At 44.1% G+C, this 95623-nt stretch carries 68 protein-coding genes, 1 tRNA gene and 3 pseudogenes; 37 read left to right on the top strand and 35 right to left on the bottom strand.

The window, feature by feature from the left end; translation table 11 throughout:
• Nucleotides 1-252, top strand: a pseudogene (locus tag ACED25_RS11505) (IS5/IS1182 family transposase); the annotation flags it as partial.
• A 56-nt stretch (nt 253-308) separates the two neighbouring features.
• Nucleotides 309-527 (top strand): annotated as a pseudogene (locus ACED25_RS11500) (hypothetical protein); the annotation flags it as partial.
• A gap of 87 nt (nt 528-614) precedes the next feature.
• On the opposite strand, the gene ACED25_RS11495 reads toward ACED25_RS11500, so the two are convergent.
• The 3 genes from ACED25_RS11495 to ACED25_RS11485 all read right to left on the bottom strand — a co-directional run bounded on the left by ACED25_RS11495 (nt 615) and on the right by ACED25_RS11485 (nt 4908).
• A complete protein-coding gene (locus tag ACED25_RS11495; RefSeq protein WP_009845595.1) occupies nt 615-1838 on the bottom strand; it encodes a DUF819 domain-containing protein in 1224 nt (407 codons plus the stop codon).
• Between the two features lie 526 nt (nt 1839-2364).
• Nucleotides 2365-4290 (bottom strand): monovalent cation:proton antiporter-2 (CPA2) family protein, encoded by a 1926-nt coding sequence (locus ACED25_RS11490; RefSeq protein ID WP_371695303.1) that lies wholly within the window; start codon nt 4288-4290, stop codon nt 2365-2367.
• A 3-nt stretch (nt 4291-4293) separates the two neighbouring features.
• The gene (locus ACED25_RS11485; protein ID WP_371695302.1) at nt 4294-4908 is read right to left on the bottom strand and encodes an NAD(P)H-dependent oxidoreductase; all 615 of its coding nucleotides are present in this window, start codon (nt 4906-4908) and stop codon (nt 4294-4296) included.
• A gap of 303 nt (nt 4909-5211) precedes the next feature.
• On the opposite strand from ACED25_RS11485, the gene ACED25_RS11480 reads away from it, so the two are divergent.
• On the top strand, nt 5212-6288 hold the full coding sequence (locus ACED25_RS11480) for a low specificity L-threonine aldolase (protein ID WP_371695301.1): 1077 nt from the start codon (nt 5212-5214) through the stop codon (nt 6286-6288).
• Between the two features lie 102 nt (nt 6289-6390).
• Here the strand turns inward: ACED25_RS11480 and ACED25_RS11475 are convergent, their stop codons facing one another.
• On the bottom strand, nt 6391-6516 hold the full coding sequence (locus tag ACED25_RS11475; protein ID WP_017060906.1) for a hypothetical protein: 126 nt from the start codon (nt 6514-6516) through the stop codon (nt 6391-6393).
• A 256-nt stretch (nt 6517-6772) separates the two neighbouring features.
• On the opposite strand from ACED25_RS11475, the gene ACED25_RS11470 reads away from it, so the two are divergent.
• The gene (locus ACED25_RS11470) at nt 6773-7207 is read left to right on the top strand and encodes a YccF domain-containing protein (RefSeq protein ID WP_004730224.1); all 435 of its coding nucleotides are present in this window, start codon (nt 6773-6775) and stop codon (nt 7205-7207) included.
• A gap of 120 nt (nt 7208-7327) precedes the next feature.
• Here the strand turns inward: ACED25_RS11470 and ACED25_RS11465 are convergent, their stop codons facing one another.
• The 3 genes from ACED25_RS11465 to ACED25_RS11455 form a co-directional block, all read right to left on the bottom strand.
• The gene (locus ACED25_RS11465; RefSeq protein ID WP_371695300.1) at nt 7328-8251 is read right to left on the bottom strand and encodes a hypothetical protein; all 924 of its coding nucleotides are present in this window, start codon (nt 8249-8251) and stop codon (nt 7328-7330) included.
• Nucleotides 8252-8486: 235 nt separating this feature from the next.
• On the bottom strand, nt 8487-9635 hold the full coding sequence (gene yiaY, locus ACED25_RS11460) for an L-threonine dehydrogenase (protein ID WP_012600397.1): 1149 nt from the start codon (nt 9633-9635) through the stop codon (nt 8487-8489).
• Between the two features lie 238 nt (nt 9636-9873).
• Entirely contained in the window at nt 9874-10059 is a 186-nt protein-coding gene (locus ACED25_RS11455; RefSeq protein ID WP_371695299.1) for a hypothetical protein, read from the bottom strand.
• Nucleotides 10060-10272: 213 nt separating this feature from the next.
• Here ACED25_RS11455 and yjjG point away from each other — a divergent pair, with 213 nt between their 5' ends.
• Together yjjG and yddG are read left to right on the top strand one after the other, a co-directional pair.
• Entirely contained in the window at nt 10273-10947 is a 675-nt protein-coding gene (yjjG, locus tag ACED25_RS11450; protein ID WP_017103719.1) for a pyrimidine 5'-nucleotidase, read from the top strand.
• 165 nt (nt 10948-11112) lie between these two features.
• Nucleotides 11113-12045, top strand: a complete 933-nt coding sequence (yddG, locus tag ACED25_RS11445; RefSeq protein ID WP_371695298.1) for an aromatic amino acid DMT transporter YddG — start codon at nt 11113-11115, stop codon at nt 12043-12045.
• Between the two features lie 30 nt (nt 12046-12075).
• Here yddG and ACED25_RS11440 read toward each other — a convergent pair whose 3' ends face one another.
• Together ACED25_RS11440 and ACED25_RS11435 are read right to left on the bottom strand one after the other, a co-directional pair.
• Nucleotides 12076-14187: a diguanylate cyclase gene (locus ACED25_RS11440; protein WP_371695297.1), complete on the bottom strand. Its 2112-nt coding sequence runs from the start codon at nt 14185-14187 to the stop codon at nt 12076-12078.
• A 111-nt stretch (nt 14188-14298) separates the two neighbouring features.
• Entirely contained in the window at nt 14299-15195 is an 897-nt protein-coding gene (locus ACED25_RS11435; RefSeq protein WP_371695296.1) for a cation diffusion facilitator family transporter, read from the bottom strand.
• A 282-nt stretch (nt 15196-15477) separates the two neighbouring features.
• Between ACED25_RS11435 and ACED25_RS11430 the strand changes: the two genes are divergently transcribed.
• Nucleotides 15478-15828 (top strand): hypothetical protein, encoded by a 351-nt coding sequence (locus ACED25_RS11430; protein WP_017103721.1) that lies wholly within the window; start codon nt 15478-15480, stop codon nt 15826-15828.
• A 61-nt stretch (nt 15829-15889) separates the two neighbouring features.
• On the opposite strand, the gene ACED25_RS11425 is transcribed toward ACED25_RS11430, so the two are convergent.
• Nucleotides 15890-16768: a LysR family transcriptional regulator gene (locus ACED25_RS11425; RefSeq protein ID WP_009845583.1), complete on the bottom strand. Its 879-nt coding sequence runs from the start codon at nt 16766-16768 to the stop codon at nt 15890-15892.
• A gap of 161 nt (nt 16769-16929) precedes the next feature.
• Between ACED25_RS11425 and ACED25_RS11420 the strand changes: the two genes are divergently transcribed.
• The 3 genes from ACED25_RS11420 to ACED25_RS11410 all read left to right on the top strand — a co-directional run bounded on the left by ACED25_RS11420 (nt 16930) and on the right by ACED25_RS11410 (nt 20468).
• Nucleotides 16930-17529: a class I SAM-dependent methyltransferase gene (locus ACED25_RS11420; protein WP_065679918.1), complete on the top strand. Its 600-nt coding sequence runs from the start codon at nt 16930-16932 to the stop codon at nt 17527-17529.
• A gap of 409 nt (nt 17530-17938) precedes the next feature.
• Nucleotides 17939-19504, top strand: a complete 1566-nt coding sequence (locus ACED25_RS11415; protein ID WP_065679919.1) for a YjjI family glycine radical enzyme — start codon at nt 17939-17941, stop codon at nt 19502-19504.
• A gap of 49 nt (nt 19505-19553) precedes the next feature.
• Entirely contained in the window at nt 19554-20468 is a 915-nt protein-coding gene (locus tag ACED25_RS11410) for a YjjW family glycine radical enzyme activase (protein ID WP_065679920.1), read from the top strand.
• Between the two features lie 65 nt (nt 20469-20533).
• On the opposite strand, the gene ACED25_RS11405 is transcribed toward ACED25_RS11410, so the two are convergent.
• From ACED25_RS11405 to yccS, 5 genes are all read right to left on the bottom strand, one after another.
• A complete protein-coding gene (locus tag ACED25_RS11405) occupies nt 20534-21445 on the bottom strand; it encodes a LysR family transcriptional regulator (protein WP_065679921.1) in 912 nt (303 codons plus the stop codon).
• A 53-nt stretch (nt 21446-21498) separates the two neighbouring features.
• Nucleotides 21499-22758 carry a hydroxymethylglutaryl-CoA reductase gene (locus ACED25_RS11400; RefSeq protein ID WP_371695295.1) on the bottom strand — a complete coding sequence of 420 codons (1260 nt, stop codon included), beginning with the start codon at nt 22756-22758 and terminating at the stop codon, nt 21499-21501.
• Nucleotides 22759-22925: 167 nt separating this feature from the next.
• Complete coding sequence (locus ACED25_RS11395) at nt 22926-23246, bottom strand: hypothetical protein (protein ID WP_009845577.1); 321 nt, start codon at nt 23244-23246, stop codon at nt 22926-22928.
• Between the two features lie 121 nt (nt 23247-23367).
• On the bottom strand, nt 23368-23529 hold the full coding sequence (locus tag ACED25_RS11390) for a hypothetical protein (protein ID WP_009845576.1): 162 nt from the start codon (nt 23527-23529) through the stop codon (nt 23368-23370).
• A 352-nt stretch (nt 23530-23881) separates the two neighbouring features.
• The gene (gene yccS, locus ACED25_RS11385; RefSeq protein WP_009845575.1) at nt 23882-26068 is read right to left on the bottom strand and encodes a YccS family putative transporter; all 2187 of its coding nucleotides are present in this window, start codon (nt 26066-26068) and stop codon (nt 23882-23884) included.
• Between the two features lie 177 nt (nt 26069-26245).
• Here yccS and helD point away from each other — a divergent pair, with 177 nt between their 5' ends.
• Entirely contained in the window at nt 26246-28321 is a 2076-nt protein-coding gene (gene helD / locus ACED25_RS11380) for a DNA helicase IV (RefSeq protein ID WP_371695294.1), read from the top strand.
• A 152-nt stretch (nt 28322-28473) separates the two neighbouring features.
• Nucleotides 28474-28824, top strand: a complete 351-nt coding sequence (locus ACED25_RS11375; RefSeq protein ID WP_371695293.1) for a VOC family protein — start codon at nt 28474-28476, stop codon at nt 28822-28824.
• A 185-nt stretch (nt 28825-29009) separates the two neighbouring features.
• On the opposite strand, the gene tkt is transcribed toward ACED25_RS11375, so the two are convergent.
• A complete protein-coding gene (gene tkt, locus ACED25_RS11370; protein ID WP_004731573.1) occupies nt 29010-31001 on the bottom strand; it encodes a transketolase in 1992 nt (663 codons plus the stop codon).
• 90 nt (nt 31002-31091) lie between these two features.
• Nucleotides 31092-32042, bottom strand: coding sequence for a transaldolase (tal, locus tag ACED25_RS11365; protein WP_029223051.1), 951 nt, complete (start codon nt 32040-32042; stop codon nt 31092-31094).
• A 459-nt stretch (nt 32043-32501) separates the two neighbouring features.
• Between tal and ACED25_RS11360 the strand changes: the two genes are divergently transcribed.
• A complete protein-coding gene (locus tag ACED25_RS11360; RefSeq protein ID WP_371695292.1) occupies nt 32502-33500 on the top strand; it encodes a sugar-binding transcriptional regulator in 999 nt (332 codons plus the stop codon).
• A gap of 46 nt (nt 33501-33546) precedes the next feature.
• On the opposite strand, the gene ACED25_RS11355 is transcribed toward ACED25_RS11360, so the two are convergent.
• The 7 genes from ACED25_RS11355 to moeA form a co-directional block, all read right to left on the bottom strand.
• Nucleotides 33547-35850: a putative bifunctional diguanylate cyclase/phosphodiesterase gene (locus tag ACED25_RS11355; RefSeq protein WP_371695291.1), complete on the bottom strand. Its 2304-nt coding sequence runs from the start codon at nt 35848-35850 to the stop codon at nt 33547-33549.
• Between the two features lie 435 nt (nt 35851-36285).
• Nucleotides 36286-37134, bottom strand: coding sequence for a sulfurtransferase (locus ACED25_RS11350; protein ID WP_371695290.1), 849 nt, complete (start codon nt 37132-37134; stop codon nt 36286-36288).
• A 35-nt stretch (nt 37135-37169) separates the two neighbouring features.
• Nucleotides 37170-37484, bottom strand: a complete 315-nt coding sequence (locus tag ACED25_RS11345; RefSeq protein WP_083784002.1) for a hypothetical protein — start codon at nt 37482-37484, stop codon at nt 37170-37172.
• 227 nt (nt 37485-37711) lie between these two features.
• Nucleotides 37712-38467 (bottom strand): hypothetical protein, encoded by a 756-nt coding sequence (locus ACED25_RS11340; RefSeq protein ID WP_371695289.1) that lies wholly within the window; start codon nt 38465-38467, stop codon nt 37712-37714.
• Nucleotides 38468-38477: 10 nt separating this feature from the next.
• Complete coding sequence (locus ACED25_RS11335) at nt 38478-40613, bottom strand: LruC domain-containing protein (RefSeq protein WP_371695288.1); 2136 nt, start codon at nt 40611-40613, stop codon at nt 38478-38480.
• Nucleotides 40614-40869: 256 nt separating this feature from the next.
• Nucleotides 40870-41619 (bottom strand): molybdopterin-synthase adenylyltransferase MoeB, encoded by a 750-nt coding sequence (gene moeB, locus ACED25_RS11330; protein WP_371695287.1) that lies wholly within the window; start codon nt 41617-41619, stop codon nt 40870-40872.
• Between the two features lie 12 nt (nt 41620-41631).
• Nucleotides 41632-42867 carry a molybdopterin molybdotransferase MoeA gene (gene moeA, locus ACED25_RS11325; protein WP_371695286.1) on the bottom strand — a complete coding sequence of 412 codons (1236 nt, stop codon included), beginning with the start codon at nt 42865-42867 and terminating at the stop codon, nt 41632-41634.
• A 216-nt stretch (nt 42868-43083) separates the two neighbouring features.
• Here moeA and folE point away from each other — a divergent pair, with 216 nt between their 5' ends.
• Nucleotides 43084-43737, top strand: a complete 654-nt coding sequence (gene folE / locus ACED25_RS11320; RefSeq protein WP_004731548.1) for a GTP cyclohydrolase I FolE — start codon at nt 43084-43086, stop codon at nt 43735-43737.
• A gap of 65 nt (nt 43738-43802) precedes the next feature.
• Here the strand turns inward: folE and ACED25_RS11315 are convergent, their stop codons facing one another.
• From ACED25_RS11315 to ACED25_RS11305, 3 genes are all read right to left on the bottom strand, one after another.
• Entirely contained in the window at nt 43803-45275 is a 1473-nt protein-coding gene (locus ACED25_RS11315; RefSeq protein ID WP_029223053.1) for a C69 family dipeptidase, read from the bottom strand.
• A 676-nt stretch (nt 45276-45951) separates the two neighbouring features.
• The gene (locus ACED25_RS11310; RefSeq protein WP_371695285.1) at nt 45952-46533 is read right to left on the bottom strand and encodes a hypothetical protein; all 582 of its coding nucleotides are present in this window, start codon (nt 46531-46533) and stop codon (nt 45952-45954) included.
• Nucleotides 46526-47065 (bottom strand): YaeQ family protein, encoded by a 540-nt coding sequence (locus tag ACED25_RS11305; RefSeq protein ID WP_004731545.1) that lies wholly within the window; start codon nt 47063-47065, stop codon nt 46526-46528. The genes ACED25_RS11310 and ACED25_RS11305 overlap by 8 nt, the downstream gene beginning before the upstream one ends.
• A 511-nt stretch (nt 47066-47576) precedes the next feature.
• Between ACED25_RS11305 and ACED25_RS11300 the strand changes: the two genes are divergently transcribed.
• The 5 genes from ACED25_RS11300 to ACED25_RS11280 all read left to right on the top strand — a co-directional run bounded on the left by ACED25_RS11300 (nt 47577) and on the right by ACED25_RS11280 (nt 52782).
• On the top strand, nt 47577-48104 hold the full coding sequence (locus ACED25_RS11300) for a helix-turn-helix transcriptional regulator (protein WP_371695284.1): 528 nt from the start codon (nt 47577-47579) through the stop codon (nt 48102-48104).
• A gap of 327 nt (nt 48105-48431) precedes the next feature.
• A complete protein-coding gene (locus tag ACED25_RS11295; RefSeq protein WP_371695283.1) occupies nt 48432-48803 on the top strand; it encodes a DUF2513 domain-containing protein in 372 nt (123 codons plus the stop codon).
• 111 nt (nt 48804-48914) lie between these two features.
• A complete protein-coding gene (locus ACED25_RS11290) occupies nt 48915-49583 on the top strand; it encodes a hypothetical protein (protein WP_371695282.1) in 669 nt (222 codons plus the stop codon).
• A gap of 98 nt (nt 49584-49681) precedes the next feature.
• On the top strand, nt 49682-50263 hold the full coding sequence (locus ACED25_RS11285) for a hypothetical protein (RefSeq protein WP_371695281.1): 582 nt from the start codon (nt 49682-49684) through the stop codon (nt 50261-50263).
• Between the two features lie 1298 nt (nt 50264-51561).
• Entirely contained in the window at nt 51562-52782 is a 1221-nt protein-coding gene (locus ACED25_RS11280) for a DUF4365 domain-containing protein (protein WP_371695280.1), read from the top strand.
• A gap of 210 nt (nt 52783-52992) precedes the next feature.
• On the opposite strand, the pseudogene ACED25_RS11275 reads toward ACED25_RS11280, so the two are convergent.
• The 3 genes and pseudogenes from ACED25_RS11275 to ACED25_RS11265 all read right to left on the bottom strand — a co-directional run.
• Nucleotides 52993-53525: pseudogene (locus ACED25_RS11275) on the bottom strand (site-specific integrase); the annotation flags it as partial.
• 72 nt (nt 53526-53597) lie between these two features.
• Complete coding sequence (locus tag ACED25_RS11270; protein WP_004731543.1) at nt 53598-53807, bottom strand: cold-shock protein; 210 nt, start codon at nt 53805-53807, stop codon at nt 53598-53600.
• Between the two features lie 448 nt (nt 53808-54255).
• Entirely contained in the window at nt 54256-55341 is a 1086-nt protein-coding gene (locus ACED25_RS11265; RefSeq protein WP_371695279.1) for a PQQ-dependent sugar dehydrogenase, read from the bottom strand.
• A gap of 297 nt (nt 55342-55638) precedes the next feature.
• Between ACED25_RS11265 and ACED25_RS11260 the strand changes: the two genes are divergently transcribed.
• A complete protein-coding gene (locus ACED25_RS11260) occupies nt 55639-56832 on the top strand; it encodes a multidrug effflux MFS transporter (protein ID WP_371692823.1) in 1194 nt (397 codons plus the stop codon).
• 134 nt (nt 56833-56966) lie between these two features.
• On the opposite strand, the gene ACED25_RS11255 is transcribed toward ACED25_RS11260, so the two are convergent.
• Together ACED25_RS11255 and ACED25_RS11250 are read right to left on the bottom strand one after the other, a co-directional pair.
• Complete coding sequence (locus ACED25_RS11255) at nt 56967-57752, bottom strand: ABC transporter ATP-binding protein (RefSeq protein ID WP_371695278.1); 786 nt, start codon at nt 57750-57752, stop codon at nt 56967-56969.
• Between the two features lie 77 nt (nt 57753-57829).
• Nucleotides 57830-58588, bottom strand: coding sequence for a siderophore ferric iron reductase (locus ACED25_RS11250; protein ID WP_012600441.1), 759 nt, complete (start codon nt 58586-58588; stop codon nt 57830-57832).
• Between the two features lie 219 nt (nt 58589-58807).
• Here ACED25_RS11250 and ACED25_RS11245 point away from each other — a divergent pair, with 219 nt between their 5' ends.
• The 12 genes from ACED25_RS11245 to ACED25_RS11190 all read left to right on the top strand — a co-directional run bounded on the left by ACED25_RS11245 (nt 58808) and on the right by ACED25_RS11190 (nt 75963).
• Nucleotides 58808-59716, top strand: a complete 909-nt coding sequence (locus tag ACED25_RS11245; protein WP_017098448.1) for an AraC family transcriptional regulator — start codon at nt 58808-58810, stop codon at nt 59714-59716.
• Nucleotides 59717-59962: 246 nt separating this feature from the next.
• Nucleotides 59963-62092 carry a TonB-dependent siderophore receptor gene (locus ACED25_RS11240; protein ID WP_017098447.1) on the top strand — a complete coding sequence of 710 codons (2130 nt, stop codon included), beginning with the start codon at nt 59963-59965 and terminating at the stop codon, nt 62090-62092.
• A gap of 90 nt (nt 62093-62182) precedes the next feature.
• Nucleotides 62183-63136, top strand: coding sequence for an iron-siderophore ABC transporter substrate-binding protein (locus ACED25_RS11235; protein ID WP_371695277.1), 954 nt, complete (start codon nt 62183-62185; stop codon nt 63134-63136).
• Nucleotides 63136-65130, top strand: a complete 1995-nt coding sequence (gene fhuB / locus ACED25_RS11230) for a Fe(3+)-hydroxamate ABC transporter permease FhuB (RefSeq protein WP_371695276.1) — start codon at nt 63136-63138, stop codon at nt 65128-65130. Before ACED25_RS11235 ends, fhuB begins: the two co-directional genes overlap by 1 nt.
• A gap of 205 nt (nt 65131-65335) precedes the next feature.
• Nucleotides 65336-66148 carry a crotonase/enoyl-CoA hydratase family protein gene (locus ACED25_RS11225; RefSeq protein WP_065679946.1) on the top strand — a complete coding sequence of 271 codons (813 nt, stop codon included), beginning with the start codon at nt 65336-65338 and terminating at the stop codon, nt 66146-66148.
• Between the two features lie 93 nt (nt 66149-66241).
• A complete protein-coding gene (locus tag ACED25_RS11220; protein WP_371695275.1) occupies nt 66242-67405 on the top strand; it encodes an OmpP1/FadL family transporter in 1164 nt (387 codons plus the stop codon).
• Complete coding sequence (locus tag ACED25_RS11215) at nt 67405-68094, top strand: hypothetical protein (RefSeq protein WP_065679948.1); 690 nt, start codon at nt 67405-67407, stop codon at nt 68092-68094. Before ACED25_RS11220 ends, ACED25_RS11215 begins: the two co-directional genes overlap by 1 nt.
• A gap of 320 nt (nt 68095-68414) precedes the next feature.
• On the top strand, nt 68415-69527 hold the full coding sequence (locus tag ACED25_RS11210; protein ID WP_065679949.1) for an NADH:flavin oxidoreductase: 1113 nt from the start codon (nt 68415-68417) through the stop codon (nt 69525-69527).
• A 420-nt stretch (nt 69528-69947) separates the two neighbouring features.
• Nucleotides 69948-70583, top strand: a complete 636-nt coding sequence (locus ACED25_RS11205; protein ID WP_065679950.1) for a CatB-related O-acetyltransferase — start codon at nt 69948-69950, stop codon at nt 70581-70583.
• A 178-nt stretch (nt 70584-70761) separates the two neighbouring features.
• Complete coding sequence (locus ACED25_RS11200; RefSeq protein ID WP_065679951.1) at nt 70762-72408, top strand: ABC transporter ATP-binding protein; 1647 nt, start codon at nt 70762-70764, stop codon at nt 72406-72408.
• Complete coding sequence (locus tag ACED25_RS11195) at nt 72405-74657, top strand: ABC transporter transmembrane domain-containing protein (RefSeq protein ID WP_371695274.1); 2253 nt, start codon at nt 72405-72407, stop codon at nt 74655-74657. The genes ACED25_RS11200 and ACED25_RS11195 overlap by 4 nt, the downstream gene beginning before the upstream one ends.
• The gene (locus tag ACED25_RS11190) at nt 74650-75963 is read left to right on the top strand and encodes an HlyD family type I secretion periplasmic adaptor subunit (protein WP_017098437.1); all 1314 of its coding nucleotides are present in this window, start codon (nt 74650-74652) and stop codon (nt 75961-75963) included. The genes ACED25_RS11195 and ACED25_RS11190 overlap by 8 nt, the downstream gene beginning before the upstream one ends.
• A gap of 107 nt (nt 75964-76070) precedes the next feature.
• Here the strand turns inward: ACED25_RS11190 and ACED25_RS11185 are convergent, their stop codons facing one another.
• A complete protein-coding gene (locus ACED25_RS11185; RefSeq protein WP_371695273.1) occupies nt 76071-86936 on the bottom strand; it encodes a VCBS domain-containing protein in 10866 nt (3621 codons plus the stop codon).
• 233 nt (nt 86937-87169) lie between these two features.
• On the opposite strand from ACED25_RS11185, the gene ACED25_RS11180 reads away from it, so the two are divergent.
• The 5 genes from ACED25_RS11180 to ACED25_RS11160 all read left to right on the top strand — a co-directional run bounded on the left by ACED25_RS11180 (nt 87170) and on the right by ACED25_RS11160 (nt 94745).
• Entirely contained in the window at nt 87170-87634 is a 465-nt protein-coding gene (locus ACED25_RS11180; protein ID WP_102340620.1) for a hypothetical protein, read from the top strand.
• Between the two features lie 99 nt (nt 87635-87733).
• A complete protein-coding gene (locus tag ACED25_RS11175; RefSeq protein ID WP_102340621.1) occupies nt 87734-89176 on the top strand; it encodes a TolC family protein in 1443 nt (480 codons plus the stop codon).
• An 11-nt stretch (nt 89177-89187) separates the two neighbouring features.
• Nucleotides 89188-90927 (top strand): efflux RND transporter periplasmic adaptor subunit, encoded by a 1740-nt coding sequence (locus ACED25_RS11170; protein ID WP_102340622.1) that lies wholly within the window; start codon nt 89188-89190, stop codon nt 90925-90927.
• Nucleotides 90924-94067, top strand: a complete 3144-nt coding sequence (locus ACED25_RS11165) for an efflux RND transporter permease subunit (protein ID WP_371695272.1) — start codon at nt 90924-90926, stop codon at nt 94065-94067. Before ACED25_RS11170 ends, ACED25_RS11165 begins: the two co-directional genes overlap by 4 nt.
• Nucleotides 94068-94169: 102 nt before the next feature.
• Nucleotides 94170-94745 (top strand): cupredoxin family protein, encoded by a 576-nt coding sequence (locus ACED25_RS11160; protein WP_371695271.1) that lies wholly within the window; start codon nt 94170-94172, stop codon nt 94743-94745.
• 127 nt (nt 94746-94872) lie between these two features.
• Here ACED25_RS11160 and ACED25_RS11155 read toward each other — a convergent pair whose 3' ends face one another.
• A complete protein-coding gene (locus ACED25_RS11155) occupies nt 94873-95130 on the bottom strand; it encodes a hypothetical protein (protein ID WP_016788617.1) in 258 nt (85 codons plus the stop codon).
• Between the two features lie 316 nt (nt 95131-95446).
• Nucleotides 95447-95521: transfer RNA gene (locus ACED25_RS11150), tRNA-Gly, on the bottom strand.
• Between the last annotated feature and the right edge of the window lie 102 nt (nt 95522-95623).

Here is a 95623-nt window from a genome sequence, read left to right as displayed (position 1 = left end):
GGAGCGGGGTCATCCCCGAAATCTCGCAGTAGGTTGCCAGAAGTTATATGGCTCAAATAAGTATTGGAAAGAGCGGTATGGTTACCACAAACGCTCCCTGTCAGAAACAGCGATGTATCGAGTTAAACAGTTATTTGGTGGTCGTTAAGTTTAAGAAATTACAATGCACAAGTGGGAGAAACTTACGCGATGATAAAAGCGTTGAACAAGCTCACTGGGTTAGGTATGCCTGAAACTTGCCGTATTGACTAAGAAACGAACGAAATGGGGCTGCTCTGTCTCTAAACTGAATTACGCAACAAAGCCGCTCTGCGCCGACATTCTCGTATGATTGGAATAAGGATCAGGCGGAAATTCCGTTGAATATAAGCGTAAGCAAGACTACTGTGTTGAACGGACGTCCTTGGAAGTTTGGCATTGAAGCGAACTATTACCTTGAGAAAGACGAAGAAACGCGTCCAGATTTTATGTTGAGCTTTAATATCAGCCCAGTTGTTGAAAATAAGCTGGCGTCTTTGTTCGATTAAGCCGTTATTTGAAATACAGTTTTAGAAACGAAAAAGGCTGAACGATCATCGTTCAGCCTTTTGTGTTATTGGATTGAAGCGATTCTATTAACCCGCCGCAGCCTGCATGATGAGACCACAGATGTAAGCGCCGTATGTACCGAGTGCGTAACCAAGTACCGCCATTAGGATACCTACTGGCGCCAGTGCTGGGTGGAATGCAGCTGCTACGATAGGAGCCGATGCTGCGCCGCCAACGTTAGCTTGGCTACCGACAGCCATGAAGAACAGTGGTGCACGGATAAGCTTCGCCATCACAATCATTAGAATGGCATGGATAGTTAGCCATGTGATACCAATGAAGAAGTAGCCTGGATTGTCTAAGATAGCCGTCACATCCATTTGCATACCGATGGTTGCAACTAGGATGTAGATGAACGCTGAACCAACTTTAGACGCGCCGCTGTGCTCAAGGCTGCGTGTAGATTTGAAGCATGAAGCGATGAGCGCGAACGTTGTCACCATTACGATTAACCAGAAGAAGCCTGATGTAAGGCTGTATTTCGCGAGTTCTGGAGCGTTGGTCGAGATCCAAGGTGCGATTAGGTCACTGAATAAGTGAGCTAGGCCGGTAAGACCAAACGCAATACCCGTGATCTTCATTAGATCTGTTGTGGTTGTTGGGCGAGCGTTCTCTTCTTGGTATTTAGAAACCGTCTCTTTTAGCTCTTCGATAGATGATGTGTCTGCTTTTAACCATGCATCAATCTTCTTTTGGCGACCTGCCATGATAAGTAACACGGCCATCCAAATGTTCGCACAGATAACATCAACCGTAATCATTGCAGAGAATAACTGGTCATCAACCTCGAACACTTCTTTCATTGCTGCTTGATTTGCACCGCCGCCAATCCAAGAGCCAGCCACTGTTGTAAGGCCGCGCCATACATCGCCAGATACAAGGTCAGGGTTAACTTGGTCGATAATTAGAATCGCTAAAGGCCCGCCAATGATAATGCCGACAGTACCGGTTAGGAACATGATGACGGCTTTAGAACCAAGGCCAAATATTTTACGAAGGTCTGCTGAGATGATCAGAAGAACGAGTGCACTCGGTAATAGGTAGCGACTTGCAACGAAGTATAGCTTTGAGTTTGACGCATCGATGATGCCTAAACTATTCAATAGAGAAGGAACAAAGTAACAGAGCAATAGACCCGGAACGAACGAGTAGAATTTTTTCAGAGCGCTATTTTGGCTACTTTCCGTGATAAAAACACCGCCAAGAATAACAGCTAACATGCCCATTATTACTGCATCATTAGTAATCATTATTATATCTCCTTTAAGGTGAGCGCAACCGCCTCACTTTTTGAAGTGCAGGACTATACCGACAACTGGTATTCGTTACAAATTGTAACGATAGACATACTTTGAAACGTTTGTGTTAATTTTTATGGTTTGAATTTGTGAGTGCGGAGCGTTAATTATTGGCGATGTGAATGCTTTAGTGGCGACTTGTGAGGCGTGTTTAGATATATGCAATGTAACTCAAACGTTAGAGGATGGTCGCTACGAATTAGAACGACGACTGAAGGGCTTAAAAGAATGCATATATACCCACATTGACGGTATGGTTTATGTGGAGAGGTAATGTTTTATAAATGTAAAAAGTGAATTCATTTTTGACGGGTAGCTTGAGATTGAAAATTATAACTGGATCACATAAATGTCGTGGTTCATCTGATTTAGGTTCCGTGTTTTGGCTTCATCGGTCGTGCTATTCGTATTTGGAGAATGAAAAAGCGACCCGAAAGCCGCTTTTTGAGTGGTTGTTAACCTCGAATTTGAGCTCTGCTTAGGTTTGTTCTTCCTCAAAGCCATCTGCATAGCCTTTCGGTGGCGGTGTCCAACCTCGTTCTGAGCGAGAGTGCTTGTCTGAACGGTCTTTTTTCATGTCTTCTTTCATTGCTTCTTCAAGGTGAATGAAGATTTGTCGGTAGTTGTTGTCGTAACGTGGGTTCTCTTCCGCTTCAGACCAAGCTTGGTAGAGTTTTTCAGACTTACGGCTCTCAACACGTTGATACGTCGATTTCTGTTGTTCAACAAAGAATGGGTGGTGCCCTAAAGAGCGTAAAGCATCTGCGCCCATTTCGAGTGCCGAGTGGTACGTTTCTGAGACTACAGAATCTGCACCGGCTTCTCGTAGGCGGTAACTGTGACCACGGTCGAACGCACGCGCTAAGATTTTCACATTAGGGTAGGTGTGTTTAACATACTTCACCAATTCAACGCTAGAGTCTTGGTTATCGATCGCGACGACAAGCATTGCCGCTTCTTCGATTCCTGCGGTATGCAATAAGTCATGACGAGTCGCATCACCAAAGTAAGATTTGATATTGATAGAGCGTAACAAGTCGACTTGGTTGGCTTGGTGATCCAGAACCACAGTATTGACATCATTCGACACCAGTAAGCGGTTAACGATTTGACCGAATCGGCCAATACCAGCAATGATCACCGTACCTTTCTCTTCGATAGTATCGGCTTCTCGGTCGTTAGACTTTTGCTCGTAACGAGGAAGTATCACTTTATCAAATAGAATGAATAAGCCTGGAGTTAGGAACATTGAAAGGGCAACAACCAGCGACAGAGTTTGAACTATATCAGCTGGCAATACGTGGTTTTGAGCCGAGAAGCTAAGTAGTACAAAACCAAATTCACCGGCTTGCGCCAAGCTCAATGTAAACAGCCAACGGTCACTGTTTCTAATTTTGAAGATTAACGCCAATGTAAATAACACTAAGGCTTTAAGTAGCATAACGCCAAGAGTGAGGCCAATGATCAAACCAAAGTCGTTGAATAGAACATCAAAGTTGATGCCCGCACCGACGGTAATAAAGAACAAGCCAAGTAGCAGCCCTTTAAACGGGTCGATATTAGACTCAAGCTCGTGGCGGAATTCACTGTTCGCCAATACCACACCGGCAAGGAAGGTACCAAGCGCAGGAGATAAGCCAACAAGGCTCATTAGTGCAGCAATACCAATAACCAACATCAGTGCGGTTGCAGTAAAGATTTCACGTAGGCCTGAGCTTGCCACAAAGCGGAACAGTGGACGACTCAAGAAGTGTCCGCCGACCACAACAATCGCAATCGATGCAGTGATCACTAGGCCATAAGCCCAGCCGGGTAGGCCAGCAACAAGACTTAACTCTTCATGGTGATCAGAAGCCGAAGCGACCGCGCTTTGTGCAGCTTCAATTAATTCTGGCAACGCCAATAGAGGGATGAATGCCAACATAGGGATGACGGCAATATCTTGAAACAGTAAGACAGAGAAAGCATTCTTGCCGCCTTCTGTCTTGGAGAGCCCTTTCTCATTAAAGGTTTGGAGAACAATCGCGGTAGATGACAGTGCGAAGATCAAACCGATAGTCAGCGCGATCGTCCAAGGTTGTCCAAAGAACAGGGCAATCCCCATTACAATCGCGGTAGTACCACCAACTTGTAGGCCGCCGAGCCCCATAAGGCGGTTTCTCATTGCCCAAAGCATCTTCGGCTCAAGCTCAAGCCCGACCAAGAACAGCATCATCACCACACCGAATTCGGCAAAGTGTTGAATGGTCGTGGTCTCTTCGCCAACTAATCCAATAATTGGACCAATCACTACACCCGCAATCAGGTAGCCAAGCACAGAGCCGAGGCCAAGCCTCTTGGCGATAGGGACGGCGATGACTGCCGCGAGCAAATAGATAAATGCTTGTAGAAAATATCCTGTCATGATCTAACCTCTGCTCATCATTTCATCGACATAATGGTTTAGCTTTTCAGCCTTGCTTGCCTTTTTAAGGTCGACTTCGCCCGCAACAAAAGCCTCTAAAAGTGATTTGTAGCTATTTACGTGATCTTGAATTCGGCCTTCTTCTAACGCAGTCCGTGAACCAAACAATGCCAATGGAGCCAAGTAGTTCATGCCGCACAAAGACGCCGTTTGTTCGATTGGGTGAAGCAGTTCACGGATGGTGAAGTGGTTATAACCGTCAGTTTGATAAGCCTCTTTTTTGCCGCCAGCGGTGACACTGCATAACAAGCTCTTACCTTGCAGTTCATTACCGTCGGTGCCGTAAGCAAATCCGTATTCTAGGACGAGGTCTTGCCATTCTTTAAGAATCGCCGGTGTTGAGTACCAATATAGTGGGAACTGAAAAATGATGATGTCATGGTCCAACAGGCGTTTCTGTTCACGGTCGATATTGATCTTGAAGGTTGGGTACTCAGCATAGAGGTCGACACAGGTAACCCCGTTAATGCGTTTGGCTTGCTCAAATAAGGGTTTGTTAGCTTCAGAGCGATGCTGAGAAGGGTGGGCGAATAGCACCAAGACTCGATTTTTCGACATATAGCCCTCTTTGTCCATTAACGAATAATATTTATTGGAATTATAGATATACAATAATAGAAGAATGGTTGAACAACAACGAATTAGCCCATACTTATCTATTTAGATGCGTGTATTTTTAGGTACTTAATTATATAAAACATCCGTCAATTTGAGTATTTCCGGCACAAGCCACCGATGACTGAGTAAAACTAATTATTCACGAATAGTAAAAGCGAATATGGGCATTTTATGTCACCGTTGGTGGGTAACGTAAATAATCCAATAACCCTACATAGAACGATAATGAATAAAGGAAAAACTATGAGCATGGACTTGCGTCAACAATGTGATTTGTTGCTTTCCGGTCACCTAGAACCGACTCCAGCACAAACATTCGCTCAGATGGCTGAATGGTGTGAGACACACAATGTGAGCCATGATAGCTACGGCGATGGTGAGTTAATCGAGAGCTTCGAAAACAAAGTCGCGGAACTGCTAGGTTATGAAGCGGCTGTATTTGTGATTACCGGCACCATGAATCAACCCACAGCATTAGAAATTGCGTGCCAAGAGAAAAGAAACCCTGTAGTGGCGATGCATGAATCGAGTCATATTATGCGTCATGAACGCCAAGGGTATCAGCTCCAAAACCGCTTCAATGTACTTCCAGTCGGCAACGTATTTCGCACTTGGAATGTTGATGACTTAAAGGCGTGGCCTGATGAGATTGCAGCCGCTCTATATGAATTACCCATGCGTGAAATCGGCGGCCAATTACCAGAATGGGATGAGCTTGAAGCGATTAAGCAGTACTGCAAAGAACAATCAATTCACCTTCATATGGATGGTGCGCGTTTGTGGGAATGCGGCGCGTATTACCAAAAACCATACAGCGAAATTGCTAAGGGTTTTGATAGTGCCTATGTTTCGCTTTATAAGGGGCTGAACGGCCTCGGTGGTTCACTGTTACTGGGTGATAAAGCCTTTGTGGCGAAAGCATCTGCGTGGATGAAGCGTCAAGGCGGCAATGTTTATCACCGAACGCCTTATGTGGTTTCAGCTGCAATGCAGTTTGATGAGCGATTAGAGTTGATGCCATCGCTGTTTGAGCGAACAAAACAGATCTACCAAATCTTATTAGATTATCCTCAGTTCACTGTTAATCCGCAGCAACCGCAGGTCAACATGCTTCACCTCTATTTACCTGTGAGCTATGAAGACGGCATTATTGTGAGAGATAACATCGCGAAGAAACACAAGATTTGGATAGGAAACCCAGCGATCAGTGAGTTGCCAAACCAATGTAAGATTGAATGGTATGTAGGGGATAACTTACTAAATCTGCCTGATCATGAGCTGATAGACATTCTAGATTTTATTAGCGAAGAGCTGATTTGATCACGGAAGAGCTGGCTGAAGAAGAACTGATCTAATTGGAACTGAAATGGATACAGGAAAGGGTTCTTATATCCATTTATATAGCTAGGATGTCCGGCTCTGTTACATATACTGGTTGATGTACACGTCGACTAAGAACATGAACACTGGGACTGTGCTGAGAAGTCCGAAGAAGACGATTGGCACCCAGTTTTTCATTTTCTTTTTAGGTTGCTCAGTGTTGTTCATAAATTCGGCCTTCAATTAGTTGTTGTAGCTATTGTAGCTGTTTAGCTTTGTGGTACTAAAAATCTAAGAGCATGGTATCAAATAAAATCGATGAGCCCCATGCGGATTTGACGTTTCGTGGCGTGTATCAATCACATAAAATGTAAGTGATTCATAAACGGTTCATAAAGGTTCAACAATAATGAACCTATTAGAACAAGTATTGCCTTACTCGGCATATGAAATAAACAGTATTACAAGATTTGGAGAATACAGAATGAAAACAATAGGAAACATCATTTGGTTTCTGTTCGGTGGCGTATTTATGGGACTAGCTTGGTGGTTCTTCGGACTGCTCGCATTCCTTACCATCGTTGGTATTCCATGGGGTAGAGCGTGTTTTGTTATGGGTAATTTCTCATTCTTCCCATTTGGTCAGGAAGCGATTTCGCGTGACGAGCTGACCAATGAAATGGACATCGGTACGAGCCCGTTAGGCGTGATTGGTAACGTGATTTGGTTCTTATTTGCGGGTATCTGGCTAGCAATCGGTCACATCATGTCAGCTGTGGCGTGTTTCATTACCATCATTGGTATTCCGTTCGCGATTCAACATCTTAAGCTCGCGGTTATCTCGCTGGCGCCAATCGGTAAGACAGTTGTCGATAAACGTGAAGCAGAAGCGGCGCGAGTAAGAAATTACAAAGGTTAAGATTACAGTTTAAGCCTTATATAGAACTGAAAAAGCACATCACATGATGTGCTTTTTTGTGCCTCGTTTTCGATCTAACGATGCCCCAATCTCACAAACACTCACTAGATACTAGTTCCACTAGACATTGTTGAACAAGACTTCAAGCCTAAGGGTGATGTTGGCTTCTTCGGTATGTTTCTCATAGGGCTCTCGCTCCCATTGGTAGCGCGGAATCAATTCGTAGAACAGCCATTCTTTCCAAACGTTTTCTCGGTAGGTTATCGACACCTGTGAGTATTCGTAGTGGTTATACGGCTCGCTGGTTGCTGCAATCGTCGCGCTGTATTGCAGAGCTTGGTCTTGAGAAAGATAGTGATACAAAGTTAGCCCCGTACCGTACTCCCAGCCTTTAAGGTCGTCGTTATAACCTGCAAAGTTCGACCATCGCGCTAAGAAGTCATCACTCAAAGAAAGATCAAAATCGATATCGGTGATCTCGCCAGTTTCTTGCTTTTCTTGATACACACGTTGGGTCAGCCTGAATACGGCATCGGTAGTGAGAGGGTAGGTAAAGCGATAACGAGCTTCAATACGCGGACGCAGTGTCGCTTTAATATTGAAGCTACTGTAACCCTTCGCATAAGCATCGTAACGAAGGCCGAGTGCGCTCTCTAATTCCTCTGAATCTTGTGGAAAAAAATCAAAGAACTCTTCATCGCTGACAGATTCGTAGATTAATTTTAGGCGCTTACTCGCAAAGGGAAGATGTAAACGTGCGTTGAGCTTGGTTGAGTAGTCGACGTCACCACCTTCTGAGTAAATAAAATCGTTGTACCAACGGACAGAAGTGCCCGCTCGAGCATCTTCGGTAATGCGGTCATCGACAAAGAAACTGTCAAACCATAATGCGGGTTGGCAAAATTTACTGTTTAGGTAGTGGTAGGCCTTTTCGACAGGGGCGTCTTCTAGCGGTTGACTGTGACACTCATTTTGTTCCTCTGCTTGAGCGGAGTGGGCAACGAGTGAAGCTAATAATGAGGTGCTAACTATCCAACGACTCAATGGAACCTGTTTGTCATTCTATATATCAATAGTTTGACTATAACCAAGCGATCGCAACAATGCGACTTTTTAGTGGTGAGTCGCTATTGATTAGCGGCTCTTGGGAGTAGGGAAGAGAAATATTTGAAAGGGATTGGACAGATAAAAAACGGGCTCAGAAGGTGAGCCCGTTTGTGTTAGCTGTTTATTTTTAGCAAGAGCCGCGTGTTTCTAGCTCGAATAAATTGTCGCTAGATTACATTGCCGCTTCGAAGATCGCTGAGATTTCTTCGTGAGTCGCTTGTTTAGGGTTAGTGAAACCACAAGCGTCTTTAAGAGCGTTGTCAGACAGAGTCGGGATGTCTTCCAATTTAGCACCCAGTTGAGCAATACCTGTTGGGATGTTCACGTCATTTGCTAGTTGAACAATCGCGTTGATAGCTGCTTCTGCGCCTTGCTCTGCTGTCATACCTTCAACATTCACACCCATCGCTTTTGCAACATCACGTAGACGATCTGGACAAACTTGAGCGTTGTAACGTTGAACGTGTGGTAGCAAGATAGCGTTACATACACCGTGTGGAAGGTCGTAGAAACCACCCAGTTGGTGCGCCATTGCATGAACATAGCCAAGAGAAGCGTTGTTGAATGCCATCCCCGCCATGAACTGTGCGTAAGCCATTTGCTCGCGAGCTTCAATGTCTTCACCGTGCGCTACTGCTGTTCTTAGATGTGCTTGCACAAGTTCGATTGCTTTAATCGCAACTGCGTCTGTGATTGGCGTTGCTGCGATTGAAACGTAAGCTTCGATTGCGTGTGTCAACGCATCCATGCCTGTTGCTGCCGTTAGTGATGCAGGTTTAGCAAGCATCAACTCAGGATCGTTTACTGAGATAAGCGGTGTTGTGTGCTTATCAACGATAGCCATCTTAATGTGACGAGCTTCGTCAGTAATGATGCAGAAACGCGTCATTTCAGAAGCTGTACCTGCTGTTGTGTTGATAGCAATTAGAGGCATCATTGGCTTTTCAGACTGGTCTACGCCTTCGTAATCTGCAATTTTGCCGCCATTAGAGGCAACCAGAGCGATACCTTTTGCACAGTCATGTGGCGAACCGCCACCTAGTGAAACAACGAAATCACAATCGTTGTCAGTTAGTAACTCAAGACCATCGTTCACGTTAGTGATGGTTGGGTTTGGTTGAGTACCGTCGAATACAACTGCGTCTACGCCACGTTGGCTAAGTAGGTCTTGTACCTGTTTAACCACGCCAATTTGGTTAAGGATCTTATCCGTTACGATCAGACCTTTTTTGAAGCCTTGAGACTGAATGCTATCAGCAGCATCTTTCAAACAGCCAGTACCCATGAAGTTGATTGTAGGGATGTAAAATGCAGTAGACATTGGAAAACTCCGTTAATTATGATTTTTTAATTTCCTACATGTTGTCGGCAATCAACTGGTCGACCATTGATCTGGAATAACTTTGATTCCGAACTACCACTTTGTGATTATGTGTTGTGATAGGGCTCATATAGCAATCGTTTTTATGGTTTTCTTATGTGTTTATTGTCAGTAATGGAAAGCGAACTATTGATTGATTTAATAACAGAATTACGTTCCATGACCATGAAAGTAAAGGCTATTCACTCAACGTCGGTTCAAGTTCAGTTTGTGTCGATGGTTTGCGTGAGTCATCGTTAGCTTCAATTTGAGGTTGCTGAGACTCATCGGCATCTAAGGCGTCAGAGGTGTCTTCTGGTTGTTCATCATAATACTTAACAAGGAATGGGGTGAGCATGACGGATGACGGTAAGAAGTGCTTCATGGTACCTCCCGGTACTTAAGTGTATTTCTTGTATGGTATTGGTTTAATATGTGGCAAAATTTGCGATACATCATGACTTGTTGCTTGTTTTCTATAAATTCTTAGAACTATATTCAGGCTCACAAAATTGATAGTAGAATGCACATCTGGCCTTTGAGGCAACGAGAAAATAAATACAAGCACTGCTCAACCGCGCGAATAATAGGACATAAAATGAAGTACGATTGGATATTCTTTGATGCAGATGAAACCTTGTTCCACTTTGATGCTTTTCAAGGAATGAAGCTGATGTTCTCCCGTTTTGGCGTGGACTTTAGCGAACAGGATTATTCAGTGTATCAAGAGGTTAATTTGCCGTTATGGGTCGATTACCAAGATGGCCGTATTACGGCTGCACAACTGAAGCACGCGCGTTTTGAAAGCTGGGCAACAAAGTTAGAGACAACCACGGCAGCACTAAACAGTGCGTTTTTAGCCGCAATGGCAGACATCTGTTCTCTGCTTCCTGGTGCAAAAGAGTTGATGGAGTCGTTAAAAGGCAAAGTGAACATGGGCATCATCACCAATGGTTTCACAGAGCTGCAGTCAATCCGTTTGGAACGAACAGGAATGACAGACTACTTTGACCATGTGATCATTTCTGAGGAAGTCGGTGTCGCTAAACCAGACGCGGAAATTTTTGAGCATGCGCACAAGCTGATTGGATTGCCATCAAAGCAAAGAGTATTGATGGTCGGGGACAACCCACACTCTGATATTTTAGGTGGCTTGGATTTTGGTATTGAGACCTGTTGGTTGAACCGCCAAGAGAAAGCGACGCCAGCAGGAATTAACCCTCATTATCAGGTCAAGTCTCTGGCTGACCTGCAAGCACTTTTGTTGGCATAATTGCTAACTGCTTTTAGAATTTTGAGTAAATGATTGATAGCCGAGTACAGTTATGTGCTCGGCTACTTATTTTTACTCACTGCAACTTATCGATAGTGGTGTTTAAGCCTACCTTTGCTTAAGCTCGCTTTGATTACCTAATTACAATAAAGAGAAGGAAGAGGCGTGCTGAAATCTCATCGCCATAGCTGCTACGGCATTGCTGCCATTTTACTATGGAGCTGCTTAATTGCATTGTCTCGTAGTGTGTCAGAACAACTGGGCCCAATTGGTGGTGCTGCCAGTCTTTATACAGTGAGCTCACTGTTGTTAGTCTGTGTTATGGGGTTACCTAAGCTGTCGCGCTTCTCTAAATCGTATTTGATGATCGGTGGTGCCTTATTCGTTTGCTACGAAATCTTCTTGGCTCTGGCTTTAGGAATGGCAAATAGCCGACATCAAGCCTTAGAAATGGCCGTTATCAACTACCTATGGCCTGCACTAACGGTGTTGTTTGCGGTGCTGTTGAGTGACAAAAAGATAAACTGGTTGGTTTATCCAAGTATCGTCTTAGCGTTTTTTGGCGTGGCTTGGAGTATCAGCGGCGATCAGGGGCTTTCTGTCGATCAAATAGCGGCCAATATTGCGACGAACCCTAAAACCTATTCGATGGCGTTTTTCGGCGCGATTATTTGGGCGGTGTATTGCAATTACACCCAACGTGTTGCCAAAGGGCAGAATGCGATTGTGCTTTTCTTTATCGCTACTGCGGTCACTCTGTGGATCAAATATGCATTGAGTGACGAAACTGGCATGGTGATGACTTCAAGTGCTGCGATTGACTTAGTACTTGCTGGGGCTTGTATGGGGGCTGGTTACGCGCTTTGGAACACAGCGATTCTGGGGGGGAATATGGTGTTTCTTGCAACCATGTCTTACTTTACGCCAATCTTCGCGACGTTACTTTCCTCGATGATTTTGGGCTTGTCATTGAGCATGAGTTTTTGGCAGGGCGTATGTATGGTAACTGTTGGTTCACTGGCTTGCTGGTGGGTAACCAGAGACAAAAAGACGACGGTTAAGGCGTCGGCTTCTAAAAATGTTCATTCTCAGTCTTAATTTGCGCTTATATATCAGTGCGAGGATTTCCTAGTCTTCAATCAATATTCCATTTCTTCCTTGGTCTTTTACTTTGTAGAGTGTTTTATCTGTTTTTTGGATCAGCTCTTCATTGGTTAGATTTAAAATATCAAAGTGTGTGAATATCGCTCCACCAACCGAAAGAGTTAAGCGATCACTGCATTTAGACTTCTTGTGGCTGATATTTAAATCATGCACACCGGATAAGAGCTGAGAAGTTTTTGCTAGCAACGCGTTTTTTGTTTCACCCGTACATAAAACTAAAAATTCATCACCGCCAAATCGGAATACCTTAAAAGATTCTGCTGAAAAATGATGTTTAAGCTGTTTTGATATGGTAACCAAAACCTCATCCCCTTTCACATGACCGTAGCAATCATTGAATTGTTTATAGTAGTCAATATCAATTAATAGTAACGCGTAGGGTTGTTCTATTTCTACAGTATCACGCCACTGTGTGATGGATTCTGCCAAGGTTAAACGGTTAAATAATTGACTGAGTGGATCTAAATTCATCAGTGTTTTGAGCGTCATTTTTTGTTCTTCAAGTTGTTTCTTTTGCTGCTTATTCTGAAGATCAATGGATAAATAAGAACCCAAATGTTTCATTAAAGATAAGTGATGTTCTTGGTATGCGTTGGGCTCAATGGATTGGACGGTAAGAACACCAAGGCGCTTACCCTCAAGAATGAGCGGCAGCATGATAACAGACGAGTAGTCTTCTTTAGTTACACCAGTTAAAGCGTGCTCACCGAGTGGTTTATTTAATAGTTTGTTCAGTGCTGCTTTTGTAAATGCACCATGACAGAAAGGTATTCTGTTATTAATGCAATATGCACTTAATGTCGCTTGTTTTGTACAGTCGACAGTGAAAGGTTCGAGTGTAACACCCAGGTCTAAATAAATTTCATAGGTCAGTTGTTGTGTATCTTCGTTATACAAAGCTAGCCCAAGAGACTCAACTGGCATCACCTTTTTCAGATCTTCGTGAAGGCGTTGTATCATATCGGTGAGGTTTGAATGTGAACTTAAATACTCACCAAATGAAGTAATTAAATCTAAATCTGTTGTGAAAGAGTGTGCTTTCACTAATGCGGGGCGTTCTGAGTACAGTTGATACAATTGAAAAACGGCTTCGTTATTACTCTCGGAAAGGTTCTGGAATGCTATTGACTGAAGTTCAAAGGCCTTCTCAACTATCTTAGATTGTTGGGCTTCCGTTGCTTCTTGGCGACTAAAATTAAATAGTGATGAGGCGAGTTTTTGTAGTGATGTAGCGCTGCCATATTTGTTTCCTAAAGATATAGCACGGCTTAAATATGGCTCAAGGATATCGTTTCTTTCATGCTCTATTGCACATGAACAGTAATTTTTTAAAGTTTCGATTAAGTAAAAATTGTCGCCCAGTAATTCACAGATTTCAATTGCAGTCTTAAAAGAAGAGAGTGCTTCATCAATCTGGTTGATAGATTGAAGGTGTTCTGCATAGCAACTGTGGTAAAAGTAAGTACCAATAAGGCTAGGGTGTTTATTGAGTAGTTCTCGACATAAAGTGAATTTTCTTTCGGCCTCGGCTTTATTACCTAGCGTTGAATCAATGATAGCAAGGTTACTTAATATTGATCTCGATGAAGCTTGAAGAGAATTTTTTTCTATTTCCCATGCGAGCTTGCAATAGTACTGAGCTTTTGAATAATCTTGGGTTTCTAAAAAAATGTAACTTAAATTATTATATATTCGAGTTAGGAGGCGTTCATTGTTAACGGCTTTTGATGCACTTGCTTTAGTTAGAGAAATAATGGCTTTTGAATAACAGCCTAATCGTATGAGAGCAACGCCAATAGAGTATTCTATGCAGAATTTAATGTCGTGAATATTGGATATTTCACTTCGATGTAGTGCTTCAGTTAGATGTTCAAAGGCTTGATGTACTTGCCCCAATTTTAATAACCGTGATCCTGTACAAAAATAATCAACGGCGCTTGGGATTGGTAGGTCATTTTCAGAGGCAAACTCTCTTATTTTAGCCTCAATCGTAAGAATACTTGCTTCATTAGGAGCTTCAACTATGTCGTTTATTTTTTCACTTAAAAAATAATTAAAGTGCTTAGAAGGGGTCATGTCACGATCACTAAAATAAGATAATCTCGTATTGTACGAAGGGGCGAACAAATTTGAAAGTAAAACTTATAATATAAAAGTGATGTATAAAGGTTACTAGGGACCAGACCATTAAGCCGTAATATTTAAATTCAATTGAAGCTCATAAGGCATTTTAGATAAGCGTAGCTTTAATTGATGGCGTGTTCGTTCAATATCATCAACCGTAATCGCATCTTGGTCGTTAGTATGAATATCAACATTGACTCTTAGTTCCGGGCCAACCTTAGTCACACCCATTAGCTCCAAATCTTGCTCCGCATCTTTGTCCACAGCGACAACATTCTTATCTACCGCGTCACAAATATCTTTGGTTGCCGACATCATTAGCAGTTCACGCATTGCTTCACGTAACATGTCGAACGGCACTTTGATAAAGTAGAAAGACATCAGCAACATCATCATTGGATCGGCATATACCGCGTATTCAGCAAACGGAGAGTAAGCCACCAACCAAGCAACAACGAAACCTGCCGTAACTGCCACACTCAACAGCGTATCCATTTGCCACTGTTTAGACTCAGCTTGAATCAAACCTGAAGAAATACGTTTGCTCTTGTTAGCGATGTACCACCAAGCGTAACCACAACCCAATACGTTGAAAATACCAAACAGAGTTGCGATAGAAGCATCGACTTCACGACCACCTGTCATCAGAGCACCAATCGCAGAATAAAGCGAATAACCGACCACAAGCAGAATCACAATCGCTTTAATCGCGATTACGATCGGCTCAATGATTGCTCGACCGAACGGAAACTCCCTGTCTGATGGGCGATTAATGTATTTCGAAGCAGCTAGTGACAATAAAGTTAACAGTAAACTGATAAGAGAATAGACACCGTCAAATACTATGACTAGAGAGCCAACGAGAAGACCCAACACCAATCCGCCAATTGCGAAGCCTGATGCTAAAAGGGCTGAGAACAAGAGTACTCGGTTTTCGTTTTGGCTTTTCCTGTCACACATAATATTTTCCAGATGTTTTTGATAACTTCATTGTTCTAATATTGAGCTAGCTTTACAAACTTTATCTGATGACGTTTATATGTCGGTAACCCGTTTTACATTCAAGTAGTTATTATTCAATGGCTTAGTGGAGAATTTTGGTGTCAGTAAAGTTGACGATGACTGTTTTCTAGAGATGGTGTGCAAGTAAAATAAGATCGCTTATGATTAATAAAACAGATTGGTTGCAAGCGTTTTATCGAATTGTGTTATTTGGCTGCAGTTTCAAAGGAATGGATAAATATGAAGTTTGACGATATTGGTGATAGTGAGTTGTGGGTGATTGCTAACCCGATCATGGATAATTTGATGGACGGCTCGACCAAGGTTGACCATGCTCAGCACTGCCGAGATTTTACGCAGCGCATGAAGGATATTGTGACGCCGGAGTATCTGGAAAAGGTGTGTCATCATTATCAGCACAGTAATGGCTTTTTTGCTGAACGTGAACCTGTGGCGCTATTCAGACGCTCCGATTCTATCGCTTTTGTTTGGAAGCAAGCGTATACCATTGCGAAAGGCGAGTTTGTGGCTGAAATGGTACTGGTTGAAGAAGACGGACGTTATTTAGTGGATCACGTGATGGTCTTCTAAAGAGAGGGCTTTTTATTTGCTAGATGACTTTAAGTGTCGAGATAGAACATTATCTGACACTTTAGAAATCAAACAAGTAATCGCTGATCTGATCCGCTAACCAATTCATTCCTGGGTGTTCCGCCATACCTGCCGCGGTAAACATACAGTAGTCTTCTTGAGTCAGGCCATAAGTGTGCTTGATCACCGCCAATTCTTGTTCGCGCAATAAATGGCGTATCAATGGCTCAGGCATTACGCCCCATGCATCTTCTCGTAGAATCGTATCCAACATAAAGTCGAAGCTAGAGAAGCCGATGTATCGGCGTGAGAAGGGCTCAAGCTCAGGGTTATCTTTTTCATTGAGATAAACCATGGTCGCTTGCATCGAATTTCTTAGTACTTCATCCGACACTCTTCGCATCGCACTCAAATCATGCCCTTTCTTACATACCGACATCATTCGGATCTTGCCGAGTGGGTTATAGATAATTCTTGGGTCGTCGACACGCTCGTAATCGACACCAAACGCAAAATCAACTTGCTGAGTTTCGACAAGATTAGCCAAGTCGCCACTAGACGCGAGAACGAAGTTGAAAGAAGTGGAAGGGTATTTGTTGTTTAGGGCGTGCGATAAACTTTGCCACATTTCATCGGGAAGGGAATCGTCGCGTGCGATCCAAATCTCGGCGTTGAATTCACCCGAAACATGTAAGCAGGTTTGCTTAATGCGTGCTGCCGTTACCAACATGCCTTCACAATCTTTATAGATGGCCTTACCGGCCTCTGACAGTTCGACATGGTTACCGCTGCGAACAAACAGTTCGACATCTAACTCTTTTTCCAAGGCTTTGATCGACATGCTCAGTTTGGTTCGGTTGCATTCTAGCTGTCGAGCAGCTTCAGAGACGGATCCTAAATCAGCAACAGAACAAAAGGCTTGGACTTGAGAAAGGTTCATTTCATTTCCATATTGAGCGGGTGGCGGTGCATATTATCTGAATATTGTGCTGACTATCTTAGAAATAGTCCATCTTTGCATGATAACTCTATGACGAATTGACTAATTTGGTTTATTCTGGGGGCGTTCCGAACCTACAAGAAGTAAAGATGGAGGCCATGATGGCGAAACAATGGGACGAGTACGCACCTGATTGGGATAACGATCCCGCTACTGCTGTATTCGCACAGTCCGCATTTGACCAGTTAACACAGCTCGTTGATTTGAACGGAACCCGTGTCCTTGATTTTGGTTGTGGTACAGGATTACTCAGCCAGAAAATATCTCCTTTTGCAAAAGAGATCATCGCTCTCGATATCTCAGAAGGGATGATTGAAGAGTTAGATAAAAAAGAGCTGTCTAATGTAGAGCCTGTCGTTGATATCTTATCGCGCGGACTTGCAGCCCAACACCCAGCATTCAGAAATCAGTTTGACTTAGTGGTAGCCTCTTCGGTATGTGGCTTTATTCCGAACCTACAAGATACGGTCAGCCTTATTTATACTCTGTTAGAAAACGATGGGGTTTTTGTACACTGGGATTGGTACTTAGAAAACGACAGCGAAGATTTTGGGGTCAGCGAACAGCGTTCCCAGAATGTATTGAGCGCAGCAGGTTTTTCGATTGTTGAAGTCTCAACACCGTTTTCAATCAACACCCCACAAGGTACTTTGAAGGTACTGATGGGTGTAGGCCGTAAACAAGTGGTTCCTCATCTATAGGTCACTTGTCTGTAGTTGACGTATCTGGAGTTGACGTATAGATAACTCCAGATAACCGCACTCACGCTTAATTGACTAAACCCACATCAACGATCTTTGGATCCGTTATGTGGGTTTTCTATTTATACGCACTTGCGTTTTAAACTAAACGGTTCAATTAAGCGGCCTAATCTCTTCTGCTCATTCTTTCCCTTCCCCAACGACAATCATCGATAAACAACCATCGTTAATTGGCAAATGGCCAATTTAAAAACTGTCTATTCACAAAATTTACAAGCTATCTATTCATAAATTACTAAGTTACAAATGGTGTTTTCCATTTTGGAAATGTAGGCTTGCATACATTTCATTAGTGGAAATGTAAGTGTGAGACATAAAATAAGCCCATAAGAATATTAAGGGTTTAATCATGAGCCACCAATCTGCGTCATCTACTTCTTCAACATTTTCAGAACAACAACAACGCTTTAGCAATATCATTTCAGATGCCAACCTGTCCCCAAAACAGAAGTCGAGCTATCTTGCCTTAGAAGCTGAAGCCAGTCTGCCGTATATGCCGGTAAGCAATGAAGTAGAGCAAGCCTTACAACAAGGTGTGCTGTGTGACATGTTTGAAGGTCACGCCCCATTTAAGCCGCGCTATGTGCTTCCTGATTATTCTAAATACTTACATCAAGGCTCCAAGTATTTAGAGCTTAGCGCGGCTACTAATTTCGACGAAGCATTGAACATGCTCACCATCCTTTATCATCACGTTCCATCAGTGACTTCAATTCCGGTTTACTTAGGCCAGTTGGACGATGTGTTGATGCCTTTTGTTGGCGGTTTGACGGATGAGCAGGTATACCAAAAGCTGAAGCTGTTCTGGATCATGCTGGATCGCACGCTGCCAGATGCCTTCATGCACGTTAATATTGGCCCTAGTGACAACATTGTATGTCGCACTATTTTACGTGTGGATGCTGAACTCAAGCAGATCGCACCTAACTTAACCTTTATGTACGACCCTGCAGTCACATCTGATGACCTGCTTCGTCATGCTGCGAGCAATATCTGTGAATGCAGCAAGCCGCACATTGCCAATTATCCTGCACACGCCGCTGCGTACGGAGATAAGCGTTTTGGCATCGTGAGTTGCTACAACTCTTTGCCTCTGGCGGGTGGTTCAAACACGCTAGTACGTATGAACCTCAAGCAAGTGGCTCTGAAATCTGAAGACAGCGTAGACTTCTTACAGCAAGTACTACCTAACTACAGCAGCATCATGATCGAATTGATGAATGCACGTAGTCGCTTCTTACATGAAGAGTCTAACTTCTTCGAAGGCTTCTTAACCAAAGAAGGCTTAATTGAAGAAGATCGCTTTGCGCCAATGTTTGGTATTTATGGCATGGCTGAGGCGGTTAACATCTTAATGGAAAAAGAAGGCAAAGCAGGGCGCTATGGTCACGATGAACAAGCAAATCAGTTAGGCCATCGTATTTCTGAAAAGCTGGCTGAGATTGTTGAAAACTCGGAAGTGAAATATGGGCTGGAAGGTAAGGCTCTGTTACACGCTCAAGGTGGTATCAGCCTCGATGAAGATGTGACGCCGGGTGTACGCATCCCTTATGGAACAGAACCGGATCCAGTGTCTTACGTACGTGCGACGGCTGGTCACCACAAGTTCTACACGTCGGGCATCAGCGACATTCTAACGATTGACGAAACGGTGAAGTCCAACCCAGAAGCGATGTTCAACCTGTGTAAAGGGGCGATTCAAGCGGGTTACCGTGAGTTCACCGCTAACGTAGCATCGAACGATTTGGTTCGTGTGACAGGTTATATGATTAAGCTGTCTGACATTGCCAAATATGACGAGCAAGGTTCACGCACCAATACCACTTTCCTTGGTGCTGAAGCTGCAAAAAATACGGGCATACTAGAGCGTAAACCACGCGTAGCGAGCTTAGAGATGTCGCCGACATACGAATAGCTTTAACGTACGCATGTTATGTGTTTCTCGAATACGAACAATGTGAATTATGAAAATTTCTGATCTAACAACTCAAATGGCTAGGGTTAAAAATAATAAGACAGAAAAACAAGCGAAGGTCAGCCGTGTGCTGACCTTTTCTTGTGTTGATGGACCAGGAAATCGCTTGGTGCTGTTCCTACAGGGGTGTAATTTCTATTGCATCACTTGTCATAATCCACACACCATCAACCACTGTAACCATTGTGGAGACTGCGTGAGTGGCTGCCCGAGCAGTGCTCTGAGTCTTATTGAAGGCAAAGTGAAGTGGGATCCGTTAGCGTGTACCAACTGCGATCAGTGCGTCGATATCTGTGATCATAAGTCTAGCCCCAAAATCACCACGATGACGGTATCAGATGTGCTTGAACTGGTTAGGCACAATCAATTCTTCCTGAGCGGTATTACCGTTTCGGGTGGCGAGGCGACCATGCAATTGCCGTTTATCGTCGAGCTATTTCAGGCGATCAAAAGCGATCCGCAATTGGCACACTTAACGTGTTTTATTGATAGTAATGGCTCGTTGACACAGCAAGGTTGGGATAAGGTATTACCTTACCTTGATGGTGCGATGATCGACCTAAAATCATGGCAATCTGAAACGTATCAATGGTTAGTGGGTAGAGGGAACCATCGAGTGTTTGAAACCATTAACTACTTAGCTGATAAAGGCAAATTACATGAAGTTCGGTTACTGCATATTCCTAATAAAAGTGACCTAGATATCGAGGTAGAGCAGGTCGGGTATTACTTGAAGGGTTTGCCAAGTGATGTTCGAATTCGGTTAAATGCGTTCCAACATCATGGGGTAATTGGCGAAGCTTTAGAGTGGCCTAAATGCACCGAACAACAAATGCAGAGCTTTCACGATAAGCTCTACTCAATTGTTCAAAGAGCAATGCAAACCCCTGAGGTATATACTTAGTCTCTTATCAAATTTCAGTCTTTATAAAACCAGTCTAGTTAGTTCAATCTGCTTCTAACAAAGGTCTAGGCTTCTAAAAACAAGTCACACAACCATTTGATCGCCTGATCATTCATGTTTGGCTTGTTCCATACCAAACTATACGCTACTTTTCCGTAATTAAAAGGAAGCGGTTTACTTACCAAGCCTTGTGCTTGTTTGGCATGCTCAGCCCATTGTTTTGAGCAAGTGAACAAGAAAGGTGTGTGGTGACATAGCACCGCAGCCGCGCCAAAGTCCGCTACCGATATCGCCATATCTCTAGGCTTATGACATTGCACTAAGTTTTGCTCAAAGTAAGGCTTAGACAGTTCGTTATCTAAGATTCCAATGTGTTTGTAATCTAAATAGCCTTCAACCGTTAGTTCTTGCTGAGCGAGAGGGTGGTGTGCACCCATCAAACAAACCATTTCATCAGGAAGAATCGTTTCCCACACCAGCTCTTTATTATCCGTTGGGGGTTGAGAGATATCGTGTGGCAACAGGATCAAGTTGACCTTACCACTGAGCAAAGCATCGAATCCAAGTTCTTGTTTCGAATAGATATTAAGTTTGGCGCTTGGTGCAAGTTCCGTGGTGATTTTGCTGATCTTCGAGGCAAACACTTCGAAGGTACTTTCACGCATCGAAAGTGAAAAGCTGCCTTGATACTCCTGAGGAGTAAAACTCTTTTGGTGAAGTAACCCGTTCATGCTGGAAAGAATCGCGTGAACAGTGGGCGCTATTTTCAGGGCAAAGGGAGTCGGGATCAGCTTGGTGCCGTCTCGATAGAAAAGTTCGTCATTAAGGATGTCACGCAGCTGAGACAATGTCTTACTCACACTCGAAGGGCTGACAAAGAGTTGCTCTGACGTTTGAGTGACGCTGTGGGTGTTCAGCATAATATGAAGCGCAGTGAGGTGTTTAAGGCTCACTCGCGATAAATGTAAGTAATCCATACACAACTCACTCAATGCGTGACAACGGTCGGTTTAAGGTTTTATAACAGAAACTAGCGCGCTAATTTGTGATGAGCGCGCGAAAAGTGACCCGCACAGAATGCGCCTACAATCGATAGCTCACCCGCCAAACATAAAGCCGCACAAACCTCAGCTAAGGCTTGTGATTTACCGTTGCCGTGTAGCCCTAGTAAATCGAGACACGCTTTTTGGCTTGGTAGGCCAGTACCGCCACCGACTGTTCCTAACATCAAGTTAGGCAGCGTTACACTCGCGTACAAACCACCTTCTTTGTTGAGCTCCATACGAGTCATACCAATCGCAGACTCAGCAACACACGCCGCGTCTTGACCGCAAGCAATGTAGAGTGCAGCAAGTGCATTGGCATAATGAGCATTGATACCAATCGTACCGCTTAGAGCACCACCGACTGTGGTCATTTGTCCGAACTGCACCATCTTCTCTGGTGTGGTGTGGAGGTACTTAGCGACAAGTTCAGCAGAGATATTGACCTCGGCTGTGACTTTTTTACCACGAACGCTGCGCAAGGTTTGTGTATTGGCTTTTTTATCGCCTGATAAGTTGCCATCAAGGAAAGCATGATCGGGCTTAACCGGCGTATTTTCTATGATGTACTCAAATACAGCGTTGGTCGCGATAGTTACCATATTCTGACCAGAAGCGTCTCCGGTTAGAAATTCAAACACCAAGTAAACATGGTTACCTTCGATGTTGATATTGATGTCGGTAAGTTTGCCGTGCGACGTTGTTGATTCAGCTAAGGTTTTAAATTGGTCATACTGGGTCACTGCCCATGCCACAAACTGTCCTGCTTCAACTAATCCTTGGAATGCGAAACCAGGAGTGCGTGTTACGCCTTCATTGAGCAACATTGCACTTGCACCACCACAAGCTGTGATCAGCTTTGAACCACGGTTATACGACGCGACAAGCGCCGCTTCAGTGGTTGCAAGTGGGACTAGGTAGTCGCCTTTAGCAAACAGGCCATTGACTCTTAAAGGGCCAGATATACCAACAGGGACTTTTACCGTGCCAATAAAGTGCTCTATGTTTTTCTCATAAGCCTGAATCTGGCTTTGAGTATGAGGGTCGAGCAGTTCTTGCTGCGAGTCTGCATTATCGAGAGCCGCCCAGCGACGTGTAAGGTTTTTTTCAGTCAGGTAAGGGCTCGGAGTCAGTTTATTCACTGGCTTATCAAAATGAGGCTGGAGCTTCTTTTCTAATTCGTCTGCGGAGATGCCGCCTCCTAAAATAGAAACATAGTCACGGCGATGCAGATTTAGTTTTGGCATAAATAGTATGAAGTAAAGTTTGTGCAGCAAAATTGATTTGCGCTGATTCTACCGAGTAATAAACCAGAAACAAGTGCCTGATATAATGAGTTACAGTTTGTATGGATTTAGAGCCATTTGTTAGTCAAAAAGAGGGTAACCATCAAATCGATAAATAGTAGCTCGAATCAGATATGGATATCGAGAAGGCTACCAATGGCTTCGTTTTGACGATCAACCACACTCGCACCAACACGGTTGTAATTTGCGCTCTGTGTCAGCTTTAATAACGCTTCAGTAGAGGAAGAAGCTGGTTCAGGCTCTTTCTCTTTAAACGAAATGGGTTGTTCAGGTTCTATTTGATTGAAGCTCAAATCGCTAGTTTGGAAAGTGTCGTTGGTTTTTGGAGAGTGTTTGGAGTTTTGATTAAGCTCGATAGCGGCTTCTTCAGCCATGTTGGTTGACTGCTGAATGATGGCGTAACCAGATTGAATACCAGATATCGACATAGCAGAACCTTTTATTGACGTATGAAATGAGTCTAGGCGGACGATATTTTGAGTGCAATGGAGAACGGCTACAAATTACTAAGATCAGGTGGATTTAAGCTAAAATAGTGACATTAGTCTATTAATTGAACAACTCATTCAGTACGTTTAACTCTTCATCTGTCAAAAGAGAAGGTTGATCTGTTTCAAGGTTTTCGTCTATTTCACCTTGAAGTGCTTTCAATTGCTGCGGGTTAAGGAGCTGTATTTTCTGCTTAAATGCTTCAAATTGCTGTGTATTCATAATGAGACCTTAGTTCAAATCCATATGCTCAATAGAGCATAGCTTACTGATTCAATAAATCAAACAAGATTAAGTGAATATTAAATGAAGTTTGAAGTTTCCTAAAACTAAGACAACTATAGATCCCTTTGGTTGTTTTTTGTCCGAGGAATGTTAGGCAAAGTTATGGATGAGTCAATCAAAGTCAGCAAGTTTACATGCGTGTAAGATTTGAACGGCCCTTGTAGATAAAGGGTAGGCAAGTGGTTGCTCTACCTAGATGAGCCTTTTGGTAGAGCAATGTATAAACACACGGAGTGTTCAAAAAATGAGCAGTTTCGTTATCTTTTTGTTTTTACTGTTGTTTTGTTTTTCATCTTGAAACTTCTTTTTCAAGCGGCTTTTCAATCTTAACTTTAACTGCAAATTTTGTGGCTAAGGTATGCAGTTCTGGAAGCATTCGATAAATCAAATGTAGCTGTTGTAGAACCATTCTAACAGAGCTCTCATCCTCTTCTCTCCATTCACTTAAACGCTTATCAAGTTCAGGATCGTAAGCGTTTTTTACTTCGCATTGTTCTTGATGACAAAACAGCTGGTCGTTGAGAGCGTCGAGATGCTCGTGTATTACTCTGTGTGCGTCCAGTACCAGTTTGTGTGTTGCTTCGTCATCGATACGTGTTCTATGAGCTCCCAGAGCAGAGATATAGCTGAGTAGTGCATGATTGAGTGTTAGGAATCGGAAGCTCTCATCTTCAGATGTACGATACTTACCCGGCTCAACCAGCATGCTACTAACAGCGGCAGTCAGATTTGCATCATTGTTATGTGCACTGCGGCGTGCAATACGATAGCTAAGGCTGTCTTTTTTGCCTACACGGTATTGGCCAATGATCTGAGCGAGATAATCTTTATTGGAATCAAGCGCATCTGCCATCACCTTGTGAAGTCGTTTTGATTGCCAGTCCGGTAAAATATAGCTAACCGCTAAAACAGCGAGCGCGCTGCCAATGAAGGTATCTGCTAGTCTTGGCAATACAACTGCGTAGCCTTCCCCTAATTGATTGAAGCAAAAGAGCACAAGCAGTGTGATAAAGGCGGTCGCGAAACCGTAGTTATTGATACGGAAAGCGAAGAACATCACGCCACTGACCACAATGAATACCAGCTGACTCTCTTGAGATGGGAAAAAGGTCAACAACGGTACTCCAATCAACAAGCCTGCGACGGTGCCAATGACACGAGCCGTCAGCTTTTGTCGCGTTGCACTGTAGTTTGGTTGGCACACAAACAGTGTTGTTAGCAAAATCCAATAACCTCTTTCAATCTCAAAACCTTGGATAATTCCGTAACCGATCGTCAAAGTGATCGCCATACGAATTGCATGACGAAATAGCATTGAGTCGGTGTTCAAGTTGGCTTTGATCTTATGCCACATCGCCGTCAAAGTATGAGGGTTGGTATCGTCCAGTACGCCTTCTTCTAGTTTTTCTGCATCTGGGTTACTTATATTTGATAGCTGTTTTTCGACGGTAGCTAGGTTATTAAATAAGTAATCCAACTGGTTGAGCAGTGATTTCCATTCTGGGTTGTTCTGTTGATGCAGATGATTAAGTGAAGACATCAGTTCATCCAGTGCCAGAACAGATTTTTCGCCATGTTGGTATTCAGCGCCAACCTTCAGTGAGCTTGCCACTTCTTTACAAGCTTTAGCTTGGGCTTCGAGCAGATACTTAAATCGAAATAAAACGTCTGATCGCTCAAAGTGTTTTGCCAGTTCTTGATAACGGTAGTGGCTGGAGCTTACGCGTTCATGAATATCCTGTGCGATGAAGTAAGTATTAAGGAATCGGTCACTCGGTCCGTCAATGTGTCCGCGCTTAGAGCGGTTGAGTAGCGTTGCTTTGCACATGTTGAGCGCGTTAACAGTGCTAGCATTGAGTTTGGCTTCAATAATGCGATGTGGTTGGGGAATCAAATCTGAAACTGGATAGAAGAGCTCTGCTTTAGAGCCGATGTAATTGCCGATTTGATCGAATACTGTTGCTAGGTTTTGCTGCACTGGTTGCATCGGCCATACGATCTGCCAAATCATCGACATGAAGTAGTACCAAGCTGCGCCCGTTAACAATAGTAGAGGTTGAAACCAAAGGTTAGTGCTCTCGTGAGCCCCAAGCATGGCGTAGATAGCCACAAGTAATGATCCAAATGCGATACTGGCATATTTAGGGCCAATTGCCCCAAGTATAATAAAAGAGAAGGTTGAAACGAAAAGCCCTATCGCGAACAGCCAAGGGGTGTCGAAGAGAATCTCAATAGAGAAGGCTGCAACGGCAAAACAGATAAAGGTTAGCGTGAGTGCTTTCAAACGTCCGGTAAAGCTATCATCACTTTCAGCAAGAGCCGCAGCAATAACCCCTAAAATTAATGGTGTGATCAGTGTGTTTTGACCATAATACCAAGCAGGTACTACAACACCGAGCAGAGTGATGAGAATTAATACGCTGTAATTTATGGTTTTATTCGCCCAATAAAGGCGTAGTTTTGCTGAGAAGTCCACAGTCGCTCACTTGACACACTAAAACCATAATCCTAACAGAAATCAAGCACAAGAATTTGATACTTATCCATAATTGCCCCTAGGTGGTCATGAAAGCGTCGATAAGCAGTGAGACATTATTAATTCTCACTGCATCATGATATAAATTCAATATTCCCAATTAAAGAGCACGCTCCAATGCAGCTAAGCGCTAATAAGACTGCACAGTTTTTTATTCAAAATGAATATCATCAAGTTGAGCTTGATGGTCCACGCCTGCTGTTATCTTCAGTAGGCAGTGAAGAACGTATCCCTTTCACTATTTGGAGTGGCAAGATCGCGATAAAGCGCGGATTGTTTTGGGGATCGTTGCAGTTTTTTGCTAATCAACAAGATGGCAAACAGCGAAGCTGGTTAGTCCAAGGCCTTCCATGGGAACAATGTCGTCAATTTGCGCGCGCATCGGTTGCTGCTTATCAGAAGTGGCATGACAGACAATGTGAACAGTTGGCAGAGCACGTTCCTCAATGGGAAGATGAATTGACACGTCTTGAGCAACTTCCTGCTTTCCTACCGCATTCTAAAGTGAAGACTTGGGTCGACATGGTCAACGCAGGTCTGGAAAATATGACGATGACTCTAGAGGAAGCGGCACAGCGCATGCCAAACCGCATTGCTCGAATGCAGCCATGGTTGTCTGAAACGGAAATTCAGCAAGCCGAGAGGAATCAACAGTGGTTAGAGACAGAAAGACAAAATTGGGAAGTATTGTTTGCTCAATGTGAGTCGTCACCCCTGAACTTATCGCAACAATATGCGGTCTTGATGAATGATGATCACAACCTTATTTTAGCGGGCGCAGGCTCAGGTAAAACCAGTGTTCTCACCGCTCGCGTCGCGTATTTATTGCAAAGCCACCAAGCTCAAGCTGAAGAGTTGTTACTGCTCGCCTTTGGTCGTGAAGCCGCGGAAGAGATGAAGCAGCGCCTTAACAGCAAAATTGGCATATCAGCCGAGAAGGTGCAAGTCAGTACTTTCCACCAGTTGGGTCTAAAGATACTGAACCAAGTTGAACCCGAACGCGTGGTTATTTCTCCGCTCGCACTCGATGACAACCAACGCCAAGCATGGTGCATTGATTGGTTGAAGAAGCACTGGATGACGCCGACCAACTTTAAACGTTGGCAAAAGCACTTGTCTAAATGGCCAATTGCTTATTTAACCGGTGATGATGAGCTAGGTAGTCATGTTTCAAATCTTAAATTGATTGGTTGGCTTGAAAAGCAACTTGAACAGTTGAATGCATCGGGTTTAACGAAAAAAGAAGTACAGCAACAACTGATTGATCACCGTGACTATACGCGCCTCAATAGCGAGCTTTCACTGTGTTGGCCATGCGTAACCGCTTGGCAAAAGGAATTGAAAGAACAGAATCATATCGACTTCTCAATCATGATCAGCCGAGCGACACAGTATGTCGAGAAGGGGAAATTCATTTCGCCTTGGAAGTTCATCATGATCGATGAATATCAAGATATCTCACCAGATCGCCTTGCCTTGGTTGAGGCGCTGTGTAATCAGTCGAAAGCGCAACACCAAGCTTCTATTTTTGCGGTAGGTGATGATTGGCAGTCGATTTACCAGTTTGCGGGCGCAGATGTTGATTTGACGACGGGCTTTAAGGATCGTTTTGAAAGCTCGACCATTCATCACCTAGATACGACTTACCGCTTTAACAATCAGTTAGGTGCAGTTGCCAATCGTTTTGTGCAGGAAAACCCGATTCAGCTTCCGAAAGAACTGAATAGCTTCAAACAACAGAAGCAGAAGGCGGTGTACAGTGCGCCAAGCAAAGAAGTTGAGAAAATCCTCGACCAGTTGAACCGTCAATCAAAAGGCAAAACCAACAAGTCTGTGCTGCTACTTGGACGTAATCATTACCACAAGCCAGAGTTGTTGGAAGACTGGAAGAAGATCTTTACCTCCATTGATATCAAGTTCATGACTTGCCACGGCAGTAAAGGTAAAGAGGCAGACTTTGTCATTATTCTTTGTGTTGACGAAGGACAGTTCCCGACCAAGAAAAAACAACTGCATATTGATGCCGCATTGACCGAATCATCAGATGCGTTCCCTTATGCGGAAGAGCGTCGTTTATTTTATGTGGCAATGACGCGAGCGAAAGAGAAAGTATGGATCACGCACAGTGGCGACGGTTCTGGTTTTGTACAAGAACTGCATGGTTCTGATTACCCTGTCGTTCGTAAAAAGTGATGTCACTTGGCGTAATTGTCTAAGACTAGATCTTCAAGCACGCTCTCTATGCTCATTAGGGCGTAAGCTATTATCATTAGCGTGCTAGCTATTCTAATTAGGGCGTAAGATATTATCATTAGGAAAAAGGCATAAAGCAGAAGGAATCAGCTATGGAACACGGCTCTATTAACTACATTGAATTTGCTGCGCGAGACATCGCCGCTACGAAGGCATTTTTCAGCCAAGTGTTTGGTTGGGTCTTTGAAGACTACGGCCCTGAGTATTCTGCTTTTGAAGGTAAAGGCTTAATGGGTGGGTTTTATTTAGCGGATCTATCGTCCAATGCTGAAGGTGGTGCGGCGTTGATGGTTTTTTATAGCGAAGATCTTGAGCAAACCAAGCGTGATGTGACTGATGCTAGTGGCGAGATAAACCGTGAGATATTCAGCTTTCCCGGCGGGCGACGCTTCCATTTTAGAGAGCCAAGTGGTAATGAAATGGCAGTATGGAGCGATAAGTAGAGAATTAAGGTTCTGGTAAACAAAAAGCCACTATGTGAAATGATCCTGTAACGTTGGATATTTCTGTTAAGCGGTAATCAAGGCCTGACTATCGAAGTCAGGCCTTTTAGTTTCACTTTATACGTTTGGTATTGTAGAACTAATAATGCATCAACCCAATTAAGGGCGAGGCAATTTAATCAAGACTAAGCAAGAATCTCTTTCGCTGTGTTTACTACGTTTTCAGTAGTGAAACCGAACATCTTGAATAGCTCGCCTGCTGGTGCAGATTCGCCGAACGTTGTCATACCGATGATCTTGCCACCGAAACCAACGTACTTGTACCAGAAGTCAGCGATGCCAGCTTCTACAGCGATACGTGCCGTAACGTCTGACGGAAGTACAGACTCACGGTATTCAGCGTCTTGCTTGTCGAATGCATCAGTTGCAGGCATAGATACTACGCGTACCGCTTTACCTTCAGCTGTTAGTTCAGCAGCAGCGCTAACCGCTAGCTCAACTTCAGAGCCCGTTGCAATGATGATTAGCTCTGGCTTGCCAGCGCAATCTTTCAGGATGTAACCACCCTTAGCGATGTTTGCTACTTGCTCAGCGTCACGATCTTGTTGTGCAAGGTTTTGACGAGAGAAGATTAGTGCAGAAGGGCCATCTTTGCGTTCGATTGCCAGTTTCCAAGCAACAGCAGACTCAACTTGGTCACATGGGCGCCATGTGCTCATGTTTGGAGTTAGACGTAGAGACGCGATCTGCTCAACTGGTTGGTGAGTTGGACCATCTTCGCCTAGGCCGATCGAATCGTGCGTGTAAACTTGGATGTTCTGAGTTTTCATCAGAGCAGCCATACGCATAGCGTTACGCGCGTATTCCATGAACATTAGGAACGTTGCGCCGTATGGTACGAAACCACCGTGCAGAGCGATACCGTTCATGATAGCCGTCATACCGAATTCACGTACACCGTAGTGGATGTAGTTACCAGAGAAGTCATTTGCTTCAAGAGACTTAGAACCAGACCACATAGTCAGGTTAGAAGGCGCAAGGTCAGCAGAGCCGCCCATGAATTCAGGTAGCATAGCACCGAACGCTTCTAGAGCATTTTGAGATGCTTTACGTGATGCGATGTTTGCTGGGTTAGCTTGAAGATCAGCGATGATTGCCGATGCTTTCTCTTCCCATTCAGCAGGAAGATCACCGTTTACGCGGCGTTTGAATTCAGCTGCCAGCTCAGGGTATGCTGCTTCATAAGCTGCAAGTTTCTCGTTCCACGCTGCTTCCTTAGCTGCGCCTGCTTCTTTCGCATCCCACTCTGAGTAAACTTCCGACGGAATTTCAAAAGGACCGTGCTCCCAACCTAGTTGTTTACGAGTTGCTGCGATTTCGTCAGCGCCTAATGGTGCACCGTGACAGTCGTGCGTGCCTGCTTTGTTTGGAGAACCAAAGCCGATTACTGTTTTAGTACAAATTAGAGTCGGACGAGGATCCGCTTTAGCCGCTTCGATAGCCGCGTTGATAGCGTCAGCATCGTGACCATCAACTGCTGGGATTACGTGCCAGCCGTATGCTTCAAAACGCTTAGGTGTATCGTCAGAGAACCAACCTTCAACTTCGCCATCGATAGAGATGCCGTTGTCATCCCAGAAAGCAACCAGCTTACCAAGACCTAGCGTACCCGCTAGAGAACATGCTTCGTGAGAGATACCTTCCATCAGACAGCCATCACCCATGAATGCATAAGTGTAGTGGTCTACGATGTCGTGGCCTTCTTTGTTGAACTGTGCCGCAAGTGCTTTCTCAGCCATCGCCATACCAACAGCGTTGGTGATGCCTTGACCTAGAGGACCTGTAGTCGTCTCGATACCTGGTGCGTAGCCGTACTCTGGGTGACCTGGAGTCTTAGAGTGCAGTTGACGGAAGTTCTTAAGATCTTCAATTGAAAGCTCGTAACCTGCTAGGTGAAGCAGAGAGTAGATCAGCATTGAGCCGTGGCCGTTAGACAGGATAAAACGGTCGCGGTCAGCCCATTCTGGGTTTGACGGGTTGTGGTTTAGGTGAGAGCGCCAAAGTACTTCAGCGATGTCAGCCATACCCATAGGTGCGCCAGGGTGACCAGAGTTTGCTTGTTGTACGCCGTCCATGCTTAGAGCACGAATAGCGTTAGCTAGATGTTTGCGGTTCATAATTGCTTCCAAAATTGATTCGAAATTAATAATTCGTGGACAGATGTAAAAGAGGAACGAAATTCGTTCCTCTTATTTATTAAGTAGTGATTACAGCTTAGCTGCGATCATGTCTTCTAGTTTGCCTTGGTCAACTGCGAAGTTGCGGATGCCTTCAGCTAGCTTCTCTACAGCCATTGGGTCTTGGTTGTGATCCCATAGGAACTCAGCGTGAGTCATTGCAGCAGGACGCTCTTTAGTACCGTTAGAGTCAATTAGCTTCTCTACTACTTCGCCTTCAGCTGCTTCTAGGTCAGCTAGAAGTTGAGGAGCGATAGTTAGACGGTCACAACCAGCAAGTTCAAGGATCTCGCCGATGTTACGGAAGCTTGCGCCCATAACAACAGTCTTGTAGCCGTGCTCTTTGTAGTAGTTGTAGATGTCTGAAACAGAGATTACGCCTGGATCTTCTGAAGCTTCGAAATCGCGACCTTCTTTCGCTTTGTACCAGTCCATGATGCGACCAACGAAAGGAGAGATTAGGAATACGCCAGCTTCAGCACAAGCACGAGCTTGAGCGAAAGAGAATAGAAGCGTTAGGTTACAGTTGATGCCTTCTTTCTCTAGGATTTCAGCAGCACGGATGCCTTCCCAAGTAGAAGCCAGTTTGATAAGGATGCGGTCGTTAGTGATGCCAGCGTCGTTGTACATTTTGATAAGTTGACGAGCTTTAGCAACGCTGCCTTCCATGTCGTAAGAAAGACGAGCATCTACTTCAGTAGAGATGCGGCCAGGTACAACGTTAAGGATTTCTTTACCGATGTTCACGTTAAGCATGTCACAAGTGTCTTGAACTTGTTGTGCTTTGTCGCCACTTTGCGCTTTAGCGTATTCGATAGAAGCATCGATTAGAGGTGCGTACTCAGCAATTTGAGCGGCTTTAAGAATTAGAGATGGGTTAGTTGTTGCATCTTCAGGAGTGTACTTGCTGATAGCTTCGATATCGCCAGTGTCAGCTACAACAGTTGTTAGTTTACGAAGTTGCTCTAATTTATTGCTCATTTTGATCATCCTATGTATCGCAGAACACCCCTTTAATGGGAGAGGTGTGGGCATTTGCAAGCGAACTAATGAAGTTCCTCATGGTTGTACCAGTGAGTCAAACTTACATTAATTTAAATTTTTCTCCGAACGAACATTTGCACAGAACATTTGATCGCTCGATGAGTAAATGATGTAGCCATATTTATCCGATCTAGCCCCAAAGTCAACGGTAAATAGTACCGTATGGTGACTTCAGTCAAATATATTTCGCTCCAGTAATCATGGGGTATGCAAGCAAACGTTTAACAGACAAAGTGAGGTGATTTAATCAACAACGAAACTATGGTTATGATGCTGAGCAAATGTTCCTTGTTGTTACATATGTTCAGGGTGTAAGCTTGTGCATCACTTACTGAGCTCTCCTATATTAGGAAGTACAGCAGGTAAAATAATTGTTAAATATTGGTTGAGTGGTATATGAGTAAGAATATCCAAGATGTTTCCGAAGAAAACACTGATCTCCTCACTGAAGTAGCCGTTGCTTACTATCAAGATGGTGCCACCCAGGAAGAGATCTCTAAAAAGTTCTCTATCTCTCGTGCAAAGGTTGGTCGAATGCTCAAGCAAGCCCGCGATGAAGGGATTGTCGAGATCACCGTGAAATACCACCCAGTATTCAGCGCGAAGATCGAACAACGTTTGATCGAACGATTTGGTGTTAAGCGTGCACTGGTTGCATTAGACCAACCGAATGAAGAGAAGCAGCGGTTACAGGTTGCGGGCTTGGTGTCGAACTACTTAACGAGCACCCTAAAAAACGGCATGGTAGTCACGGTTGGCCAAGGTCGAAACGTATCGTCGGTTGCTCACCATACTGGCGTAATTACCCCACGTGACTGTAAATTCGTATGTGGTATCGGCGGCATTCACCCAAGAGGCGGTATGTTTAATGCCGACCATATATGTAGACAACTCGCCAAGAAATACGGTGGATCTTCTGAAACCTTGTATGCGCCTGCTTATGCAGAGAACAAAGCACAAAAATCCGCGTTCATGGAAAACAGTACTGTTAAGCAAACACTCGATCTAGCTCGTAAGGCAGATGTTGCATTAGTGGGTATTGGTGACATGAGTGAAAACAGCTATATGGTCGACCTAGGTTGGTTTACGGCGGGAGAGGTCGTTCAATCTCGTTTACTACAAGGCGTGGTGGGTGACTTTGCGGGTTATGACTTTTTCGACGTGCATGGTAAAGCGGCAAACACAGTAATGAGTGACCGAGTCATCGGCTTAGGTTTGGAAGAGTTCCGTCCTATCGCTGAAGTAATCGCCATTGCTGCCGAGAACAGTAAGCCATTAGCTCTGTTAGGTGCATTAAGAACCGGCGTAGTAGACGTGATTGCAACCAGCGTAAGTAATGCTTTGACGGTACTTAACTTGGATGAGCAGTTGAAACATGCTGAGTTAGATGATTAGCAAAATATAAACCAGGGGAGCCCGTTTTGGCTCCCTTTTGCTCTCGCTAAAGAATAGGTTCTGACTCTTTACTCGTGATTTTAGGGATTGAAGAGAGGTACGTGCACAGTTCACCATAAGGAATAGGACGAGAGAAGTAGTAACCTTGCATTAAGTCACATCCACATGCTTTTAGAATCGCGAAGTGTTCGTTTGATTCTACGCCTTCTGCCAACACCACCATACCGAAGTTTTTACCGATAGCGATGATGTTCTGGACCATTGTTAGTGACTGTTGATCGACTGCTATGTTTTCAATGAAACTCTTATCAATCTTAAGTTCGTCGATAGGGAGTGCTTTTAACATGCTCAATGACGAGTAGCCCGTACCGAAGTCATCTAGAGAGATCTTAATATCGTTTTCTTTGAGGGCTTCAAACAGTGGTTTCACTATAGCCACATCTTCAATGAACAAGCTTTCAGTAATCTCGAGCGTTAAACAGTTTGGTGAGAACTGATATTTCTCAAGCGTAGCGAATAGGTGTTCTGAGAACGACTTATGTGAAAACTGACGTACGGATATATTGATCGAAAGACCGATCTTTTGTTCTATCGTTCGGTGTAAATGAGCGATCTGCATAACGCTGGATTCAATAATAAAGGTGCCGAGTTTTTGCATTAAACCTGTGCTTTCAGCAATAGGAATAAATACGTCTGGCGGGACAAAACCCAGTTCATCATCTACCCAACGCACAAGCGCTTCTACACCGTGAGTACTTTCATCGGCACGAACCAATGGTTGAAAAACCATAAATAAAGCTTGTTTATCGATAGCGATACGAAGCCTTTGTTCTACTCTCATTTTGTAGAGGTGGGCGTCTTGCATCTCAGTCGTAAAAATACTGTATGAGTTTTGCTGCTGTTTCGCTTTGTACATCGAAATATCGGCAGAGCGTAACAGGCTATCTAAATCTCTTCCGTGGTCTGGGAAGCGGGCAATACCTACACTGCAACTCAACAAAAATTGAGCGCTTTCAACTTCATAAGGTTGAGAAAGTACTTCAATAATTCGTTCTGATAGTCGCTTAATTTCAGATTCACTATTCAGCGTTGTTAAAAACAAGAACTCATCACTGGATTCTCGTACCAATAGGCTGACTCTGGAGCGAAACCGCATCAAACGTAATGCAATTTGTTTGAGCACCTTGTCTCCGAAGTCATGTCCATGGGTATCATTAACACATTTGAAGTTATCGATGTCGATAAACAGCAGTGAGAATGGCTCTGACTCATCTTCAATCCACTTGCCAATGTTTTTACGCATATAGGAGCGGTTGGGGAGAGAGGTTAATGGATCGTGATTGGCTTGGTAAATCAATTGGCTGCGAGTTCGTTGCTCGTTCTTCGCAATCGATTTTACTAAAAAATAGAAACCAAACTGAAGAACAACAAAAACAAAGAAAAGAGTACCGAACTCTTTTGCGAATATACCATCAACGTGTTCTAGGTCTGTACGGCCGACAACCCAAAGCTTGTAGTCTGGAATGTATTTAGCGCTAACGAGCGATGGGAAAGCGCTATCATCGATACAGAAAGAATATGTGTATTTTCCTGTTTTCGCTTCTTTGACGCTGACAGTCACTTGCTCAGAAAAGCTTTTGGTAATGCGATCCATTAGATCGTTATCAACTGGTTTTAAATAAGCGTCTAGCGACTCGATATCGCTAGAAAAAAACTGACGATAGTTGTCGGTTCTAAGTAGAGTTAACGTGTTGTAATTGCCTGCGTGCGCATTGTTTTCAAACAATATTGTGCTGTCTAAGCGTAAACCTGCGGTCATGACTGCATCAACGTTCTTGCCATCGAGAGAAATGGATTTTCTTAATGGGATCACGAGGCTGTTAAGAGAATCATGGAAATAGGTGCGCCCTAAAACCATTTTATTACTCGATATAGCCTCTAGAAATGAGTCTCTGGTGTACGGGAGATCCAGTAAATTCAATTGATCAGACAGTTGTAGGTTTGAGCTGATTGATAGGTAATCCCCTTGAGGATTTAGTAACCCGAAAGCGGCTATTGCAGGATGAGTATCAAGCAGTTTATCTAATATTGGTCGAATTTGAATCGAAGCCGTGCGGGTAAAGTCGGACTGCTGAGCAAGTTGATGCCCAACCACTTCAAGCAGTGCTTCTTGGCTAGTTAATAGAGAGTTTACTGAGCTAGAGAAGATCTCAACTTGGATATGCTGTTGCTTAGTAAAGTCATCTCTGTTTGATTGCCACTTGGTTATGCCAAAGGCGCTGAAAAGTATCAGGGTAAGCAGCACGATCAGAGCGTACAGCGACCAGATATTTTTCTTAAATAGAGCCATGAGATGCCTTTTGTTGGTGACTACTTTTAACAGACTGCAAGTGACAACGTTTATATCGCCAGTGTGATTAATACAACGAGGCATAAAACATCAGAGATGAATATATCAATGATTAAATAGTGTAACGGCTACGAACAGAGATTCTTGAATGAAATATTAACACTCATAAACGTGCTGACAATTAACTCATGATTAATCACAGTTTTTGTTAGAAACCGGATGGCTCTACACATAGGTAGTGTTAACTCTGTCACTACCTAGGTGTCTTCAAGTGACTACGTCTTCAAGTTACAACCGTGTTAAACGCTTGAGTTAATAAGTGCCTAGCTGATTGAGCAATAAGATGCTTAAGTGTCATGGGCTTCAGCCATAACCTTTAGTAAGCTCCGTATGCATGCGCAGTATATTCTAACAGTATCATTAAGCGAAGCTGAATTACTTTTTAGTTACGGCAATAGGTAGTTTTTCATTTGCGCCCCATTCAGTCCATGAGCCATCGTAAACGCCCATATCACTTGAATAACCAGCCAGTTTAGCGGCTAATAAAATGATGCAAGCCGTCACACCAGAGCCACAGCTAAAGAACATAGGTTGAGAGGGGGTTAAGTTTAGAGTCGAGAAAATGTCAACTAACTCTTCTTGAGGTTTCAATTTACCTGCATTTAAGACTTGTGCGAACGGTAAGCAAACTGAGTTTGGGATGTGGCCACTACGTAAGCCTTCACGTGGTTCTGGAACTTCTGAATCGAAGCGAGCTTGAGAACGTGCATCCAGAATGTTTGCACTTTTGTCATCGGAGTAGTTTTGGATTTGCTGAGTATTTACAAAGTGGTTGTCTTGAATTTGGCCTTCAAAATTGCCCGCTTTGACTTCGGTGCGATAGTCAGTCTCTGTCGCGTAACCGGCTTTTATCCAAGCAGGTAAACCGCCATCTAAGATGTATACGTTGTTATGTCCCATTGCCATAAACATCCACCATGCGCGAGGCGAGGCAAAAGTTCCTGAGTTATCGTAAACCACTATCGTACTGTCTTGATTGATACCAATTTCTTGTGCGCGTGTATTGAAGTGTTTTTCGGTCGGGAACATGTGAGGGAGCAGAGTGTGCTTGTTACAAAAGTCTTTGTCGTAATCGAAACGAATCGCACTAGGTATCATTTGTCCTTTGATCTTTTCTGACTCACTTGGGATCTGAAATTCGATACTGGCGTCGAGGATTACAATGTTGTCTTCTTCTAGCAAACGTTGTTGAAGTTGTTCTGGTGAAATGAGTGGCTGATTCATTCTTCTTATATCCATTCTTGTTGTTATATCGGCGACTAAGGCGCAGCCCGGCAGTGGATGAACTGATAGCTGCTTTGTCCGGTTATTTGATTGTTTAATGTATCAAGCACAACAATAGAATCAATAGGGCAGTCTGTTGTTGGTGGAATGGAAACGCGAAATATTTCGTTGTCTTGAGTTTCAACCGTGAGGTAGCGTCTATGTCCGTCAAGGGATTGAGTGAGCGTATTGGAGATGACTCTGGCTTCAATGCGTTCTCCGGTAGAAGATGTCATCGGGAAATAGGTGAGAAATAAAAGTAGCCCAATACCAATCGATAATATAACGAATCCTATTTTCAACTGTTTCATAAAGTAAGCCTTTGAAAGTCATCTTTAAAAGATAAGACAGGCTTTCGATAAAGTGAACATAACCAGTACTGAAAATTGAAATTGCGCCCAAATAAAAAGGTGAGCCTCATTGCTCACCTTTATGCATTGTTATTCGACTTTCAACTTTCAACTTCGAGACTGCTGCCTAACTCCAACTGAATTTAGCCATTGTCTAAGTGAACTCAGCACTTTTCATTCCTTTACGTTTACCAAGTGATTTGTGATCCGTTACTTGCAACGACTTGTTGCAGCGGCGCTTGACCATCATAAAACCAGATCTCAATCAACAGAATATCTTCGCTTAGCGGCGCCGAAAAGTTGGATGTAAATGTACCGTTGTCTAAAGGGCCTCCAATGACCTTACTTGAATAATCAGGCTTGTAAGTTGAGTCTGTCCTTGTGGTAAATCGACTATATACGGATACGAACGAACGATCGGTTGAGATGTGGCTGATATCAATATTGAGGTCGAATTGATCTACAGAGTTATAATCGAAACCATCAGGTATTACGAGCTCATCCATTTTGTACGCTTGCGGGCCGTTGGAGATAACCGCATTAACTGGTGTCGGTGCCGGATTTATAGCGACGGTGACTGGTGATGAGACCACTGATGGTGATGTAACTGGCGCTGACGCCACTGGTGTTGACGTCGCTGGCGTTGACGCCACTGGTGTTGACGTCGCTGGCGTTGACGTCACTGGTGTTGACGTCACTGGTGTTGATGTCACTGGTACTGTCACCGCTGGTGTTGAAGGCGATGGGTTAGGAGTTGATGCCCCTCCATCGTCGCCTCCGCCACCACACCCTACCAACGCCAGTGATGCAATTAGTAATGGAATACGTATTGACTGCGACTGAGCCGTATTTTTCTTAAGTGCAGCATTCGACAGACTAGATAAGATAGCATTGTTAAAGTTCCGGCGACCGTTTGTTACTGTCTGTTTAATTTGCATATTCATAATCATTCTCCTAAGGCAAGTAACATTGGTCAGCGGCAGGTGTTTGGAACCAATCGGTGGATTGAGTACCGCCGGATTCAGCAAAGTTCGCAAAGTTTGGATAGGCGGTGACGATATCTACATATTCCAGTGGCCATTGCCATTCCGTGTCTGAAGTAATCAGCAGTGCCCACGGATGGTTGTCTGCAGTTTTGAAATATTTGCCTGTTGATGGATTGCTGTCATCAACGCCTAGTCCTGCTTCAAAGAGATTAGCGGTATCAAACGCCTCGGTTGGATCTTGGTCTGGCAAGTGCACCTCCCAGCTGCGCCCTGGATGTAGAGGTAGGTTTTCACCATGATAATACCCAGGCGTCGCGAAAATAAATGGGTCGTAAGGCATGTCAGTCCAACTGCCAGTACTCACTCCATCGCCAGCTAAAGTAATCCCGATTTGGAAAGCGAATTGCTCATCTTCTTTACAAGAGCTGATGGTGCGGTAGAAGGTACAACTAGTACTGATTTTCTCTGTAAGGTCGTTAGCAATAACAAAGATTGCCTCGCTACGTCCTTGCTCCAAGTCTAAATCAGTGAACACACCATTGTGCTTCATGTAAGAGCTTCCGCTACTCACTAAGCTTGGGTCTAGATTAGGAAGTCGAACCGCAAAACCATTTCTGTACGAAGCACCTACTGCAGCAAGACGTCCATCGATGGTTGATTTAACGACTTTTCCATCTTTAAGGATCTCGGTAATGCGATACATAAGAACAGCATCGTTCATGTCGTAGTCGGCCTTATAAGGCCAGTTGTCTTCATACGCCAAAGTTGCGTAACCAGAAGCACTTGGGAAGTAACGGGCTGTGGCACCATCATTAAGAACATCAACTTGAATATCGACCACCTCACCGGAGGTAGAGCCGCCAAAGTAGTTTAGGTTGGTTTGTTGACTGAATCTAAATCGAGCCCATGTAGTACCGGTAAGTGCGTTGATATCAACATTAAGGAACAGATCGTTTTCACCGGCATCTAACAGGTAATCTGTAAACACTTGTTCGTTAGCGCCATCGAAGCTGCCATCTTGGTTCCAGTCTATCCACGCCGAAAGGTAACCGGTTGTTGAAGCTTCAATCACCACTTTTGAATCAAGCCCGGCTTCAAGCGCCGTAACAAAACCGATACCACCGTTTGCCCACTCGTCATCAATGCCAACACTTTCATCCGATTGTGGAGTTACGTAGCCATCAAGGTCGGCATCGGGTGCATCAGTGCCTAACCAAGTCACACCATCAAGTTCATGTCGAGGACCATTGCTGGCAAGTAGGGTTAGGTAGCTGTCTGGCGCATCACCAAAGTCGATGTTGGAATCTTCATCCACAACTGGCGCATTCGCACAACGAGCGCCATCATTTTGATTAGAAGAAGGCCCATTCGATACAAATTCAACGGCTGGAACAATACCTGCCGCGATATTGGCAGCGTTGTCTGGAGACAGATTGATACGGTAAATTTTACCGTCTTGGTTTCGAGATACGTAGTAGTAGCCGTTGACATCAAAATAGCCAGCACCGAACGTACCTAACTCGCCGGTGTCTCCGATGTAGGTTTCGGCACCAGTTGTAGGGTCGAAGCTGTATAAGCCTCCGGAGTTATTATCGATACCATATAAAGAACCATCACTTGGGTGGAAAGCGAAATCAGTCAGTTTTACGGTTGCCGGGCTACCAGCTATTTTGTTAACTGTAACAGTCGCGTTTGGGTCGGCGTCTAACGGCGATAGGTCAACGGTGAAAAGCCCTTTGCCTGTGCGGTATAAGTAGTAAACGTGATCATATACGTCACCTACATAAAAGGTGTGATCGGTTGGTAATCCACTGGTATTGATCACTTCCGCTTGGAAATCCTGTCCAAGGCGCACCAAGCGTTTGTTGGTGGTGTCATAGCCATAAATATATCTGTCTTGAAAGTCGAAACCGACACCATTGATATTGGCGTTCATGCCTGTATCGTCTTCTAACAGGGTGGTTGAGCCTGTCACTAGGTTCACGCCCCAAACTTGTACGGGTGTCGATTGGAATAGGTAAGCCTGGCTCGGACAGGTATCGAATGGCGCTGCGTTGGCGACCAAAGGCGCACTTAATAGCAAACTTAACGTTGTAATTCTCATATCTACATCCTTGTCATAGAAGGTCTAGATACTTTTACAAGTTACGTGCCACTTTTAAGTTGTTGATTTTTATTGTTTATATTCTAAATCGCCGAGATGTGCAATATATTCTCAAAATGAGAATTCAAATGAAACTAATCTTTTATAGATCACTTCAAATTGATAAATCGATTTGAGAAGCTGATGTTGAGACCTAAAAAAGCCCTGACTTTTAGTCAAGGCTTAGGTTGTCGATTAGAGGGGGATATGACTTAGTCTACCCGCACACCGAGCAATTAGGCATCTTCATTAAATTCATTTCACGCCAGCTGTGGGACATGGCATCGAGAATTAAAAGTTTGCCTTGCTTTGGTTGTCCAAACTGAGCAATAACCTTGATAGCTTCCAAAGCCTGAGCTGCGCCTACCATGCCAACAACAGGTGCCATTACACCCGCTTCAACACAGCTTAGTGCCGCATTGCCGAATAGAGCACTCAAGCACTGATAACACGGCGCATCGGCGTCTTGATAAGTGAATACGCTAATCTGACCTTCCATGCGAATTGCAGCACCAGAGACTAATGGTGTTTTCGATACGTAACATAAGCGGTTCAACTGATTACGCGTTTCCACGTTGTCACTGGCATCAAGGACAAGAGAGTGCGCTTCAATTAACTTTGCAAGCGCTTGATCATCAAGCCTGTGGTCGACGGTTTCAATCGTCAGATGAGGGTTCAATACCTGCAGCGACTCAGCTGCCGAATCGACTTTCTTCTTGCCAATATCAGCATCGGCGTGAAGGACTTGTCGCTGTAAGTTTGAAAGCTCGACAATATCATCATCGACCAGTGTTAGCTTACCAATACCCGCAGTCGCAAGGTATTGGGCAGAGGCACAACCTAAACCTCCAGCTCCTAAGACTAAGATTGAGCTCTGCTTTAGCGCTTCTTGGCCTTCAAAATCAAACTGCTTAAGAATGATTTGACGGTTGTAGCGAAGCATTTCAGCATCAGACAGTATTTCCATCAGTAAGCCTCGTTAGTAAAGCGTCGAGTTAAACAGTTGGATCTGAACCGTTTCACCGACTTCAACACGGCCGCGTTCGCGCTCTAGTACCACAAAGCAGTTTGCTAAACTCATTGAGCGGAAAGCGCCAGAGCTTTGGTTACCAGTTGTTTCTACCACAAACTGACCGTTTTCAATCGAGTAGATGCCACGTTGGTAATCAGTACGGCCTGGGCCTTTTTTGAATGCAGATTTGGTGATAGCAGGAATAGATTCTGGCGCTGTCCACGCGGTATGACCCGCAAGCTTAGCCAGCATAGGTTGAACCAAAACATACATGGTCATCATCGCCGATACTGGGTTACCCGGTAGGCCGCAGAACCACGCGTTATCCAACTCACCAAATGCGAACGGTTTACCGGGTTTGATAGCTAGCTTCCAAAAACCGATTTGCCCCAGTTCTTCAAGAATGTCTTTCGTGTAATCAGCTTCGCCAACGCTTACGCCGCCAGAAGTCACAACCACGTCTGCTATTTGCTGTGCTTTCTCGAACGTCTCTTTAAGCGTTGCAGTGCAATCTGGGATGATGCCTAGGTCTATAGCTTCACAACCAAACGCTTCAATTAGTGGTTTAATGCCGTAGCGGTTGCTGTCGTAGATCTGACCGTCTTCAAGAGGTTGACCTAGTGGCTTTAGCTCATCGCCGGTAGAAAAGAACGCGACTTTAGGCTTCTGTAACACTGTCACGTGGCTCACACCCAGCGAAGCAATCATTGGAATGTCACGAGGTGTTAAACGTTCACCGCGGCTAAGAACGATATCACCTTGTTTGATGTCATCACCAGTAGGGCGAATGTTATTGTTCAGCTTGATGTCGTCTTGTTGAATCTCAATACCAGCCTCAGTTTCGGCCGTATTTTCTTGCATGATTACGGCGTCACAACCTTCAGGGATCTTTGCGCCAGTCATAATGCGAATACAGGTGTTGCTTGGCCATTCACCTTCGAACGGTTGGCCTGCAAAAGATTTGCCTGCTAATGGTAGTACTTTACCGTTCTCTAGGTCTGCTAAGCACAGTGCATAGCCATCCATTGCTGAGTTATCAAAAGGAGGTACGAAAATAGGGGAAAGAATATCTTCAGCAAGGACATAACCTAATGCTTCAGCAAGAGGTAGAGATAAAGTCGTTTGGATTGGTTTGATTGGTGATAGCAGCTTATCTAGTGCTTCTTCAATTGGCATTAAGCCCGGAGCGTCGCAACAGCCCATAATTGAAATCCTTTGGTCGTTATTATTTTGATTTAGTGGTTGGCAATAGTGGCTCCATAATTATCAAATCACAGATGTTCGCCAACGAAATTGCAGCCACTTTAGCATAGTTTAAGCCCCGTAAATAATGACCTCCCTTAAAATATGGGTGTATTTAATCAAAATTCCGAGTATCCTTGTTTGCCATCCAGAAGGGGTATTAAAAGAGGAAGTTCAATGTCAGGTCTTAGCGAATCAGCGAAGTTGGTTAAAGATGCGCTAGCAAGCCGCGGATTAGAGACACCAATGCGTCCTAACCAGGTTAGCCGAGAAGAGAAAAAGGAACGAATCGAACACCATATGCGTGAGATTCTAACTCTCCTTGAACTTGATCTTGCAGATGACAGTCTGGAAGAAACGCCGCAACGTATTGCAAAAATGTATGTGGATGAGATTTTCTCTGGTTTGGATTACGCCAATTTCCCTAAAATCACCGTGATCGAAAACAAGATGGGTGTTCGTGAAATGGTTCGTGTAAAAGACATTACCGTCACCAGCACATGTGAGCATCACTTAGTCACCATTGATGGTAAAACCGCAGTGGCTTACATTCCGCAAGGTAAGATCATTGGTCTTTCGAAGATCAACCGAATCGTTCGTTTCTTTGCTCAACGTCCTCAAGTTCAAGAACGTATGACGCAGCAAATCCTTGTAGCATTACAAACGCTACTAGAAACGGATGATGTTGCTGTAACCATGGATGCGGTTCATTACTGCGTGAAATCTCGTGGTGTAATGGACGCAACCAGCGAAACAACAACAACAGCTCTGGGGGGGATTTTTAGATCAAACCCAGCAACGCGCCATGAGTTCTTACACGGCCTGCGTTAGAACTAAACCTATTCAGATAAAAAAACGGAGCATTATGCTCCGTTTTTATTGGTTGCTTCATAAGCCTACAGATTTACTATTTTCTTAAACTCTTCCTCTGAGTATTTCTTCTCTGTGCTTTTAGTCAAATCTGTAATCATTTTGTATCTAAGCTCAGTTGCCATATCTAAGGTACGCTTAAGCTGTCCGTATGAGTAGTCGGCAGCCATGTTCAGAGCCGCTTGTTTATCTACTTTATACATGTCTGTTAACGTTTTATCTAAGTGTGCGACCTGCTTGTATAGTTGAGTTTCTTCTTTGTCCCAAGTTGCTTTTAGTACTGGTAAATACTTATCTGGGTTTGTAGAAGCGAGGGCGGTTAAACTACGGAACTGCCAATAAGCAGAGTCATCACTGTAGTTATCATCGCCTACTTGGTACGCTTTTGGGTAATCTTGTAGGGTTGAGTATAACGGCACTAAAACAGATTCTGGTAACACGCCGAAGCTTTGCCAAATAATACCTTGAAGCTCTTCTGGCATCTCAGGGCGAAGCTGAATAATATGCGACTCTAGTTGACGTTCAACTCTAATTGGTCGTTTCGATTTTCCTTCCAAAACCGTGTCTTTATAAGTCGCGCTAAGTACCTCTGCCACATTTTCAACTGAGATTTTTGTATCAGGTTTCATAAACAAAGGGTATTGCGTCATGCGACTTTGTTGATGCAGCGAAGGTGTCAGTATTTTTTGGCCTAACCATTCACGATCGATATTATACTCATCACCAATAACTCCGAATGCTTTTGCAAAATTGAAAGATTTTTCATCTGCGTTATCAAGCAGTTTGTTTTGTTCTACAAACTCGAATATGTCTTTTGAATGCAGTACCTCTTTGTTTGCCAAGTTCACACCATGTACACGTAAGCCATTTGCAATCATGGCGTAACTGTCATCTGGTACTTTTACAGCAATCCAATGGTGGCCTGAACCAATTTCAAATAACCACGCCTCATTGGTGTCTGCAATATACAAACTATTTCCTTCACCAGCACCATAGGTTTCGATGTAATGACCGAGTAACTCTACGGCTTGTTTTGCGTTTTCTGCCTGAGGAAGGATTAACGTAGGTATAATGGCTTCGATTACGCCATTGTCGATTAAAGGATCTACCTTGGCGACTTTGTCGTTTATTTCTGCGCTGGTTGTTGCTGAAATGGCAACGTTGTGTTCATTAATCCCACGTTCTTCATAGAATTTTCCGTCGCGATTAACGGTATCCGCATCCCAGTCTGGTATCGCAGAGTAAGCAAAGAAGTGCTTTGGCATCGGAACAATTAACCCGTTACCTAACTGCCAGTCACCTTCTTGGTTATCTTGCGCAGGTCGATACTTTAGGTATTTGTTCCAGTTGTTAATGCTAAAATCTTCATTACGAGCAATCATAATGCTACCGTCGTTCGACGCTTCTTTGCCAACAATAAGCCCAGTACAAGCTATCGCATTACTGCTTAGAGCGACAGCTACTGCAGTTGCAAGAAAGGATACAGACCATATTTTCATTTTAATTCTCCGCTTATAAAACAAGATAATTTAAAGTTAACGTTAGTTGTATTTGCAGGTTTTTTATTATCATTTTATAAAAATCAGTGTACTTATCATCACAAGAGAAAATGCTTCTGCTCGTCACATAACTGATATTTCCATTTGAGAATAATTATCTGAAAAATATGCACTTTTTGAATAAATTGATAAGTTATAGTTGTAAAGTAACCTTGCCATATACGTAGCTTTAATTCGTCGTGTTATGAGAAGTATCATTATCACAACAAGACTTTGTTCGTTTCTAACGTATGGTTTTTGGATTGCAATCGGATAAACAACAGTGCTGAAGCGCGGAATCTTTTGGGGGCTTTTTTGTGCTTGCAATGAAGTAAACTGTAATGACTGCGAATGTCGTCATTCTCTAAAGCGAGGAACGAGTGTAATAGGGAATCTGTTTGTCTGTGTAGTTTCTGACTTGGTATAAGATCCCCAACTCAGTCGTTCCTCCTTCTCGGGGATGACGGGCAAGATTGATGACGTTGATTAGGAAATGGTCACGCTTTAACTCGAAAGAGCTGTCGTCATTCCCTAAAGTGAGGAACGAGCGTAATAGGGAATCTCTGGCGGCTAAGCAGAATAAGTGCGCTCTATAAAAATATAGAGCGTATCTAGAGTCAGTCGCTGGTGGGAATGCTTAAGAAAGATTAAACAAACGTTTAAAGTAATGAACAAAACCGGACGGCTTATTCTCAGCTTGATAGAGGTTCAAACCATCATAAAAACTTGCCATGAACTCTACGCGAATCTCATCATCGGTGTTTTTTGATACGCGAGATAGCAACGAAGCGGCTACTGCTGCGTGATCATTAGCAAGGCTGTAATCCATTCCTAGTCGTCCCTGAACGAACAACCACAAATGAGTGATTAACTGTAACTGCTGAGCGTTAGAGTTTTGAAACTTGTCGCTGTGCTCAGTGCCCACTGTAGTATCGAATACATTTTGCATTGCCTCATTCGCTTCTTTATTGCTTTCAAAGCGATAGCTTGCATCGATATGTACCTTGGTTAACAGGCCGAGCAACGTCTGACGTGCAGAGTTGTCCGGCTTGTTCTCGCAAGCGTGTCTAAACAGAGCATGGTTTTCATCAATAAATGACTTTAACTCTTTTTCATAGCCAGTCGTCAGCGCTTTTACTGAATCGAGACCAGCGAGCTGTAAACACGCTTCGAGCTTAGTTTGGCGCTGAGGTTCAGTCTGAGTTTGGGTCTCAGTCATTACTCTGTAGCTCTTCCCACGTTACTTCTGCAGATTGCGTGTCGCTGTTTACGAACGCAGAGTTACCCGACAGCATTACTGAAAGGTCCATAGTACGTTGTGTCATCGCTGCTAGCTGCTCAATACCATCGTTGTCTAGACGAACGATCTGAGCCTTCAGATAACCGAATTTACCTTTGTTCTGTTCCCACCAAACATTCGATTTAGTGTTGAAGCTGAACACGCTAACAGACTTAGATAGGCGAGTCGCTTTCTTAACGCGTTCTGGATCGGGTTCACCAACATCAATCCACTCTAAGATTTGGTCATCTAACGACTTCTGCCATAAATCGGGTTCTTCAATGCTAGACAACCCTTTAGTGAACTCAAGTTCAGGAGATGCATTGATACAGAAAGCAATGATACGAGCCATCATGCGCTGTTCTGTTTCAGAAGGGTGTTGTGCAACCGTTAGATTAAAAGAGTCGTAATAGTCGCGATTCATATCGGTTAAAGAAATACGAAACTTATAGATTGTTGGTTTGAGAGCCATTGATAGGGTGTCTTAGATAGAAATAGTGAGGGGATGTTACCTTAAATCTCTGAATAGCGGGTAAAAAAATAGCCAGCAGAGGCTGGCTATTTTTAGAAAGATGTTTACCACTCTGTTCGCTTCTGTTTCTTTACGAATCGAAACAGTGCTCAGTGTGACTTTAGCGGCATTTATTCTGGCTGTGATTGCTGTGAGCTTAATTCTCAAATATTGCTTAGAGAGCTAACATATTGAAAATTAAATGCAGCGTCTAACACATGTCTAATATTCAAAGGCTTAGCATCATATCCACCACAGTAATGGCGTGTTATAGTTCTTAGCGGTTTGCAGTTTATCGCAGGTAGTCATATACAATACCGATCTTAAACTGCGGCTATAGTTTGTTATGCGATGACTTCGTTACTAGGGTAATACGCTTTAATGTGCGCTTTAGTCTCTTTAAGGAGACTGGGTTGTGAGTTTGTGGAGACAGGCTATTGCTAAGTCCATTTTCTGTTGGAATGATAAAACTATGAGAAACAATTGGTTAAGTGAATCTCATCACGTCATCGGTGACGATGTCACAGAGATTTCGAATGTTAAGTCTGTAAAAGCCACTTCTAAAATAGGCGATATGTGCGCTGTACCTGTGTACAACGTTTATGCCTCTTGTGGGTTTGGTTCTCAAAACGATACTGAATACCAACTCAGAACCGAATTCCTACCTTACTTATGGCTAAGACGTTTCGGCCTGACAGAAGAAGATGCTCGTATCATCATTTGCCACGGTGACTCAATGGAAGATACTTTGAGTGACGGCGATGAAGTATTAGTCGATACCCGAGAACTCGATCACCCAGTAAAGCATGGCGTCTATGTTGTTCGCATTGGTAAGCACGTTTACATAAAACGCCTGAAGTACGACATCATGGCCGAGGGCTATAACGTCATCTCAGACAACAAAGAAGAATATGATTCGTTTATCGTGAATGAGGAGAAACTCGACGAGTTCGCGGTAATCGGGAAAGTTGTTACCACCGTCATGAAGGCGGTGATTTAGAAAAGCGAAGGCGACCTCAGGGTTGCCTTTTTTATTGTTGAAATTGACAATAGTGAATATCACAACGCTGGCTTGTTTTGATAAGCGCTTAGTCTCACTTTGTCGATAAAGGTTTTAGTCAGTTATTGTTTATCAAGGGTTTGTGATGATCATATCTTAGATAACACGCTGGCGCATTTTTATGTGATGACAGAATACATAGATTGATGTATTTGTTTTATTTTTCAGTTTCTTATGAAAGGTTTGTTGAGGTTCAGGTTGGCAGGAAAACGAGACTGCCTGTTATTAAGAATGTTAACTGGCTTGTTCGAATGCAGAGGATTTATTATGAAACGAGATATGGATTTAATCCGAAGATTAGTCTTGTTCATCGAAGAAAAAGAAGACGATTATCCAATCACTAAACCCCCTTTTGAAGGGTATACAGACCAAGAGTTTGAAGAGCATTATCACCTCTTATTTGAAGCTGGTTTAGTCCGCTGCGAAACTATATCTTCTGGATCTACTCCAAGTCGTATTGTTCGCGTAATCCCATTTTCTTTAACTTGGGAAGGGCATGATTTCGCAGACGCAATAAAAAATGAAACAATCTGGAAAAAAGCAAAAGAGAGCATTATTCCACAAATTGGCGGACTACCATTTGATGTACTAAAAGCAGTACTAATCGGTATGTGCAAAGAGGCGGTGACAGCCAGTTAACAAAGCATTTAAGAGTGATTCGCAACGCTTGGCGCTTTCGCTTCGCTCAAGTATAGCCAAGCGCCGCTCACACCTTAATGCGGCGTTATGCCTCTGATTTTTAGGATAATTATGGATACTTTGACTTCAATTTTACTTGGTACGTTTTCTGGTGCAGCAATAGTTACATATTTGGCAAAAAAGTTATTAAATCATCAATTTGACAAACTGAAGAGTCAAGTGACTTATGAATTTGAACTTCAAAAGCAGCAAGCAAAAAGTGATTTGGACAAAGAAGTCTATCAACACAATCTAAAGTTCGAGAGATATGAGCAGGATAGAGTTGAGGCCATAAAGTCACTACATTCCCAAATTGTGGATCTTGGTGATGGTATCGGGGAAGTTCGGGAGTTTGTCGATATTCCTGAGCATCAACTTTGTAAGGAAAGATATATTTCTGGTCTTCGTTCAATATTTGGAGCGTTTAGTATGTCTTTCTCCAAAATTCACACCACAAAGAAGAGTGTTGAAACACTTTCAATTTATTTTGATGCAGAACTAGAAGAGGAATTGGCTCAGGCGCTTTCTTCAATTGAGCAGTACTACGCAAAAGCACTTCACCGAGCGGAAGAACTTTCCGATAGTGTCAATAAATTGGACGGAGAACTGACTAAACAAAACCAACCTAAAGATTTATTAAACTTTTGGTTTGAGTTGGTTCGAAATTGGACTGATTTGGTTAAACCAGTAAATGACAACCTGAAAGGAATCCTAAGAGCTGAGCTCAGAAAAAAGGCATAACAAAGCAATCAAGTCGGATTGGTAGGGAGTTTGGTGCGTTTTCCTGGTTCAGTAGGGGCACACCTCATGGCAAGCGTTAGGCTTATAAATTGGAGCATATGGTGAAAGTAAGGGATTACACAGTAAGTATTCATAAACTTTATTACAAAGTTGCAAAGGAAAGCCTTGGTGACTTTTTCGAGTTTTCTAATGAATTTGAGCTTAAACAACAGTCATATTGCTCAGAAAGCGATCTTAGCCAGCAGTGGGAAATTGCCAATAAACTTTATGAAAACCGAGAAATTTCGGCTATTAAGTCGATTACCTTTTCAGCAATGTGCTTAGAAGCTTTTTTATACGACTATGCTGTACACTCCCAAAGTAAGAGTTTTTTGTCTAAGAAGTTGTCTGCCAAGGACAAGTTTGTACGTTATTTGAACGCAGTAGATAAGATAGAAGTCGATACTCAAGGAGACATCTATCAACGTGTTGAAAAACTTTTCTCATTGCGCAATCAGCTTGTGCATTTTAAAAGTCCAATTTACCAAATGGATCAGTTGCATTTGGCTTCTGAGTTTCACGATGATCTAAATGAAAGTCTGGGGTCAGGTGCTTCAGATAGCCTAGAAACAATCCATAGCGTCATAATGTATATAGATGAGAAAACTGGTTCAAAACACTTCGAGAATATCTGCATCTAATAAGACATACAAAGCATTTAAGTGTGATTCCCGACGCTTGGCACTTTTGATGCCATCGTGGGTTTTGTATTTTAGGTGGTATAGGTTTGGTGGTGTTGCTCACTACTTAACGCGACATTATAGCGCATAGTAAACTTAGAGCTCAGAAATGGATATAGGCAGTATTATTTTAGATTGGTTAGGTAGTATCACAATGAGCAGTTGGCTATTTGTATGTGCCGTTATTATATATTGGTGCGTTACATTCGTGGTGAAATTTTTGGCCTATGAGCTAGTAGTTAGCAAGGCAATTTCAAAGAATAGCACTCAGCAAGGCTACTTATATATGGTCGTATCTCCAGATTTTTACCTGTCTCACTTTTTTAAGGAGCATGCGAAAATAAATGGAGAACGGGTTAAAGGTAAGCTTATACAGAGGTTCAACTCATGGAACCTCTATATATCTATATTAATATTTTTAGTACTGGTCATCGCGTCGACAAAGTTAAACGTACATTTTTTCTTTCTCTTTTTAATCTTGATACGATGCTTTTCACGCTCAGTTGAAATTGGTTACGCATTTCTAATGGATGTGATTTATAAGAAATCACATCAGTCTTGGCTGAATGCTCAGCGTAGAATTAGGCTTGCACTTTCAAGTTATGTAGAACTTTACTTTCTATACGCGTCAGTCTATTTCGTATCGCCTGCTACACAACAGCATGGATGGGGCTCCGTGTTATTGGGTGCTCAATCACTACTGAAGTCGTTTGGTGTGGGTACATTGACCAACGTTTCAAGCGCCTATGAGGGAGCTAATATCGTTCTTTCCTATGTGACATATGGTCAAGTGTTTACGACCCTAATCTTAGTTGTCATGTCATTTGCAATATACGTAGGTCGTGGCGAGTAGCGCTAAACAAATATTTGATCAGATTCCCAACGCTTGGGCTCATTTCGCAATTAAAAATTCAGATGAAAGCCGTTTTGATGAAACGGTCGAACTTTTAAAACGGGCAGGGATCAAATGCTTGGCCATGCGGATGGTCAAGCCTTCGAGGTTGAGCATGTTGGCCTTATCACAATGGCCAAGCGGTATTGTCAATAATGGAAAGATATAGACATAGAGTTTTGTAAAAACACTATGAATAATTTAAAGTCTTCGTTTGGAGACTATGTGCGCACAATAAACTAACAAACGCTCCAAGATGGATTCGTAAACGCGTGCCATTTTCGCTTCGCTACAATTTTGGCACATATTTACTCACCACTTAAGTGGACGTTAAATGACTTTTCAACATCTGTGGAATAATTAAGTAATGAAATATACTCGCAGCTCTCAAACGGATCGTGTCGGGGTTCAAACCGTAGGTTTACTCTTCGAAAGGTGTGGATACATTTTTCGTGAACAGCCAATTGTTGATTGTGGGATAGACGCTCAGGTTGAACTCGTTGATGAGAATCAAGCTTCAGGAAAATTAATTGCGTTGCAAATTAAATCAGGTGCATCTTGGTTTAAGGAAACTTCAAAAGATGGGTACGTCTTTCGTGGAGAAATGGAGCACTTAGAATATTGGCTTAATCATTCGCTACCTGTTGTAATCGTTTTATGTGATATCGAAAATGATATTGCCTACTGGCAATCAATAACTAAACATACAATTAGCTACACAGGTAAAGCTTGGAAAGTGTCTGTACCTTTTCATCAAGAAGTAAATGTTGGTATGAACAACGACTTACGTCGTCTTGCAAATCTAGTTGAAATCATCCCAGATTACACTGTTACTAAAACATCAGATAACAGTCATGGTGGTGCAAAGCGATACTCTGCGCGAGTCACATTGTCTAAAGAACATAGTCAGGCTGAGTTATTAACAATAATTCGTGCTTTGACCGAAGATATTAAAATGTGTGAGTACCACCGAAGTGCTCACACAAGAGAAGCTTGGAAAAATAAGCCCGCAGACGTTGTTTGGTTATTTATTTATCCGACCCCTCAAGATGAACGCAATAATAACTATCTTTGTAAATCAGAGTGGATAGATCGCGGTCTTGAAGAACACTTCCGACCTTGCTCTCAAAATGGGCAAGATATCGGTGGCGGTGTAAATGTTGACTGGAATTCTATGTACTTAACAACAGCTCAATACAATCATCAAAATGAAATACCCAAAGAAACGTTTATTCAATTAGTTGATGAGACACATGTTAAATCGTCATTGTTGTTTGCTGAGTTAGAGCAAATGTTTAAGTTGTACTCAGAGACTGATGTGCCATTTCAGGATCTATGTCAGTTTATCGAAACAAACAAGCCCATAGCTCATGAGATTTATGAAAAAGGACTGTTTATTGGGTTGTCATCTTATGAATGCAAAGAAGCATCGACAAAGTTTCAAAGTATGATTGCGCACTTAGATAATCTATTTATGCTTCTGGGGCATCCTGATGAGAAGAGCACGATATTTAACCTAAAGAATCAAGCACGATATTTTGTTGAAGCATCTGACGCCCTAAAATATGAATTGATTAAGATCGCTTAGCTATTTGACAAACGACTATGGCATCAAGGTACTTTTTCTAATCTGACAGAATCGGCTTAGAGCAACAAATCTAAAACGTTTCCGTCCAGAATCTTGATAGGTTTAGTTTTTAGCTGGTCTTTTGTTTACTATTGGTAAAAGGGGACTTGTGGTCGCAAATAGGTCCCTTCGAGTCAATATTTTATATTCACTACAAACCATTAATCACTTTCATATCTTACGTTCGTGTAATTTATGTGGGAACAATTGGGTGTAAACCTGCCACAAAGTATTTAGGTTTCTGTGGCCAGTTACCTGAGCAACTTCCTCAATGGTAAAGCCTTTCTCGAACAAGCGGCTTGCACCTTCACGGCGTAGGTCATGATAGCGTAGGTTATCAATCCCAACCTTTTGACACACTTCAACAAAGCCTCGGCCAACTGAGCGTGGGTTGTAAGGAAATATCAACTCTCCCTTACGCTCTTGCCTCATTACAATATCGAATGCTTCACCAAGCAAAGGAACGACCATATGGTTGCCTTCTTTCTTACGTGGGTCTTTTCGGTCACGTACGATCGCTGTTCTAAGTTCTTCGTTTAAATCTTCCCAACGAATACCACACACTTCGCTTACTCTCATACAGCTCAGGATGCTGAAGTCTAAAAGTATAGAGTAGAGGATTTTGTTTTCTCTGATCTGCTCGTATTCTCTAGTGCTTCTTTTAACAGGTCTATTTCATCGGTCGTAGGGCGCCTTGTTACCTTAAATCTCTGAATAGCGGGTAAAAAAATAGCCAGCAGAGGCTGGCTATTTTTAGAAAGCTTTAAAATACTAAATTAAAGTACTTTGATGCTGTCAGCTTGTGGGCCTTTTTGACCTTGAGATACAGTGAACTCAACTTGTTGGCCTTCAGCAAGAGTTTTGAAACCGTCGCCTGTGATTGCAGAGAAGTGTGCAAATACGTCTGGGCCGTTTTCTTGCTCGATGAAGCCGAAGCCTTTAGTTTCGTTGAACCATTTTACTTTACCAGTAACTGTGTTAGACATGATGATATCCTAAAATTAAATTTTTATTTTGAGCCAATTGTGGCACTGATAGCGCGGAAAAGTTTATTGCTATTGCGTACAACACAACGGGGTTACTAGTAATCCAACGAAATGTTTATATACAAAGAACTTTCTTTCTAGCCGAGATGAAGTCTAAATCAAATTAGGGGATAGTCAATCGAATCCATAGTGAAAGGTTGCAGAAACTTGGGGGTAGTCAAACTTTGCATTCCTTAAATATCATGGAGTTACAGTTGTATGGTGATTTGTTGTAGTTTTTGTGAAAAAGGTGGTCGAAATTGATGACGAACTTGGAGTAATTGCACTGTTTTGGCACATTTATTTTCCAAATTATTAAGCCGCTAATTGGTGCCTGAACCTAATTTTAACGGCTTATATTTATAAATCTCACTGTAAGTATCATGTTTCTATTGGAACGAGGTTTTGACTACTTTTTCAAGCGATACAGGTTGCCATTATCGGTACTGAAAAAGATGTCGCCGCTTGGTGAAGTTTCAATGTCTCTTATTCTCTCGCCTAAATCTTCTAAAATACGTTCTTCCTTGATTGCATCACCTTGTCCATTGACTGTCACAATATTGATGTGGGTAAGCTTAAGTGCGCCAGCCAGCAGCTTTCCTTTTAACTCTGGGTATTTATCCCCTTGGTAAACAATCAAGCTCCCCGGAGCGATTGAAGGAACGTAGACTTTTTTAGGCGCTTCAATGCCATCCTTAGTTTCAGACTCGCCTACGCTAATTGGGCCCCAATACTCTTTTCCGTGTGATGTGACAGGCCACCCGTAGTTGGCACCTGTTTTTATTAAATTAATTTCGTCACCACCTCGCGGGCCATGTTCAATCGACCACAGCTTCTGGGTCGGGAAGTCGTAATACAAGCCTTGTGGATTACGATGGCCATAGCTCCAAATCTCATTGAGCACCTTGCTGTTATCCGAGAATGGGTTATCACTTGGTGTGCTTCCATCAGCATTCAATCGTAATATTGATCCGGCGTGAGTCATGGTGTCTTGGCCGTTGTCTCGATCACCACGGTCGCCGATTGAAAAATAGAGGTGGCTATCATCAAAGGTGATACGGCTACCAAAGTGACGTCCGGTGTCCGTTCTGGATTTAGATACAAACACGTCTGTCCAATTGGTAACTTCATTATTGCTGTAATTAGCAGAAGCCAGTGTCGTTACTCCTTCACCATCGACGTCTTTACTGTAAGTGACGTAGAACTTTTCGTTTTCAAAAGGGGAGAGCGCGATATCCAACAGACCACCTTGGCCTTTCGCCCAAGTATTGGGCAGCCTGAACAGTGTGCTTTGCTCACCCGTCTTTAAATCAACCTGTTTAATGACGCCTGCTTTTTCTGTTACTAGCATGGAGTTATCGTTGATATAAGCCAACCCCCAAGGGATCACGAGTCCGTCGGTGATCTTCTCTACTTGCCATGCAAAAGCAGAGGATATTGGACTCGATGCGATGAGTGCCAAAGCACAGGAAATAAGACGATGATGATTGTTCATGGGAGTCCTTTGTTTTCATGACGTGGTATTAGTTTAGCTTGTGGTCGACAGGTGCAAAGGTTGGGTTACTGAAAAGTGACTATTCATTTATTTAGTTCAACCAGTGTTGTATGAGTAAGCAAGCTCACGTATGTTTAGCCTGCCATTCTCTATTCGATTCCTTCGGAGCATAATGAATACTACCCTTGCAACATCTTCGCTGTTTTCTCTGTCTGTATGTTGTCAGGTTGATACTCAAGCTATCTATTCTCAAACCACCCGATCTCAAAACAGCTGTTATATTGGATACTTTACATCATGAGTCGTCGATTTGACTTTAAATCGATCCTACTTGCGTGTTTGGTCATCAGCATCGGCCAACTCAGTATGGGGCTGGTATTTCCATCATTACCATGGATCGCGAAAGACTTTGATGTTTCGCTAGAGCAAGCTCAGCTTCTGGTGAGTGTCTATTTGTTAGGTTTTGGACCTTCTCAGTTTATCTATGGTCCAATTTCCGATGCTCTAGGGCGTAAGAAGGTGCTGTTAAGTGGTTTGTTGATTGCGATGCTTGGGCTATTAATGATCATCTTCTTTAGCCATTCATTTACTAGCATGGTGATGGGACGTTTTCTGCAAGGCTTAGGAACGGGTTGTTGCGCTGTACTTGCTCGTGCTTCCACGCGGGATAGATTCAGTGGGGCAGATTTACCTTTAGCTATGTCCTACATTGCGATGGTCGCGTCTATTACACCTTTGATTGCGCCCGTAATCGGCGGCTTTATTAACTTCCATTTTGGCTGGAGCATGGTGTTCATCTCGCTACTTGGCTATGTCTCATTAGCTTGGGTGGTTTTGGCGTTCAAGTTTAAGGAAACCGTCACTCAGATCTCCGCTATTCCTTCGCCAAAGAAAATGGTTTCTCAATACAAAGAGTTGCTAACTTCTCGCTATTTTATGAGTTTTGCGAGTATTGGCTGGCTTAACTTTAGTTTGATGATCACTACCGTATCAGTGATGCCATTTATTATGCAAAACCAGATTGGCATGACGTCTGATGAATACGCTATGTGGGCGGTCATTCCTGCTTTAGGCATGCTGGGTGGAACAAGTTTATGTAACCGTATTCGCCCCATGTTGGGCAACAAGAAAACTCTGTTATGTACCCCTGTATTGCATATCTTCGCGGCGTTGTGGCTTTTCTTTTGCCCACTTGAGCCTTTGTATCTCATGCTTGGCCAGTTCTTGATGATTCTTGGCAATGGTATTGCATTGCCTTGTGCTCAGGCGTTGGTGATGTTGCCTTATAAGAAGAACGCTGGCGCTGCTGCTGCGATGTCTGGCGGCGGGCAGATGGTGGTGTCTTCAATGGTGAGTATGGGGCTAGTTCAACTAGGGCTAGGAGAAGCGTGGCATTTATCGCTTGTCATCATGTTGTTCACTATTATTACTCTGATTAATATTTTACGTGGTTTCAGTAGTCAAGAAGCGAGAGAGTCGCAGCTGAGCTAATTAGTTAATTAGTTAATTAGTTATTTAGCTAGCGAGTGAAAAACGAAAAGGCCATTGAAGTTTATGATTTCAATGGCCTTCTTTATGCTTAGAGCTTAGAGCTTAGAGCTTAGACTTAAGCTGAAATGCCCGAACTATTCACAGACGACTGCAACCTTATCACTTGCTGCTGTCTTAGCTGGAACTGGATGATCGATCAGTCGAATCGGAGACTCATACAAAGCTGACAGCGCTTGTTCATCAAGTAACTTATCCGCACTGCCTTCAAAAGCAATCTGACCTTTTTTCAGTGCAACGATGTGTGTCGCGTAACGCAGTGCTAAGTTCAAATCGTGCAAAATGACGATCACCCCAACATTTTCCGTTTTGTTTAGTTCAGACAGTAAACCCATGAGCTGAAACTGATGATGCACATCCAGTGCCGAAGTCGGCTCATCAAGGATTAGTACTGGTGATTGCTGAGCCAACAACATCGATACCCACGCGCGTTGACGCTCTCCTCCAGATAAATCATCCGCCAAGGCTTGCGAGAATTCAGTGACACCGGTTCTTTCCATCGCTTGTTGGATAATCGACTTATCTTCTGAATTCCAACGGCCTAGCGCGCCTCTCCATGGGAAGCGACCTAAACGAACCAACTCTTCTACGGTTAAGCCTGCAGAAGCGGGGAGCTTTTGCGGTAGATAAGCAATTTTTTTCGCTAAATCTTTGCTTTTGAATGAAGAGAGGGAAGCGCCGTCTAGTTCCACGCTGCCGTGATCCGGCGACATCTGCCCTGAGAGTAAATTAACGAGTGTAGATTTACCCGAACCATTATGGCCAAGAACGACTGTCAGTTCATTGGTCGAAATCGTGAGGTCTTCGATTGAGAGAATGGTTCGTTCATCACGAACAATTTTTATGTTTGAAAGCTGAAACATGTCAGTCCTGTAATTAGATCAGTAGCGAAGCTCAATGGGAGAAGGATCGTCGTATTGAACTTTAATAAATGGCGTGACTAAGCGATTTTTTTGTTGTCTGGATGCCTAGGGCAATTATCACAGTACTTTCTTGAATCGCACTTATAAACCAGGCAGCAGCTGATTCTGATCAGTTTTAACATCCCCGAACTAGAGTCCACTTTAAGGCTGTCTAAATGATTTTCAGACAACTGGCATGCTTCTAACCAAAGCTTAGCTTGCGCAATAATGTAATCGTTGGTCAGGCTTGGTTCGTGTTGCTGAAGTTTTATCAAACTGCCTAACAATAGATCGGCCAATAAATGATTGGTAAATCCTGGGCGAATACGTGTCCATTCACTGATCTGGCTTCGATAAAACTCAGTCAGTGCAAGAATGGCTTCACCAGCATCGGGAATCAGCTCTTCTGGTGAACCATGTTGATGATCACCATTAAAGAAGCGGTAGCCAGTAATGAACTCTTTGTATCTAAATTGACCGATATTCTTGATGTCGGGCAATGAATGAAGCCCATAGATAGAAATGAAAGTCACATAGATAGGCTGCCAACACACGAGATCCCAGGTTCGCGTTAACCAATACGCTTTGCCTGCTTCTGGGTGGCTTTGCGAAAGACCATCGTAAACTCGTTTGAGCTCTTTATGGCTATTCTCATTTGTTACCGCAATGCTCTTGTTATTAAGTGCACCAAAGCTTCCGCTTAAATAAGGGGTCACTTGTTTTGAGTAAGCGAAGATTTTTTGATGTAGAGACGGGGCTTTCCGACGAGTGATAATATTGTGCAGTTGGGGAAGCATCTTAAATCAATAAATGAGAATCAGTTGCGTTATCATAACGAACATAGTCGAGGATAACCATACAAAATGGAGCATCTACTCGGTGCTTTTTACGTTTTTGAGATTTATAAAGTTTGGGTGGGCTGTCCTTTTTTCAGTGATAAAAGCCACTTTAAGTGATAAAAGTATTGTTGAACCCAACACGCCCTAGTCAAAAATAGAGAAGATGAAAGCTTGAATATGAACACACCTGCATTTGACCGTATCAGCCGCGTTCTGGCTTATATCCATGCGAATCTTAGCTCTGCGTTATCGCTAGAAGATTTAGCGACGCAAAGCTGTTGGTCTCGTTGGCAGCTGCAAAGAGTGTTTCAAGCCGAAACCGGGCTTACCGTGGCGAACTATGTGAGAGAGTTAAAGTTAAGTCAGGCTGCCGAAGAGCTGCTTGATGGAAAAGATCGTGTTATCGATATTGCGCTTGGTCTCGGATTCAATTCAGAAATAAGCTTTAGCCGTTCGTTTAAGCAAATGTTTGGGGTAAGCCCAAGTCAGTATAGAAAAGCAGGCAAAAGAGTAGGGCTAAAAAAGCCGATACAAGTATCTGAGACGGCGAGTAATTCAGAAAATAGGGCGTTAAGCTTTGTGGAAGTACGCATTGATGAAAGAGAGTCTTTCTTAGTGAAAGGAATGACATCAGAAATCAGTGGCTTGTTTTCACTCACGCAAGACTTCGCGCAGAAAGTCCCTCAGCTATGGTCACGTTTAGAAGGTGAGGTTGAAATCCCTGACGCCAACATGCTCCAGTTTATTGGCGTTGTTGACCTGACTCAGTCTTGTTTTGACGGAACCAATATTTACTATTGTGCGGGCGTTGAGCTTCATGACGAGATCTCTATCCCGCAACTGCCTAGTATTATCTCTGATAAGTTAGAGGTGCTGACGATTCCGAAGCAAACCTATGCTGTAGTGAAGCACCGTGGTCCTATAGAGCATCTACCCCATACTCTAAGTTGGTTTGTGCTTAATTGGCTTCCAAATTCAGGTTATCGTGGCGTTGATGGTTATGAACTTGAGATGTACCCATTTGGCTATCAAGCTCATGCTTCTGATGCGGAAATGGAGTACTGGGTTCCTATTATTAAATCGTAGTCATATTTCAGCCCTCCGACTTTCTCCCCCCTTCTCAAAAGCCTTTGTGTTACAAGGTCAAAGGCTACAAGGTCAAATATTACTAGATCAATTGTGTGTTTAATCAGCAATTGACCTGGTTTTACTCAAAATAGGCCAAGTTCTTTTTGAATTTGCACCAAATTGTTAATTATCCCATCTCTAGATACATACAATGCAAATGAGATTTATTACTATTTACAATTAAGCATTGGTACCGAGGGAATCATGACCACTCACACTCGTTTTAAGTATTCATCATTGGCAGTCGCATTGCTGACTGCGTTTTCAGCGCAAGCATTCGCGGAAGATACCGCTACTTCGGCAGATTCGAATGTAGAAACTATTACTGTTATGGGTAAAGCCTACCGTAATACAGCAACGAAAACCGTTTTAGCGCCAGAAGAAACGCCGCAAACACTTAACGTTATCGAAAGCGAACAGATGGAACAACGTGGTGTTAAGTCTGTAATGCAAGCTCTTCGTTATGCACCAGGTGTATCAACCGAGAATAAAGGTGGTGCAGTGGTTCTTAGTGATTGGGTTAAAATTCGCGGTTTTGACTCTACGAATAACTATTATGACGGAATGATGTTGCCAATCCTTCCTGGATGGAACGTACAACCTCAGATTGATCCTATTGCAATGGAGCGTTTGGAAATATTTAAAGGTCCAACATCGGTTCTTTACGGGTCAATGCCACCAGGAGGCATGGTTAATATCATTGCAAAAGCGCCTAAGTTTGAAGAGTCTACGAAAATTGGCTTAGCAACGGGTTTAGATAACTTAGTTGAAGCTTCAATTGATACAACGGGTGCTTTGAGTGACAACGTTGCTTATCGCTTGGTTGCTCTGGGTCGTAAGAAAGATACGCAAGTAGACGGCGTTGAGGAAGAGCGCTATGTGATTGCGCCATCAATCGATTGGTATGTGTCTGATAAAACCTTTATTAACTTCAATCTTTATTATCAGAATGACCCTGCACTAGGTCAGAACGTGACACTCCCATTAGCGGCGATTGAATCAGGAAAAGTCTCACCTTCGACATTTGCCGGGGATGTTAATTACAACACCATCAAACGTGATTTCTTGATTACTGGCTATAAGTTTAACCATGATTTCAACTCAAATTGGGCATTTCTTCAGAATTTCCGTTATATGAAAACTGACTTTTATCAAGAAAGTACTAGCAGTGGCAATTTTGATGCTTCAACTGGCTCATTAGCTCGTTCAGCATATAGCACCGATGAAAGTTCTACGGGTATTAGTGTTGATAACCAACTATCGGGCCTAGTGTCGACTGGCTCATTGGATCACTATTTACTTTTTGGTGTGGATTATCGAAACACAGAGGGTGATGTAGCCTACGACGCTTTCGCAGGTGTTGATAGCATCAACCTTTACAATCCAAATAACGATAAGCTGAACCCGAATGATTTTACTAAAACGTATTATCAAAATAACGACATTGAAGTGAGTCAGCTTGGTTTCTATTTCCAAGACCAGATGTTGATTGATAATTGGGTGTTTATTGCTGGTGGTCGTTTTGACAAAGTCGAAACAACGACAAAAGTATCAGTATTTGGTGGTGCACCAAGTAAAACGGATACTGATGATACTAATTTCTCATACCGCTTAGGTGCTTTGTACAAATTTGATAATGGTTTATCTCCATTTGCTAACTTTGCTACCAGTTTTGAACCGAGTGTAAAGTTAGATACTAACGGTAACAACCTAGATCCTGAAACAGGTGAACAAGTTGAGTTGGGTCTTAAGTATGACTCATATGAGAATATGATTTCAGGCTCGATGGCTCTGTTCCAAGTGAACAAAAAAAATGTGGGCGTTCGTCCTGATGGAGCTTCACCATGGACTTCAGTTGGTGAGATTCGATCACAAGGTATTGAGTTAGAAGGACGAGCACAAGTCACTGATAACTTGGATGTGTTAGCGAACTACACATACACCGATATGGAAATTACTGAAGATAGAAACGCATCAAATATCGGGCAAACACCAGTATTTGTACCAGATCATACTGCAAATGTTTGGGCTAACTATTTTGTACGTAGTGGTGCAATGAGTGGCCTTAGAGTCGGCGGTGGCGTGCGTTATGTGGGAGAAACTGTTCTAAACGATACGTCAGACAAAAATAAAGGCCAAGTACCATCATATACTTTAGTTGATTTGTCTCTAGGTTATGACTTAGGAGAGGTTAACAGCTCGCTTAAGAACACAACAGCTAATGTCGTTGCAAATAACATATTCAATGAAGAGTATTACACTTGTTGGAATGAGAGCTATTGCTGGTACGGTCAAGAGCAAACTGTAGAATTTAATGTTAATTACGAATTCTAACTAAGTTAGGGTTATCAATTTAAAGCAGCCATTACTGGGCTGCTTTTGTCGTTTGAATAAATATAGAATTTAGATTGAGTAGGCAACAATATGAATTTACAACGAATAGCTTCCCATGTTTCTAAAATAAAGAGCTTGCATACAAAGCTAGCAGTATCCGTATTAGCGAGCGCTTTATCGTTTAATGCGATGGCTGATTACCAAGTTGAAGATAGCGAGGGCGTTAAAACCCTTGAAGCTCAGCCTGTTAGAGTGGCGGCGCTGAACTGGGACATAGCCGAACAAGTGATTGAACTCGGTGTTACGCCAGTCGCGGTCCCTGATATTGCAGGTTATACCGATTGGGTTGTTCAACCTGCCATTCCAGAAGGCGTGGCGGACATTGGCACTCGAACTGAGCCCAATTTTTCTGCTTTGAAGAAGCTAAATCCTGATGTGATTCTCATCGCTTCGCCTCAGAAAGATCTTCAGGAGCGACTATCTGAAATTGCGCCCGTGCTTTACTACCAAACATACAGCGAACAACACAGCAATGCAGCGGCTGCTATCGAGAATTTCAAGAAGATCGGACAGTTGCTTGGTAAAGAAGAACAAGCGAACCAAAAGCTGGCCGCAATGGATGAGCGTATCGCGGTTCTAAAAGCTGAACTAGATAAAGCGTATTCGGGCGACAAGCCGAAAGTCACCTCTTTCCGTTTTGCGAGCACCACATCGGTGTTCATTTACGGCGATAACTCGATTCCGCAATATGCTCTTGAGCAGTTAGGTTTTGAAAATGCGATGGATCTTCCTGCGAGTCAGTGGGGCATCAGTCAAAAACGAATGACTGAACTTAAGAACGTCAAGGGTGGCATTGCGCTTTACTTTGAACCTTTCCCATATCAAGACAAGCTAGACCGTTCTCCCGTTTGGAAGAGCATGCACTTTGTTCGCAATGGTCAATTTAGCCCAGTAGCGGCAAGTTGGAGCTACGGCGGTGCTATGTCGATCTTGTATAACGCAGAAGCCATGGCGCAATCGCTGCTGAAGTTAGCGGAGCAGTAATGAAATCCAGTGGTTTTATGATGGGGGCTGTGCTGCTTTGTGCTGCTCTTGTTCATTTATGGTTAGGGCAGTCGGAATTTGGCCCTATTAGTGAGTTGCTCCAGCAAGTCTCACAGATCAGTGACATCGCGACATTCAACTCAATGGTTGATGATTCATTCGAGTTGATGGCGTTAGCCTATGTCAACTTACCTCGCTTGGTGATGGCGATCTTGGTCGGCGGAACACTTGGCACCATCGGCAGCTTGTTTCAACAACTGACACAAAATCGCATGATGTCACCGCTAACCTTAGGTACGTCGTCAGGTGCATGGCTTGGTCTGGTTATTCTGAATGTGGTCGCGCCGATGTTGGTCGCTCAGTATTCAGTTTGGTTTGCTCTAGTTGGCGCGCTGCTTGCGATGGGGCTGATTGTTTCGATTGTCGGAATCAAAAACATGAGCGGCTTACCCATTGTATTGGCGGGTATGGCGGTCAACTTGTTGCTAGGAGCATTTGCAACGGCGATTATTCTACTTAATGACCAGTACGCACAGAATCTGTTTGTGTGGGGAGCGGGTGACCTAGGACAGAATGGCTGGGAACAAGTACTGTGGTTAATGCCTAAGTTATTGCCGATCTTTGCCATCTTCTTCTTGGCACCAAGAGTTCTGACTTTGCTTTCGATCGGTACTGAAGGAGCCGCAGCGCGCGGTCTTAACATCGGTACTACCTTTTTTGTATTGATGGCTATTGGTGTTTGGTTAGTTTCAGTGTCGATTACCTCGGTGGGCGTGATCAGTTTTATCGGTTTGATTGCCCCGAACATCGCTAGGCATCTCGGTTTTCTAAAGGCCAAATCTGAACTCATCGCGAGTTGTGTATTAGGTGCGCTATTACTTTGTGTCACTGACAGCTTGGCCATCTTCTTGGCACAATGGTCTTTGGATATGATTCCAACAGGGACTGCAACCGCGGTGATCGGTGCTCCTGCGTTGATTATTATTGCGAGAAAGCAGTTATCAGCTCAAGATCAGCTGTTTTTCTCGATGCCTAAAGGGCCAAAGTTTATTTCACCTTTGGCTTACTTCTTGTTGGGCACAATGATCTTCGGTTTGTTAGCGTTAAGCACACTGTCACAGCCATCTTCTGATATGGGCTATTTTGTTATCCCAGACGCATTTGAATGGTCTATTCGTTGGCCGAGAATGTTAACCGCGATATTCGCTGGTGGCGGCTTAGCGGTGGCTGGCGTGATTTTACAAAGATTGGTCTACAACCCGCTCGCAAGCCCAGACATTCTTGGTGTGTCGGCGGGTGCAGTTCTGGCGTTGATTTTCAGTAGCTTATTCATGGGCTATTCGATTCACTCATTGAGTCCTTGGGTTGCTTTCTTAGGCAGCGCGATTGCACTGTGTTTATTGCTATTCCTTGGCAAGAAGCATCAGTTTGCGCCATCGATTTTGATCCTCACTGGTATTTCGTTGACCGCAGTTTTGGAAGCTTTGGTGCAATTCTCTTTAACGCGAGTGGGTGAGGGGAAATACACCTTATTAGCTTGGTTAGCAGGATCAACCTATCGTGTTGAACCAGAGTCAGCAATGATTATGACCATGGTGATAACGGCTTCTATCGGGGCTGCTTTGCTGTTGAGTCGTTGGGTGACCTTAATTGCGACGGGCCGTCAGTTCGCGAGTGCCAGAGGGTTGAATATCAATGTCGCCTACGTGGCATTGTTATGTATTGTTGCGATCTTATGTTCGGTCGTGACAACCACCATGGGGCCTGTTGCGTTTGTCGGCTTGTTGGCTCCGCACATCGCCGCAATGGTGGGTGCACGTTTGGTTAAAGAACAGATCATCTTGTCGTTTTTGATTGGTGCTGCACTCATGCTATTCGCAGACTGGTTAGGGCAAGTGGTGGTATTCCCAGCTCAACTCGCTGCAGGGACGTTAGTTTCCATTATTGGTGGCAGTTACTTCATCTTCTTGTTATTGAAATCTCGAAGAACATAGGTTCTCCCAAAACTGAGAGTCCTTGATTATCAAAGCTACGAATGAAAAGCAGTGAATGGAGCGATCCATCACTGCTTTTTTGTTGATGTTGTTTATGTAAGGGAGAATCGTTAAGCAACACAGGTCTCGCTTCTCAATGTGCAAGTTTGGCATATGTTAATAAAATGTATAATCTAAAGGTCTGACCACTGATAAGGTAGCCACCATGCCAAACCTCGATCGTATTACTTGTTCCATTGATGAAAACCAAATTGCGACGGTTGTTTTGAATCGACCCGATAAGCTCAATGCTATTGATATGGCAATGTTTCAAGGCGTGAATAACATGGTGACTCAGCTGAAAAAGAACACCGAGATTCGAGCTGTAATAGTAAAAGGCGAGGGTTCTGATTTTTGTTCAGGGCTTGATGTTAAGTCTCTTTTGACCAGTAAATCCGGGGCGATGAAGCTGTTGTTTAAATGGCTACCGACATTGCCTAACGCTGCACAACGCTTTTCATTGGGTTGGCGAGATATTCCATGCCCTGTCATTTTTGCGATTCACGGGCGTTGTTGGGGAGGTGGGCTTCAATTAGCGAGTGGTGGTGATTTTAGAATCGCTAGCCCTGATGCAAATTTCTCGATATTGGAAGCGAAGTGGGGGTTGATTCCTGACATGGGAGGCGCTATCGCATTTAGAGAGCTGATGCGTAAAGATCACACCTTAGAAATGGCAATGACGGCCAAAGTGATCGACTGTGAAACCGCGAAAGAATATGGATTGGTGACCAAGATTGCTGAAGACCCTTACGCTGAAGCCTATGCGTTGGCACTTGAGTGCGCGAATCGGTCGCCAGATGTTGTCGCTGCTAATAAGAAACTCTACAACAAGACTTGGTGGTCCAGTCCTGGGTTCGCCTTATTTTACGAGACTTGGTATCAAATAAAGGTAGGGTTAGGTAAGAACAGAGCAATTGCTGCTCAACGTGAAATTCATCGAGACAAGCCGCGTCCATACGTCGCTAGAAAGTTCAAATAACGCTTGTAAAGTAATAATGGGTATTCCCATTGTTTATAGGGCTTTGCGGTAACCTTAGATCAATTTAATGTCTAAGGCTAAATGAGCAATCTGATGAACAAAACTTTTACTTACTCGCTAGCTGCCACCGCAATTTTTACAAGTTTAAATGCTTTCGCAAGTGGTCTATTTTTACAAGAAGCTGTTATTGCTAATGCCGGTACAACTGGTGCAGGTGACGGTGTTTACTCTCGTTCAGCTGCTGCGATGTGGACTAACCCAGCAACCATGTCTCACATGGGCGAAAGCAAAACGACCATCAATACCATGGCGTTCGATCTTGAGATGAAATATCAAGACAACCAAGACTCTAGCGATGATGGAAAAGGGCACTCAGTTCTTCCCTCATTTGGTGCCTTTCATGCTCATCAAGTAACAGACCAACTGCACCTTGGTATCGCACTTGGCGCTGTCGGTGGCTCAAGCCTTGATTATGGCAGTGAGTGGGCAGGCAGCCCTTTACTTGAAGATATCACTCTTACTGCGATGCAGGTGAACCCGTCACTGAGCTATCAACTGAATGACCAATGGTCTGTTGGCGCGGGTATTCAATTGAGTTGGGCTGCATTACAACAGTCAACATCTGCGTTGACCGTCAAACAAGACACAGATTGGGCATACGGCTATAACCTTGGCGTGATGTATACCCCGACAGATAAGCTTAAGTTGGGTGCGAGTTACCGTTCGAAGCTAGAACATGAGTTCAATAATGACGTAAAAGGTCCAACAAATATCGGACTACTGAACTCTTTATCTACAGATATTGTAGTTCCAGAAATTATTGACTTAAGTGCGAGTTATGCGTTGAACCAACAGCTTGACCTGTTGACGAGTATTCAGCTGCACCGTTGGAGTGAGTGGGATACTACTGTTCTCGATTTTGGAACCCAAATAGGGGGGCTCCAGATCGATCGTGACTGGGATGATGTTTGGAAATTTGCGGTTGGTGCTGATTATCAACTTAACTCAGACTGGCGTCTAAAAGCCGGCATCTCTTACGAAACCTCTCCGCAAGACGACCCAACAATGCAGTATGTTGACCTTCCAGTAGGCGAGCAATATCGCTACTCGGTAGGCGCGTCTACTTACTGGGATGATATTTTAATCGACGTGTTCTACGAATACGCTGATTTAGGGTCGGTTGATATGGACAGATTTATGGTAGATGGCTCATTCGACGGTCGTATCCACTTTGTTGGCGTTAGTGCGACCTTCTAATGACATTACGTAATCTATTACTTATTGCTACGGCAACGCTCGGATCGATGGGTGCTTTGGCTGAAGAGAAGCACCCTGATGATCCGACTAAAATCGTGACCAAAGCGGGCGTTGCTTATAACGAAGATTTGCAGTTCTCAGGCTCTATCGGTTTAGATGAAGCGCGAATGATCAATGCTCGTGTCAATGCGGACGGCGAAGAGTGGCGATTAGGCGGTTCATGGCTGTTGCCGATGGGTATCGTGAATTTCAACTTTAGCCGTTCTGAATATGATAACGATGCTTATAAGAACAACTACAGTATTGGCACATTTATACCACTGAGCTATTTCGATATTGAGCCGTTCGGTTGGCAAATCTTCCCAATGGCTGGCTACAGCTATAACGATGGTGAAGTAGCCGTATTCGATGATGATAACGTTGGCTCTGACTATGTATTGATGCCGAGCTCAACACACGGTGGCTATATTGGTGCGTTTGGCTTAAAAACGATAACCGATGAATGGTCTATCATGGGATTTGGTGGTGGTTCAATGGGTTCTGACGATTACTCAGGCTATTGGGCTGGCGTTGGTGCGAGCTATAAATTGAGTGATGCTCAATCATTCAACTTCTTCACTATCTTTGCTGAGGATGACTTCGGTGAAAACAACAGTGTTGGTGCATCTTACACCTATGAGTTTAAATAGCTGTTAGCAGGCAGCAATTCGCAGGTGGACACCTCTCGTAAGAACCATTGACTTAGTTCAGATTAAATTGAACAAAGTCGCTTATTAAAACTGAGCGACTTTCTTTTATTCTATTTCCCAATCTTTTTTATCTCTTTCTCATGTGAGAGTACTGCTCTCTTAATCTAGATTAAGTTTTCCTCGCCTTATTCTCTGTACTATCCGCATAAATCAACGCCCATTCAGTAATGGACAAAAGAGAGTCACTTTGTGAAAAAGAAGTGGTTCTCTTTTGTCTTTTAAAATGGGCAAACATAATAAAGATTTAATGAGGATAAGACTTGAGCACTTTGTTTACAGAAACCCACATTGGCAAGATGACACTAAAGAACCGCTTCATGAGAAGTGCAACGTGGGAAAATATGGCTACCGAAGATGGGCATATGACAGATAAACTGTACGCTATCTATGAAGAGTTGGCTCAAGGTGAAGTCGGCCTGATCGTAACGGGTTACGCGAACATCGTTGAAGAAGAAAAGCCAAATGCGGGCATGATGGGGATGTATAACGACTCATTCATTGAAGAGTATCAAAAGCTGACTCAATTGGTGCACGACAACGACTCTAAAATCGTGATGCAATTGGCTTATGGTGGCACGAAAACCACGCATGATCTTGGCGAACGAGTGATCTACGCACCAAGTGAGGTTCCAGAAAAAGGAACTCAAACACTAGGCAAAGCGATGACCAATGATGAGATCGACTACATTGTTGATGCGTTTGCTCAAGCATCTTTGAGAGCACAAAAATCAGGTTTTGATGGCGTTGAAATTCATGCCGCTCACACTTACCTGATTAATCAGTTCTTAAGCCCTTACTACAACCAACGTGAAGATGAGTACGGCGGTAGTTTAGAAAACCGCATGAGATTCTTGTTAGAGATCTATATCGCGACGCGTAAGTTGGTGGGAGATGATTTCCCTATCTTGGTTAAGCTTACAGCTTCGGAGTTTTTTGAAGGTGGTGTTACCTTCGATGAAACACGTCTCGTGTGCAAAAAGTTAGAAGAAGTGGGTGTTGATGGCATCGTGGTGTCAGGCAACATCCATGGCAAAGCCGACACCATGATTGGCGAATCTCACGATGGATTCATCATTCAAGCTGAAGGTTATTTTCACGAATATGGTCATGCTATCAGCCAAGACGTTAATATTCCGGTGATCACGGTTGGCGGCCTAACGGATTTCGATGCCATTGAAGCCATCGCAAATAACACGGGCATTGAATACTTCGCGCTTTCAAGACCGCTGCTTTCTGAACCACATTTGGTTAAGCGTTGGAAGGAAGGGGATAGAAGCCCTGTTGAATGCGAACGATGCTCTAAGTGTCGTACTAAGCGCGGTAACTTCTGCGTGGTGAATAAAGACAGAAAAGTACAGCTTGCACGCATGTAGTCGCTGAGCCCAGCTCCAAGCGAGCTCCGAAGTTTATAGCTGAGTCTAAGTTTGAGCCTGTGTAATCGCGCAGGCTCTTGTTCATTCCGTATTCCACGAAACGAAATTTGAAACCTTATTACTCACATCTTCCTGTCAAATTGGCGCGACTAAACAGTTACACTACGCCTGTAAATTATCCAACCAAGTTATCGATAAAAACTGGGCAAACTTTGAAACTACTTCCTCTTCTTAAGCAACCTCGAATCCACTGACGCCTCTTTAGTTTTAGCGACATTGCTATGATTTAAGCGTGATACTCACTATTCGTCCCTGTGAACCCTGTGTTTGTGGGCCGTTAGTTTGTGCACCTTGGATTTGCATCGTCGAACACTTTGATATTGAAACGAATAAAACTAAATAGATCATTCAGAGGTAAAAATGCAAAAGAAGCATTGGTCCAAATTCGAGTTGTTGCATGAAGTCGTAACCAACCCCAATATTCATGTAAAAGGTCAACACAGTTATTACAGTGATTGCTGGGATAACGGTTTTGAACAATCGGTAGTGCGTTATTTACACGGCGACGAAGTCAGCCGCCAGTGGGAGCCTCGATGGGAAATCGACGAACTCTATATCGGTGATTATGTCTGTATTGGCGCAGAGGTCGTGATTTTGATGGGTGGCAACCATACCCACAGAGTTGATTGGTTTTCGCTGTATCCATTTATGGATGTCATCGACGATGCCTACATTGGCAAAGGTGGCACTCACATTGAAGATGGGGTGTGGTTAGGCATGAGAGCGATGGTGATGCCCGGTGTGACGATTGGCGAAGGCGCTGTAGTTGCAGCGAATAGTGTGGTGACTAAAGACGTCGCTCCATACAGCATTGTCGGTGGTTCTCCAGCTAAAGTCGTCAAATACCGCTTTGGTGAGTCCGTTATTGACGAACTCATGTCATTCAAAATATACGAGTGGCCCTCAGATAAATTTGAAGCGCTGAAACCGTATTTATGTAACTCAGACTTTTCAAAGTTAAAGCAGGCGATAACGGATTACGACAATTGTTTGTAAGGAGCGCTTGTAACGAGCATTTGTAAGGTGCGTTTTTAAGGTACGGGTATAGCCACAGATTTGTATAGAAAGATCTGTGTCATATTTATATTGAAAAACACGTTAAATCAGTCCGTTACCTTGCAATACTCAACATGGTGTACCAATCTTATTTCATAAGCATGGATAAGGATTGTGTATGCCCGCAAGTTCAATGAAAAACAAAGGGGTGGTGGGGAAAGTCCTACTGCCTTCTTTACTCATAAATCTTCTCTCTCTCGCCGTTCCGTTAACGGTTTTACAAATTTACGATCGTATTTTACCTAACCAAAGTTACGGTACTGCCACTTTGTTGTTGGCGGGTGCAGCGTTGGCTGTTGCCATGGAAGCATTAATCCGGTTTGTGCGTACTTGGCTTTTGTCAGCCGCGGCCAGCAATACCGAGAAAGCGACCTATCAAACTTTGGTTGAAAGAGTAACAACGGCTTCATCAGGCCATCTCCGCCACATTGGTGTTGGCGGCGTGGAAGAGGGGCTTGGTTCTGTATCCAAAGTCAAAGATTGGTATTCCGGTGGTGTGATTGCAGGCTTTATTGATTTGCCTTTTGCCTTGATCTTCTTGGGCTTGGTGGCTTACATCGGCGGTGAGCTGGTGGCGATACCTTTGGCAGTTTGGCTGATTACTCTTGGAATCGTTTGGTTATCTTCTATTCGCGTAAAAAGCTTAAGTGAAGAGGCTTCCCAAGATGAGCAGGAGCGAAAAGCGTTCTTGATTTTGCTGAGCCAAACCATTCAAGGAATAAAACGTCAGGCCGTTGAGTCTCGAATCTTCAACCAGTTTAAATCCCTCAATAATGTTCGCTCTCAGTCTAAAGCGAGAGAAGAAGAACAGAACGCCTTCGCCCAAGAATGTATTCAGCTTGCCGCATTAGCCACGTCAGTGTTACTCGTGATTACGGGGAGCTTATGGGTGTTGGATGGTCAGTTAACTACTGGTGGCTTGGCGGCATGTTCTATCTTATCTGGCAGAGCGGTTGCGCCTTTGAGTGCACTGGTTGGGGTTCGAATCAAGCTTAATTCAATACACAGTGCTAATCAGGCAATTGAAAAATTGAGTGACTTGTCACTATCTGAGTTTTCAGATTCTGAGCAACCTGAGATCCCTTTATCTGACTTTGAGACGTTGGAAATCAAGCAAGCGACCGTTGAAAGATACGGTGAACTCTCTCATGCAGATGTCACACTGAATAAAGGTGAGTTGGTATTGTTAGAGAGTGAGGATCGCCACACTAACAGTCATTTATTGTCGTCGATTGCAGGTATTGATGATCTAAAAGCGGGGGAGTGCTTCATTAACGGAGCTGCAGTTTCAATCGCATCCGTAACCAATATTGTGGCCTACTGTGGCGTTAAAGGGCAGTTGGTGTCGGGTACTATTCTCGACAACTTGTGCGGGTTTGACCCTGAGAAAACGCAAAGCGCCAGTGACTATGCAAAGCGTTTGGGTTTAACCAAAGAGATTACTCGATTACCCGATGGACTAGAGACACAAATTGGCCATACGAGTGCTTCTTTGTTGAGTATGGGTAACGTGAAAATGCTCAATATCGCGGCTCAATTGGCAAGTGATAAACCCATAATCATGTTGGAAAGGCCGGATTCTTCACTTGATTTAGACGCCCTTGGGAATCTAGCTAAGGTGTTGGAAGAAGAAGTAACGGCAGGACGCACGATACTGATGGTGAGCTACCATTCGAAGCTTCGCGAATTGGCTAATCGAATCATTACAGTGGAAAGTCGAGCTATTACGGTCGACAGCGAGAGCAATCAGGAGGCCGTCGTATGAATCGTTTAGATATTGGTAACCCTTCAGGTACGAACAACCGTGCAGATACCAGCGGTCGACAAGAGGTGATGAACCATTTAGAAACCGAGAGCCTTTCCGTTCTTAAGCAGTTGGAAGTTAATGCTAATATCCAGTTGTTCGCACATCAATGGGTCGATGAAAATGGCATTGAATCAATCGACGATATGTTTGCCTTGTTCGACAGGCTTGCACTGCCTTATCGCTTGGTTGCCAACCTAGATGACGTTGGTGAACATAAATTGGTCTTGCTGGTGCTTGGTGAAAATGAGCTTGTCTCTGGTCATTTAGAATCCAAACAATTTGTTGCCTTTAATGCCAATGACGACATCACCGATGTCCCTCAGTTTTGCATCGTTATCGAAGGGCCACCATTAGAGAAGGCCTCTCCTGATTGGGTTGGCGAAAGGTTACATGCGTTTCGTCCCATCATTCCTAAATTGTTGTTGGTCAGCTTTATCACTAACTTATTTGCGCTTGCCGTTCCTTTCATCACGATGTCGATTTATGACCATGTGATTGGCGGTGATGCAGGGCATGAGTTGCAAGGTATCGCCATTGGCGCGGCGTTGTTGTTTGTGATGATGGGTTGGTTGAGAACATTACGTAGCCGCGTGTTTGCTTCAGTGTCGAACCGAGTAAGTCGTGAGATTTCTCAATCCCTCGTGCAGCGTCTGCTTCGTAATAGCTATGCTCAAAATCAGCAAACAGCTTCTTCTAGTCAGCAAAACCAAGTGATGTTGTCAGAGCGTATTTCAGGTGTGCTATCGGGGCCATTAGGAAATGCGTTATTTGACCTACCATTCATTCTTATTTTTGTACTTGCGATAGGTGTTTTAGGCGGATGGTTGGTACTGGTTCCAGTCGTCTCTTTAATCCTTTATTACTTGCTAGCAAAACGTTCGATACGCTCTAGCAGCAAGCGCTCGATGCAATCGACAGTGGCAGGTACGAATCGTCAAAACATGACTAATGAGCTGTCATCCAAGCTTGCCTTTATTCGCAGTGCTGGATTCTCAGAGCACTGGATTCAACGTTTCAAAAAAGCCAATCTTCTTGCTTCAACAGTGACCTTTAATCAATCGGTTCTCCAGAGCCGGTACACCTCGATTTACTATTTCATTGGTGTGGGGTCGACACTCGCCGTGATGGGGTTAGGAATAGGACTTATTTTTGAACAAGTGATGACGCCCGGTGGTTTGATTGCTTCAATGATGTTGATATCTAAGGTGACGGGTCCAGCTCAGGTGTTGGCAAACAGTGCGATGCGTTTTAATAGCTTTAATCAATCCAAGCTGCAAGTGAACCGTATTTTGTCTCAGCCGTCTGAGCGTGAATTCAGTTACCAGCATCACCCGTTACCTGTGGTAGCGCCTAACTTGAAATTAGAGCAAGTGACACTGCGCTATCCCAAACAGAGTCGCCCGGCCTTGAATGGTGTGAGTTTTGATATTGAAGCCGGTGAAATTGTCGCGATTACCGGCCCTTCTGGGAGCGGTAAATCAACATTAATTGAAGTGCTGTCTGGCTTGCAGCCTATCCAAAATGGCATGGTTGAGCTTGAAGGCGTTAACCTCGTTCAATACGATCCGCAGCTTTATCGCCACTGGTGTTTTATTCGAGCCGCATATCCTGATTTGCTTACGCTGAGTATTCGAGAGTGGCTAAACGACGGTCACAAAGTCGAAGATAAGAAAATGATATCTGCAATTGAAATGGTGGGCGGAAAGCGTTGGTTCGAGACATTATCAGGTGGGCTCGATACTTCCATCAGCAGTATTCAGCCGGACAGCCTTTTTGACATGTTGTCTGGCAGCGTCGCGCAGATCCTCATTGATGCAAAAGCGCTGGTTTATGACTACCCAATGTTCTTAATGGATAATCCTGTGCCTGATGCTCACCCAAATGCTAAACGTATATTTGGTGAGTTTGTGCAGTCGAAAAAAGGAAAAGCAACGGTGATTTACACGTCCCACGATCCGGATTTAATCAAGCTTGCCGATAAAGTGGTGGTATTAAATGAAGGTGCAGTGGTTTATGCCGGTCCATTAGAGCCGGAGCAGTCTTCGAAGCAGGAACAGCCTTCAGAGCCTCAAGCTTCTCAAGAACCGCAGTTATCTGAGCAACCGTTATCTCAAGAGCTACAGCCGTCAACTCAAGAGGCGTCTGCTCAAAAAAATGCAGCCCAACAAGAACAATCAAAGTCTAAGCAAGGAGTCGCTAATGACTAAACAATCTATCGAGAAGGGCAAGCGCTACGGTGAACTTGTTGAATCACAAAATACGGCTCGTACATTGGCGCTGGCCACATGGTCGGTTGCCTTATGTGTTATTGCTTTTGCCACTTGGTCTGTAGTCACTCAAGTTGATGAAATCGCCAAAGCCAAAGGTGCTGTGATTCCGGAAGGCGAGAAGCAAGTATTACAAAGCGCGATTGGCGGGAAGTTAAAGCAAATTCTCGTTAAAGAAGGGCAGTTGGTTGAGAAAGGCCAGCCGCTTGTTGAGTTTGATGCCACTTTCCAGCGTACCGCCCTTGAAGAGCTAAAGTCCCAACAAGTGACGCTTCTAGCCAGTGTGGAACGTATGAATGCGCTGCTTGAGCAGCGTGAGCCTAACCTTGCTGAGTTTGAGGTCGATTACCCAGAGATCGTCAGCCAACAAAAAGCGCAGCTGAACGCGCAAAAAGCCCTCTACTTCCAAAAGCGTGTGGTGCTTGAGAAAGAGAGCGAACAAATTGCAGAGCAGCTTCGTAGTGTAGAAAAGGCCTTGCCGAGTTATGAGAAAGAGTTGAATGCGACTAAGCAAGAGTTGAATATACTAGAAAAGGGTTATAAATCGGGCAACATTTCACGCTTACGTGTGCTTGAAATGCGTCAAAAACTGGCCAGTATTGAGCAGAAAATTGAAGAAGCTCGTGGCAAGAAGTCGGTATTGATTAGACAAGCTGACAGTAATGACCAAAAAATCATACAGCTTCTGGCCGAGGCGAAAGCTAAAGTGAGCGATGATCGTTCTAAAGCCGTCTCTGACTTGTCAGCCCTGAACGCCAGAGTACGTTCAAGCCAAGCGAAACTGACCAACACCATGTTAGTGTCGCCGCTACAAGGTTTGGTGCAAAGCCTGCCAAGTACAAAGAACGGAGGTGTTATTCAGCCGGGTGGCACTGTGGTTGAAATTGTTCCTGTTGGTGGGAAAGCCGACTTTAAAGCTCGTTTGTCGCCAAGAGATATTGGTTTTGTGAGTGTAGGGCAGCCGACTCGTATCAAGATTGATGCGTTTGATTACAGCCGCTTTGGGGCGCTAAAAGGGGCGGTTGAGAGTATTTCACCGACCACAAGTCAAAGCGAGCGTGGCGAGATCTATTATGAAGTCGTCGTCTCGGTGGATGTTCCCTATTTCCGTGATAATCCTGAGAGCTTTTCTATCTTGCCAGGTATGACGGGCGAGGTAGATATTACAACCGGTGAGAAGTCAGTATTCCAGTATTTATGGAAACCGATTTATACCAACGTGAGTGTCGCGTTTGGGGAGCGTTAGTTTGTTTTATAGTTAAAAGTTATAACTGAAATTTAAAAGAGAATAGAAATAAAAAGGAACACTAAATAGTGTTCCTTTTTTGGTTTTAGTGATTGGCATTTTATGCGTTAACTATTTGGATCAATGTCCGGTAACCCATCGATATCGTTGTGGTGGTGGTGCTCATCATCTTGGTTATGGTTGATGTTTGCATCATGGTGTTCCAGCGCGTCTGACATATCCAAGTGCGCTTGGTCATGTGTTGCTGCATCTGGTTGGTCGACTTGTGCAAGTACGATATCCATATCCGCAGGTTGATCGTGAACCGTTGTCGATGTCGCATCGGGTTTAATGCCCAATGCATCCAGATAAGCGGCTGCACCATGGTGACTGCTTTTCTGATCGGGTTCTTGATGGGTCTGCTGGGTTAAATCTAGATTGCTATCATCGCTTAGTGTGACCGTAAAGTCGGCTTGCGAAGCCATGTCTGGCTCGTCATGTTGAACAGGAGGCGGTGGCGGTGGAGCAGGGTGCGATGTATGGACTAAAGGTGTGATCGTCATATCAACCACTTCAGTTCCAACTGTCAGCTTTCCACTATTTCCTGGCCCATGACTGAGTATCTGGATGTTCACATGGGCGACCACTTCATCTTGATTTGACCCTTGTAATGCTACTTCAAATTTATCTTCGTGTTGACCGATACCTGAAGCGCTGCCATGTGGGCCCGTATGAACCTGAGCTTGCTCTTGGTAATGTAAGTGGCCGGTTTGAGGGTCAATGGTTAATGTTCCATATTGCCCATGGTGGCTGGTGACATATTGTCCATTAGGTAAATGGATTCGCCAACCGCTTTGTGCTGTTGGTACCGGAGTTAACGATGGTAATAGTGGTGGCACCCCAAGTGTGCCAGACACTTGGTGGCTTCCCGATGGCGGTCTGACAATAATTGGTTCAGGAATAGCGCTTGCAGCAAAACCTTGGCTACCTGCGGTATTACCGTGTTCGTCAGTCATTGTTGCTTGTACATTAGAACCCGGATGAACTTCAATTTGTATTCCGTGCTGTAGAGTATGAGCATCTAATACATGATCCTGACCGTTAACGACAAGATGCTCACCGATTTTGGCATCACCAGGAGGCGTAACGGTTGCAGTGATCGTGTTTGCTTGTCCTCGGGCGATTTCAGCTTTGCTGTATAAGTTGTCTGCCCCTGCGTTTTCAAAGGTAATCGTAGGAACGCTAACCTGTGTATCGACTTGGTAAGTAACATCTGCAGTGGCATGAGCGCTATTACCTGCGGTATCTGTTACCGCTACTGATGCCTCTATTTTTTGGTCAGCATCGGCAATGAGTTCACTGCCAGGTACGGCAATTGAATAGTGTCCTTTTGCATCGACCACGCCAGTATGCTGTGTCCCATTTACATCTAAAGTCACAATGTCGCCTGCATTATAATCGCCAGAAACGGATCCGGTGATGTCAATGGAGCTGTTGGATTCTTGAGCATTTATCACATTGTCGGCGGTAATTGGGTCTGTTTGAATACCGACGTGTACTTGTGTATCTATATGGACGGAAAGAAGCGAAGAGGTAGCCGGTAGCACTGACGAAGGAGCCAATGCTTTGGCGGATAGATTATGATCGCCATCGGTTAAGCTATCGACCACTACGCTATATTGACCTGAAGCATTAGATACCGCATGTCCAATAGGTTTTGAACCATCGTATATCGTCACTTGAGAATATGGAATATCGGTGTGTCCGTTAATCGTTGGGGTAGTGTCGTTGGTCAGGTTGTCAGTTTGCGATGAACCTGAATCGCTTGTTGACGCGAGATCCAGAGTAACGGTGTTCGTTGGCGCGACGTTAGTGCCTGAAGGCAAGGTTGGTTGCGTCGCAGTTACCACAGGTTGGTGCGGAACAGTCGTCGAGGTGACTAAGCTACCCGTTGGTGACATGGTGACATGTCCCGAGGCATCAAAGGTGATGAATTTCGAATCTTCCGTATGGCCGTCACTGACTTTTACTTCGAATACATCGACACCATGATAGGAGTTGGTGGCAGAGTTATAACTCATTCCTGTGATAGACGTATTTGGTGTGTAGACGTAGTCACCAGTATTTGGATCTACCGACAATGAACCGAATTGCCCTGTTGAGCTGACGACAGAGAACATATGAGTGTCATTAACGTCTACATCTGTCTCTGTTAATGTACCTGCTGTTGATGATGTTTGGTTAACGCCGAGAATCGGTGCGTCATTGGTTCCGGTAATGGTAACCACGATATCATGGTGCGTGCCATCTGCAGATTGAACCGTGATGGTTTCAGTGTCTGTCTGACCTTCGCCAAGCTGTTGAACGATTGGGTGTTTGTTGTAAAGGTCGTAAGTCCAGTGACCATTACTATCAATGTGTGCATGCCCATAACCTTTACTTCCTACTATCCCAGCACCACCTTGAACGGCAATAAAGCCTGTAGTTCCATCTGGATCGCTAGATGTCAACGTACCTGACGCTTGAAGTGTCATGTCTTCTTGAGCTACCCCTGTGGAATCGCCTCCGAATGTTGCTGGGTCGGCGGCATTAGCAATGTTAATGAATATTGACCCTTCTTTTGAATCAGCTTGGCCATCGTTTGCGGTAAATTGCACCGCACCCAGCCCGCTGACACCAGAACTAAAATAGTTGTGAGTTGGGGTGAAGATGAGTGATGAAACGTCGGAGGCGCTGACGTCATCACCAACATTCACTGTGGCGCCATTCAGCGATAACACGCCATGGGCGACATTGGTAATCGTGATGTGGTTTAACGCATCTCCATCAATATCAGAATATTTAAAGTCTGCGGTGGTGAACGCATGAGGCTTATCTTCTAAAGAACTAATAAAACTCGATCCAACGATAGGTGCATCATTGACTGCATTGACATCCACTACCATCGTTGCGCTTGCCGAATTTTTATGGCCATCATTCGCAGTAAATGTAAATTGCGCATAGTTGGCGCCGTTTTCATTATTGCTCGGCGTGAAAGTTAAATGGCCTGCGTCTAAGTCAGCCTTGCTGATTTGCTGGTTGGCGGTTACGGCGTTACCGTTTAAAAGTAATAATCCATGACTCGGTAAGCTGCTAATAGTCACGAACTGTAACGCATCGCCATCTTGATCACTGTAACCAAATTCACTGGTCGTAATGGTTCTGGTGATGTCTTCATTTGTAGAAACGGTTTGCCCTGTCACCGTTGGCGCATGTTGTAGAGGAGGGGTGACTTCAATAGAGAGAGAGTTTTGAGAAGAGTCTCCTATTGGGTTACCGCCATCATCGCCGACGCGATAAACCATACTTGGCACTTTACCTGTAAAGCCAGCTTCCGGGGTGAAGGTATAATGACCATTCGCTTCGATCGCGAGTGTACCGATACCGGCCATAGTATGTGGTTGCCCCGGCCTTACCGCGACATAACCTGACACCGGGTCTTTTATTTGAATATCTTGCAACACCAGATGTGCGTTGGAATCGGTGTCTGTTGCTGCACCACTCAATCCTTGATCCGTCCCAGAGCCAGTAAGTAGATTCCCTTCAACTGGACCACTATGTTGAACACCAGAATCACTGAGGCTGTGTAGAACAGGATCATCGGTGGTCCCATTAATCGTGACGGTTATTGAATGCTTGGTACCGTCTTTTGATGTGACTTCAATGCTATCTGTGAGTGTTTGTCCATTGTCTAAGTCTTGAATCTGCGTACTCTTGTTGTCTGCTTTATAAACCCATGTCCCAGTACTAGTGATGTCGAAATGACCATAGGTTCCATCCAGAGATATTTTCGGTTGCCCCTTAAGATCTAATGCAGCTTCGCCATGACCATCAGCGTCAGATACAATCAGGTGCCCATGGCAAGAAAGGGCATCTGGAATAGTTGCTGACCCCGTGATATGCGCGTTGTGGTGAATGTTTGTATCTTCTTTTATGCTGCTGGAGTCACCGGCAAATGTGGCGGCATCATTAACTGCTGCAAGGGTTGTGATTGCTCCTGTATGAGTCGTTCCGCCATGCGCATCTGTGACGTCATAGCTAAAATGAACTTGGCCGTTATAGTCTTTGGTTGGAGTAAAAGTGTAGGTGCCGTCTTTGTTATCGACTACAGAGCCGTGATCGACTAACAGATTCTCAATGGAAAGCTTACCTGCGTCATTGGCATCCACGTCGACAGTATTGGCTAATAAATCAGCTTTGGTGAAAGTAAGAGCTGTATCTTCTGTGCCTGTGGAAAGTGTTACTTCAGAACTGATATAAGGTCTATCATTATCACCATGAATGGTAATGACTATGTCTTGCGCAGTACCATCTTTAGAATAAATGGTAATCGTATCTGTTAATTCTTGCCCATCGCCTAATTGATCGATCTTTGTGGCTACGTTTTGTTGGTTACTACCAACGGTAACCTTATAATGCCAATTACCATCGGCATTTAGTATTAATTGACCATAAGTGCCATGGTAGGAGTAGCCTATGCCTTTTGTATCAAATTGTGCTTCGCCAGTGTCTGGGTCAATAATCTCTAACTTGCCATCAGTATATAAAGGGTCATTGGTTAATTTAGCCATCCCAAGCTGTGCGTAGTTTGGTGACCGATCATGATAGGTACCATGCCCTTCATCGACATCGCCCGTTGTCGTTCCAGTGATTACTGCTGTGTCACCAACTGCATCAATATGAAGAGTGTTAGTAGCCTCTTGTGAGTCATCATGCCCATCGTTAACAGTATATTTAAACTGAACATCGCCATTAAAATCTTGCGCAGGAACGAACTGAAGTTTACTGATGTCAGCTGTAGGGATGTGTTGCCCCGCTGTAACATCGTGTCCATCAAGCACAAATTTACCTTGTGTTGCTGGTGGTAGATCTGTGATTGCAACTGAATGTAGCGTATCGCCACTATCAACATCCGTAAATCCAAACTGACTCGCTTGCATTTGATAATGCGTGTCTTCAGTGCCGTTACTTAGCGCAACTTGGGTAACGGTTGGCGCATCATTGGTGCCTACAACGTCTATGTGCAACTCGTATGCCGTTCCATCATAACTATGAACACGGTAGATAACGGTTTCAGTTTGCCCTTGAGCAAGGTGTTGCAAATTGGCATTATTAACGCTGTACCCCCAATTGCCCATGCTATCAATACGTAACATGCCACCAAACGGATCGTGAACTGCTGATTCACCAAACTGGCTGTATTGGAATTTATTCTCCCCGCTATCTGGATCCACAACTTGTAGTCTTCCATTCGCGAGCTCAGTTGTAACCCCTGCATTGTGGCTGCTGTGTGAACCATCTTCAGTGACGTGGTCAGTTGTTACTTCTGAAATGATGGCGCCGTCTGGGGTAGCGGTGAGTGTGGTAGACGCCCCTGTATGAGTCGTTCCGCCATGCGCATCTGTCACATCATAGCTAAAATGAACTTGGCCGTTATAGTCTTTGGTTGGAGTAAAAGTGTAGGTGCCGTCTTTGTTATCGACTACAGAGCCGTGATCGACTAACAGATTCTCAATGGAAAGCTTACCTGCGTCATTGGCATCCACGTCTATAGTGTTTGCTAAGAGTTCGGTGGCCGTGATGGTTTGCGCGAGGTCTTCTTTACCGCTGTTGAGCTGCACTTCTGAAGAGCAGTATGGACGGTCGTTGTCGCCATGAATGGTGATAACAATATCATGAGTGGTACCGTCTTTACTTTGTATCGTTATCGTATCAGTGAGAGTCTCATTTGCACCAAGTTGATCAATCGTCGATCCTACATTTGTTGTTAATCCACCATTTACATCAGCAGTGCCGGTCGCAACACCATAAAACCATTTACCATCTGTATTAAGAATCAAATGGCCATAATTTCCATGATAGGTATAACCAATACCTTTAGAATCAAAACTATTCTCGCCGGTATCTGGATCGATGATTGTTAGTTGCCCCTCAACATGAATCATACTATTAGTTAAATGCGCCATACCTGACTGGGCAAAGTCTGGCGACATATCAGGGTTTCTGTTTTCATAAACATCGCCAGTATCCACACCTGATATAACGGCTTTATCTCCCACCGCATCAATATGAAATGTGTTGGTAGCCTCTTGTGAGTCAACATGCCCATCGTTAACAGTATATTTAAACTGAACATCGCCATTAAAATCTTGCGCAGGAACGAACTGAAGCTTACTGATGTCAGCTGTAGGGATGTGTTGCCCCGCTGTAACATCGTGTCCATCAAGCACAAACTTACCTTGTGTTGCTGGTGGTAGATCTGTGATTGCTATGGAATGTAGCGTATCGCCTGTGTCGATATCACTGAATCCAAACTGACTAGATTGCATTTGGTAATGTGTATCTTCAGTGCCATGTGCAAGTGTCGTCGCAGTTATGGTCGGTTGATCATTGGTGCCTGTCACCGTTATTGTTATATCGTGAGCAGTGTGGTCTGCAGAATAAACACGATATACAACTTTTTCTACCTCACCTTCAGCTAATGATTGCAAGCGACTATTGGCGACTTCATATCCCCAAGCGCCACTTGGTGTAATGCGTAAAAAACCACCAAAGGGATCGTGAATCGCCTGTTCTCCTAATAACAGATTGACCTGAAAATGGTCTTGCCCTGCATCAGGATCTGTCACACTCAGCAAACCCGATGCAACGACAGGCTGTAATGAACTGTGACCCACATTATGATCTTCAATAATCGTTCCGGTATCACTACCGCTTATAACCGCTTTATCAGCAACTGCACTTAAACTGCTGGTAGCTCCAGTATGAGTGACACCGCCATGTGCATCTTTGACATCATAGGTGAAATGAACTTTACCGTTATAGTCTTTTTCTGGTGTGAAAGTGTATGTACCATTTTGGTTATCTAAAATCGAGCCGTGATCTGGATGAAGGTTTGCTACTGTAAGCAGTCCAGAGTCATTTTTATCGACATCTATTGAATTTTGTAACAGTTGTGCAGCTGTAATGGTTTGTCTCGTATCTTCAGTACCTGCGTTGAGTTGTACTTCTGAAGAGCAATAAGGCCTGTCGTTACTACCATTGATAGTGATGACTATATTATGTGGTGTTCCATCTTTTGTGTGAACGGTGATAGTGTCTGTGAGTGTTTCACCCTCACCTAACTTATCGATAGCGGAGCCTCTGGTCGTGGGCCTTCCACCAATGTGACTGAGACTTCCAGCATCGGCAAAGTAATTCCAATCTCCATTGGGATTTAAAATTAAGTCACCATATGTACCGTGATAGTTATACCCCACATTATCAGCAAAGCCAGACTGACCAGAGTCAGGATCAACCACAGATAAATGTCCATTAGCGTTCAGAGTACTAACTCGAAGTGTCGCCATACCTGGTTGAGCATGATCTGGTGACATATTATCTCCAGCCGCTTTCTCAGTGACACTTGCAGTATCTACTCCACCGACCACAGCATTATCATTAGTGCCGTTCACCGTAATGGTGACTTGATGAGGTGTGCCATCGGCTGAATGAACGGTAATGGTATCAGTAGCGGTTGCGCCATTACCTAACGCTTGAACTGCTGGGTTAGTGTTATCTAAGTCGTAGGTCCAAGCGCCATTATCTGTTAGATGTAATGTACCTAAGGAGCCTTGGATATCAGTATTAGCAAAGTGTGCTTCACCGCTATCGGTATCAGTAATGGTTAATGTGCCAGTAGTTTGTAGTTGTGTCTCTTCTGTTACTGCGCCAGCACTTGCACCGCCAATTACAGCCGTATCATTGGTGCCATTTACTGTGATAGTCACTTGATGTGGCGTGCCATCAGCAGAATGAACAGTGATGGTATCGGTAGCGGTTGCTCCTTTGCCTAGCGCTTGAACGTTAGGGTTTGTATTGTCAAGAGCGTACGTCCAAGAACCAGAATCTGTCAGGTGCAGCGTCCCCATGTTGCCTACGATATCTGTGTTGGAGAAGTGTGCTTCGCCGGTATCTACGTCAGTGACAGTCAACGTACCAGAGGTTTGAAGTTGAGATTCTTCAGTCACTGCACCAGAGTTTGTACCGCCAAAGATGGCCTTGTCATTAGTGCCATTAACCGTAATAGTAATTTGATGCGGCGTACCATCTGCTGAGTTGACAGTAATAGTATCAGTCGCTGTCGCGCCTTTACCTAAGGCTTGAACTTGTGGATTCGTATTATCTAAATCGTAAGTCCAAGTGCCGGTATCAGTTAAATGTAAAGTGCCTAATGTGCCTGCAATATCAGTGTTGGAGAAGTGTGCTTCACCAGTATCTACGTCAGTGACAGTCAGTGTACCTGACGTCTGAAGTTGAGATTCTTCAGTCACTGCACCAGAGTTTGTACCGCCAATGATGGCCTTGTCGTTAGTGCCATTAACCGTAATAGTAATTTGATGTGGTGTGCCGTCAGCAGAATGAACAGTAATGGTATCGGTAGCGGTTGTTCCTTTACCTAACGCTTGAACGGTTGGGTTGGTGTTATCTAAGTCGTAAGTCCATGTCCCCGAATTAGTGAGGTGTAAGGTGCCTAAAGTCCCAGCAATATCGGTATTGGAGAAGTGTGCTTGACCGGCATCAACATCAGTCACAGTCAGTGAGCCAGAGGTTTGAAGTTGAGATTCTTCGGTGACCGCGCCAGCACTTGTTCCGCTTATCACGGCTTTGTCATTGGTACCATTAATAGTAATTTTGATCGTCGACGGTGTGCCATCAATAGACGATACAGTGAAGGTCTCTTCGACCTTATCGCCGACATTCAATTGGTTAAACGCGCTGTTGGCGGTGAATGTCCAATGCCCATTAGCATCAATAGTCAGGTCGCCGTTGGTGCCAGTAAGCGAATCGGGTGTGAAAGTGTTATCTGGGTTATCCACGTCAGTACTGGTTAGTGTGCCTGAGGTGGTTACCGCTTTGTCGGTTTCATAGATGGCAACGGTCGCACTGCTGACAGTAGCTGCGTCATTAGTGCCATTTACTGTGATAGTCACTTGATGCGGCGTGCCATCAGCAGAATGAACGGTGATGGTATCAGTAGCTGTCGAGCCCTTACCTAATGCTTGAACGGTCGGGTTAGTGTTATCAAGATCGTACGTCCAAGAACCAGTATCGGTCAGATGAAGCGTACCAAACGAGCCTGCAATATCGGTACTTCCTGTGGATGAAGTAGCGAAGTGCGCTTCACCGGTATCCACATCCGTAACAGTCAGTATGCCCGAGGTCTGAAGTTGGGACTCTTCGGTTACCGCGCCGGCACTGGTTCCACTTATCACGGCTTTATCATTGGTGCCGTTAACGGTAATTGCAATTTGATGAGGAGTGCCGTCGGCGGAGTGGATGGTTATGATGTCTGTTGTCGCAGAGCCTTGACCAAGAGCCTGAACTTGTGGATTTTTATTATCTAGATCGTAGGTCCAATCGCCATTGTCTTTAAGGTGTAAAGTACCCAGTGTCCCCTTGAGGTCGGAATTAGAAAAATGCGCCTCTTTTGAGTCGATATCGGTGATGTTGAGTTGGCCTGAAACCGTTAGGTCTTTATCTTCAGTAACTTGGCTTGAGCCATTACTTGTCCCGATAGCGAAAAACGAACTTGGTGAATTTGCTGTACTACTCGTGATTACTGCATGGTCGTTGGTGCCATTGATCGTAACCATAACTTGATGCGCTGTACCATCAGCTGAGTGAACAGTGACGATGTCTGTCGCAGTTGAGCCTTGGCCAAGTCTTTGAACTACTGGGTTATTGTTGTCTAAACTGTATGTCCACGCACCGTCTTTGGTGATGCTTAGCGTACCGAAATTACTAGTCACTTGTGAGGCTTGAAAGTGGTCCTCTCCAAGATCAGAGTCCGTTACCGAAAGCTGCCCTTGAACTTGTGTCGTTAAATCTTCAGTTAACGTGCCAGCATCCACACCCGTAATTACTGCATTGTCGTCGTTCCCGCCAATCGTCATATCGATGGTTTGCGGTGTGCCATCTTTGGTGTGAATTGTGAAACTTTCATGCAGTGAAGTGGCTGCGGTTAAAGCTTGAACATTAGAGAGCGAGTTATCAACTTGATACTGCCAATGTCCATCAGCATCGATAGTTAATGAACCATATTTACCTGAGATAACTTCCGGTGTAACCGAACTTTCATTTTGGTCAGGGTCTATGACATCGATTTTGCCGTTCGCATGTAACAAGCCTTGTGAATCAATATTGTGATCTTCTGTTACGACACCTGTTAAGTCTCCAGAAATACTTGGCGTGTCTTGCTTACCTGTTACCGGTATCTGAACAATGATGCTCGAGCCATTAGATAGGTGTAACGCAAAATGGTCAGTACCTGGTTGGTGCTGATTCAACAGTATGTATTGAGGAGAATTTGGATTCAATACGAATGTGTATTGACCATTTGCATCAACATGAAGCTCTCCGTACGTACCTTTTATGACTTCTGGCATAAAGGTGACGGGTAAAGCGGGCGTCGTAGGCGCATTCGAATGAGTCGGCTGACCGTTACTTCCTGAGGAGATAGTCGGCATCGATACCGAAGGAATGTAATGGACTTGCGGGTGAGAAAGCGTCGATAAATGATGAGAAGGAACCAAGTGAGAGCTCGAACCATGGGCGGCATGACTTGCACTTAAGGTGGAGTTTACGTCGTTGTCACTCGTCTGAGCTTCTTGGAGAGCAACCGCTGATGAGTCCGCCTTGCTATGGTCATCGGTGACATCTTTTTCGGTCACGTTATTTGCGGTTACTTGATCTGCAGCGTCGCTGGAATTGTCTATACTCTCTGCAGCAGCGTGTTTAGCCAATGATGGCAAAATCATCATGAGTGACTGAAAAAGTGGGATATTCACTTTTAGATGTGAATGCAGTCTGCGCTTCTTTTTTTGTGTTGGTTTCTTTTGTTCTAGCTCGTTACTTTTCTTATTTTTGATTGCTGTATTTTTCTTGTTTGCTTCGACGTTTTTTTTGTTAGCCATTTTTATCATCCGTGAATCGTGGTTGCACTATCTTAAGTAAAATACACAGATAGAGGTTTCGCTAGCTAATTGGATAATTTTTAAAGAAAAAACTGCAAAGTCGAAGAATTATCTCATTTTGATGAAAGAGAGGATGAATACTTTTTCAACGGTCAGGCAAATATCGGCACAATGGCATTGACCTTACCCTAAGGGTAACGTTTATAGTTGCGGTGTAAATTCAAAGGTAAGCTATGACAAACACATTCCGAAAAACTTGGATTATTGTTTTCAGCATCATTGCGATGTTGATGTCTAGCTATGCCTCAAGCTCCTCAGCCATGATGACTGAAGTAATCATGATGGAAATGGGGTCGAGCAAGTCGGCTTGTTACCACAGCGATACTTCGGTTAATGATTCAATGGCGGGGTGTCATGTGATGAGTGAAGAAGTACACGCTGAAGACTCTAACATGAGTGCCCATGCTTTGATGGCTCAATTCGATATGTCTTCAATGAGCGAAGAAGGCAGCTCGATGATGGGTAACCATTGTTCGAGTGCCGATTGCTGTGCCTCAATGTGTTCTGCAAGTCCCTATCCAATTCAGGCTGTTCAAGCCGTTGATCAACTTTCCTTTTCATTAGCTCGTTTTCAATCGATCACGATTGGCCAGAAAGTCGCACGCGCTCAATCTTTGCTACGCCCACCTTCCGCATAAATCTATATCTAAAAATACAGCTCTATCAGTTAGATAAACCTGATAAGCCATTCTTTTTTATGCGCTAATTAGCGCTAGATATGGACATTCATTGTGAATATGAAACCAACAACCTCTGTGTTTGTCATGAACACGAGCTTAGTGGTTGCTGCTGCCTTGCCTATGGCCTTGTTTTCAAGTGCTACGCTCGCGGCTACCACGGCGTCAGCTTCAAATGCTCAACACATTTCAGCACATGACCAAGCAAGCTCGACGCAGCAACTCAATACACTGATTGAGATTGCTTTAAGCGAAGATGGAAATCGCAAACAGTACTTTGCTCAGTCTCAAGCGATGCGAGAAACGGGCATTGCCAGCGCGACCTTAATGGACCCGAAATTGAAAGTTGGATTTGGCGGTTTGCCTGTCGATAGCTTTCAATTTGACGAAGACCCGATGACCAATATATCGGTAGGGCTGATGCAACAGTTTGAGCGTGGCGATACGCTTAACCTTCAACAGAAAAAGGCAGGCCAACAGGCAGATGCTTTAGCTTTGCAGATGCAAGCAAGAGAATTGACGGTTGCGAATAGCATGACGCAGCTTTGGCTTGAGTTAGGTTATCAGCAAAAGGCTGAGTCGGTGATTCGTCAAAACCGTCGTTTGTTGGTTGAGCTTGAAAACTATGTACAAACCAATTACTCGATTGGTAAAAGTGAAGCGCAAGATCTGCTTAACGCTCAGCTTCAAGTGAGTAAGCTTGATGAGAAACTTCAGACAAACCAGGAGGTTCAGCGCCGCTTAATCTCTCAGCTTTCTGAATGGTTGGGATCTGATTGGTTAGGCTCTCAGGTTCTTGATTCTCAGAGCACACTGAATGCAACTAACCAAATTGATTGGTCATTGTTGGAAAGCAAATTAGCGACCAATATCGATTCAACCAAGCACTATCAGCTACTGACTGACCATCCTTTGGTTAAGATCTCCGATGTCAGTATTTCCTCCAATCAAACTCAGGTTGAGTTAGCCGAGCAAGCTTATACCCCGCAGTTTGGGGTGGAAGTGATGTATGCACACCGTCAAGCCAATAACATGGCGGGTGAACCAGCTTCTGATCTGGTAAGTGCTTATCTGACTGTCGACATCCCGCTGTTTACAGGGAACCGACAAGATAAAAACTTATCGGCTGCTCAGTATCAAGTTGGTGCGGCCAAATCTCAAAAAGACACCTTACTTTCCCAAATGAACGCGCAAGTGAATGCGTTATTGGTGGATAAGGCGAACCTCACCCAGCGTTTAGAACGCTATCAAACGTCCTTGCTTCCTCAAACCGCAGCCCGAATCAGCGCGGTTGAGAGGGGCTATCAAAACAATACCGCCCAGTTTAACGATGTCATTTCAGCAACGACCGATGAGCTGGCGCTTAAGTTAGAGAAACAACGTTTGATCACAGATCTCAACATCGTTAACAGCAAACTGGCGGCGTTAGTCAGTGGCTTTGAATACCAAGTAAACCAACCACAACTCAATTCAAGCGCAACTAAACACACAGCCAATCAATAAGGGAATAGACAATGAGTTCAGTAAAAGTAGCAACAATCGCTTTATTGGTCGGTGGTGCATTGGGTTTTGGTGTGAACCATTTTCTAATTAATCCAGCACACGACATGTCAGCAATGGCAACGAGTACAGACGCCGAAGTAAGTAAACAAACCAAGGATGAACCTCTGTATTGGGTGGCTCCGATGGACCCAAATTATCAGCGAGACAAGCCGGGTCAGTCACCTATGGGGATGGATTTAATCCCTGTTTACGCGGATGACTCAAGTGGTGTTAAAGATGAGCCCGGTACCGTGTTCATTGATTCGTCGGTAGAAAATAATCTGGGTGTCAAAACAGCGAAAGTTAAGTTCGAAGCGCTATCTCCTCGGATTGAAACCGTGGGTTATGTGGCGTTCGATGAAAGTACATTGTGGCAAACCAACGTAAGAGCAGCTGGTTGGGTTGAGAAGCTCTACATCAACGCAGTGGGTGAGAAGGTAAACAAAGGTGATGTGCTTTTCACACTCTATTCTCCAGAGCTTGTTAAAGCACAAGAAGAGTTGATCAGTGCTTATAAAACGGGTCGTAAAGGTTTGATCAAGGGCTCGACTGAACGCTTAATTACCTTGGGTGTTGATAAGACTCAAATCCGCTCTATTACGCGCAAAGGCAAAGCCTCACAAACCATTGAAGTCAAAGCGCCAGCCGATGGTGTCATCGCAAGTCTGAATATCCGAGAAGGTGGTTACCTTTCACCTGCACAAGCGGTGATCAGTGCAGGCCCATTAGGCGAAGTATGGGTTGATGCTGAGGTGTTTGAGCGTCAAGCGCACTGGATCTCGTCAGGCAGCAATGCAGTGATGACGCTAGATGCCATTCCTGGCAAAGAGTGGTTGGGTAATGTCGATTACGTTTACCCAATCCTTGACCCAAAAACTCGAACTTTGCGCGTTCGTTTGAAGTTCTCCAATCCAAATGGCGAGCTTAAGCCAAATATGTTTGCCAATATTGCGCTGAAACCCATCAGTGATGAAGCGGTTCTTACTATCCCAAGATCTTCGGTGATTCACTCCGGTGGTATGACTCGAGTGGTGATGTCAGAAGGTTCTGGCAAGTATCGTTCTGCTCGTATTGAGGTTGGTCGTGAAGCTGGCGAAAAAATAGAGGTGCTTCAAGGGCTAGAGCAAGGTGAGAACATTGTCACTTCTGCGCACTTCATGTTGGATTCTGAATCGAGCCAATCTGCTGATCTGTCACGCATCAATGGTGTTGAGGAAGAAGCTGAAACCGTATGGGCAAACGGTGAAATTTCCGATGTTATGCAAGGCAGTCGCATGGTGACGATTAACCATCAGCCTGTTCCTGAATGGGATTGGCCGGGCATGGTGATGAATTTCACCTTTGCGGAAGGCTTGGACATGAGTGACGTGCAACGTGGTAAGGCGATTGATTTTGAGATGAGAAAGACAGAGTCAGGGCAGTACGAGGTTGTTGATTACAAGGTCAACAAACACAAGATCGCAGGCGAAGTTTGGGTAACGGGTGACATCACTATGTTGATGGCTGATTTTGGCATGATCACTGTAAAACATCAGCCAGTCCCAGAGTGGAATTGGAAAGCGGGTGAAATGAATTTCCAAGCCAGTGATGACCTTGATTTATCTGAGTTTTCCGAGGGTCAAACCATTCGGTTTCTAGTGGCGAAGCAAGGTTCTGATTATGTGCTCAAATCTCTCGAACCGACGAATAGCACGGGTGAGGGCGAACTATGATTAATGCAATCATTCGCTGGTCTATTAGCAACCGCTTCTTAGTGCTGGTTGCTACTGTAGCCATCGTATTTGGCGGCTTATACAGCGTTAAAAATACACCGGTCGATGCCATTCCTGATCTGTCAGATGTTCAGGTGATTATCAAAACCAGTTATCCGGGGCAAGCGCCACAAGTGGTTGAGGATCAGGTGACTTATCCATTGACCACCGCCATGTTAGCTGTACCAGGAGCTGAAACAGTTCGTGGTTACTCGTTCTTTGGTGATTCCTATGTCTATATTATCTTCAATGACGATACCGATATGTACTGGGCGCGTTCACGAGTGTTGGAGTACCTAAGCCAAGTTGCACCTAACTTGCCTTCGAGTGCTAAGCCAACACTAGGGCCAGATGCAACCGGTGTGGGCTGGGTTTACAGCTACGTGTTGCAAGATAAAACCGGTCAGCACGACTTAGCGGAACTTCGTAGTTTGCAAGATTGGTTCTTGAAGTATGAATTGCAAACCGTAGAAGGCGTGTCTGAAGTGGCGACCGTTGGCGGCATGGTGAAGCAGTATCAAGTACAGATTGATCCGGCCAAGTTACGTGCATATGACCTAACGCTTCAGCAAGTCAACAAGGCAATTCAAGATGGTAATCAAGAAACCGGTGCATCTGTTGTTGAGATTGCGGAAGCCGAACATATGGTTCGTACCACCGGTTACCTGACAAGCATCGAAGACATTCAATCTCTGCCGCTAAAAGTGACTGACAAAGGTACTCCGTTGCTATTAGGTGACATAGCTGACATCAACCTTGGCCCGCAAATGCGTCGTGGTATCTCGGAACTCAATGGGGAGGGCGAGGCGGTTGGCGGCGTTATCGTGATGCGCTTTGGTGAAAATGCCAGTGAAGTGATCGATTCGGTGAAATCCAAACTCGCTGAACTGCAAACAGGCTTACCTGATGGTGTCGAGATTGTCGCGACTTACGACCGTTCGACTTTGATTGATTCAGCCGTTGAAAACCTTTGGAAGAAGCTGGCTGAAGAGTTCATCGTGGTCGCCGTCGTGTGTGCGCTGTTCTTGTTCCATATCCGCTCATCACTGGTTATCGCGCTAAGTTTGCCTGTCGGTATCTTAGGTGCGTTCATTGTTATGCATTGGCAGGGTATTAACGCCAACATCATGTCTCTCGGTGGTATCGCTATTGCGATAGGTGCCATGGTGGATGGTGCCATCGTGATGATCGAGAACGTTCATAAACACATTGAACGGACTCCGCTCACTGACAAAAACCGTTGGCAGGTGATTGGTAAGGCAGCAGAAGAAGTCGGCGCACCGCTGTTCTTCTCTCTGATTATCATTACCTTGAGCTTTGTGCCTGTGTTCGCGCTAGAAGGGCAAGAGGGCAAGATGTTCTCGCCACTTGCGTTTACCAAGACGTATGCGATGGCCGCAGCGGCGGGTTTGGCTATCACGCTTGTGCCTGTGCTAATGGGTTACTTCATTCGCGGTAACGTGTTGCCTGAACACAAAAACCCAGTCAACCGCAGCCTAGTGGCGATGTACAAACCGCTTCTGAACCTCAGCCTAAAATACCCAAAGGTGATGATTGTTATCGCACTTGGCTTAATGGCGTCTGCTTATTACCCAACCAGTAAGCTTGGTAGTGAGTTCATCCCTCCTTTGGACGAAGGGGATTTGATGTACATGCCAACCACGTATCCGGGCATCTCAATAGGTAAGGCTCGTGAGTTGTTGCAACAAACCAACAAGCTCATTAAAACCATTCCAGAAGTCGAAACCACATGGGGAAAAATTGGTCGAGCAGAGACAGCAACCGATCCTGCGCCACTGACTATGATTGAAACGGTTATTCAGCTTAAACCGCGAGAACAGTGGCGTGACGGTGTCACTACGGAGTCTCTGCGTAAAGAATTTGATGATCTGATTCAATTCCCCGGTTTGACCAACGCTTGGGTCATGCCAATCAAAACACGTATCGACATGTTGGCGACGGGTATTAAAACGCCAATTGGTATCAAAATCGCAGGCCCAGATCTGAGCGTGATTGAGGATATTGGCTCTCAACTTGAACCCATCCTCAATAGCGTGAGTGGTACTGCTTCTGTCTACGCTGAGCGTGTTGCGGGTGGTCGTTATGTGACGATAGACATCAAACGTCGTTCTGCTGCGCGATATGGCTTGAGCATTAAAGAAGTGCAACATGTTATTTCGACTGCGGTTGGTGGCGTGAACGTGGGCGAAACCGTTGAGGGGCTAGAGCGTTACCCAATCAATGTCCGTTACCCACAAAGCTATCGTGATTCTGTCGTTAAGCTGCAGAACCTGCCGTTAGTGACACCAAATGGAGCGCGAATTGCTTTGTCTGATGTCGCGGATATTCGCTATGAAGATGGGCCACCAATGATTAAGACGGAGAACGCGCGTCCTAATGGCTGGGTGTTCGTTGACATCGAAGGTCGCGACCTTGGTTCTTATGTGGCAGAGGCGCAAAAAGTCGTTACAGATCAAATCGTCTTGCCTGCCGGATATTCACTGGCATGGTCTGGTCAATACGAATACATGGAGCGCGCCAAAGAACGTTTAAGTGTCGTTGTGCCAATTACCATCGCCATCATCATGTTATTGCTCTACCTCAGCTTCCGCCGTGTCGGTGAGGTGATGATGATTATGCTGACATTGCCACTCGCGATGGTTGGTGGCCTATGGCTGATGCATGTCCTCAATTACAACTTCTCGATTGCGGTGGGTGTGGGCTTTATCGCCCTTGCCGGGGTAGCTGTTGAGATAGGCGTCATTATGTTGGTCTACCTAAATCAAGCATGGCACTACAAAAAATTGGATGCGGAGCAGAACCAGCAAGCACTTCAGAGTGAAGACTTAACGGATGCGATTCGTGAGGGTGCAGGACTGCGTGTTCGCCCAGTGATGATGACAGTACTTACGGTGATCATTGGCCTCATTCCAATTATGTATGGCGAGGGAACGGGCTCTGAAGTGATGCAGCGAATTGCCGCGCCGATGATAGGCGGAATGGCGTCGGCACTGTTGCTTACCCTACTGGTTTTGCCTGCAATCTTTAAGCTCTGGAAACAGCGTGAGATTACGCATAGCCAAAACGAGACAAACAAATAACGTATTGATTATTAGCCCTTACTTACCAATACAGAGTGGGTAAGGGCGTACCACATGAACATGTGAAACAAATAAATAACTGAATTAATCTAAGGAACGATCATGAAAAAGACACTTATTGCGATTGCACTGACGTTAACTACTGCAACGGCTTTTGCTGAAATGGACCATTCGAATATGGATCACTCGATGATGAAGAGTGGAGAGATGGAGCATTCAAAAATGGATCACAGCATGATGAAGGATGGAAAGATGGACCATTCGAAGATGATGAATATGGATGGAATGATGGACATGGAAGGTATGTCAGAAGTTGGGATGCCAGCTCAAGGCGCAAAACCGGATAAAGTGGTTCATGTCCTACTAAGTGATGATATGAAAATCACATTCAAAAATAAGGTCGATATTGAGCCAAATGATGTAGTGCAGTTTGTTGTGATGAACACGGGCAAGATTGACCACGAATTCTCGATTGGTTCTGCCTTAGAGCAGCTAGAGCACCGTGAAATGATGAAAAACATGGGTAATCACGCTCATGACTCGGGCAGCACAGTGACAGTTAAGCCGGGCAAAGCGAAACAGATGCTTTGGCATTTCCATGGTGATAATAACGTAGAGTTCGCGTGCAATATTCCTGGTCACGCTGAAGCGGGTATGGTGAAGTCGTTAACGCTTTAGACGTTAATTAATAGCGCTTTGTTGAATTAGATAATTCAATGGGGGCAAGAAAATTAAAGATAAGTCTTAACTTATACCTAAAGCGCTTTGCTGTGAGGGATTCGCTGAGGCTTATCTTTATTTATAGTCACTGTAGCAAGATAGAAGTTTCAAGCAGGTGGTGAGCTTCGCCACTGAGGTGTGGTAACTCTGACATGATCTTCTTAAGTTTGTCGTCGATCGATTCCACTTCATTCAAAGAACGAAACGCAAGTACGGCCTGTTCTGGTTCGCTGCTCACATAACCTTTCAACGTATTAAGCTGAATTTTGTTCGCATTTTCGACTTTTGACAGTGCGACATTGATTGCTTCGATGTTTATTGTTAACTCATTGCTTTTAAACATTTTTAATTATTTTTTGTTGTTGCTAATGCGCGCACATTACCACAACTGTTTTTTCGGATATTGACCAAGATTATTAAATTGGAACAATTTTGAAAATCGTTAAAAGCTAGACTGCAATATGTAATGGGAAAGGTTTAAGAAATTCGAAGCGATTTAAGGAGTTAATAGCGCTAGCTGCTTAATTAGCGTTGGTTGGTTAGACTTAACAAAATGGGTTTAAGCTATATGGATTAATGCTTATAGGTTTAACGAGCGGAGAAGTTTTTTGAATAGGGTATCGCTGGAAGAAAACACGTAACAAAACATAAGGAGGAATTGGAGCGTGCAGCGGGAATCGAACCCGCATCATCAGCTTGGAAGGCTGAGGTAATAGCCATTATACGATGCACGCACACTGTCTTAAGAGTAAGACTGAAACATCAAGAAGACTGGAGCGTACAGCGGGAATCGAACCCGCATCATCAGCTTGGAAGGCTGAGGTAATAGCCATTAT

The sequence above is a fragment of the Vibrio sp. 1F263 genome, from assembly GCF_041439035.1.
Taxonomy (GTDB): Bacteria; Pseudomonadota; Gammaproteobacteria; order Enterobacterales; family Vibrionaceae; genus Vibrio; species Vibrio tasmaniensis_A.
Note: the sequence above shows the minus strand (reverse complement) of the source record. Positions and strands in the feature narration are given on the sequence as shown.

Bases quoted from the DNA above. Each gene is read 5' to 3' on its own strand.
- ACED25_RS11495 (WP_009845595.1), bottom strand. From the start codon at position 1,838: ATGATTACTAATGATGCAGTAATAATGGGCATGTTAGCTGTTATTCTT.
- ACED25_RS11490 (WP_371695303.1), bottom strand. From the start codon at position 4,290: ATGACAGGATATTTTCTACAAGCATTTATCTATTTGCTCGCGGCAGTC.
- ACED25_RS11485 (WP_371695302.1), bottom strand. From the start codon at position 4,908: ATGTCGAAAAATCGAGTCTTGGTGCTATTCGCCCACCCTTCTCAGCAT.
- ACED25_RS11480 (WP_371695301.1), top strand. From the start codon at position 5,212: ATGAGCATGGACTTGCGTCAACAATGTGATTTGTTGCTTTCCGGTCAC.
- ACED25_RS11475 (WP_017060906.1), bottom strand. From the start codon at position 6,516: ATGAACAACACTGAGCAACCTAAAAAGAAAATGAAAAACTGGGTGCCA.
- ACED25_RS11470 (WP_004730224.1), top strand. From the start codon at position 6,773: ATGAAAACAATAGGAAACATCATTTGGTTTCTGTTCGGTGGCGTATTT.
- yiaY (WP_012600397.1), bottom strand. From the start codon at position 9,635: ATGTCTACTGCATTTTACATCCCTACAATCAACTTCATGGGTACTGGC.
- ACED25_RS11455 (WP_371695299.1), bottom strand. From the start codon at position 10,059: ATGAAGCACTTCTTACCGTCATCCGTCATGCTCACCCCATTCCTTGTT.
- yjjG (WP_017103719.1), top strand. From the start codon at position 10,273: ATGAAGTACGATTGGATATTCTTTGATGCAGATGAAACCTTGTTCCAC.
- ACED25_RS11440 (WP_371695297.1), bottom strand. From the start codon at position 14,187: ATGACCCCTTCTAAGCACTTTAATTATTTTTTAAGTGAAAAAATAAAC.
- ACED25_RS11435 (WP_371695296.1), bottom strand. From the start codon at position 15,195: ATGTGTGACAGGAAAAGCCAAAACGAAAACCGAGTACTCTTGTTCTCA.
- ACED25_RS11430 (WP_017103721.1), top strand. From the start codon at position 15,478: ATGAAGTTTGACGATATTGGTGATAGTGAGTTGTGGGTGATTGCTAAC.
- ACED25_RS11425 (WP_009845583.1), bottom strand. From the start codon at position 16,768: ATGAACCTTTCTCAAGTCCAAGCCTTTTGTTCTGTTGCTGATTTAGGA.
- ACED25_RS11420 (WP_065679918.1), top strand. From the start codon at position 16,930: ATGGCGAAACAATGGGACGAGTACGCACCTGATTGGGATAACGATCCC.
- ACED25_RS11415 (WP_065679919.1), top strand. From the start codon at position 17,939: ATGAGCCACCAATCTGCGTCATCTACTTCTTCAACATTTTCAGAACAA.
- ACED25_RS11410 (WP_065679920.1), top strand. From the start codon at position 19,554: ATGAAAATTTCTGATCTAACAACTCAAATGGCTAGGGTTAAAAATAAT.
- ACED25_RS11405 (WP_065679921.1), bottom strand. From the start codon at position 21,445: ATGGATTACTTACATTTATCGCGAGTGAGCCTTAAACACCTCACTGCG.
- ACED25_RS11400 (WP_371695295.1), bottom strand. From the start codon at position 22,758: ATGCCAAAACTAAATCTGCATCGCCGTGACTATGTTTCTATTTTAGGA.
- ACED25_RS11395 (WP_009845577.1), bottom strand. From the start codon at position 23,246: ATGTCGATATCTGGTATTCAATCTGGTTACGCCATCATTCAGCAGTCA.
- ACED25_RS11390 (WP_009845576.1), bottom strand. From the start codon at position 23,529: ATGAATACACAGCAATTTGAAGCATTTAAGCAGAAAATACAGCTCCTT.
- helD (WP_371695294.1), top strand. From the start codon at position 26,246: ATGCAGCTAAGCGCTAATAAGACTGCACAGTTTTTTATTCAAAATGAA.
- ACED25_RS11375 (WP_371695293.1), top strand. From the start codon at position 28,474: ATGGAACACGGCTCTATTAACTACATTGAATTTGCTGCGCGAGACATC.
- tkt (WP_004731573.1), bottom strand. From the start codon at position 31,001: ATGAACCGCAAACATCTAGCTAACGCTATTCGTGCTCTAAGCATGGAC.
- tal (WP_029223051.1), bottom strand. From the start codon at position 32,042: ATGAGCAATAAATTAGAGCAACTTCGTAAACTAACAACTGTTGTAGCT.
- ACED25_RS11360 (WP_371695292.1), top strand. From the start codon at position 32,502: ATGAGTAAGAATATCCAAGATGTTTCCGAAGAAAACACTGATCTCCTC.
- ACED25_RS11355 (WP_371695291.1), bottom strand. From the start codon at position 35,850: ATGGCTCTATTTAAGAAAAATATCTGGTCGCTGTACGCTCTGATCGTG.
- ACED25_RS11350 (WP_371695290.1), bottom strand. From the start codon at position 37,134: ATGAATCAGCCACTCATTTCACCAGAACAACTTCAACAACGTTTGCTA.
- ACED25_RS11345 (WP_083784002.1), bottom strand. From the start codon at position 37,484: ATGAAACAGTTGAAAATAGGATTCGTTATATTATCGATTGGTATTGGG.
- ACED25_RS11340 (WP_371695289.1), bottom strand. From the start codon at position 38,467: ATGAATATGCAAATTAAACAGACAGTAACAAACGGTCGCCGGAACTTT.
- ACED25_RS11335 (WP_371695288.1), bottom strand. From the start codon at position 40,613: ATGAGAATTACAACGTTAAGTTTGCTATTAAGTGCGCCTTTGGTCGCC.
- moeB (WP_371695287.1), bottom strand. From the start codon at position 41,619: ATGGAAATACTGTCTGATGCTGAAATGCTTCGCTACAACCGTCAAATC.
- moeA (WP_371695286.1), bottom strand. From the start codon at position 42,867: ATGGGCTGTTGCGACGCTCCGGGCTTAATGCCAATTGAAGAAGCACTA.
- folE (WP_004731548.1), top strand. From the start codon at position 43,084: ATGTCAGGTCTTAGCGAATCAGCGAAGTTGGTTAAAGATGCGCTAGCA.
- ACED25_RS11315 (WP_029223053.1), bottom strand. From the start codon at position 45,275: ATGAAAATATGGTCTGTATCCTTTCTTGCAACTGCAGTAGCTGTCGCT.
- ACED25_RS11310 (WP_371695285.1), bottom strand. From the start codon at position 46,533: ATGACTGAGACCCAAACTCAGACTGAACCTCAGCGCCAAACTAAGCTC.
- ACED25_RS11305 (WP_004731545.1), bottom strand. From the start codon at position 47,065: ATGGCTCTCAAACCAACAATCTATAAGTTTCGTATTTCTTTAACCGAT.
- ACED25_RS11300 (WP_371695284.1), top strand. From the start codon at position 47,577: ATGAGAAACAATTGGTTAAGTGAATCTCATCACGTCATCGGTGACGAT.
- ACED25_RS11295 (WP_371695283.1), top strand. From the start codon at position 48,432: ATGAAACGAGATATGGATTTAATCCGAAGATTAGTCTTGTTCATCGAA.
- ACED25_RS11290 (WP_371695282.1), top strand. From the start codon at position 48,915: ATGGATACTTTGACTTCAATTTTACTTGGTACGTTTTCTGGTGCAGCA.
- ACED25_RS11285 (WP_371695281.1), top strand. From the start codon at position 49,682: ATGGTGAAAGTAAGGGATTACACAGTAAGTATTCATAAACTTTATTAC.
- ACED25_RS11280 (WP_371695280.1), top strand. From the start codon at position 51,562: ATGAAATATACTCGCAGCTCTCAAACGGATCGTGTCGGGGTTCAAACC.
- ACED25_RS11270 (WP_004731543.1), bottom strand. From the start codon at position 53,807: ATGTCTAACACAGTTACTGGTAAAGTAAAATGGTTCAACGAAACTAAA.
- ACED25_RS11265 (WP_371695279.1), bottom strand. From the start codon at position 55,341: ATGAACAATCATCATCGTCTTATTTCCTGTGCTTTGGCACTCATCGCA.
- ACED25_RS11260 (WP_371692823.1), top strand. From the start codon at position 55,639: ATGAGTCGTCGATTTGACTTTAAATCGATCCTACTTGCGTGTTTGGTC.
- ACED25_RS11255 (WP_371695278.1), bottom strand. From the start codon at position 57,752: ATGTTTCAGCTTTCAAACATAAAAATTGTTCGTGATGAACGAACCATT.
- ACED25_RS11250 (WP_012600441.1), bottom strand. From the start codon at position 58,588: ATGCTTCCCCAACTGCACAATATTATCACTCGTCGGAAAGCCCCGTCT.
- ACED25_RS11245 (WP_017098448.1), top strand. From the start codon at position 58,808: ATGAACACACCTGCATTTGACCGTATCAGCCGCGTTCTGGCTTATATC.
- ACED25_RS11240 (WP_017098447.1), top strand. From the start codon at position 59,963: ATGACCACTCACACTCGTTTTAAGTATTCATCATTGGCAGTCGCATTG.
- ACED25_RS11235 (WP_371695277.1), top strand. From the start codon at position 62,183: ATGAATTTACAACGAATAGCTTCCCATGTTTCTAAAATAAAGAGCTTG.
- fhuB (WP_371695276.1), top strand. From the start codon at position 63,136: ATGAAATCCAGTGGTTTTATGATGGGGGCTGTGCTGCTTTGTGCTGCT.
- ACED25_RS11225 (WP_065679946.1), top strand. From the start codon at position 65,336: ATGCCAAACCTCGATCGTATTACTTGTTCCATTGATGAAAACCAAATT.
- ACED25_RS11220 (WP_371695275.1), top strand. From the start codon at position 66,242: ATGAACAAAACTTTTACTTACTCGCTAGCTGCCACCGCAATTTTTACA.
- ACED25_RS11215 (WP_065679948.1), top strand. From the start codon at position 67,405: ATGACATTACGTAATCTATTACTTATTGCTACGGCAACGCTCGGATCG.
- ACED25_RS11205 (WP_065679950.1), top strand. From the start codon at position 69,948: ATGCAAAAGAAGCATTGGTCCAAATTCGAGTTGTTGCATGAAGTCGTA.
- ACED25_RS11200 (WP_065679951.1), top strand. From the start codon at position 70,762: ATGCCCGCAAGTTCAATGAAAAACAAAGGGGTGGTGGGGAAAGTCCTA.
- ACED25_RS11195 (WP_371695274.1), top strand. From the start codon at position 72,405: ATGAATCGTTTAGATATTGGTAACCCTTCAGGTACGAACAACCGTGCA.
- ACED25_RS11190 (WP_017098437.1), top strand. From the start codon at position 74,650: ATGACTAAACAATCTATCGAGAAGGGCAAGCGCTACGGTGAACTTGTT.
- ACED25_RS11185 (WP_371695273.1), bottom strand. From the start codon at position 86,936: ATGGCTAACAAAAAAAACGTCGAAGCAAACAAGAAAAATACAGCAATC.
- ACED25_RS11180 (WP_102340620.1), top strand. From the start codon at position 87,170: ATGACAAACACATTCCGAAAAACTTGGATTATTGTTTTCAGCATCATT.
- ACED25_RS11175 (WP_102340621.1), top strand. From the start codon at position 87,734: ATGAAACCAACAACCTCTGTGTTTGTCATGAACACGAGCTTAGTGGTT.
- ACED25_RS11170 (WP_102340622.1), top strand. From the start codon at position 89,188: ATGAGTTCAGTAAAAGTAGCAACAATCGCTTTATTGGTCGGTGGTGCA.
- ACED25_RS11165 (WP_371695272.1), top strand. From the start codon at position 90,924: ATGATTAATGCAATCATTCGCTGGTCTATTAGCAACCGCTTCTTAGTG.
- ACED25_RS11160 (WP_371695271.1), top strand. From the start codon at position 94,170: ATGAAAAAGACACTTATTGCGATTGCACTGACGTTAACTACTGCAACG.
- ACED25_RS11155 (WP_016788617.1), bottom strand. From the start codon at position 95,130: ATGTTTAAAAGCAATGAGTTAACAATAAACATCGAAGCAATCAATGTC.